89 protein-coding genes, 1 tRNA gene and 1 other RNA gene (2 of these 91 cut by a window edge) are annotated in these 115,343 nt (G+C 51.8%); 60 read left to right on the forward strand and 31 right to left on the reverse strand.

Annotated elements, in window-relative coordinates; genetic code table 11:
• Together J6J34_RS09240 and J6J34_RS09245 are read right to left on the reverse strand one after the other, a co-directional pair.
• Positions 1-1,276, reverse strand: the 5' portion of a protein-coding gene (locus tag J6J34_RS09240) for a long-chain fatty acid--CoA ligase (RefSeq protein ID WP_301834591.1). The gene continues 398 nt to the left of window position 1, outside the view; the window shows 1,276 of its 1,674 coding nt (coding positions 1-1,276); it begins with the start codon at positions 1,274-1,276; its stop codon lies beyond the left edge, outside the window.
• 15 nt (positions 1,277-1,291) lie between these two features.
• Positions 1,292-2,587, reverse strand: coding sequence for a GntP family permease (locus J6J34_RS09245; protein WP_301774852.1), 1,296 nt, complete (start codon positions 2,585-2,587; stop codon positions 1,292-1,294).
• A 215-nt stretch (positions 2,588-2,802) separates the two neighbouring features.
• Here J6J34_RS09245 and J6J34_RS09250 point away from each other — a divergent pair, with 215 nt between their 5' ends.
• Both J6J34_RS09250 and J6J34_RS09255 read left to right on the forward strand, forming a co-directional pair.
• Positions 2,803-5,070 (forward strand): TonB-dependent receptor, encoded by a 2,268-nt coding sequence (locus J6J34_RS09250; RefSeq protein WP_301834589.1) that lies wholly within the window; start codon positions 2,803-2,805, stop codon positions 5,068-5,070.
• Positions 5,071-5,140: 70 nt separating this feature from the next.
• Complete coding sequence (locus J6J34_RS09255) at positions 5,141-5,839, forward strand: response regulator (protein ID WP_301774850.1); 699 nt, start codon at positions 5,141-5,143, stop codon at positions 5,837-5,839.
• Here the strand turns inward: J6J34_RS09255 and J6J34_RS09260 are convergent.
• Together J6J34_RS09260 and J6J34_RS09265 are read right to left on the reverse strand one after the other, a co-directional pair.
• Positions 5,817-9,242, reverse strand: a complete 3,426-nt coding sequence (locus tag J6J34_RS09260) for a hybrid sensor histidine kinase/response regulator (RefSeq protein ID WP_301834588.1) — start codon at positions 9,240-9,242, stop codon at positions 5,817-5,819. The genes J6J34_RS09255 and J6J34_RS09260 overlap by 23 nt on opposite strands.
• Positions 9,197-9,817 carry a trimeric intracellular cation channel family protein gene (locus J6J34_RS09265; protein WP_301721625.1) on the reverse strand — a complete coding sequence of 207 codons (621 nt, stop codon included), beginning with the start codon at positions 9,815-9,817 and terminating at the stop codon, positions 9,197-9,199. The genes J6J34_RS09260 and J6J34_RS09265 overlap by 46 nt, the downstream gene beginning before the upstream one ends.
• A gap of 219 nt (positions 9,818-10,036) precedes the next feature.
• On the opposite strand from J6J34_RS09265, the gene yajC reads away from it, so the two are divergent.
• From yajC to J6J34_RS09315, 10 genes are all read left to right on the forward strand, one after another.
• On the forward strand, positions 10,037-10,372 hold the full coding sequence (yajC, locus tag J6J34_RS09270) for a preprotein translocase subunit YajC (RefSeq protein WP_301721485.1): 336 nt from the start codon (positions 10,037-10,039) through the stop codon (positions 10,370-10,372).
• Between the two features lie 18 nt (positions 10,373-10,390).
• A complete protein-coding gene (secD, locus tag J6J34_RS09275; protein WP_301834585.1) occupies positions 10,391-12,238 on the forward strand; it encodes a protein translocase subunit SecD in 1,848 nt (615 codons plus the stop codon).
• Positions 12,239-12,246: 8 nt separating this feature from the next.
• Positions 12,247-13,194 (forward strand): protein translocase subunit SecF, encoded by a 948-nt coding sequence (secF, locus tag J6J34_RS09280; RefSeq protein ID WP_301774848.1) that lies wholly within the window; start codon positions 12,247-12,249, stop codon positions 13,192-13,194.
• 37 nt (positions 13,195-13,231) lie between these two features.
• Complete coding sequence (yaaA, locus tag J6J34_RS09285; protein WP_301834703.1) at positions 13,232-14,011, forward strand: peroxide stress protein YaaA; 780 nt, start codon at positions 13,232-13,234, stop codon at positions 14,009-14,011.
• Between the two features lie 18 nt (positions 14,012-14,029).
• Positions 14,030-14,908, forward strand: a complete 879-nt coding sequence (locus J6J34_RS09290; protein ID WP_301721482.1) for a DUF3014 domain-containing protein — start codon at positions 14,030-14,032, stop codon at positions 14,906-14,908.
• A 79-nt stretch (positions 14,909-14,987) separates the two neighbouring features.
• On the forward strand, positions 14,988-15,506 hold the full coding sequence (locus J6J34_RS09295; protein ID WP_301721481.1) for a lysophospholipid acyltransferase family protein: 519 nt from the start codon (positions 14,988-14,990) through the stop codon (positions 15,504-15,506).
• A 50-nt stretch (positions 15,507-15,556) separates the two neighbouring features.
• Positions 15,557-16,021 carry a 6,7-dimethyl-8-ribityllumazine synthase gene (gene ribH, locus J6J34_RS09300; protein WP_301721480.1) on the forward strand — a complete coding sequence of 155 codons (465 nt, stop codon included), beginning with the start codon at positions 15,557-15,559 and terminating at the stop codon, positions 16,019-16,021.
• 11 nt (positions 16,022-16,032) lie between these two features.
• Positions 16,033-16,452, forward strand: a complete 420-nt coding sequence (gene nusB / locus J6J34_RS09305; RefSeq protein ID WP_301721479.1) for a transcription antitermination factor NusB — start codon at positions 16,033-16,035, stop codon at positions 16,450-16,452.
• Between the two features lie 11 nt (positions 16,453-16,463).
• Positions 16,464-17,438 carry a thiamine-phosphate kinase gene (thiL, locus tag J6J34_RS09310; protein WP_301774846.1) on the forward strand — a complete coding sequence of 325 codons (975 nt, stop codon included), beginning with the start codon at positions 16,464-16,466 and terminating at the stop codon, positions 17,436-17,438.
• Complete coding sequence (locus J6J34_RS09315; RefSeq protein ID WP_301721477.1) at positions 17,422-17,937, forward strand: phosphatidylglycerophosphatase A family protein; 516 nt, start codon at positions 17,422-17,424, stop codon at positions 17,935-17,937. Before thiL ends, J6J34_RS09315 begins: the two co-directional genes overlap by 17 nt.
• Here J6J34_RS09315 and dxs read toward each other — a convergent pair.
• Genes dxs through J6J34_RS09330 form a run of 3 tightly spaced genes read right to left on the reverse strand, consistent with a single transcriptional unit; the run spans position 17,899 to position 20,928 of the window.
• Positions 17,899-19,797 carry a 1-deoxy-D-xylulose-5-phosphate synthase gene (dxs, locus tag J6J34_RS09320; RefSeq protein WP_301721476.1) on the reverse strand — a complete coding sequence of 633 codons (1,899 nt, stop codon included), beginning with the start codon at positions 19,795-19,797 and terminating at the stop codon, positions 17,899-17,901. The two genes, J6J34_RS09315 and dxs, sit on opposite strands and share 39 nt — an antisense overlap.
• 4 nt (positions 19,798-19,801) lie before the next feature.
• The gene (locus J6J34_RS09325; RefSeq protein ID WP_301774844.1) at positions 19,802-20,689 is read right to left on the reverse strand and encodes a polyprenyl synthetase family protein; all 888 of its coding nucleotides are present in this window, start codon (positions 20,687-20,689) and stop codon (positions 19,802-19,804) included.
• Positions 20,686-20,928: an exodeoxyribonuclease VII small subunit gene (locus tag J6J34_RS09330; RefSeq protein WP_301721474.1), complete on the reverse strand. Its 243-nt coding sequence runs from the start codon at positions 20,926-20,928 to the stop codon at positions 20,686-20,688. Before J6J34_RS09330 ends, J6J34_RS09325 begins: the two co-directional genes overlap by 4 nt.
• Before the next feature lie 104 nt (positions 20,929-21,032).
• Here J6J34_RS09330 and thiI point away from each other — a divergent pair, with 104 nt between their 5' ends.
• Positions 21,033-22,532, forward strand: coding sequence for a tRNA uracil 4-sulfurtransferase ThiI (gene thiI / locus J6J34_RS09335; protein WP_301834583.1), 1,500 nt, complete (start codon positions 21,033-21,035; stop codon positions 22,530-22,532).
• Between the two features lie 24 nt (positions 22,533-22,556).
• Positions 22,557-22,937, forward strand: a complete 381-nt coding sequence (locus J6J34_RS09340; protein ID WP_301721472.1) for a VanZ family protein — start codon at positions 22,557-22,559, stop codon at positions 22,935-22,937.
• Here the strand turns inward: J6J34_RS09340 and srmB are convergent.
• Complete coding sequence (gene srmB, locus J6J34_RS09345) at positions 22,909-24,138, reverse strand: ATP-dependent RNA helicase SrmB (protein WP_301774841.1); 1,230 nt, start codon at positions 24,136-24,138, stop codon at positions 22,909-22,911. The two genes, J6J34_RS09340 and srmB, sit on opposite strands and share 29 nt — an antisense overlap.
• Positions 24,139-24,230: 92 nt before the next feature.
• Between srmB and J6J34_RS09350 the strand changes: the two genes are divergently transcribed.
• Positions 24,231-24,884: a tRNA1(Val) (adenine(37)-N6)-methyltransferase gene (locus J6J34_RS09350; protein ID WP_301834581.1), complete on the forward strand. Its 654-nt coding sequence runs from the start codon at positions 24,231-24,233 to the stop codon at positions 24,882-24,884.
• Positions 24,885-24,894: 10 nt separating this feature from the next.
• Here the strand turns inward: J6J34_RS09350 and J6J34_RS09355 are convergent, their stop codons facing one another.
• Genes J6J34_RS09355 through J6J34_RS09365 form a run of 3 tightly spaced genes read right to left on the reverse strand, consistent with a single transcriptional unit; the run spans position 24,895 to position 29,299 of the window.
• Entirely contained in the window at positions 24,895-26,574 is a 1,680-nt protein-coding gene (locus J6J34_RS09355; protein WP_301834579.1) for a dipeptidyl-peptidase 3 family protein, read from the reverse strand.
• 40 nt (positions 26,575-26,614) lie between these two features.
• Entirely contained in the window at positions 26,615-27,523 is a 909-nt protein-coding gene (gene rdgC / locus J6J34_RS09360; RefSeq protein ID WP_301721466.1) for a recombination-associated protein RdgC, read from the reverse strand.
• 24 nt (positions 27,524-27,547) lie between these two features.
• The gene (locus tag J6J34_RS09365; protein ID WP_301721465.1) at positions 27,548-29,299 is read right to left on the reverse strand and encodes a sensor histidine kinase; all 1,752 of its coding nucleotides are present in this window, start codon (positions 29,297-29,299) and stop codon (positions 27,548-27,550) included.
• Positions 29,300-29,477: 178 nt separating this feature from the next.
• Between J6J34_RS09365 and J6J34_RS09370 the strand changes: the two genes are divergently transcribed.
• The 11 genes from J6J34_RS09370 to J6J34_RS09420 all read left to right on the forward strand — a co-directional run bounded on the left by J6J34_RS09370 (position 29,478) and on the right by J6J34_RS09420 (position 42,236).
• Positions 29,478-30,947, forward strand: coding sequence for a hypothetical protein (locus J6J34_RS09370; RefSeq protein ID WP_301721464.1), 1,470 nt, complete (start codon positions 29,478-29,480; stop codon positions 30,945-30,947).
• Between the two features lie 70 nt (positions 30,948-31,017).
• The gene (locus J6J34_RS09375) at positions 31,018-33,654 is read left to right on the forward strand and encodes a TonB-dependent receptor domain-containing protein (RefSeq protein WP_301834576.1); all 2,637 of its coding nucleotides are present in this window, start codon (positions 31,018-31,020) and stop codon (positions 33,652-33,654) included.
• Between the two features lie 113 nt (positions 33,655-33,767).
• Positions 33,768-35,042 (forward strand): mechanosensitive ion channel family protein, encoded by a 1,275-nt coding sequence (locus tag J6J34_RS09380; protein WP_301721461.1) that lies wholly within the window; start codon positions 33,768-33,770, stop codon positions 35,040-35,042.
• Between the two features lie 88 nt (positions 35,043-35,130).
• Complete coding sequence (locus tag J6J34_RS09385) at positions 35,131-35,907, forward strand: DUF3450 domain-containing protein (protein ID WP_301834574.1); 777 nt, start codon at positions 35,131-35,133, stop codon at positions 35,905-35,907.
• A 3-nt stretch (positions 35,908-35,910) separates the two neighbouring features.
• A complete protein-coding gene (locus tag J6J34_RS09390; RefSeq protein WP_301721459.1) occupies positions 35,911-37,266 on the forward strand; it encodes a MotA/TolQ/ExbB proton channel family protein in 1,356 nt (451 codons plus the stop codon).
• Between the two features lie 2 nt (positions 37,267-37,268).
• A complete protein-coding gene (locus tag J6J34_RS09395; protein WP_301834701.1) occupies positions 37,269-37,799 on the forward strand; it encodes a MotA/TolQ/ExbB proton channel family protein in 531 nt (176 codons plus the stop codon).
• An 11-nt stretch (positions 37,800-37,810) separates the two neighbouring features.
• Positions 37,811-38,218, forward strand: a complete 408-nt coding sequence (locus J6J34_RS09400; RefSeq protein WP_301721457.1) for an ExbD/TolR family protein — start codon at positions 37,811-37,813, stop codon at positions 38,216-38,218.
• A 4-nt stretch (positions 38,219-38,222) separates the two neighbouring features.
• Positions 38,223-38,828, forward strand: a complete 606-nt coding sequence (locus tag J6J34_RS09405; RefSeq protein WP_301774834.1) for an energy transducer TonB — start codon at positions 38,223-38,225, stop codon at positions 38,826-38,828.
• A 9-nt stretch (positions 38,829-38,837) separates the two neighbouring features.
• Positions 38,838-40,100, forward strand: a complete 1,263-nt coding sequence (locus tag J6J34_RS09410) for a tetratricopeptide repeat protein (RefSeq protein WP_301834572.1) — start codon at positions 38,838-38,840, stop codon at positions 40,098-40,100.
• Positions 40,101-40,271: 171 nt separating this feature from the next.
• On the forward strand, positions 40,272-41,219 hold the full coding sequence (locus J6J34_RS09415; protein WP_301834570.1) for a porin: 948 nt from the start codon (positions 40,272-40,274) through the stop codon (positions 41,217-41,219).
• An 81-nt stretch (positions 41,220-41,300) separates the two neighbouring features.
• Entirely contained in the window at positions 41,301-42,236 is a 936-nt protein-coding gene (locus tag J6J34_RS09420) for an AEC family transporter (protein WP_301721452.1), read from the forward strand.
• Here J6J34_RS09420 and xseA read toward each other — a convergent pair.
• Positions 42,205-43,545 carry an exodeoxyribonuclease VII large subunit gene (xseA, locus tag J6J34_RS09425; RefSeq protein ID WP_301774830.1) on the reverse strand — a complete coding sequence of 447 codons (1,341 nt, stop codon included), beginning with the start codon at positions 43,543-43,545 and terminating at the stop codon, positions 42,205-42,207. The genes J6J34_RS09420 and xseA overlap by 32 nt on opposite strands.
• Positions 43,546-43,642: 97 nt before the next feature.
• Between xseA and guaB the strand changes: the two genes are divergently transcribed.
• From guaB to purL, 5 genes are all read left to right on the forward strand, one after another.
• Positions 43,643-45,112 (forward strand): IMP dehydrogenase, encoded by a 1,470-nt coding sequence (guaB, locus tag J6J34_RS09430; protein WP_301721450.1) that lies wholly within the window; start codon positions 43,643-43,645, stop codon positions 45,110-45,112.
• A gap of 6 nt (positions 45,113-45,118) precedes the next feature.
• Entirely contained in the window at positions 45,119-46,693 is a 1,575-nt protein-coding gene (gene guaA / locus J6J34_RS09435; protein WP_301721449.1) for a glutamine-hydrolyzing GMP synthase, read from the forward strand.
• Between the two features lie 96 nt (positions 46,694-46,789).
• Positions 46,790-48,085, forward strand: a complete 1,296-nt coding sequence (locus J6J34_RS09440; protein WP_301834566.1) for an NAD(P)/FAD-dependent oxidoreductase — start codon at positions 46,790-46,792, stop codon at positions 48,083-48,085.
• 119 nt (positions 48,086-48,204) lie between these two features.
• Entirely contained in the window at positions 48,205-49,614 is a 1,410-nt protein-coding gene (mltF, locus tag J6J34_RS09445; protein ID WP_301721447.1) for a membrane-bound lytic murein transglycosylase MltF, read from the forward strand.
• 219 nt (positions 49,615-49,833) lie between these two features.
• The gene (purL, locus tag J6J34_RS09450) at positions 49,834-53,730 is read left to right on the forward strand and encodes a phosphoribosylformylglycinamidine synthase (RefSeq protein WP_301834565.1); all 3,897 of its coding nucleotides are present in this window, start codon (positions 49,834-49,836) and stop codon (positions 53,728-53,730) included.
• A gap of 72 nt (positions 53,731-53,802) precedes the next feature.
• On the opposite strand, the gene J6J34_RS09455 is transcribed toward purL, so the two are convergent.
• The 3 genes from J6J34_RS09455 to J6J34_RS09465 form a co-directional block, all read right to left on the reverse strand.
• The gene (locus J6J34_RS09455; protein WP_301774827.1) at positions 53,803-56,916 is read right to left on the reverse strand and encodes a TonB-dependent receptor; all 3,114 of its coding nucleotides are present in this window, start codon (positions 56,914-56,916) and stop codon (positions 53,803-53,805) included.
• Between the two features lie 130 nt (positions 56,917-57,046).
• Positions 57,047-57,508, reverse strand: a complete 462-nt coding sequence (gene tadA, locus J6J34_RS09460; RefSeq protein WP_301898910.1) for a tRNA adenosine(34) deaminase TadA — start codon at positions 57,506-57,508, stop codon at positions 57,047-57,049.
• Between the two features lie 104 nt (positions 57,509-57,612).
• Entirely contained in the window at positions 57,613-60,864 is a 3,252-nt protein-coding gene (locus J6J34_RS09465; RefSeq protein WP_301774825.1) for a TonB-dependent receptor, read from the reverse strand.
• Positions 60,865-61,150: 286 nt separating this feature from the next.
• On the opposite strand from J6J34_RS09465, the gene J6J34_RS09470 reads away from it, so the two are divergent.
• The 8 genes from J6J34_RS09470 (at position 61,151) to phoU (ending at position 71,135) form a co-directional block, all read left to right on the forward strand.
• Positions 61,151-62,287 carry an endonuclease/exonuclease/phosphatase family protein gene (locus J6J34_RS09470; RefSeq protein WP_301834563.1) on the forward strand — a complete coding sequence of 379 codons (1,137 nt, stop codon included), beginning with the start codon at positions 61,151-61,153 and terminating at the stop codon, positions 62,285-62,287.
• An 85-nt stretch (positions 62,288-62,372) separates the two neighbouring features.
• Complete coding sequence (gene phoB, locus J6J34_RS09475; RefSeq protein ID WP_301721441.1) at positions 62,373-63,059, forward strand: phosphate regulon transcriptional regulator PhoB; 687 nt, start codon at positions 62,373-62,375, stop codon at positions 63,057-63,059.
• Positions 63,060-63,078: 19 nt separating this feature from the next.
• Entirely contained in the window at positions 63,079-64,389 is a 1,311-nt protein-coding gene (gene phoR / locus J6J34_RS09480) for a phosphate regulon sensor histidine kinase PhoR (RefSeq protein WP_301774823.1), read from the forward strand.
• A gap of 124 nt (positions 64,390-64,513) precedes the next feature.
• Positions 64,514-65,485 carry a PstS family phosphate ABC transporter substrate-binding protein gene (locus J6J34_RS09485; RefSeq protein WP_301721438.1) on the forward strand — a complete coding sequence of 324 codons (972 nt, stop codon included), beginning with the start codon at positions 64,514-64,516 and terminating at the stop codon, positions 65,483-65,485.
• Between the two features lie 147 nt (positions 65,486-65,632).
• Positions 65,633-67,876 (forward strand): ABC transporter permease subunit, encoded by a 2,244-nt coding sequence (locus tag J6J34_RS09490; protein ID WP_301721436.1) that lies wholly within the window; start codon positions 65,633-65,635, stop codon positions 67,874-67,876.
• A 14-nt stretch (positions 67,877-67,890) separates the two neighbouring features.
• Positions 67,891-69,546 carry a phosphate ABC transporter permease PstA gene (gene pstA / locus J6J34_RS09495; RefSeq protein WP_301898912.1) on the forward strand — a complete coding sequence of 552 codons (1,656 nt, stop codon included), beginning with the start codon at positions 67,891-67,893 and terminating at the stop codon, positions 69,544-69,546.
• Between the two features lie 29 nt (positions 69,547-69,575).
• Positions 69,576-70,394: a phosphate ABC transporter ATP-binding protein PstB gene (pstB, locus tag J6J34_RS09500; protein WP_301721434.1), complete on the forward strand. Its 819-nt coding sequence runs from the start codon at positions 69,576-69,578 to the stop codon at positions 70,392-70,394.
• Positions 70,395-70,406: 12 nt separating this feature from the next.
• Entirely contained in the window at positions 70,407-71,135 is a 729-nt protein-coding gene (phoU, locus tag J6J34_RS09505) for a phosphate signaling complex protein PhoU (protein WP_301721433.1), read from the forward strand.
• Positions 71,136-71,196: 61 nt separating this feature from the next.
• Here the strand turns inward: phoU and serA are convergent, their stop codons facing one another.
• The 3 genes from serA to J6J34_RS09520 are packed head-to-tail and all read right to left on the reverse strand — an operon-like array spanning position 71,197 to position 73,751.
• Positions 71,197-72,438: a phosphoglycerate dehydrogenase gene (serA, locus tag J6J34_RS09510; protein ID WP_301721431.1), complete on the reverse strand. Its 1,242-nt coding sequence runs from the start codon at positions 72,436-72,438 to the stop codon at positions 71,197-71,199.
• Positions 72,439-72,443: 5 nt separating this feature from the next.
• Positions 72,444-73,118, reverse strand: a complete 675-nt coding sequence (rpiA, locus tag J6J34_RS09515) for a ribose-5-phosphate isomerase RpiA (RefSeq protein WP_301721429.1) — start codon at positions 73,116-73,118, stop codon at positions 72,444-72,446.
• Positions 73,119-73,163: 45 nt separating this feature from the next.
• A complete protein-coding gene (locus tag J6J34_RS09520) occupies positions 73,164-73,751 on the reverse strand; it encodes a 5-formyltetrahydrofolate cyclo-ligase (RefSeq protein ID WP_301836342.1) in 588 nt (195 codons plus the stop codon).
• Positions 73,752-73,826: 75 nt separating this feature from the next.
• Between J6J34_RS09520 and J6J34_RS09525 the strand changes: the two genes are divergently transcribed.
• Positions 73,827-75,383 (forward strand): amidohydrolase family protein, encoded by a 1,557-nt coding sequence (locus tag J6J34_RS09525; RefSeq protein ID WP_301898913.1) that lies wholly within the window; start codon positions 73,827-73,829, stop codon positions 75,381-75,383.
• A gap of 36 nt (positions 75,384-75,419) precedes the next feature.
• Here the strand turns inward: J6J34_RS09525 and ssrS are convergent.
• Together ssrS and J6J34_RS09535 are read right to left on the reverse strand one after the other, a co-directional pair.
• Positions 75,420-75,602, reverse strand: a non-coding RNA gene (ssrS, locus tag J6J34_RS09530) — 6S RNA.
• Positions 75,603-75,615: 13 nt separating this feature from the next.
• Entirely contained in the window at positions 75,616-75,924 is a 309-nt protein-coding gene (locus tag J6J34_RS09535; RefSeq protein WP_301721424.1) for a cell division protein ZapA, read from the reverse strand.
• Positions 75,925-76,054: 130 nt separating this feature from the next.
• Here J6J34_RS09535 and J6J34_RS09540 point away from each other — a divergent pair, with 130 nt between their 5' ends.
• From J6J34_RS09540 to J6J34_RS09555, 4 genes are read left to right on the forward strand one after another with little or no spacing between them, the layout of a single operon-like run.
• Entirely contained in the window at positions 76,055-76,657 is a 603-nt protein-coding gene (locus tag J6J34_RS09540; RefSeq protein ID WP_301836345.1) for a UPF0149 family protein, read from the forward strand.
• Between the two features lie 2 nt (positions 76,658-76,659).
• Positions 76,660-77,985, forward strand: a complete 1,326-nt coding sequence (pepP, locus tag J6J34_RS09545) for a Xaa-Pro aminopeptidase (protein WP_301898914.1) — start codon at positions 76,660-76,662, stop codon at positions 77,983-77,985.
• Positions 77,967-79,187, forward strand: a complete 1,221-nt coding sequence (gene ubiH, locus J6J34_RS09550; RefSeq protein WP_301898915.1) for a 2-octaprenyl-6-methoxyphenyl hydroxylase — start codon at positions 77,967-77,969, stop codon at positions 79,185-79,187. The genes pepP and ubiH overlap by 19 nt, the downstream gene beginning before the upstream one ends.
• The gene (locus J6J34_RS09555; RefSeq protein WP_301774815.1) at positions 79,184-80,323 is read left to right on the forward strand and encodes an FAD-dependent oxidoreductase; all 1,140 of its coding nucleotides are present in this window, start codon (positions 79,184-79,186) and stop codon (positions 80,321-80,323) included. Before ubiH ends, J6J34_RS09555 begins: the two co-directional genes overlap by 4 nt.
• Here the strand turns inward: J6J34_RS09555 and J6J34_RS09560 are convergent.
• Positions 80,304-81,173 (reverse strand): LysR family transcriptional regulator, encoded by an 870-nt coding sequence (locus J6J34_RS09560; protein ID WP_301774814.1) that lies wholly within the window; start codon positions 81,171-81,173, stop codon positions 80,304-80,306. The genes J6J34_RS09555 and J6J34_RS09560 overlap by 20 nt on opposite strands.
• 147 nt (positions 81,174-81,320) lie before the next feature.
• On the opposite strand from J6J34_RS09560, the gene gcvT reads away from it, so the two are divergent.
• From gcvT to J6J34_RS09600, 8 genes are all read left to right on the forward strand, one after another.
• Positions 81,321-82,400 (forward strand): glycine cleavage system aminomethyltransferase GcvT, encoded by a 1,080-nt coding sequence (gene gcvT / locus J6J34_RS09565; RefSeq protein WP_301836350.1) that lies wholly within the window; start codon positions 81,321-81,323, stop codon positions 82,398-82,400.
• Positions 82,401-82,436: 36 nt separating this feature from the next.
• Positions 82,437-82,826 (forward strand): glycine cleavage system protein GcvH, encoded by a 390-nt coding sequence (gcvH, locus tag J6J34_RS09570; protein ID WP_301721416.1) that lies wholly within the window; start codon positions 82,437-82,439, stop codon positions 82,824-82,826.
• Between the two features lie 94 nt (positions 82,827-82,920).
• On the forward strand, positions 82,921-85,806 hold the full coding sequence (gene gcvP, locus J6J34_RS09575) for an aminomethyl-transferring glycine dehydrogenase (RefSeq protein WP_301898916.1): 2,886 nt from the start codon (positions 82,921-82,923) through the stop codon (positions 85,804-85,806).
• 213 nt (positions 85,807-86,019) lie between these two features.
• Positions 86,020-88,119, forward strand: a complete 2,100-nt coding sequence (locus J6J34_RS09580) for a putative bifunctional diguanylate cyclase/phosphodiesterase (RefSeq protein ID WP_301898923.1) — start codon at positions 86,020-86,022, stop codon at positions 88,117-88,119.
• Positions 88,104-89,300, forward strand: a complete 1,197-nt coding sequence (locus tag J6J34_RS09585) for an NRAMP family divalent metal transporter (RefSeq protein WP_301834550.1) — start codon at positions 88,104-88,106, stop codon at positions 89,298-89,300. Before J6J34_RS09580 ends, J6J34_RS09585 begins: the two co-directional genes overlap by 16 nt.
• 110 nt (positions 89,301-89,410) lie before the next feature.
• The gene (locus J6J34_RS09590) at positions 89,411-90,955 is read left to right on the forward strand and encodes a S10 family peptidase (protein ID WP_301721406.1); all 1,545 of its coding nucleotides are present in this window, start codon (positions 89,411-89,413) and stop codon (positions 90,953-90,955) included.
• Positions 90,956-90,975: 20 nt separating this feature from the next.
• Entirely contained in the window at positions 90,976-94,149 is a 3,174-nt protein-coding gene (locus tag J6J34_RS09595; RefSeq protein WP_301721405.1) for an amidohydrolase family protein, read from the forward strand.
• A gap of 97 nt (positions 94,150-94,246) precedes the next feature.
• Positions 94,247-95,182 (forward strand): LysR family transcriptional regulator, encoded by a 936-nt coding sequence (locus J6J34_RS09600; protein ID WP_301721403.1) that lies wholly within the window; start codon positions 94,247-94,249, stop codon positions 95,180-95,182.
• Here the strand turns inward: J6J34_RS09600 and nhaD are convergent.
• The 3 genes from nhaD to J6J34_RS09615 form a co-directional block, all read right to left on the reverse strand.
• Positions 95,179-96,615, reverse strand: a complete 1,437-nt coding sequence (gene nhaD / locus J6J34_RS09605; RefSeq protein ID WP_301834549.1) for a sodium:proton antiporter NhaD — start codon at positions 96,613-96,615, stop codon at positions 95,179-95,181. The two genes, J6J34_RS09600 and nhaD, sit on opposite strands and share 4 nt — an antisense overlap.
• Before the next feature lie 143 nt (positions 96,616-96,758).
• Entirely contained in the window at positions 96,759-97,571 is an 813-nt protein-coding gene (locus J6J34_RS09610; RefSeq protein WP_301721401.1) for an SDR family oxidoreductase, read from the reverse strand.
• An 11-nt stretch (positions 97,572-97,582) separates the two neighbouring features.
• Positions 97,583-99,709 carry a diguanylate cyclase gene (locus J6J34_RS09615; protein ID WP_301721400.1) on the reverse strand — a complete coding sequence of 709 codons (2,127 nt, stop codon included), beginning with the start codon at positions 99,707-99,709 and terminating at the stop codon, positions 97,583-97,585.
• Positions 99,710-99,959: 250 nt separating this feature from the next.
• On the opposite strand from J6J34_RS09615, the gene J6J34_RS09620 reads away from it, so the two are divergent.
• The 3 genes from J6J34_RS09620 to J6J34_RS09630 all read left to right on the forward strand — a co-directional run bounded on the left by J6J34_RS09620 (position 99,960) and on the right by J6J34_RS09630 (position 103,907).
• Positions 99,960-100,718 (forward strand): hypothetical protein, encoded by a 759-nt coding sequence (locus J6J34_RS09620; protein ID WP_301721399.1) that lies wholly within the window; start codon positions 99,960-99,962, stop codon positions 100,716-100,718.
• Positions 100,719-101,087: 369 nt separating this feature from the next.
• Positions 101,088-101,546, forward strand: a complete 459-nt coding sequence (locus tag J6J34_RS09625) for an ATPase (protein WP_301721398.1) — start codon at positions 101,088-101,090, stop codon at positions 101,544-101,546.
• Between the two features lie 69 nt (positions 101,547-101,615).
• Positions 101,616-103,907, forward strand: a complete 2,292-nt coding sequence (locus J6J34_RS09630; RefSeq protein ID WP_301721396.1) for a heavy metal translocating P-type ATPase — start codon at positions 101,616-101,618, stop codon at positions 103,905-103,907.
• A 20-nt stretch (positions 103,908-103,927) separates the two neighbouring features.
• Here J6J34_RS09630 and J6J34_RS09635 read toward each other — a convergent pair.
• The 4 genes from J6J34_RS09635 to J6J34_RS09650 form a co-directional block, all read right to left on the reverse strand.
• A tRNA-Phe gene (locus J6J34_RS09635) sits at positions 103,928-104,003 on the reverse strand.
• A gap of 94 nt (positions 104,004-104,097) precedes the next feature.
• Complete coding sequence (speA, locus tag J6J34_RS09640) at positions 104,098-106,014, reverse strand: biosynthetic arginine decarboxylase (RefSeq protein WP_301721394.1); 1,917 nt, start codon at positions 106,012-106,014, stop codon at positions 104,098-104,100.
• Complete coding sequence (gene speB / locus J6J34_RS09645; RefSeq protein ID WP_301721393.1) at positions 106,014-106,949, reverse strand: agmatinase; 936 nt, start codon at positions 106,947-106,949, stop codon at positions 106,014-106,016. Before speB ends, speA begins: the two co-directional genes overlap by 1 nt.
• A gap of 91 nt (positions 106,950-107,040) precedes the next feature.
• Positions 107,041-108,075, reverse strand: coding sequence for an ATP-dependent 6-phosphofructokinase (locus tag J6J34_RS09650; RefSeq protein WP_301721391.1), 1,035 nt, complete (start codon positions 108,073-108,075; stop codon positions 107,041-107,043).
• 84 nt (positions 108,076-108,159) lie between these two features.
• Here J6J34_RS09650 and J6J34_RS09655 point away from each other — a divergent pair, with 84 nt between their 5' ends.
• On the forward strand, positions 108,160-109,215 hold the full coding sequence (locus tag J6J34_RS09655; RefSeq protein WP_301898917.1) for an Ldh family oxidoreductase: 1,056 nt from the start codon (positions 108,160-108,162) through the stop codon (positions 109,213-109,215).
• A 1-nt stretch (position 109,216) separates the two neighbouring features.
• Here the strand turns inward: J6J34_RS09655 and pdxH are convergent, their stop codons facing one another.
• Complete coding sequence (gene pdxH, locus J6J34_RS09660) at positions 109,217-109,858, reverse strand: pyridoxamine 5'-phosphate oxidase (RefSeq protein ID WP_301721389.1); 642 nt, start codon at positions 109,856-109,858, stop codon at positions 109,217-109,219.
• 2 nt (positions 109,859-109,860) lie between these two features.
• Positions 109,861-111,534, reverse strand: coding sequence for an amidohydrolase (locus J6J34_RS09665; protein ID WP_301721387.1), 1,674 nt, complete (start codon positions 111,532-111,534; stop codon positions 109,861-109,863).
• Between the two features lie 403 nt (positions 111,535-111,937).
• Between J6J34_RS09665 and J6J34_RS09670 the strand changes: the two genes are divergently transcribed.
• From J6J34_RS09670 to glnB, 4 genes are all read left to right on the forward strand, one after another.
• A complete protein-coding gene (locus J6J34_RS09670; RefSeq protein ID WP_301721386.1) occupies positions 111,938-112,306 on the forward strand; it encodes a response regulator transcription factor in 369 nt (122 codons plus the stop codon).
• A gap of 1 nt (position 112,307) precedes the next feature.
• Positions 112,308-112,826 (forward strand): DUF1285 domain-containing protein, encoded by a 519-nt coding sequence (locus J6J34_RS09675; RefSeq protein WP_301721385.1) that lies wholly within the window; start codon positions 112,308-112,310, stop codon positions 112,824-112,826.
• Positions 112,827-112,900: 74 nt separating this feature from the next.
• A complete protein-coding gene (locus J6J34_RS09680) occupies positions 112,901-114,583 on the forward strand; it encodes an NAD+ synthase (RefSeq protein ID WP_301721384.1) in 1,683 nt (560 codons plus the stop codon).
• Positions 114,570-114,908 (forward strand): nitrogen regulatory protein P-II, encoded by a 339-nt coding sequence (glnB, locus tag J6J34_RS09685; RefSeq protein ID WP_301721383.1) that lies wholly within the window; start codon positions 114,570-114,572, stop codon positions 114,906-114,908. The genes J6J34_RS09680 and glnB overlap by 14 nt, the downstream gene beginning before the upstream one ends.
• 34 nt (positions 114,909-114,942) lie before the next feature.
• Here the strand turns inward: glnB and J6J34_RS09690 are convergent, their stop codons facing one another.
• Positions 114,943-115,343: the 3' portion of an outer membrane protein assembly factor BamD gene (locus J6J34_RS09690; protein ID WP_301721381.1), read on the reverse strand. 355 nt of this gene lie beyond the right edge of the window; the window shows 401 of its 756 coding nt (coding positions 356-756); its start codon lies beyond the right edge, outside the window — the gene reads right to left on this strand; it ends in the stop codon at positions 114,943-114,945.

Here is a 115,343-nt window from a genome sequence, read left to right on the forward strand (position 1 = left end):
ACCAGCCGTCGGCGAAAGTTTCCGGGTCGTTGCGCTGATAATAACTATTCGCGATCCAGGGACCGCGCACGCGTAATTCGCCGCTGGTTTCGCCATCGTGTGGCAGTGCTTCACCGTCAGCATTAACGATTTCCATGTCGACACCAAAGCAAGCGCGTCCGGCAGTGGTCTGGATCCGATACCGCTGTGCTTTTGGTAATGCCATAAGACTCGGTTCAGGCGGAGCAGAACAGGCTAACGGGCCAGTCTCGGTCATCCCCCAGATAGGTTGCCAGTAGACGTCGTAATCCTCATCGAACGCTTTCACAAGGCCCAGTGGAGATGCAGCCCCGCCGACACAAACGCGTTCCAGCGATGGCACGCTGGACGTTGTCTCGTTGAGGTAATTATGCAGGGTTAACCAGATGGTGGGAACACCCAGTCCCACGGTGACGTTCTCCGTTGCTATCAGTTCGTACATCGCCGCGCCGCTCATACCCATACCAGGCAGCACCAGTTTACAGCCCGCCAATGGAGCAGCGTAGGGCGCGCCCCAGGCTCCCGCATGATACATAGCGACCATCGGCATCAGTACGGTGTTGGCGCGCAAATCCAGTAGCTCGGCGCTGACCGTTGCCTGCGCATGCAGGACCATGGCCCGCTGCGAGCTTAACACGCCCTTGGGGTTACCGGTTGTACCTGAGGTATAGCAGAGCAGTGCCGCGCTATCCTCATGCAGTGCAGGCCAGCTGAACTCGCCGGGTAAATCCTCGAGTAACGACTCGTACGCATAGAGTTGCGCCTGGCACTCGGCCAGCTCAGGTTGCTGGCAATCATCAGCCAGTACGATCACACCCTTGAGCTGAGGAACCTGATTGACCACTGCAGCGGCAAGCTCGGCAAAGCATGCATCAACGAACAGCCAGGTTGCGTTGGCGTCATTTAAAATCCATTCGATCTGGTCGGCAATCAGCCGTGGGTTGACCGTATGCAAAACTGCGCCAATGCCACTGACCGCATAATAGAGTTCCAGATGCCGATAGGTGTTCCAGGCGAGTGTAGCGACACGTTCGCCGGGCTTAACGCCAAACTTAGTTAAGCTGTGGGCAAGCTGACAGGTGCGCTGGTAACAGTCGGTATACGTGTAACGATGAATATCGCCCTCAATACGACGGCTCACAATTTCCTGAGTTGGATGGCGACGCACGCCATGGCGCAGCAAATCAATAATCAATAACTGGCTTGCTTGCATGGCGCCTGCAAGTTGCGGCGCCTGATGTTGTGTTGTTTCAAACATAATTACAGCCTTGGCTTAAAACAGGTTAAATAAAGCGATGGCAATGCTCAGGCCGATAAAGGGGACCACCACGGTGACTGCTGCGACCGGCCAGTAAGCGGCTTGGTGCGTTTCATTACAAATCGCGCGAATGGTCGTGACCACGTAGCCATTATGCGGCAGAGAATCCAGCGCCCCCGAGGAGATCGCGACAATACGGTGCAGCTGATCTGGATTGACGCCCTGATCCATGTAGTGCGGGCCAATTTCCGGCAATGCGATTGCCTGGCCGCCTGAGGCAGAACCGGTCAGGCCGGCAATCACGCTAACCGCGACGGCTGCGCCCACCAGCTCGTTACCGGGCAGGTTGGTCATAAAGGTCACTGCTTCAGCGAAGGCCGGGGTGACCTTAGCAATACTGCCAAAACCGACCACGGCTGAGGTGTTGCCGATAGCAATCAGCGCACCTGTGGAAGCCTCACCGACAGCCCGCGACATATTCTGGAAGTACTTAAAGTTAATAATAGCAATGGCCAGTACGCCGCCACTCAAAGCAATAATCAGCGCATTTTGCTTCAGATCTTCGTGGAATAAGAAACTTAACGACAGCACCACGATAAGTGGTATCAGCCCGCTAAACGGCGATGGCAGTTTGCGTTCAATCAGTTGTGGATCACTTTCGCGCTGTTGGAAGCTTTCACCGCGCGAAACTGCGGCTTTAATCATTTTGGTCAGCCACCAGTAGCCGATGATAAACATGATCACCGCGACCACAATGGACACTTCCCAGGCTGCGTAAGGTGAGGTCCCCAGATACTGAATCGGAATCCAGTTCTGGATTTCAGGTGAGCCTGCCGACGTCATAGTGAAGGTAACTGAGCCGAAAGCCAGTGCCGCGGGAATAAAGCGGCGGGGCAGGTCAGCATCTTTAAACAAAGACAAGGCCATTGGATAAACGGAAAACGCCACCACGAAGACACTGACGCCACCATAGGTAAGAATGGCGCAGGCCAGCACGACTGCCAGTACCGCTTGTTTTTTGCCCAGCTTGCCGATGATCCAGTGGGCTACACTGTCGGCGGCCCCGGTGTCTTCCATGAATTTACCAAAGAGTGAGCCGAGTAAGAACATGAAGAACCAGTTGGCAACAAAGCTGGCGAAACCGTCCATGTAAGCGTTAACGAAATTCACCTCACCCTGAAACAGAGGGACACCGCTGGTGAGGGCAACCACCACGGCGCACAAAGGCGCACTAATAAATAAGTTCATGCCGCGCAGCGTCAGTACAATGAGTAGTACTAAGCCGCCGACTAATCCAATCATGCTTAACATGCATTACCTCGTTGTAGTTATTATATCGGCTCGAGTTCACTATTCGGTGAGATGGCATCATCATGCGTGAGACCGTGTGAAAATTACATAGTACTAACGTACAGAATACAAACTCGAGACTTTGCGCTAGGGTAACTGTGCCATAACAAATAACGTGCCGTCACACGCACTTTTTATAACAAGACAACAATAACAGTAACCGGGAGAATGACATCATGAGTCAACCCAAGTTTCGTCACTCATTAGTAGCGCTGGCTATCGCATCCGTTGTGAGTTTGCCGGCATATGCGCAAGCGCAGGATGAGCAGGAAGAACAAGCAGCAGCAAACAGCAAATTAGAGCGTATTGAAGTTACCGCACGCCGCAAGACAGAGAGTCTGCAGAACGTGCCGGTCTCAGTCACTTCGTTTGGCGCTGGCGATCTTGAAGAACTTGGTGTCGAAGACATCACTGAACTTCAGCAACGGATTCCAAACGCCACCATTCAGGTCAGCCGCGGCACGAACTCCACCCTGACCGCTTACATTCGTGGTGTCGGTCAGCAGGATCCTTTATGGGGCTTCGAACCTGGTGTTGGTGTCTACATTGATGATGTCTACGTCGCTCGTCCCCAAGGCGCAGTGTTAGAGGTTTTTGATCTCGAGCGTATCGAAGTATTGCGTGGACCGCAGGGCACCTTGTACGGCAAAAATACCATTGGTGGTGCGCTGAAGTATGTGACCAAAGAGCTTACCGGCTACAACGAACTGTCGTTACAAGGCACCGTTGGCAGTTACAACCAGCGTGATATTAAAATCTCAGGCCAAACCGCCTTAGCAGACAATTTCTTCGTTGGTGGTGCAGTTGCTTCACTGCAACGTGATGGCTTCGGTGAATACGTGAACACCGGTGAAGAGAACTACAATAAAGATCTTTTAACCTACCGGTTATCGGCCAAATGGCTGGTCAGCGATACAGTCGATGTGAAGTTTTCTTACGATAAAACAGAAGATGAGTCGAACTCGAAAGGGGCCCATCGTCTGTTGACCAGTGGCGTTACCGGTCAGGAACCTTATGAAGATGTTTACGATTCAAATACCGCCATGCCAGTGGATAACCTGGTGGAAACTGAAGGCGCGTCTTTGGTTCTGAACTGGGATATTAACGCTGAGTGGGACTTTAAATCAGTTACCGCAAGCCGCGAAGGATATACCGATACCAACATCGACTTTAATGCAACCGGTGAACCTATCTTCATGGTTCCTGCGATCTACGAAGACGAGCAATTTACTCAGGAATTCCAGTTAAGCTACACCAACAACAACAACTTCGACTTCGTCGGTGGTGTTTACTACTACGACGGTGAAGCATGTGGTGTGTTTGGTACTGTCTTGCCAATGTACCTGGCAGCACTGGGTGGCGTTACCGTTGATAACGGCGGTTGTGTGCAGACGGAAAGTTTCGCTGTCTACGGACAGGGCGACTACCGCATGACCGACGACTTGACGCTAACCATTGGTGGTCGTTACACCAGCGATGAAAAAGAAGCCGATGTCTTCCGTTACACGTATCTGGGTGTGCACTACATCAACCGTGCTGGCTTAGATACGCCATACGATCCAAATGAAGTGATTGCTACCTTTGGCCAGCCGTTCAGCGTCAATTCGAACTTCAATTCGCAAGGCGACTGGAGTCGTTTCTCCCCGCACGTTGCGCTTAATTACGATGTGAACGACGATGTGATGGTTTATGCCAGCTACAGCAACGGCTTTAAGTCTGGCGGTGTTGATATGCGCGGTGATAAGTCGCTGAACCCCACCATTGATGAGCCTTACGATCCTGAGATTGTCGATACCTTCGAATTTGGTATGAAATCAGAGTTACTCGATGGCCGTATGCGCTTGAACAGCGCGGTATTCTACTCTGATTACCAGGATATGCAGGTTACTGTGCAACGTGTAGTTGAGTCGGGAATTTCGTCACAGGTCCTGAATGCCGGTGAATCGACGGTAAAAGGCTTTGAAGTTGAAACGGTATTTGCGGCAACGGATAGCTTAAACGTGACTGCTATGTTGGGTTACATCGACGCTGAGTTCGACTCTGTTGTTTATCAGGAGCCAGCAACGGGTGAAACCACCGATGTGACAGATGCCTGGTCGTTCCAGAATACGCCTGAACTGACCTACAACGTCGGCTTTAACCAGACTTTTGAAATGGAAGCCGGCCAAGTGGTCTGGTCTGCGAACTACGCGTTCCGTGACGATACGCAAATGTTTGAAGCTCCGTCACCACTGGATCAGGAGAGCTACGGCTTACTGAACACCAGTGTGGTCTGGTACTCGGCTAACGGTCAATGGAACGTTGGTTTACATGGCAAGAACCTGACTGACGAAGAATATCGTGTTGGTGGCTATAACTTCGGCCCAACCTTTGGCGATGACGCCGTTGTTGGTTACTACGGCGACCCTCGTACGTTCTCCCTGAGCGTGGGTTATAAGTTTTAACCCTGGTGAATTGGTGGTTGCCCGTATTTTATGCGGGTAACCACTGACTTTTTTCTGTGGACGCGCTAGCATGAGCACATCAGTTTCAAGCCAATCAGGTTCACACATGGCGCGCGCTATTATCGCAGATGACCATCCTCTTTTTCGTGCGGCGCTTCGTCAGGCTCTTACTGAAACTCTTGATACACCTATTCTGGAAGCTGCCTCGTTTGAACAGTTGAGCGAATTGATCCACAGCGAACCCCAAATTGAACTGATCTTACTCGACCTCACCATGCCCGGAAATCGCGGCCTAACCGGTCTCACCTCGTTGCGCAGCCGCTATCCGGATATTCTGGTAGTGATTGTTTCGGCTAACGAGCAAGTGGCGACCATTCGTCAGGCGATGGCTTTTGGTGCGAGTGCTTATATTCCCAAGTCAATGCCCTTAGCTGAGCTTCAGCAGGCGGTGCATGCAGTGCTGGCCGGGGATACCTGGTTGCCTGAGCATCTTCGCGATGCCGTTGAGGCAGAATTACCCACTGAGCATGTCGATTTTGCGCAGCGCCTGGAACAACTCACCCCACAACAATTTCGGGTGCTTGAGTGTCTCGCTGACGGTCTTCTGAATAAGCAGATTGCGTTTGAGCTCAATGTGCAGGAAACAACGATCAAGCAGCATGTTTCTGCGATTTTACGGAAGCTAAATGTGATCAACCGGACGCAAGCCGGAATCGTCTTCAAACAAATGCTGAACTCTCCGGATCTTAACGCCGCAACAGACGTTTGATTAACCTCTTCAGAGCTGCAATTTTGATCGGTTTTGAGGCAAACAGCGCGTGCTCAGCGATCACTTCTTCACGCACGGTCTCGTCCGGATCGGCGGAATTTATAATGGCCGGAAGTTTCTCCAGCGCGAAGTGTGCACGCACCGCTTTAAGGACTTCGATTCCGGTATCACTGTCATCCAGATGGTAATCAAAGACGGCAAGATCGGGCGGGGTTGCCTGCCAGGGCAGCTGTCCACGGTGAGTTGCTGTGGTTACCTTCGCGCCCCAGCTTTGGAAGAGCTGATCCATGGCCTGCAGTACGCTGGCGTCATTATCAAGTAGCCAAACGTGACATCCTTTTAAGAACTGCTCGGCATCTGTGCGGGTGGCAGGCTTGGCCTTTGCGAGCTGCGGCTGCCAGGTCACATCGTGGAAGGTCAAAGTGAAGGTCGTTCCCCGATCCACATGTGACTCCAGTGATAACGGAATGCCAAGCAGGCGACACATGCGATCGACAATGGCTAAGCCAAGGCCAATCCCCGGGTTGTCGCCGGTCTGATTCACCTGATGAAACTCGCGAAAGATCTTGTCACGCTGATCGCTGGGAATACCGCGGCCGGTATCCATGACTTTGAGTTGTGCAGTATTGCCGCGTCGGCGGACACCGATGAGCACCTTGCCGCTGTCGGTATAGCGCACCGCATTCGACAGTAAGTTCTGAACAATTCGGCCAATCATTTTGCGATCGGTCGTCAGTTGCAAACGGGAGGGGACGTAGTGCACCGCGACGGACTTTTCCGCAGCAATAATTTTCTGGTTGTCGACAATCGGCTGAATAATGTCATGGAGGGAGACAATCTGCTTATTCACTGGCAGATTTCCTGCCTCCAGCCGCGTCATCTCCAGCAACATGGTCAGTAATTCTTCCGCGTTATCGAGGGACTGTTGAATCTGTTGGGCGAGCTTCGACTCTTCACCCTTCAGGCGCTGGGTCAGCATGTCGCAAAATAGCGTGGCGGCGTTAAAGGGCTGCATCAGGTCGTGGCTGACGGCGGCAAAAAAGCGGGTTTTACTCTGGTGCGCACGCTCCTCCGCTTGTTTGGCATCAAGCAGCTGCGCGGTGCGATCGGCAACCCGTTGTTCCAGTTCTGCGTTGATCCGCTCTAACGCGCGTTGCGCCTGCACCAGCTCGGTAATATCGGTATAGGTGGTCACAAAGCCACCACCTGGCATAGGCGCGCCCTGTAACTCAATCACATGCTCGCCCTGCTGGCGCTGATAGCGGTAGGCACTGCCGAGCCGAAGGTAATTCAGGCGCTTTTCCACTTCGTCGCTGATGGCATTGCTATCTTCTGCCTGAATCAGTCCGCGCTCTGCGTTATAGCGCAGCAGATCGGCGACCGGCATACCTGCATGTAAAAAGCCCGGCGGATACTGAAAGACTTCGACGTACCTATGGTTCCAGGCCACCAGGCGCAGGTCCTGGTCGATCACGCTGATACCCTGCGGGATATTTTCTACTGAGGCCTGCAGCAACTCACGATTAAATTTATAGAGTTGTGATGCTTCAGTCGCCCAGGTGACGACTTGAGAAATGGGCACTGAGGGCTGCTGGGTGACGGTATCGAGTAAAATACGGCTGGCTGCACTTCCTATCACCGCTGATAATTCGCGCTCGACACGCGCGAGCAGCGAGCCGGGTACAAGTTCATCCGCGGGAGCGCTGGTCAAGTCATGTTTGACGCGCTCGTTGAGACGCTCCAGTTCAATGGAATCGAAAAAGCGTGCCAGCAACTGTCGTAAGCGCCCCCAGGAAATCGGTTGATGCTGATAAAGCTCGGGGTGGCCGCCAGTCGGATCGGTAAACAACCGATGTTGCTGTTGTTCGGTGACGTTGGCCTTGCTGAGCCAGGAGGTGAGCACATAAATCAACAGATTCAGACCAAGGCTCAGCAGCACCCCAGCGCTAAGCTCGCTGTCAGTCAGACCGCGGTTGAGCTGCACGGAAGGGAAAAACAGCAGCCACAGCCAAAGTATGGTACCTACGGCAATCCCTATACTCGCGCCTTTCTTATTACCGCGCTGCCAGACCAACCCGCCAAGCAGTGCCGGGGCCAGCTGTGCCAGCAGGGCCAGCGACAACAAACCAGCATTAACCAGTGGCAGACTGGTTTCAGTGAGTTTATGAAAACCGAAGGCCAAAACAATAATGCCGGCAATGGTCGTGCGCCGAATCCGCAGAATGCGTCGCGGAGTAAAGGTTACATTACGCAGTCGGCGTTTGGTGGCGCGCAGCCAGAAAGGCATCACCACATCGTTCGACATCATGATACTCAGCGCCAAAGTGGCGATAATGACCATACTGGTCGCGGATGCCAGACCACCGATAAAAGCGACGGTGGTGATCCACGGATTATCTGCTTGCAGCAGAATGGTGATCATAAAAGTGTCGGATTGCGCTGCCTCTGGCACCAGCAGCATGCCGGCCAGCGCAATGGGCAGAATAAACAGGTTGATGGCAAACAAGTACAGCGGAAATGCCCAGCGTGCTGTCCGCAGCTCTTCGGGGTCAGTGTTTTCGATGTAGATGACATGAAACTGTCGCGGCAGACAGAACATTGAAATAGCGCCCAGCAGGATATGGGTGACATAGACAAAGCCTCCTGATGGACGCCCTTGCAACAGGCTGCTGACTTCAGCTGACTGCGCCGCTTGCAAGAACACGTCAGCAACACCGTCAAAAAGACTGTAACTGACGTAGAGCCCCACTCCCATGAAGGCCAAGAGCTTCACCACGGATTCAAACGCAACCGCATCCATAAGTCCCGAGTGCTGTTCAGCCAGACTCATGCGGCGGGTGCCAAACAATATCGCGAACATCATCATGGCAAGTGCGACCAGCGCTGCGACGTCACCAAACCACGGTAAGGGTTGGTCTGCCAGCCCGGTGACTGCGGCAAAACTGCCTGTGACCGCACGCAGTTGCAATGAAATATAAGGTACAATTCCAACCAAAGCGATGACCGCAACAGCTAGCGCCAAAGTAGGAGATTTACCATACCTGTGGCTAATCACATCGGCGATAGAGGTCAGGTTTTGCTGTTTACACACATGTAGCAAGCGCAGTTGTATGCGATGGGCAAACAAAAACACCAGCATGGCACCAATATAGGTGGGCGCGACCGACCAGCCATAATAAGCCGACTGAGTTATGGTGCCATAGAAGGCCCAGGTGGTGCAGTGAATGCCTTGGGCCAATGCATAACGGTAGGGTTTGATTTGATTGGGCGGTTTACGCTCACCGCGATAAGCGATGCTGTAAAGAATGGCGATATAGGCGACGGCCAGTAAAATGGCAACACCGGTACTCAACATGGTTAACGATGCCCGTCGCCATGTTCCTGGAACACGGTCAGTGACCATTGCCAACGGATCGCACCGAGTCGTAGCAACAAGGTCACTAAACCGCCAACCAGGAGTGCGGTGAGCGCGGTATAGGGCGCGAGCAAGACATACACACTGGCACCGACGATGCAGGTGGTGGCGTAGAGCTCGCTTTTTAGCACCATGGGAATGTCCCGTGCGAGGACATCACGCAGCATGCCGCCAAAACAGGCTGTAATGGTTCCCATAACGACACAGACCACTGCCGGGTAATCGGCTTCAAGAGCTTTTTGTGCGCCCATCACGGTAAAAAAGGAAACCCCAAAAGCATCGGCGATGAGTAAGGTTTTCTGATGAATATAGTCACGCAGGCGCAACCATAAAATAGTACCGAAAGCGGCCACTAAAATGGTATAGATATAGGTTGGGTCATGGGCCCAGAAGACTGGCAAATCAAGGATTAAGTCGCGAACGGTGCCGCCACCTATAGCTGTGACCGAGGCGAGCACGACGACACCAAAGCCATCCATATTTTTACGGAATGCGAGTAAGGTGCCGGAGATTGCAAAAACAGCAACTCCGAGATGATCAAACCAGTAGAAGAATGTCTCTATAGCCATGGTAAACAGACGTTTTTTTCTTGTAATGGGGCCAGTTTGGCATGGATTGTTACAGAAGCCTAGCGATCTGTGTTGCAACATCTCTCCCCATTCACTGTTAAATTCGTTAGAATGCGGAACAATTTTCTAAAAAAAACCTGAGAGGGCTTGTTTGCAAGCAGAACAACCCCATCTCAATGCTATTCAAACTAACTCGATAAGACAGAGGGATTTATGGACTTTTTAATCGGTACGGCTCACGCACAAGACGGCGCAGCGCAACAAGGTGGCGGTATGGAATTGATTTTCATGCTGGTCATGTTCGGTTTGATTTTCTATTTCATGATTTACCGTCCGCAAGCAAAACGCGTCAAGCAACATAAAGAACTTATCGCTGGCATTAGCAAAGGCGACGAAGTACTGATGAACGGTGGCATGGTAGGTCGCATTACTAAAATCAGTGAAGATAAAGACTTTATGGTTATCGCACTCGCTGAGAGTGTGGAAGTGACTGTGCAGAAATCAGCGGTAACCGCGGTTCTGCCAAAAGGAACCATGAAATCTCTGTAATAGAGATAAGGATTTAACGTGTTAAACAAGTTTCCGCTCTGGAAAAACCTGATGGTGGTCGGCATTTTGCTGATCGCCGCAGTGTACGCTTTACCGAATCTCTATGGTGAAGACTTCGCGGTTCAGGTATCGGCAACGCGCACCACCAGCGTTGATACACAGGTCATGGGCCGTGTTGAAGATACGCTGGCTGAATTGGATATCATGCCCAAGTCGATTGTGATGGAAGACGACCAGCTGTTGATTCGACTGTCTTCGGATAGCGAGCAACTGCAGGCGCGCCAGGCAATTCTGAATGAATTAGGCACCAACTACGTGGTCGCACTAAATCTGGCCCCGGCAACACCGGATTGGCTGGCGGCGTTAGGCGCGACTCCGATGAAGCTTGGTCTGGATTTACGTGGCGGGGTGCATTTCCTGATGGAAGTGGACATGAACGAAGCCATGCGCAAAATCCTCGGGCAGATGCGCGATACGGTGCGGACTGAATTGCGCGATGAGCGGATTCGTTATACCGGCGTCGAGCGCAGCGGTAACAGCATTATCGTCACCCTGCGTACCGCTGAGGACTATCAGGCGGCAGAAAGCTATCTTGATGGTCTTTATGACGGTTACACCTTGTTGGAAGATGAAGCCGCGCGCAAACTGACGCTGCGGATGACCGACACCAAGGTGCAGGAAACCAAAGATTACGCGATTTCGCAAAACGTAACTATCTTGCGTAACCGTGTAAACGAACTGGGTGTGGCAGAACCTTTAGTGCAACGCCAGGGCGCCGACCGTATTGTGGTGCAACTACCTGGGGTGCAGGACACAGCACGGGCGAAAGAAATTCTGGGGGCCACAGCCACGTTGGAATTCCGTCTTGTTGATAACGAGAACAGTGTCCGTGAAGCCGAAATTGGTCGGGTACCTTTTGGCTCTGAGCTTTATCCGAACCGCAACGGCGGCAACGTGCTGCTGAAAGAAGATGTGATTCTTACCGGGGACCATATCGTCAACGCCAGCTCTGGTTTTGATGAGAATCAACGGCCGCAGGTGAATATCAGCCTCGATGGTACCGGTGGCGAAAAAATGTCACTGGCGACCCGTGATAATGTCGGCCAGCCTATGGCGACTTTGTTTATCGAGTTTAAAGCGACGGGTGAGCGTGATCAGGAAGACAACATCATCTTCGAGCGCAAAGAAGAAGTCATTAACGTGGCGACCATTCAGGCACGTCTGGGCAGCAGTTTCCGGATTACGGGTCTCGATTCAGTGCAAGAAGCACAAAACCTCGCGCTGTTGCTGCGTGCGGGCGCGCTGATTGCACCGATTCAAATTGTTGAAGAGCGTACCGTAGGGCCGAGTTTAGGCCAGGAAAATATCGACATGGGTATGCAGGCCATTATCTGGGGCTTTGTGCTGGTGTTGGCCTTTATGGTGATGTACTACAAGAAGTTTGGCATGGTTGCCAACCTCGCACTGGCCACCAATCTGGTCTTAATTGTCGGTGTGATGTCGATGATTCCGGGCGCCACCCTGACCTTGCCAGGTATGGCAGGTATCGTCCTGACAGTAGGTATGGCCGTGGATGCGAATGTGCTTATCTTCGAGCGAATACGCGAAGAGATCAAAGCTAAACGCAGCCCGCAACAGGCGATCCATCACGGTTATGACAGCGCATTATCAACCATTGCTGATGCTAACGTTACGACGTTGATAGCAGCGATTATCTTGTTTGCGATTGGAACGGGTCCGATTAAAGGATTCGCGGTCACACTCGCAATCGGTATTGTGACCTCAATGTTTACTTCGATTGTTGGTACCCGTGCGGTGGTGAATGCCATCTGGGGTGGCAAGCGCATTGAGAAGTTGTCGGTTTAGGAGGCCACATGCAAGAGTTAATAAAAACAGATAAAACCATTCCGTTCATGCGTTTTCGCATGGTCGCCTGGGTATTAAGCGGTGTGTTACTGCTGGCCTCCATTGCCTCATTGGCGGTGAACCAACTGAACTGGGGTCTCGACTTTACCGGCGGTACTGTCATTGAAGTGGGCTATGAGCGGGAAGCGGACCTGAGCGAGATTCGGACCACACTGGACGCCAATGGCTTCAGCGGTGCCGTAGTGCAAAACTTTGGTACCCAGCAAGATGTGCTGATCCGAATTGAGCCTCAGGAAGACGTTAAAGCTCAGGAAGTTGGCGATAACATTCTCAGCCTGTTACGAGCATCGACGGACGACGAAGTCACCATGCGTCGCATTGAATTTGTTGGCCCCAACGTCGGTGATCAGTTGACCGAGCAGGGTGGGCTGGCGATGCTGACAGCGCTGATTTGTATCCTGGTCTACATCGCCTTCCGTTTTGAATGGCGTTTAGCACTTGGGGCTGTCGGTGCTTTGGCGCATGACGTCATTCTGACCTTGGGTTTGTTCTCAATTCTGGGGCTGGAATTTGACCTGACGGTACTGGCTGCATTGCTGGCTGTGATTGGTTACTCCATCAACGATACCGTGGTGGTGAGCGATCGGATCCGGGAGAACTTCCGTAAATTCCGCAAAGGCACACCTGAGGAAATCATCAATGGTGCCTTAACCATCACCATGAGCCGTACGGTCATCACGTCATTGACAACCGTACTGGTACTGCTCGCGCTATTCTTTCTCGGTGGCGCACTGATTCATGGATTCGCAACGGCATTGCTGTTTGGTGTGTTTATCGGTACTTACTCATCAATCTATATCGCCAGCTCGTTAGCACTGGCACTGGGTGTAAGCCGTGAAGACCTGATGCCGCCAGAAGTAGAGAAAGAAGGCGAAGATTTGGATCCGATGCCCTAACCGGTTCGCTTAATAGAAAATTACAGGAGAACGGATGATGTTAGTTGTACTATCGCCGGCTAAAAACCTCGATTACGAAAGTCCGTTACCAACGGATAAGTACAGTCAACCGCGCCTGCTTGATCGCGCGCAAGAGCTGGTCGATCGTTGCCAGTCATTGTCGCCTCAGGAACTGGGTTCGCTGATGAAGATTAGCGATAAGCTGGCGGGTCTGAATGCCGCGCGCTTTAGTGAATGGCATCAACCGTTCAATCCCGATAATTCTCGCCAGGCAGTGTTCGCTTTTGATGGTGACGTCTATACTGGATTGCAGGCAGAGAAAATGTCTGCCGAAACAATTGCGTTCGCGCAGGAACATTTGCGCATTCTGTCAGGTCTATATGGAGTACTGAGACCACTTGATCTGATGCAGCCGTACCGGCTGGAGATGGGAACTAAGCTGGATACCGCACGCGGTAAGAATCTTTATGAGTTCTGGGGCAATACCATTACTGACATGCTCAATGAAGATTTAGCTGCGATTGACAGCGACGTCCTGGTGAATCTGGCTTCGAATGAGTATTTCTCAAGTGTGGTCCCCAAAAACCTGAACGCCAAGGTTATTACACCGGTTTTCAAAGATGAGAAAAACGGTCAATACAAGGTGATCAGTTTTTGGGCCAAGAAAGCTCGTGGCGCAATGGCTCGCTTTATCATGAAAGAAGCGATTGATAGCGTCGCCGGGCTGAAGCAGTTTAATGCCAATGGTTATCGTTTTAATGCTGAGCAATCAACGGAAACGGAATTGGTTTTCCAGCGTGCTGAGCGAGACCAGTAAACCAACTTAGGAGCTGATATGATTGATCGCGATCCCAACTACCAACCGCAACCGAACGGTAAGGGCAAGTTAATAATGGCGGTGCTCGTTGTCATCGTGCTCGCGGTGGTGGTGATCTGGTACTTGCTGCAAGATCAACAGCCGCGGCAATCAAGCAGCCCTCAGCCTGTTGAAGTGGCGCTGCCGGCAGAACCAACAGCAACCGAAACTGAGTCAAGCGAAGACCTGATAAGTGAACCTGCCGCGACGGTAGAACTTGGTGAGCCTGAGCAAAGAGATTCAAAAGAGATGGAAGCTGCAGAACGTGCTCCTGAGCCAGAATTGCCAAGTCTAACCGAAAGCACGGATGAAATTATCGCGCGCCTGGAAGCGGCAGAGCAGCCAGTCGAACCTATCGAAAGCGAACAGTTGATTCGTGATGCTGTGGTTTTTGTGGACAATATTCGCAATGGTGTGGTGGTCAGTGATGCGGCAATTGTCGAAGGCCCCAAAGGACGTTTTCGGGTACTCGAGCAAGAGGACAAGATCTACATTGATCCGCGCTCCTATGATCGCTACAACCCCGTGGTTGACTGGTTTGTCAGTCTCGATGTTGATGTCTTAACGGATATGTTGGATCGCTACCAGCCGCTGGTACAAGAAGCACTGGCCGAGATTGGTTATCCGGATACCGCACCCGATCGGGTGTTGCTGGATGCCATCGACATGCTAATGGCAACACCGTCGGTTGGAACTGTGATTGAACTGAATGATTACAGTGTCATGTATCGCTATGCTGATCCTGCCCTGGAAGCTCTGCCGGATGCGCAGAAACAGATGTTGCGCTTAGGCCCGGACAACATGCGTCGCGTCAAACTTAAACTCGATGCGTTGCGTACAGCGCTGCAAAATGACTGATGCGAAGGCTTTAATTCCAGCGCATCTGCATGCCCCTTTACCCAGGCGAGGCAACCGCTTCAGTAGGTGGGTCGGACGCATGGGCATGCGTATGCTTGGCGGGTGGCGTATTGAAGGTGAACTTCCAGAGACCCGCCAGGCCATTATTCCAGTCGCACCTCACACCTCAAACTGGGATTTTTTTGTCGGCGTATTTGTCATGCTGGCGTTAGGTCTGAACTTATCGTTTTTAGGCAAACACACCATTTTTCGTTTCCCTGTGAATGGTATTTTGCGGTGGCTTGGAGGTATTCCAATCGATCGTAGTGCCGCGCAGGGCGTTGTCGGGCAAATGGTGGAAGAATTTGAGCAACGGCATGAGCTTATCCTGGCGTTAGCGCCAGAGGGCACCCGTAAAAAAGTATCAGAGTGGAAGAAAGGTTTTGTGCATATCGCTAAAGCCGCGCAGGTACCTGTGATACCTGTGGCAATGGATTTCAGCCGTAAAGTTATCGATATTCAGCCGCCGATGATGATTGAGGGCGACATTGATGACGAATTGCTTCGTGTTAAACAGGCTGTAAGCCATGCTGTAGGTAAAAATCCTCAGCATGCCTGAAAATAAAATTTGTGCTATTATCGCGCCGATTTCTTTATAAGGATGCAATCATGAACGTAATTGAAGCCGGCATCGCTGCGCCAGGGAAAAAGTTTGCTCTGGTGGTTTCCAGATTTAATCATTTCGTTGTCGACAGCCTGCTTGATGGCGCTGTGACAACACTTAAACACTACGGCCAGGTTGCTGACGATGCTATCACCGTCGTTAAAGCTCCGGGTGCGTACGAATTACCACTGGTCGCTCGCCGTCTGGCAGCGTCGGGTAACTATGACGCAATCATCGCTATCGGCGCCGTGATCCGCGGTGGCACACCACATTTTGATTTCGTTGCAGGCGAATGCAATAGCGGCCTGAGCCGGGTCATGCATGAGTTTGATATCCCTGTAGCAAATGGCGTGATCACCACAGATACCATCGAGCAAGCCATTGAGCGTAGCGGCACTAAAGCCGGTAATAAAGGCTCAGAAGCAGCTTTAAGCGCGCTTGAAATGGTCAATGTGCTTGAGCAGCTTTAAGAGGAATAACTATGAAACCAGCTGCACGTCGTAAAGCGCGTAAGCTTGCAGTACAAGCCATTTATTCATGGCAACTTAGTGAAAACAGCATGAGCGATATCGAAGCTCAGTTTCTCACTGATAACGATACGAATAAGGTCGATGTTGATTACTTTCTGGCGCTGGTACGTGGTGTTGCGGGACAGGTCAAAACCTTAGACGAAGCTTTATCGCCGTTTCTCGACCGTCCTCTGGCAGAGCTTGACCACGTCGAGCGAGCGGTCCTTCGCCTCGCCGCATTTGAGCTGCGCGAGCGCCAGGACGTGCCTTACAAAGTGGCAATTAACGAAGCGATCGAGCTGGCAAAATCTTTTGGTGCCGACGAAAGCCACCGGTTCGTCAATGGCGTGCTTGATAAAGCCATTGATAGTCTGCGCCCTAGCCGCAGATAACGAATCGCATCATGGCCTTTGGCGAGTTTGATCTGATCGATACCTATTTCACCCATCGTTGGCCGAAGCGCGACGATGTGGTGAAAGGGGTTGGCGACGACGCTGCCATTCTTACGCTACCCAGTGATTCTGAACTCATCATTGCAACCGATACCATGGTCTCTGGGGTGCATTTTGATGAGCAAATGCCTGCCCGTGCCGTTGGCCATAAAGTTGCTGCGGTCAATTTAAGTGATCTTGCCGCCATGGGCGCCGAACCGGCGTGGCTGTCGCTGGCCCTGACCTTACCTGAAATGGATCAGGAGTGGTTGGAAGGTTTTAGCCATGGCTTGCGCGAGATCTGTGACTACTACGATTGCCATCTGATTGGCGGTGACACCACCAAGGGCCCCCTGACACTGACCGTCACGGCCCACGGTTTTGTACCTCAAGGCACGGCGTTGCGTCGTGATGGTGCTAAACCCGGCGACTGGATTTACGTCAGTGGCAGTATCGGCGATGCTGGACTTGCGCTCGCGGCCCAGCAACGCAAAGTGCAAATTTCTGACAGTCATTACCGCCGCGTGCTCGAACGACTCTACTTCCCATCTCCCCGGGTGGCTCTTGGCCAGGCACTGCGCGACATCGCTTCCAGCGCTATTGATATCTCAGACGGGCTGAAGGCTGATTTGGGTCACATTTTGCAAGCCTCGAATGTCGGTGCTCGTGTCGACGTGGACGAACTGCCATTGAGTCTGGCACTGACCGAATCCGTCACCGCCGAAGATGCAATTCGTTACGCGCTGCATAGCGGTGATGATTACGAACTGTGCTTCACCGTGCCAGAAAGCCGGCGTGGTGTTTTTGATACCGTGTTGGCCCGCCATCCCGCTAAACCTACTTGTATCGGGCGTATTACCAGTGAAGCCAATAAACTGCGTCTGGAGCGCAATGAAGAGCCCTGGCAAGGCGCAGATGAAAAGGGCGGATATGACCACTTCGGCTAACAGTAAAGCCAGGCTGCGCAAGCCGGGCTGGAAACAACTGGCTCACCCGGTGCATTTCTTTTCGCTGGGCTTTGGCAGTGGTCTGGCGCCAAAAGCGCCCGGAACCTTTGGTACCTTAGTTACGGTGCCGCTGGTAATGCTGATGCAAGGGTTAGATCCCTGGCTGTACCTTGCGATCGCCGTATTGGTCAGTGGTCTGGGCATTGCCATGTGTCGTATTACAGCGGACGCTTTAGGTGTGCATGATCACCCGGCGATAGTACTGGATGAGATTGCCGGTTATCTGCTGGCCATGAGCTTTTTACCGGCAACAGCACTGAACCTGTTGCTGGCTTTTCTGCTGTTTCGCTTTTTTGATATTTATAAACCTGGCCCGATCGGCTGGTGCGATAAAAAGCTAAAAGGCGGGTTGGGCATCATGGCTGACGATATCCTTGCTGGCATCGTCAGCTGTGTCCTTTTACATGCTGGCTATGCGCTCACGAATACGCTGCTCTAGCCCTTGCGCATCTAAACCAAGCTCAGCGCGCACTTCGTCCTGACTGCCGTGCTTTATAAAGTCATCGGGCAGGCCAATTTGCAGCAATGGAGTGCTGATGCCCTGCGCATGCAGATACTCACCGACACCACTTCCAGCGCCACCCGCAACCACATTGTCTTCCACCGTGATGAGCAGGGCATGACGTTCGGCGAGGTTGCGAATCAAGTCTTCATCAAGCGGCTTCACGAAACGCATATCGGCCACTGTAGCATCAAGCGTCTCGGCACAGGGCAGGACGTCGTTTAGTACAGTCCCAAAGCTTAATATCGCAATTCTGGGCGCGGCTGCTTCGCTGCTGGCTTCGCGCAGGATCCGACCTTTGCCGATGGGCAGTGCTTGCAGATCGCTGTCGATGCTGCACCCGGTACCATTACCCCGCGGGTAACGCACGGCAGCAGGTTGTTGTAACTTATGGCCGGTATACAGCATGTTACGACATTCATTTTCATCGCTTGGCGCCATCACCACCAGGTTGGGAATGCAGCGCAAGTAGCTGAGATCGAATGCGCCTTGGTGGGTGGGTCCATCAGCACCGACAATTCCGGCCCTGTCGATGGCAAAAAGCACCGGTAAACTTTGCAGCGCAACATCGTGAATGAGTTGGTCGTATCCGCGCTGTAAGAAGGTTGAGTAGATAGCGACCACCGGATGATAGCCGCCTATGGCTAAACCAGCGCCAAAAGTTACGGCGTGCTGTTCAGCGATAGCAACGTCAAAATACTGTTTCGGAAAGCGCTGGGAAAACTCGACCATACCAGAGCCTTCGCGCATTGCCGGGGTGACGGCCATCAACTTGTCATCCTGGCTGGCCATTTCACAGAGCCAGTCGCCGAATACCTTTGAGTACGAAGGCGTTGCCGCTTTTTTCGTGGGTAAGGAGGTCGTGGCTGGATCAAATTTTGGCACGCCATGATAGCCAATAGGATCTTTTTCTGCAGGCTCGTAACCTTTGCCTTTGCGGGTCACTATGTGCAGGAATTGCGGGCCTTTCAGATGGCGCATATTGCGTAACGTCGACACCAGTAGATTGACGTCATGGCCATCGATCGGACCAATGTAATTAAAGCCCAGCTCCTCAAAGATGGTGCCTGGAGCGACCATACCTTTCATGTGCTCTTCTGCGCGGCTGGCAAGGTGCTGGATACCCGGCATGCCTTGCAGCAGCTTCTTGCTGCTCTCGCGCAATGAAGTATAAAACCGGCCCGACAGCACGCGTGCCAGATGGTTATTCAAGGCACCAACGTTTTCAGAAATCGACATATCATTGTCGTTCAGAATCACCAGCATATCAGGCTTAATATCACCGGCATGATTGAGCGCCTCGAACGCCATACCGGCAGTCATTGCGCCATCACCGATAATCGCCACGACTTTCTTTTCAGAGCGCTCGCGTTCGGCGGCGATGGCCATACCTAAAGCGGCACTGATTGAGGTACTGGAGTGACCCACACTCAGGGTGTCGTACTCACTCTCGGGGCGCCATGGGAACGGATGCAGCCCATCTTTTTGTCGAATCGTGTGCAACTGATGCTTACGCCCCGTCAGGATTTTATGCGGGTAGGCCTGATGGCCGACGTCCCAGACCAATTGGTCATATGGCGTGGCGTATACGTAATGCAAGGCAACGGTCAGTTCGACCGTACCCAGTCCAGATGCGAGGTGGCCACTGCTGCGACTGACCGAGCTGAGTAAAAACTCACGGACTTCAGCACATAGCTGTGGTAACTGACGTTCATACAAGGTGCGCAAATCCGCTGGATTGTCGATACCGTCAAGCAACGGATAAGCATCGTGAGATGAACGAGACGAAGATGTCATGCGATTAATAATCCCGGTTTAACAACTGTTCTGCAAAGTTTTCTAGTAACTGTGTATTGTAGGGGATTCTGTGGAGGGCTTGAAGCGCTTTCTGGTGTAATTGCGTGAGCTTTGCCTGCGCGCCCTTCAGACCAAGCAATTGCACGTAGGTACTTTTGTTCGCGGCTACATCTTTACCGTTTGTTTTGCCGAGGGTTTCTGTCGAGCTGGTCACGTCAAGAATGTCATCCTGCACCTGAAACGCCAGGCCCAGCCAGGTCGCAAAATCGGTAAAATCATCGTAATACTGCTGCGCGTCATCGCTGCCGGCAAGCACCGCCAGCTGCACAGCAGCAGTAATCAGCGCGCCGGTTTTAAGCACGTGCACTTGCTCAAGCTCGGCTTCGCTCAACTGCGCATTGGTGGCTGCCAGGTCCAGTGCCTGGCCACCGCACATGCCACGACTGCCGCTGGCATACGCTAACACCTGCAGCATCAGTAGCTGCCGCTCTGCACGCAGCTCAGGCTGAGGTGTACTTAACAACTCAAACGCCAGGGTCTGCAGGGCATCGCCAGCGAGAATCGCCGTAGCTTCGTCAAAAGCGCGGTGACAGGTCGGTTGACCGCGGCGCAGGTCATCATCGTCCATGGCTGGCAAGTCGTCGTGTACCAGTGAATACGCGTGAATACATTCAATCGCCGCAGCAGCGCGGTCTAACACCTGCTCAGGGGCAGCACAGATGGCGCCAACCGAATAGGTTAAAAAAGGTCGCACCCGCTTGCCGCCCAGGATCAGGGCATGGCGCATTGCCGCCTGCAGTTTCGCGTCAGCGGAATTGTTTTCAGCGAGCTGTTGTTCAAGCACTGCATTGATATGTTCGCGCGGCGCTTTTAACAGAGAATCAAGGGTCACGACTCATCCTCTTCTGCGCCATCCGCGGCAAACGAAGTAAGTTCCTCTCCATTTTGTTGCTGCAGCAGTTGGCTGACCTTTTGTTCGGCCTGTTGCAGCTTTTGCTGACTGACACGAGACAAACGGACAGCTTTCTCAAACTGTTCAAGGGCTTGCTCGAGTGGCAGCTCTCCTTGCTCAAGTTGCACAACAATTTGTTCCAGTTCCTGGATGGCTTGTTCTAGCGATAAGTCACTCATAGCAGTACCTGTTGATGCTTGTGGCGCTCAAGTTACCCTGATTCCGATGTACGGTCAAATCAGGTATACTAGCGCGCTTTTAAAGTTATAGAAGTCATCCGGTCATGAAATTTATTATTCGCTTACACGCTGAAATCACCATCAAGAGTAAAGGTGTCCGCAAACGTTACGGTAAAGTGTTGGTCAACAACCTGAAAAACATTTTAAAGCGCGTTGAGGTAGACGATTCAGCACCTATAAAAGTGCGGTGGTTATGGGACCGGATTGAGGTCGATGTCGCCAGTCAGGAGCCTCTCATTGCTGAACAGATCAGTGATGAGCTACAACGCATCCCGGGCATTGCCTGGTTCAGTCGCTCCCATGAGTTAACGTTGAACTCCACCAGCGAAGCTGACTTTAAACCGATTCTGGAACAGGTACTGAGCTGCTGGGCGGAGCGACTGCGCCACCGTAGCTTTGCGGTACGAGTCAAGCGCAAGGGCACACATGGCTTCCGTTCGATGGATCTGGAGCGTTACATCGGTGGCGGTGTATTGCAGGAAGTGGCCGGTACCCGGGTGGCTCTGAAACAACCGGATATTGAACTAAGAATTGAAGTGGATAACGAAACCGTACGTGTGTTTGGTGACAAACAGCATGGCCTTGGCGGCTTCCCACTCCCCACGCAGGAAACGGTTGTCAGCTTGTTGTCCGGTGGTTTTGACTCCAGTGTGGCAAGTTTTCAATTGATCCGGCGGGGCGCACGGACACACTTTTGCTTTTTCAATTTAGGCGGCGATAGACACGAGACGGGCGTTCGACAAACGGCGTATTACCTATGGCAGACGTATGCCAGTTCCCATCCGTTAAAATTTATCAGTATCGATTTCGCACCGGTAGTTGAAGAGATCCTGAGCCACGTGGATAACGGCTTGATGGGCGTGGTGTTAAAGCGTCAGATGTTGCGTACCGCACAGATCGTTGCACAACGTATCAATGCCAGTGCACTGGTCACGGGAGAGGCGTTGGGGCAGGTTTCGAGTCAGACCTTAAGCAACTTGAGCGTGATTGACGAAGCAGTTGACACCCTGGTTCTGCGGCCGCTGATCACCATGGACAAACAGGAAATCATTAACCTTGCCGAGCGTATCGGCACCGCCGATATTGCGCGTAGCATGCCGGAATATTGTGGTGTCATATCGATCAAGCCGACGGTGAAAGCGCAGCGTGATGCGGTACTGGACGCCGAGGCCAAGCTGGATCCTGAACTGCTGGAACGGGTGGTCCGGGCAGCAAACGTTGAAGATGTGCGGCATATCGGTGAAGCAACCGACGCTCAGGTTCATCCCGTCAGTACTGTAGATGCGGTAGAACAAGGTGAAGTGATCATTGATATTCGCAGTCTTGATGAGCAGGAGGCCAAGCCCCTGAAGCACTTGCCGGAAGGGGTGTCGCAGCACAACATTCCGTTTTTTAAGCTGGCAACAGCCTTCGCTGACCTTGATCCAGAGAAACATTATCTTCTTTATTGTGAAAAAGGTGTAATGAGTAAGCTTCAGGCTCTTTACTTACAGGAGCAAGGCTATAACAATGTAGGCGTTTATCAACCTCGTCGTGAGCGTTGATGCAGTAACGAACAAGGATACTTAATGAGTTCGAAAAACTTAGCGCGCGTTATTTTTATTCTGCTCCTGATTGCTGTGACGGCAGCCTTCCTGATGCAGATCTCAAGCGGAGACCTGCCGCGCGTTGAGCACCTGGACAAAGTGGTGCATTTTGGCTCATTTTTTGTGCTTGCCTGGGCGTTTCACCATGCGTTCCGCCTGCCGATATGGCTCGCTCTTATTGTTCTGACGGGCTACGGCTTGCTAATTGAGTATGTGCAGGAACTCTTGCCATACCGGGACTCGAGTTGGGGCGATTTGCTGGCCGACGGAGCCGGCGCAGCAACGTTTTACTTGATTGCCTGGTGGCGCTTTGTGCGCCACCGCAAACAAAAGGCTAAGACTTCTTCTTCTTCTTCGACTTAGCAGCGTCGGCCTTTTTACTTTTCTTCTTCTTGCTGCGCTTGCGTGGGTCCGGAAACTTATACTGAGGTTTAAGTTCGGCAAACACGCGGCGTTCAATTTTACTGTCCTGATAGCGCTCTATACGGCCTAGTAGGTCAGCATCATGGGCTTCGACCAGGTTGACTGCGACACCGCTTTTGCCGGCGCGCGCGGTGCGCCCGATACGATGCAGATAGACATCCGCCTGGCGTGGTAAGTCATAGTTGACCACCAGCTCAATAGCTTCGATATCAAGGCCCCGGGCAGCAATGTCCGTAGCGATAAGCGTGGCGTCGGTATAGGTCTCCATACGGGCAATGATTTTCTGCCGCTCATCTTGTGGCATATCGCCCCGCAGGGTCAGATTCTTAATTTCTGCCGACCATAGCTTGGCAGATAACTCTTCTACTTTTTCACGGGTTCGGACAAAGACCACACGGCGGCCCGGGTAATCCTGAAGCAGACGGAGCAGCAGTTGCAGCTTGTGCTCGGCGGTATCAGCCTGATACCAGCGCTGCAGGATTTTACCTTTTTCACGCTTAGGCGGCTGCACCACAATGTGCTGCGGATCATTTTGTATCGCCGCGGAAAACTTCAGCACCCCGGGACTTTCCAGGGTTGCTGAGAACAGCAGCGACTGTTTCAGGTGTAAGGCATTCTGCGCGATCATTTTCACCGATTCAGCAAAGCCCATGTCCAACATGCGATCCGCTTCGTCAATAATGAGCCACTCGATATGTTCAAGCTCATACTGTCCGGCATTTAATAAATCAAGCAACCGACCGGGTGTGGCGACCAGAATATCGTGCGGTGCTTCGAGCAGCTGATGTTGACTACCATAGTTCACGCCACCTGTGATCAGCACAGAACGCAGTCCGGTGGTTTCCTCAAAGGCATCCGCTTGCTCAGCAATCTGCTGCGCCAGTTCACGGGTTGGTGCTAGAATAAGCACACGCGCGCCGCCTGGTTGCTGGCGCGGGAAGTCAATCAGATGCTGCAGGGCCGGTAACAAAAAGGCCAGCGTTTTTCCGGTGCCTGTCGGTGAATTGACTAATAAGTCCTGGCCAGCCAGCGCCAGCGGGATAACCGCTTGTTGAACTTTGGCAGGCTTATTGAGCTCTGCGCCAAGCAGTACGTCAATGAGTTCATCATCGAGTTCGAGTTGATCCCAATCGGGGGTCATGATGTGTTCCTTTATTCCAAACGATATGCTTCGTCGGGGTCAGCATGGGCTTTCAATGCCAGCAATTTTATATCAAAGACGACCGATGTGCGATGAAAGTAAGCACAGATAGTCTTATTTTAGGAAGTTATGTGCCTGTTGCGGGAGTATGCCGTGCCCTGGATTTAGGCACCGGCTCTGGATTACTGGCGTTGATGCTGGCCCAGCGCCAGCCTATGCTGCGCGTCGATGCGATTGATGCAGATCAGGATGCGGTTGCCCAGGCGCGGGAAAACTTTATCGCATCGCCCTGGCCGGAGCGTATGACGAGTTATCTGGCTGACGTCGCCAGCTGGCAGGCAAGTCAGAACTACGATCTCATCATCTGCAACCCGCCTTATTTTCCGCAGCATCTTGCCAGTGCCACAGCAGCTCGTGAAATGGCCCGCCAGGGCCTCGCCCCAGTCACGGCGTGGCTGGCTTGTGTGTTGCGTAACCTGAGCCCGTCCGGACAGTTTTATTGGGTCGTTCCTGCTGCTCAAAAGGCACCACGAACGGAGGCAGCGACTGCTTGCGGCTTGCAGTTGCGCGACGAACTGCTGGTTTACAGTACTTTGAGAAAAGGTCCGCGGCTGGTCATTCAGGGCTGGCAGCGAGAGCCGTGCCAACATGTGCAGCAGCGCGAGTTGGTGATTCACGCTGGCAAAGGTTACAGCGCAGAATTTCGGCGCTTAACCGGCGAGTTTTACCTCGCCGGTTCAGGATAAGAATTCTGACTTAAAGATTCAGCACCGCTTTACCTTGGTTAAAAGTAATATCCACCGGGATACTAGCCGCGGATAAACGATCCAAATCTGCCTGTAAGGTGGCGCCAACGTTGCCTTGCTGGGCAAAGAGTTCGCCAACCCCTTCATAATCGCCGTCGCCCTGCAAGGTCAGAATTTTATCTGACAAGCTGGTCATGGCTGCGCGCATTGCGTCCATATCAACCGCATACTGGCCATTTTCATTGCGGGTAAACGCACCGGCATCGGCAAAATAATTAAACCGGATCATATTGGCTTTGCCATGCGCGCTGGAGGCGCCGAACCGCACCGAACGGAAAATTCCTGCCAGGAAAGTGGTGTAATAGTCTTCCAACTGGCCGTCTGTGATCACACCTTTTTCCAGCAACTGAGTGACCATATAAAGTCCGAGAATGTCAGCTTTACCTTCTTCCAGAGCTGAGGCATGCTCTTTCAGTGCTTCGCGGACGGTGGCGGAGCCATCTATAGTGTTTTTGATACCTAAACCATGGGCAACCTCATGGAACATGGTGTTGGCAAAAAAGGCATCGAACGTAATATGTGCGCGTTGCTCTGGCACAATCAACTCATCGGCAATCGGGAGCAGGATCTGATCGAACTTAGCCCGCATAGCGTTTTTGAGTTGCAGGCGGCGAGTGCCCTTTTGCAACTGCACTTGTTCATCGTTGGGTAAGTTAATCGCAATGGTTTTGCTGCCTGCGTTCGAATGCCCGGCGTAATACACCACGTCATAGGCATTTAATTGCGCATCAGAACCTGGTATTTCAGCCTTATACTCGGCCGCAACAGGTAAACCTCGTTGCAACTCTGGCAGATAGGCTGCGTACTTTTCTAAGCGCGCACTCCAGGCGAGATCCTTAATTAATACATAAGACTCAAAGCCCGCACGATAGCCATAAAGTTGATCTTCGTAGGTCTCGATCGGGCCCATGACGATATCGATCTGATTTTCTGTCATGTCCATCCAGGCAAAATCTGAGGCCTGATAGCTATTGCTTTGAAAAGCGTCTGCCCGCAATTTCAGATACTCTGCAAAACTCTCGCTGGCAGCGAGTTCGGCGGCCTCACGAAGCAGGCGTGCCGCTTGTCCAAGTTCGTCGCGATAGGCTTCGTTATAAGGAATCGCATAGAGCTCACCGGCGTCATTGCGGCGCACCAAAGTGTATAAATCGATTTTACCGGCAAACTCGGCTTGCTCAAATTCCGCTTTACTCATATCCGTCGGATAAAAGTTAGCCCCGGCGGGCTTAGGCCCAAAGCCAGTCAGGAACGGCGTATTATTGTCGAGGCGGTCCCATGGGCCATAGTTGATTTGCGCGAACTTATGTACCTCGGGATCGTCCAGCGCATCAAGCAGCTGCTCTTTATCACCAGGAAAAGCTTGCTGCCAAAACAGCTCATCCATAATTTTCGAAGCATCGATCAGCAGCTTGATCATTTGCTTTTGGTCGGCATTCAGGCGGCTGAGATCCGCGGTTAAATCGACCGGCTGGTAAATACCAAGGCGCTTTCCGGCGCCTTCTTTCAGCGTGTATGCCGGCGCAGATGTCGCAGGCTCTGCCGCAGTTTTATTGGCCGTCTGTTGCGGGCCGCAGGCGCTCAGAGTGAGCAGCGCCAGCGCTGTTAAAGTCATGGAGGTTGAGCGTTTCATAGAGCACCTATTGTTTGTTGTTTGAGTGGTAGCTACTGGTTTAATCTACGCTTATCTCGTCACTAAATAAACGCACAAGTTCCGGAAACAACTCCGTAAGCTCGCCACTTAGCAGAGCAAAGTCAGCATCTATCTTTTGTTCCGGGGTAGCGTCAACGAGTTTATCCTGGTCGTCCAGCAGCACATCTGTTGCTTTAAAGCGTTTGATGGCCATATCTTGCTCTAGCACCATGGTAATACGTTCCTGCCACTCTACAGCGAGTTTAGTGACTTGTTTGCCATGCTCTAAGTGCGCGGTAATTTCCGGGCTGGTCAACTCATGATTCTTGCAACGGATAATGCCACCTTCCTCATCGCTACTGCGCAGTTCTGCTTCATCACCAAAGACGAAGTCACCCGGCAGAGAGCCTTGTTTCAGCCATTGCGTGAAATACAGCTCGGTGGGCTGCTCGCTGAACCATGGTTTCACCGGCAGTGACCCGAGCGTGCTACGTAACAGTCCTAAAAAGTCTTCGGCCTGGGCACTGGCGGAAGCATCAACGACAACAATCCGATGGCGCATGTCGAGCATGCCCCAGGTCAGCTTGAAGCGAGTGAATGCTTGCGGCAGCAGCTGATGCACCAGATCTTCTTTTAATGATTGTTTTTCTTTACCGACCACACGGCGACCCTGGTCCGACTCAATGGCTTCAATTTGCTCTTCGAGTTGTGCATTGACGACGCTTGCAGGTAAAACTTTTTCTTCTTTACGTGCGCAAAACAGGTACTGGTCGCCAATTTTGTGAAACAGTTCTTCGCTACGCGGGCCAAAGGGAGAGGACCAGCCAAAACTTGCTAATTCATTACGTCCACAGGGCTTAAACTGATGTTCAGTTAAAGGTGATGCCAGCTCTTCTGGCAGTTGAAAATCATCAGCTAAAGTATAAATACGCAAATTGCGAAACCACATAACTTCGTTCCTTGGGGTTGGCTGTTAATTTGATTCGCTATCGATAAACTGCATCGGTAGCTCAATATGATAGCTCAGGCCTTCGCCTGGAGCCGATTGCACCGTGATGGTGCCGTTGAAGGTTTGTTCAACAAGATTGTGAACGATATGAGTGCCTAGCCCACTGCCACCGCGCTCGCGGCGCGTTGTGAAGAAGGGGTCAAACAAGGTTTCCTGCTGAGCCTCGGTGAGACCTTTGCCATCATCTTTATAGTCGATGTGCAGAACGCCACCCTGTCGGCGAACGGTTAATTCGAGACGACCGTGCTGGTCATCTTCAAATGCATGGATCAGTGAATTCAACACCAGATTAGTAATGATCTGCGCCAAAGCGCCTGCGTTACAGCGCGCGATAATGGTATCGGGGCAGTCCAGACTGATTTTGTGGTTGGTATTTTTAAACCGTGGCTGCAACGCCTGTAAGACATTTTGAATGTAGTGCTGCAGGTTGATTTCACGGACCGCGTCTGACGTCTGATCAACGGCCACTTGTTTGAAGCCGTCCAGCAGGTCAGAAGCCCGTCCCAGATTACTTTCAAGTAGCTCCACGCTTTGCAGGCTGGCATCTAAAAGCTCGCGCATTTGCGCTTCGGTGAGCTGCTTATTCTCGAGGGCTTGCTGCATGTTGTCGAGTTTATCGCGCAGCAAGCTGGTGGCGGTAATGCCAATGCCAAGCGGTGTATTTACATCATGGGTAATACCGGCAACCAGACGGCCCAGTGAGGCGAGTTTCTCTGCTTCAATCAATTGGTCCTGTACACGTTCAAAGGCCGTGACGGACGACTGCAGCTGGCTGTTGGTCTCACGCAGGTCGTCTTCAATAATTTTGCGTTGTCGGATCTCACGTTCCAGCTTGCCCTGACGTCGCTCCAGCTCATCTTTGCGCCGCTCCAGGTCAGTTAATACCTGACTCAGGCTTGATGTTTTGCGCGCGACCTCTTGCTCGAGCACCGCATTTTGTTCATCGAGTTGTTGATTGGCATGCAGTAATTGTTGTTGGGTACGTTTAAGATCTTCCTGATAGTCCTCAAGGTTATCCAGCAGCTGATTATAAGCCTGCTCCACCATATTGAACTCGGTGTGACGGTTATTCTTCAGATTAATCCGTGAATGCTCTAAATCATCCAGTCGGAAATTGCGAATTTGTTGGGTGAGGATGTTCATGGGCCGGTTGAGCATACGGCTAAACGCTAACGTGAAGAGAACAATCAAAAAGGTACTTTTGATAATAGCGTTACCAAAAATGAAATACAGACTGAACTTGATCCGGTCCAGCGCAATATCACGCGTTGAGAACAAGGTAACGTCACCGACGCGATTCGAATCTCCGGCAAATTCGAAAATGATAGACGAGTAATAGCCAAATAAACCATTGCGCTCTTGAATGACGAAGTCTTCAACGTCTGAGGTGAGGTTTAGCGCGTTAATGCTTTCCGTTAAACCGAGTTTAACGATGGTATCACCAGCTTCATCACGAATGACAATGCCAGCGATGGCAGGAATATTAATTAAGCCCTCAGCGATGGCTTCAATTTGCCGGTTGTTGTACTCCCACAATGATCGAGCAAGGGAGTTACTGAAGGTGCTTTGCTGATTTTGCAGTTCCTGTACGAGCTGGCTTTTGGTATCGAAATACTCCCCCATCACCTGCACACAGGTCACTATCAGTGTAAGTACGAAATACACCGAGAGGACGTTGGTTAACAGTGATTTAGAAATATTGGTGGTGCTCGACATCAATGTACTCGTTGGCAAAGGTTTGCTCAGTTTATCCCAACTGCGCGGAAGCGCAACCGAGAGCGATGCTAAACAGGCTGTCATGAAGTGTTCACAAGGGCGTCACTTAGCTGTCACAAAGAAACTCTAAAGTGCCAGCACGAAAACAAAGTAAGCCTTCAATTCAACGGAGAATCTCATGAATCGTACCAAAGCTTTTGCTCTGTCTGCACTTACCGCGTCCTTTATGCTGGCCGGTTGTGGCGGTGATATTAATTTGACCCCGACCTCTATCGACAATTCAACCAATACTAATGGTGGCTCGGCTCCCGATACCAACAACTGTGCCTCCTACGAGGACGCTGGTGCAACCGTACGTGGCGAAAAGATTGGCGCTGACTGCGTCTATCCACGCAGTTTCTCTACGCCAGAAAGCCCGGTTGTGACTGATATCCGCTTGGTAGAGCTGCCAGGTGGCGCGCACATCTTCCCTAATGGTCTCTACATTGGTGAAAACGTGCAGGAAACCGCAAGTGTTGAACGTGATGGACCCACCCTGACTATCGATGCCGGTGCTACGCTGGCGTTTGAAGACGGCGATTCATTTGTGCGCATTGCACGTGGCGCAGACATTATTGCGGAAGGCAATCGTAACGCACCTATTACCTTTACTTCAGTACAAGAAGTGGAAAATGGTGTTAGCAATCCGAACGCGCGTGGTTTGTGGGGCGGTTTAGTACTTAACGGATTTGGTATCTCAAATAAATGTGATCAGGATGACCTGGCAAACTGCGTACTGCAGGGCGAAGGTGGTGCTGGTTTCTACGGCGGTGATGACAATACCGACAACTCAGGTATCCTGCGTTACGTATTGGTGAAGTATGCCGGTTACGAAGTTTCTCTTGATAACGAACTGAACGGCATTACTTTCTATGGTGTCGGTTCAGACACCACAGTTGAATACATTCAGGTTCACAATAACCTTGATGATGGTATCGAGTTCTTTGGCGGTGCTGCCAACGCAAAATATGTCGTGCTGACAGGTAACGACGATGACTCACTGGATTGGGCCGATGGCTGGCAGGGTAACATCCAGTACATTATCACCAAACACGCTGACGACCGTGCGAACCGTGCTATCGAAGCGGATGGTAATAGCCGCAATAACGATGCAACCCCGTACTCAGATCCAATTATTGCAAACTTCACATCGATTGGTTCGTTAACAGCAACTGACGGCTCGGACGAATCTGAAGGTGTGTTGTTACGTCAAGGTACGCGCGGTTCTTTGTATAACTTTGTTATCACTGACGCACGTGGCGAATGTCTGGAAATCGATAACGCTGCCACCTTTGCCAACGCCGATGCCGGCACGCTTAGCATTGCTAACTCAGTTATTGCCTGTAGCGAAAACTTCGCTGACGTTGCGACCCAGGATTGGTACGAAAGCGAAGCCTCGAACGTCACCTTAGACGAGCTTGCGACTGTGCTGACCTCTGGTTATGTCACTGCTGCTGATATGACGGACGCGTCCGGTGCCCCGGTAACAGTCACGCCGAAAACCGACCTGAGCACACTGAACCCATTCTTTGATGATGTGGATTTTGTTGGCGCAGTTAGTGAAGACAACGATTGGACAAATGGCTGGACCGTAGGCCTGCGCGACTAATGAAGGAATTGGAGCACATGGATGTGCAGCTTTTCCCCCTGATAATTAAGTCACGCATGCGGAGTTTCCTATGAAAAAGCAGGCTGTATTAATGCAAAGTAAACTGGGCCTCGCGATCGCTCTCGCGTTGTCTGGTCCCCTTGCTTACGCTCAGCAAGATCAAGCGCAAGCAACGAGCGATACCACCATTGAAGAAGTTGTTACCACAGGCACGCGATTGCAAGGTTCAGCGGCCGCAGTGGTCGAAGAGCGTAAGGCTCAGGCGTTCGTCGCTGATATTCTCGGAGCAGAGCAAATCTCCAGAACTGGCGATAGCGATGCCGCGACCGCGCTGCGTCGTGTCACAGGTTTGACTCTGGTCGATGGTAAATTCATTTACGTACGCGGACTCGGTGAACGTTATTCAAGTACCCAGTTAAATGGGGCTTCAGTGCCGTCACCTGATCCGACCCGTAACGTCATCCCGTTAGACATGTTTCCGGCCAGCATTATCGAAAGTATGGCTGTGCAAAAGTCTTATTCGCCGGATATGCCCGCTAATTTCGGTGGTGGTAACGTCAATATCCGTACGGTTTCTATTCCTACCGATGAAGTGTTTGAGGTATCGGTCGGAACGGGCTGGAACAGTAACTTCTCGGACGACGGGTTGACCTACGCTGGCGGTGATGATGACTGGTTAGGTAAAGATGATGGCACCCGGGCATTGTCAGCAGAGATGCGGGCAGCCTTGGCGCGTTATCAGGAAAGTATCAATACGCCCAGCATTGCCTCAAGTGAGGGGATCTCCAGTAGCGAAGCGGCGGCCATTAACCGACAGCTGGCGGCGTCACTGAATACACAGAATGAAGTCTACAGTAAATCTCTGCGCCCGGATCTCGATGGCTCGGTGACTTACGGTAATGCCTACGAAGTCAGCGACGATTTAACTTTTGGCTTTCTTGCTGCGGTGGATTACGGCAACAGCTGGTCCAATAGCGAAGAATCTGAGCTGGTACTGGGAATTGCAGAGGGTGCGGCGGCCATCGATCAGGCCAGCGAGAGCAGGGTGACTACACAGAATGTAGAACTCAGCGGTTTGCTTAATTTCGGTGTGGAAATTGGTGATTATCACCGCATTGAGACCTCGACTATTTTTTTGCGGAACACCGCTGATCGAGTGGAGCAGGGCGTGGTTGAAACCCCCAACTCCATCGATGAAACCGGGTTAAGCTACTTTGATACCGAAACCCGCTATGAACAGCGTGAATTACTAACCAATCAAATCCGTGGTTCGCATTATTTTCCTCAATTATGGGGCTTTGCGCTGGACTGGCAGTATGCTGATTCGCGGGCAAGCCGTGATGCACCAGGTGAAGTCTTTTATCGTCAGATCAACAATCGTGATTTAGGCGAAGGTGTTGGCGACCTGGCATTCCAGCAAACCCGGACCGCAACCACCCTGCAGTATCAGAATCTGGAAGATGACGCTCAGGACTGGCGCGTTGACGGTGAGTTGCCTGTATCACTGGCGGCGATGGAGATCCTGCTTAAGGGCGGCGGGCAAGTATCGAAGAAAGCTCGTTCTTCATATTCCCGACGCTTTGCAATCAGTGCTGAGCAGGTTGCCAACAGTGAATTACGAAATGTCAGCTACAACGACCTGTTCAGTGATGAAAACCTCACGGATGGGGAGTTTGGTTTCGCTTTGTTTGGTGCTCCTACGGCGACCGATCCGAATTATCTGGCCGCGCAACAGATCGAAGCTGGTTATGGCCTTGCCGATATCCAGCTGAACGATGACTGGCGCGTCAGTGGTGGTTTGCGTTGGGAGCAATACACTCAGGTCGCTGCTCAACTTGATCTTCGCACCATGAGAGTCGTTGGTGATGTTGCTGATGCTGGCCGCGTTGAAGATGATCTCTATGGTTCGCTGGCGCTGACGTACCAACTCAATGACGAGATGCAGCTGCGTTTCGGTTATGGCAGCACTGTTGTACGACCTGATTTGCGAGAGCTGACCGAGGTGATTTTCGTTGATCCATTGACCAATTTTAAGGTACGTGGGAACAGCGAATTGATGACCACGGATATTGATAATTTCGATGTACGTTGGGAATGGTATTTGCCGGCTGGAGAAAATTACTCGGTCGCGATGTTCTACAAAGATCTGGCCAATCCGATTGAGGCTGTTGAAGCTAAAGGTACTGATTCGGATCGCGTCATTACCTTCCTGAATGGCCAGTCGGGTGAAGTCTACGGTCTGGAATTTGAATTCCTGAAAGACCTGACCCTGCTTACCGATGGCCTGTTCGTATCAGGAAACCTGACTCTCTCAGACTCAGAAATCAGTATCGCTAACACGGGTAACGTAGAGCTGACGAATAACAGCCGACGGATGACAGGTCACTCGAAGTACGTCACCAACTTGCAGCTGGGCTATGACTCATTAAATGGTGAGCACAGCGCATCACTTATCTACAATGTAGCGGGTGAGCGAATTGCTTTTGCTGGCGTTAAAGAAGGTGCTGTAGGCATTGACGATGCCGTCGAGCAGCCGTTCCATAGCCTGGATCTGGTGTACACCTATTACCCGGATTTTAATTCGAAGGTGAAGCTTAAGGTGCAAAACATGCTGGGCGAGGATGTTGAAATCGAACAGGGCGGACGTTTGATTCAGTCGCGTAGCGTCGGTACCGGAGTCAGTCTGGAATACAGCTACTCTTTTTAAGAGTTTGTAACAACGTCATAAAACGGGAGCTTCGGCTCCCGTTTTTTGTTATACAATAGAGGCACGCAGAGGCGTTTTTGATTCTTAGATTGAACAACGAGTGGCAATTTTCTATGCAAGATATGCAAGAGAAATTAGAAGCAGCGCAGAGCTGGCTGGTTGAACGGCCAGACATGGATACTTTAACGAAATTAAGTTTGTTGCTGGTGGGTGCCTGGGTGGCAAACTTTATCGTGAAGAAAGTATTGCTACGTGGCCTGCTGCGAATTTTAAGCTACACACCCGCAGGTAAAGACCGGCAAGCCATAGAGCGGAATATCGTGGCGCGACTAGCGAACGTCATTCCAGCGCTGGTCATCGCTTTTGGCATTACCTCGGTTCCCAACTTAGCTGAAGAACTCACCATTGTTGTCACCAACGTCTGTTTCGCGTTCATCGTGATCACCATCGCTCGCGCGATAAGTGGCACCCTGACCATTGTAAACACGCTGTATGAGCGTCAGCCTCAGGCGCAAGAACGGCCCATTAAAGGTTACATCCAGGTCGCTAAAATTGTCATCTATGCGGTGGCAACGATTCTGATGATTGCGGTCTTGATCGATAAATCGCCCGTTATATTGCTCTCCGGTCTGGGTGCGATGGCCGCGGTGCTGATGTTGGTGTTCCAGGATACATTGTTGAGTCTGGTCGCCAGTGTGCAAATTACCTCAAACGATATTATCCGGGTCGGTGACTGGGTGGAGATGCCCAATCTGAACGCCGATGGCGATGTCATCGACATCGCCTTGCACCAGGTGAAAGTGCAGAACTGGGACAAGACCATTACCTTCATTCCCACCCGGCGCTTTATTTCTGACCCCTTTAAAAACTGGCGTGGCATGCAGGAGTCAGGTGGCCGGCGTATAAAGCGGAGTTTGTTGTTAGATCAGCAAAGCATTCATTTCTTAACAGACGATGAGCTGAAAGCGGTGAAGCGTTTCCGGCTGTTAAAAGATTACCTGCAAAATAAACAACAGGAAATCGATGACTGGAACCAACAACTCAAAGACGAAGGCAAGGAACCGGTAAATACCCGGCGTATCACTAATATTGGTACCTTCCGTGCTTATATCCTGCAATATCTTGAGAATCATCCGAAAGTTCATCAAGAGATGACTCTGATGGCACGGCAGCTGAATCCGACATCGGACGGTCTTCCTATCGAGGTCTATTGTTTTACCAACACCATTGTCTGGACCGAATACGAGGGTATTCAGTCGGATATCTTTGACCACTTGCTATCGATTTTGCCAGAGTTCGGTTTACGCGTATTCCAGCATCCAAGTGGTATTGATATGCGTGAAATGACACGAAACTTAAATCAAAGTGGCACAAAAAGTTCATCCTGACACAAAACTGACATAGCGCAGTCACCAAGCTGTCACACAACTGACGTATCTTGCACATCATCACTCACAACCTGTGCAAGGTGTTTCTATGAAACCATGTTTCGCTCGCACGCTGGTACTCGCAGGGATTTTTGCAAGTACCAGTGCTGTCGCTCAAGATCAGGCGCTTGAGCCGGTGGTTGATGCCGCCAATGAAATCAATCAAGCCGCCCGCTCCTCCCAGCTCACCGTCGATAAAATCGCCGACACGACGCAAGATCGCGTGCAGCAATTCAAGCAAATCAACCGCCAGATCCAAGGTCTGGAGGTGTATGTGCAGCAGCTGCAAAAACAAATCGATTTTCAGCAACAGGAAAAAGCCGAACTCAATGATTCTATTGACGAGGTGAGTGTGGTTGAGCGGCAGATCACACCGCTTATGCTGCGCATGATTGATAGCCTCGATACCTTTGTAAACCTCGATGTGCCATTTCTTTCTGCCGAGCGTGAAGGTCGTATCGCTGGCTTGCATGAGCTGATGGATCGGGCTGATGTGGATGTTTCCGAGAAATTTCGCCGGGTCATGGAAGCCTATCAGATTGAAGCCGATTACGGCCGTACCATCGAAGCTTACAACGGCGAGATGACCATTTCTGGTCAGCCCCAGGATGTCGAGTTTCTGCGCATCGGCCGTACGGTACTCATCTATAAGACCCGTGATGGCAAGCAAATGGGCGTTTGGAATCAGCTCGACCGTGAGTGGCAGCAACTGGATTCCAGTTACGCCACAGATGTACAGGAAGCGCTGCGGATTGCCCGCAAGCAGCTGGCCCCGGATTTATTAATGCTTCCGGTTTTCACTCAAACTGCGCAGGCGGGAGACTAACCCATGTTGAAATTAAAACATTGCATCGCTGCTTTAGCTCTGGCATTTGCAGCTCCGGCATTTAGCCAGGAACCGGTGAACCTAGATCAGCTTTTACAGCAGTTGAAAGAGGGCAAGTTTGCCCAGTCGCAGGCTAATGAAGAACGTGAGGCGCGGTTCCGCGCGCAAGCTGAACAGCAGCAGCAAGTTTTGCGGGAAGCCATCGCCAAACGCGACCAGCTGGAGCAGGCCAGCGCCCGTCTTGAGGGGCAATTTGAAACCAATGAACGTGATCTGGCTGCGCTTGAAGACGCGCTGACGCAGCGCATGGGCTCCTTAAAAGAGCTGTTTGGCGTACTGCAGCAAGTGGCCGGTGACACCGCCAGCAACTTAAGAAACTCTTACGTTTCGGTCGAGTTTCCAGGCCGCAGTGATGCCCTGAGTGACCTCGCTCAGAAAATGGGCTCAAGTTCAAAGCTGGCCAGCATCGAGGAGATCGAATCGGTCTGGTTTGCACTGCAGCAAGAGATGACAGAATCCGGCAAAGTGAGCCAGTTCAATACCCAGGTGACGCTGGCCAATGGCGAAAAAGAAACCAAGCCAGTGATCCGTGTAGGGACCTTCAATATGGTTTCCGACGGCAAATACCTTGAGTTGATTCCGGGTACGGACGCGGTTGCTGAACTCATGCGTCAGCCTGCGGGGCGTTACCTCAACACCGCTGAAGCCCTTGTGGAAAGTAATGATAATCCCGTTCGTTTTGGCCTGGATCCCACCGGCGGCTCCATTCTTGGGTTGCTGGTGCAAGCACCAGATCTGCAGGAGCGCATTGATCAGGGCTCGACCGTTGGTTACATCATTCTTGCCCTTGGCGCTGTTGGCCTGCTGATCGCATTAGAGCGTTTCGTTACCCTGATATTGATGGGCGGTAAAGTAAAACGCCAGTTGAAGAACGCGCAGGCGCAAGACGACAACCCCTTAGGTCGCGTCATGGCAGTAAAAGACAAGTACCCACAGGCCGACACCGAAACCCTGGAGTTGAAACTCAGCGAAGCTATTTTGCGAGAAGTTCCCAAGATCACGCGCAATCTGACCTTTATCAAGATCATCTCTGTGGTCGCGCCGCTGCTAGGTCTGTTAGGTACCGTTACCGGTATGATTAATACCTTCCAGGCGATCACTTTGTTCGGTACCGGCGACCCGAAGCTAATGGCCGGCGGTATTTCGCAAGCCCTGGTTACCACGGTCCTTGGTCTGGTGGTCGCGATCCCGATGACCTTGCTGTTTGCCACCTTAAATACGCGGAGTAAGAATCTGGTCCACGTGTTGCAGGAACAGGCGTCAGGCATTATTGCGGAGCGCTCTGAGCGGGGGCACTAATGATGGTGTTCTCTATCGACTTTTATAATGCGATTCAGGACTTTGTGGAAACAGGTGGTCAGGTACTCCTGATCATCGGCATCCTGATTTTCATCATGTGGTTGATGATTCTGGAGCGCATTTTTTACTTCACCCGTGGGCACCAGCAGCAAAAACAGCAAGTGTTGCAGAAGTGGAAAGCGCGGGAGGATAAATCGTCATGGAATGCCGAGCAGATCCGACAGGCCATGATTTCGCGAGTTTCCATTGCTCTGGGGGGGCGTTTGCCGGTGTTGCAAGCGCTGGTGGCACTCTGTCCACTGCTGGGATTGATGGGGACGGTGACCGGCATGATCGAAGTATTTGATGTGATGGCAGTTGCGGGGACCGGCAATGCCCGCTCGATGGCTGCTGGCGTATCCAAAGCCACCATCCCGACCATGGCTGGCATGGTGGGCGCATTATCAGGTGTGTTTGCGACCACCTGGTTACAACGAACAGCGAAGCGCGAACGTCTGAAGCTGGAAGATCGCATGCTAATGGAACACCACTAGAGGGCTGAATAATGAAACAACATTTTGCTAATTTGATCGACGAAGAAGAAGCCCAGATTGATATGACGCCAATGCTCGACGTGGTGTTTATCATGCTGATCTTTTTTATTGTCACCGCCAGCTTCGTGAAAGAGGCCGGCATCGATGTAAACCGCCCAGAAGCCGCTACCGCGGTGCAAAAGGATCGCGCCAATATTCTGGTTGCCATCAGTGATACAGGCGAGATTTGGATTAATAAACGCCAGGTCGATGCACGTGCCGTGCAAGCCAACATTGAACGTTTGTACGCAGAGAACCCACAAGGTTCAGTGGTGATACAAGCGGACAAGAAAGCGACCACTGAAACTCTGATAAAGGTTATGGACGCTGCGCGAGCTGCGGGTGTCTTCGATGTCTCAATAGCAGCGCAGGAAGAGTAGAACCATGCGTTTTTTAGCAGCACTGGCCGTCGCCGCTATCGTGACACTCGGCTTGTTTTACCTGATGCAGTCGCTGATCACGGGTGGCCAAGGCGCGATGACCGAGCCGGCAAAAGGCAGCGTACTCGATTTCGTACGGATCAAACCAGAAGAAGTCGTACAGCAAAAGGAGCGTAAGCCGGAACGGCCGCCAGAGCCAGAAGCGCCACCGCCCGATATGCCGACGCCACAAATGGACACCAGTGAGCTTTCGCCGGATGGCGGCAGCTATGATTTTTCCACCTCCGCACAAGCGGATACCGGACTCTCCGGTGGCATGAACCTGGATACCAGTGATGGCGAGTATCTGCCTATTGTGAAAGTCCAGGCAGCCTATCCACGTCGCGCCTTACAGCGCGGTATAGAAGGCTACGTAGTGGTGGAGTTTACCGTGACCCGACAGGGCACTGTGCGCGATCCGCGGGTGGTCGAGGCACAGCCGGAACAGATTTTTGATCAAGCTGCCATGGATGCCGTCTTGAAGTTTAAATACAAACCTCGTGTGGTCAATGGTGACGCCGTTGAAGTGGAAGGCGTGCAAAACCGGATTACCTTTGAAATCGATGGCTAGGAGAACACAATGCGTCATTTAATCGTTATTATTGTCTGGATTGTCATCAGCCAGTTTGTGCATCAGGCGGCGAGCGCGCAGGACAGCAAACGGGTTCCTGCGTTACGCGAGCAGGTTTACAGTCAGTTAGCGCGGGCTCAGGAACTGGCTGATGCCGGTGACGTGGAGGCTGGCCTGGCAGCGCTCAAAGCGGTCGAAGGTAAGCTCAGTAGTATGAATAGTTACGAGCGCGCCATGCTGTGGAACTTCTATGGTTATATGCATTACGGTAAAGACCGTATCGGCAAAGCGATTACCTACTTCGACAAAGTGGTCAGCGAAGATCCCATTCCGGACGCATTAAAGCAAACGACCTTGTTCAGCCTGGCACAGTTGTCTTTAGGGCAAAACGATTATGCACAAACCCTTGCCTATCTGGACCACTGGCAGCAAGTCACTGGCGAGCAACAGGCAACCAAAGCCGATGTACTGCGGGCGCAGGCACTTTACCAAAAAGGTGATTACGAGCAGGCGCTGACACCGATAAAACGCGCCATCAGCTCCGCTCGGGCAACTAACGAAACCGGTGAGGAAGCCTGGTATGTGCTGCAACGCGCGATCCACTACGAATTAGGCCAGACCGAAGCCGTTGCCGACGTTCTTGAGCAAATGATCAAGCATTTCAATAAACCTGATTACTGGACTCAGTTGGCGGGCGTGTACGGCCAGCTTGGCCGTGACCAGCAGCAGTTAGCCATGCTCGAGGCGGCCTATCAACAGGGGTTTCTAACCCGTGGCCAGGATTTGCAGATGCTGGTGCAAAGCTACTTCTTTGGCGGCGTCCCCTTTAAGGCGGGGCAGGTGATGGAGCAAGCCATCGCCCAAGGTAAACTGGAGGCTGATTTACGGAATTTGAAGTTGCTGGCACAAAGCTGGATTGCGGCCCGGGAAACCGATAAAGCCGTCAACGCCTTAAAGCAAGCTGCTGAATTAAGCATCGATGGTGAACTGGATGCGCAACGTGCGCAGGTGCTGCTCAATGCCGAACGTTATCCGCAAGCCATTGCAGCAGCGGAAACTGCACTGGCGAAAGGTAATCTGGAAAAGCCCGGTACCATGCATTTAGTTATCGGCATGGCTGAACTTGAACAAGAGAACTATAATCCTGCGCTACAGGCTTTCGCGAAAGCAAAAGCATTTGCAGACGCGCGCAAGGCAGCAGGGCAGTGGGAACGCTACGCCACCTCTGAAAAAGAGCAGGCTGAGCGTATTAAGGAATTGCAGTCGTCATAAAAATGACACTGTCGCGACATAAGAGCGACACAGGAACGACATAAAAAAGTTATCGAAACAGCAAAAAACTGTCACATAGTCATGAAACTGTCATAAAGTTGCAATATGCTATGCGCGCTTGAGTGGTAAATCGATCGCTCATACGAACCATAGTTAGCGTAGGTGGACCTTATGACTTTTAAACATGTAGCTTTGATTATGCTTCCGTTCGCTTTGACCAGCACCGCGCTGGCAGCTCAGGAAAGCAACGACGAACCGAAGAGCTCCTTTGATTTTTACGGTAAAGCAAATGTCTCATTGCAGAGCAATGATGATGGCGCCAGTACGGAAACTGAATTAGAGAGCAACGCATCACGTATCGGCGTGAAGGGCGGCACTAAGATCAGTGACGATTTAGAAGTCATTTATCAGCTCGAGTGGCAGGTCGACCTGGCCGACTTAGGTGGTGATGATAACCTCAAATCACGTAATCAGTTTGTCGGACTGCGGGGCAGCTTTGGTGAGCTGACTGTGGGACGGCGCGACACAGTGCTAAAGACGCTGCAGGGCGATCTCGATCAGTTCAGCGATTATGAAGCCGATATCAAAGCGCTGTTTGAAGGTGAAAACCGTACCAGCAATACCATCTCGTATTACTCGCCCAGCTTCCATCACATTCGTGTGGCCGGTAGCGTGGTCTTGAGTGAAGGCGATACCCAGGACGATGGTTACTCGCTGGCAGTCACCTATGGTGACGACGATCTTGATGACACCGGCTATTATTTCGGTGCAGCAATGGATCGCGATGTCGATGGCTATGACATCGAACGGCTGATCGGTTACACCAAGGTTAACTCCACTATGTTCGGCTTAATGTGGCAGCAACAGGAACGGGTTGATGGCACCGCTGAAGCAGATGGTTTCGTTGCCAGTGTTGAACAGCCGTGGGGCCGCTTTAGCTTCAAAGCGCAATATCAAATGATGGACTTTATCGATGGCGATGACGACTCGCTCTCGTTTGGTGTTGACTACAAACTTGCTAAAGGCACCAAAGTCTATACCTGGTATACGGGTCGCGACCTTGACACCATCGAAGCGGAACAGCGTTATATTGCAGTAGGTATTGAACATAAATTCTAGGTCGTAAAACACGACCAAAGTGTGAGTGTTATCCTGGCGCAAAGCTAGGTACACTATCGCCATCATTCATACATCTGAACTATGATGGCGAACTTTATCTTTATTGCTGGCTACGTCGTGATCGGACTTTTGCTGCGCCGTAGCCAGCAGTTTGCGCAAAACACAGGACAAATCCTCAATGCCTACGTTATTTACGTGGCATTGCCCGCCGTGGTTCTGCAAAAAATCCCCTTACTGACGTTTGGTAAAGAGCTGCTCTATCCAGCCCTGATGCCATGGCTATTGCTGGCATTGACGGTACCTGTGGTGCTGGCGCTGGCGCGTTGGCGCGGCTGGTCGAGAACCACCACAGGGGCAATGCTGCTGGTGATCCCCTTAGGCAATACGTCCTTTGTCGGCTTTCCCATGATCGAGGCGTTCTTTGGTCCTGAAGGCATTCCCTATGCGCTGCTTTATGATCAATTAGGCTCGTTTTTTATTTTGTCGATTTATGCCACGGTGATCGCTGCCATCTACAGTCATGCCGAAGGTGATACGGCACAACGCCCTTCGGCCGCCGCTATTGCCTGGCGGATCCTGCGCTTTCCGCCCTTTATCGCGCTGGTTGTGGCACTGCTTCTGCGCGGGGTCACTTACCCTGATACAGTTAAACAATTCATCGACTCGCTGGCCATCACCTTAGTCCCGGTGATCATGGTTGCCGTCGGCTTCCAGCTGCGCTTTCGACTGCCCGCTGAAGACCGTGGCCCGCTGGCCTGGGCACTGGTGCTTAAGCTTGGCGTGACACCGCTGGTCGCACTGCTCATCTTAATAGGTTTTGGATTGGATCAACTGGCGGTGCAGGTGACCATTATGGAGGCGGCGATGCCAGCGATGATCTCTGCCGGTGCACTGGCGATTATGGCAGGGCTGGCACCCACACTATCTGCAGCTGTGGTCGGCTATGGCGTGTTACTTTGTTTTATTACTTTGCCAATCTGGTTTTTTATTCTGCAGTATCTGCAGAAGATTTTTTAGCCCAGAATTCGCCTTCGGCCACTTTTACTGAAAACCGTTCCTCGTCCTGCAACTGCTCCGGATTGCGCACGAGTTCACCCTGTTCGCTGCGTACCACGGCATAGCCGCGGGCAATGGTTTGCAATGGGCTGACGATTTGCAGATTTTGTAACGTCGCAGCATGCTTTTGCTGCCAGAATTTAAGAATCTGCTGAATGGCCTGATTGTTTCGGGCCTGCAGCTGCGCAAAACGTTGCTGCAACGGAGCCAGCTGGCGTTGTGGGTGCAGAGATTGTAACCGCTGTTGGGTGGTGCTGAAACGTTGTTGAGTTTGGCGCTGCAAGCGCTGTAAGGCTGCGCTTGCCCGCGCCGAAAGTTCATCGACGCGCTGACTGTTTTGTTGCAGCCGCCGCTGCGGGTGTTGTTGCTGTAAGCGGTGCTGCCAATGCTGCAGAGTCTGCTGTAAAAAGCTGCGCTGACGTTGCCAGTGCTGTTGTAAACGGTGATCAAGCTGTACCAGTCGCTGCAGGACTTCGCGCTGGTCGCGACTGACCAGCTCAGCGGCAGCGGATGGTGTCGGCGCCCGGACATCAGCAACGTAATCAGCGATAGTAAAATCGACTTCATGGCCGACCGCGCTGATCACGGGAATAGGGCAGCTGTGCAGGGCGTGGGCAAGATGTTCGTCGTTGAAGCACCACAGATCTTCAAGTGAGCCCCCACCGCGACTGAGAAGCAGCACATCGACTTCGTTACGCTGGCAGGCGCGCTGCAGCGCAAATAGCAGCTCGTTTACCGCGCTTTGCCCCTGCACTGAGCTGGGGTAGATAATCACTTCAACACTTGGATCACGCCGTTTCAGCACCGCCAGAATGTCACGAATAGCAGCGCCCGTTGGCGACGTGATCACGCCCACGCGGCGGATTTCGCTGGGGAGGGGCTGCTTATGCTCTGCCGCAAAAAGTCCCTCGGCTTGCAATTTGTGCTTGAGTTGCTCATAACGCTGCTGTAACAACCCGGCCCCGGCATCCTCCATATGCTCGACGATCAGCTGGTAATCACCGCGCGGTTCATAAACGGTCAGCTTGGCCCGCACCAGCACCTGCATGCCATGCTGAGGACGTACTTTGGCGCGTTGGTTGGCGTTACGAAACATGGCCGCCTTAATTTGAGCGCGCTCATCTTTAAGGGTGAAGTACCAATGTCCAGAGCCCGGCGCAGCAAAGTTCGAAATTTCGCCAATTAGCCAAATTGAGCCAAAGCCGCGTTCAAGTACTTGACGTACTTCGGCATTTAACTGGCCAACAGTGAAAATTGCGGCTTTGCTCATGTTATAAACCCGTCCTAAGTGAAAAAATCAGTTTACTGAAAAGCGCTTTACGAGTAAAATCTGCCCGCAACATTAACTCAGCTAGTGGGATGTTGCCATGCTACGAATCGCTCAAGAAGCTCTTACCTTCGACGATGTTTTACTCGTCCCCGGTCATTCGACTGTTTTACCTCATACTGCCGACCTGCGCACGCGTTTAACGCGCGGCATTGAACTTAATATTCCAATGGTCTCTGCGGCCATGGATACGGTGACTGAAGCTGCTCTGGCCATTGCGCTGGCGCAAGAGGGGGGGCTTGGCTTCGTGCATAAGAACATGACCATCTCAGAACAGGCTGCTCACGTACGTAAAGTGAAGAAGTACGAAAGTGGTATGGTTTCTGACCCGGTAACAGTAACACCTGACACGACCCTGGGTGAAATTCGCGCCCTTAACGTCGAACACGGTTTCCATGGCTTCCCGGTAGTTGAAAAGAGCGGTGAGCTGGTGGGAATTATCACTGGTCGTGATGCTCGCGCAGAAAGTGACAACAGTAAACGTGTGGCGACCATTATGACGCCAAAAGAGCGCCTGATCACTGTCACAGAAAGTGCCAAGAGCGAAGAAATTCTTGATTTGATGCATCAACATCGTATCGAGAAAATTCTGGTGGTCGACGACGCGTTCCATCTGCGTGGCATGATTACCCTGAAAGATTTTACCAAAGCCGAAAACAAGCCAAATGCCTGTAAAGACGAACTGGGCCGCTTACGTGTGGGCGCGGCTGTAGGTGTGGGTCCAGGCACAGAAGAGCGCATCGCTGCGCTAGTTGAAGCGGGCGTTGACGTTTTGCTCATCGACACTTCCCACGGCCATTCGCAGGGCGTTATCGATCGCGTAGCTTATGTACGCAAAGAATACCCTGACTTGCAGCTTATTGCCGGTAACGTAGCAACCGGCGCAGGCGCGAAAGCTCTGGCGGACGCGGGTGTCGATGCCGTGAAAGTCGGTATTGGCCCGGGCTCAATTTGTACCACTCGCATCGTTACTGGCTGTGGGGTTCCGCAAATTACCGCGATCAGTGATGCGGTTGACGCCTTGAAGGGAACCGGTATTCCAGTTATCGCTGACGGCGGCATCCGCTTCTCTGGTGACATTGCTAAAGCTATCGCAGCCGGAGCGGATTGTGTCATGGTGGGCAGTATGCTTGCCGGTACGGAAGAGTCGCCAGGTGAAGTTGAACTCTACCAGGGCCGCTACTATAAGTCCTACCGGGGCATGGGTAGCCTGGGTGCCATGGATCAGCGCCATGGTTCATCAGACCGTTACTTCCAGGCCTCAAACGAAGCCGAGAAGTTAGTACCGGAAGGTATTGAAGGTCGGGTTGCTTATAAAGGTCCAATGGCCACCATTATTCACCAACAAATGGGTGGGCTGCGCTCAGCAATGGGCCTGACCGGCTCAGCAAACATTAAAGAGATGCGAACCAAACCGCAATTTGTCCGGGTGACATCTGCAGGTATGGGCGAGTCTCACGTGCACGATGTGCAAATCACCAAAGAAGCTCCTAACTACCGAATGGGTTAAGACAAGATGCAAGATATTCATGCACATCGCATATTAATTTTAGATTTTGGTTCACAGTACACGCAACTGATTGCTCGCCGTATCCGTGAAATCGGTGTTTATTGTGAGTTGTGGGCGTGGGATGTCGATGCTGAAGACATCAAAAACTTTAACCCGAATGGGATTATCCTCTCCGGTGGCCCGGAGTCGGTGACCGAAGCAGACTCTCCACGTGCCCCGGATTATGTGTTTGAGGCGGGGGTACCTGTGCTGGGTATCTGCTATGGCATGCAAACCATGGCAGCGCAGTTAGGTGGTAAAGTACAAGGTTCTCTGGAACGTGAATTTGGCTACGCCCTGGTGGAACGCACTGCACCCAGCCCGCTGTTTCACCATATTGAAGACAGCGTGCATGACAATGGTAATCCAATGCTGGACGTTTGGATGAGCCATGGTGATAAGGTCATCGAATTGCCCGAAGGCTTTAGTATCGTTGCGCAGACCCCAACCTGCCCGATTGCGTCCATGGCTGATGAAGCGCGCGATTTTTATGGCTTACAGTTCCACCCGGAAGTGACGCATACCCGTCAGGGTAAGCGGATGCTTGAGCATTTTGTGGTGGAAATCTGTGAGTGCGAAACCAACTGGACCGCGGCACACATTATTGATGATGCCGTTGCTCGTATTCGCGAGCAGGTGGGCAATGGTAAGGTCGTACTTGGCTTGTCTGGTGGTGTCGACAGTTCCGTCACAGCGATGCTGTTGCACCGGGCCATCGGCGACCAATTAACCTGTGTGTTTGTTGATAATGGCTTGTTACGCTGGAAAGAAGCAGAACAAGTCATGGAAATGTTTGGCGACCACTACGGTTTGAACATTGTGCATGTGGATGCTGAAGACCGTTTCTTAGATGCTTTAGCCGGCGAACATGATCCGGAAGCCAAACGTAAGATTATCGGCCGTGTCTTTATCGAAATCTTTGATGAACAGGCCACCAGCATCAACGACGTTTCCTTTTTGGCGCAGGGCACCATTTACCCAGATGTCATCGAATCTGCGGGCTCGAAAACAGGCAAAGCCCATGTCATCAAGTCGCACCATAACGTCGGCGGTTTACCAGCGGACATGAAGTTAAGCCTGGTTGAACCATTGCGCGAGCTCTTCAAAGATGAGGTTCGTAAAATAGGTCTGGAACTTGGTCTGCCTTACGATATGTTGTATCGCCATCCCTTCCCGGGTCCAGGCCTGGGAGTTCGGGTACTGGCCGAAGTTAAGAAAGAGTACTGCGAGCTGTTACGCCGTGCCGACCATATTTTCATTACAGAGCTGCGCAAAGCTGGTTTGTATCACGAAGTGAGTCAGGCATTTGCCGTGTTTCTGCCGGTACGTTCGGTAGGGGTGATGGGTGATGCCCGCAAATACGACTGGGTTATTGCTATACGGGCTGTCGAAACGATTGATTTCATGACGGCACGTTGGGCTCATTTACCTTATGAGCTGCTGGAAACGGTTTCGAACCGCATCATCAACGAAATCGACGGGATTTCAAGGGTCGTTTACGATATTTCAGGTAAACCACCGGCAACGATCGAATGGGAGTAGATTCATCCTGTTGTGTCTAACCACGGATTGGTTATTGAAAGCCATTGACGCTATTATCGTCAGTGGCTTTTTTAATTTTAAAGGAGCGAAACTCATATGCAGGAGCAAATTGTCATTGTTGGTGGTGGTGCCGGAGGCCTTGAACTGGCGACGATGCTCGGGCGCAAGCTGGGCCGCAGTGAGCAAGCAAAAGTCACCTTGATTGATCGCAACAGTACGCATCTATGGAAACCGTTATTGCATGAAGTAGCTTCGGGCGCGCTGGATTCGCGTATGGAGGAGCTGGATTATAGAGGCCAAAGTGCGCGCTGCGGATTTGAGTTTTTGCTGGGAACACTGGAGTCGGTAGATAAAGATAACAAAACGATTCAGTTAGCTGCGATCCGTGATGATCGTGGCAAAGAAGTCGTTGCTGCACGAAGCCTTTCCTATGATCGCCTGATTCTTGCAATCGGTGGGGTGACTGCGGATTTTGGCACTCCCGGAGTTACAGATCACAGCTATTTCCTGGACTCCTTGCGGCAGGCGGATCGATTCCATGAACACCTGCTGAATGAGTTTTTGCGGGTCAACAAGTCCATCGGAGAAGGTAATGCGACGAAACTTTCACTGGCTATTGTCGGTGGCGGTGCTACCGGCGTTGAGTTAGCAGCAGAGTTGATTCATTCAGTATCACTGCTGTCAATTTATGGCTTGTCTCATCTTGATCGAAAACATTTTGAAGTTTGTTTAGTAGAAGCAAAGCAGCGGCTTTTGCCCGAATTACCGGAGCGTTTGTCGAAACTGGTTGAGAAAAAACTCAGCTCGTTGGGCGTCGAAGTCATGTTGAATAACCCTGTTATAGAGGTAAAAGAAAATACCCTTGTACTCGGTGAAGGTGAGCCTATTCAGGCGGATTTGATCGTCTGGGCGGCTGGGGTACGGGCTCCTGACATTGTAAACGACTGGGGCTTGGAGACGCGGAAAAATAATCAAATTAAAGTGAATCAGTACCTGCAAACCCTATCAGATGAAGCTATCTATGCGTTAGGTGACTGTGCGGCGTGTCCCATTGACGACGCGCGCTGGGTTCCGCCACGCGCACAGTCGGCACACCAAATGGCGAAACGTCTGTATCGGAATATTGTACGAGAATACCAGCTGAAGCCGCCAAAGCGGTTTGTCTATAAAGAACGTGGGTCGCTGGTCTCGTTGAGTCGTTATTCCGCGGTCGGTAATTTTATGCAAAGTAAGAGTTTATCGGTGCCGCTTGAGGGAACTTTGGCACGCTGGGCTTACGCGAGTTTATACCGCCTGCATCAGCGCGTCTTGCATGGCTGGTGGAAAATGTTCCTGTTGCTGCTGGTGGATAAACTGAAGCGTGCGGTAAAACCGCGTTTGAAATTACACTGACGATATACATCAGCAAGGGCTTGAGGCACAATGCCAGACATCTAAATTTTGTTGGTATATCGCCAGGCGATCAGTCGTAACTATTGACTTTATATCTGCAGGTTGGGCACATTGAGCTTATGAATTATTGCAAAGGGTTTCTGACCCTGCTGGCATTAGTGCTACTGGCCGGCTGCGCGCCACAACCGCAGCCTGATCACCTTACCCAAATCCGAGAACGTGGTGTTCTTCGGGTCGGCACCCTGTTAGGACCGACCACCTACTATCACGAATTCGAGAGTGAGGGCGGTCTTGAGTACGCGCTTGCCGCAACCTTCGCTGAACAGCTCGACGTCGAGCTCGAGATCGTCTCCCGCTACAATATCAAAGACCTGTTTGGCTTACTCGATCGCGGCCAGGTCGATGTGGTGGCCGCCGGGCTGGATCGCACTCCCCGTAGGGACCGCAATTATCGCTTTGGACCTCCATATCAGGAAGTCGCGCAGCGACTGGTCTATCGCCAGGGCTCACGGACCCGTCCGCGGGACTGGAGCCAGGTCGATGGCGAGGTGGTGGTCGTCGCTGGTAGCAGTCACCATGATTGGTTACGCCGCAACAGCGAACGCTTTCCTGAACTGCGCTGGCGGGCAACCAATGAGCACGATGCCACGGAGTTATTACGGGCCGTCATAGACGGCGAAATTGCATTTACCATCGCGGACAGCAATATTCTGGATATGCAAAGGCGCTACTTCCCGAATATCAGTGTTGCCTTCACCGTGCGGGATAACCTGGATGTCAGCTGGATGTTAGGTCCCGGGCGTGATGCCTCCCTCTATGCCGAAGTGATTCAGTTTTTTGGTGATCTGCGTCAGTCAGGTGAACTGGATCGTTTGGTGGATCAGCACTTTGGCCACGTCTCACAATTTAACTATGTGGATACCAGTCTGTTCATCGATGCGGTGCAAACCACACTGCCCAAATATCGCGATTTCTTTGTCGAGCACTCAGGGCAGTTGGACTGGCGCCTGCTCGCTGCTATTTCCTATCAGGAAAGTCTGTGGAATCCGCGCGCCGTTTCCGCAACGGGCGTGCGTGGGCTGATGATGTTGACCCTGCCGACCGCCGAGGAGATGGGCGTAAGTAGCCGTTTGAATCCGGAAGAGAGTATTCGCGGCGGCGCTCGTTATTTCGAACGCATGTTAGGGACTATTCCCGCACGAATCCCTGAGCCTGACCGTACCTGGTTTGCCTTAGCATCCTATAACATTGGCTATGGCCACCTGGAAGATGCGCGCGTCTTAACCGAACGCCAAGGTGGGGATCCGGATCGCTGGATTGATGTGCGAAAACGACTACCCTTATTGAGACAGAAAAAATATTATCGACAAACACGCTTTGGTTTTGCGCGTGGTGATGAACCGGTGCGATATGTAGGGAACATTCGTCGCTATTACGACACTCTGGTTTGGTTGGATGAACGCGGACGTATTCCAGCTCAGCCCCTGGAGATCTCACTGCCGATTGGTAGCGGAGACGAGGTAAACTGATGCGCACAAAAAAACGACTGGTCCCACATGCCCGGCGCCGGGCTTGGTTACGCAAGCGCACGCATCTAAAAAATGAACGACGCCAGAAATGGTTTCGTTTATGTGAGAAAGAAGATTAACTTGCAGTCGAACGCGGTAGTTTAGCAAGCAAAAAAAGACTATAATACGCGTCCTCAAAAGTCGGTGAAAACCATCCACTGCCAACCTGGAGAACGACCTGTGGAGATAGTACGCGGCGCCCCAGCCTTATCTGAATTTCGAACGGAAAAATTATTGCAACGGTTACATCAGGCGGATGTTCCGGCGCAGGATGTGTATGCCGAGTACGTACACTTTGTTGATGTTACCGCTTCTTTATCAGATGACGAGCAGCAGGTCCTAAAAAAGCTGCTGACCTATGGTCCAGCACTTGCCCAACACCTTCCGGCAGGAGCTCTGCTCGCCGTTGTGCCGCGGGTAGGAACCATTTCTCCCTGGTCGTCAAAAGCGACCGACATTGCACACAATTGTGGACTGGACAAAATCCGTCGGCTCGAGCGTGGCATGGTTTATTATCTTGAAGGCGAGCTAGATGAAGAACAGCTCCAACGCGCGAGTGCTGTGCTACATGATCGCATGACCGAGATGGTATTACGGGATCTGGACGAAGCGGACGCACTGTTCGCTGCCGCCACCCCTGAGCCGCTGACCTCAGTCGATATTCTTGCCGGTGGCCGTGAAGCGTTGCAACGCGCCAATATTGATATGGGCTTAGCCCTCGCCGACGATGAAATAGACTATTTGTTCGATAGTTTTAATAGCTTAGGGCGTAATCCTAACGACATCGAACTTTATATGTTTGCGCAGGCGAATTCCGAGCACTGCCGTCATAAAATCTTTAATGCCGACTGGACCATCGACGGTAAAGAGCAGTTAAAGTCGCTGTTCAAGATGATTAAAAATACCTTTGAGGTGACCCCTGATAACGTGTTGTCCGCGTACAAGGATAATGCTGCGGTCATGGTCGGCTCAGAAGCCGGACGCTTTTTCCCGTATCCGGCAGGCTCGCAGGCAGCAGGTGAGTACAGCTACTTCCACGAGCCCATCCATATCTTAATGAAAGTTGAAACCCACAATCACCCAACGGCAATTTCTCCGTTCCCTGGTGCGGCGACGGGCTCCGGCGGTGAGATCCGTGATGAAGGCGCAACGGGCCGCGGTTCTAAACCTAAAGCTGGTTTGGTGGGCTTCAGCGTCTCCAACCTACGTATTCCGGGCTTTGAACAACCCTGGGAAGAAGATTTTGGCAAGCCTGATCGTATTGTCACCGCGCTGGAGATCATGCTGGAAGGGCCACTGGGCGGTGCTGCATTTAACAACGAATTTGGTCGCCCGGCGTTGACCGGTTATTTCCGTACCTATGAAGAACGCGTTGAAAGCCATAACGGTGCTGAAGTCCGTGGTTACCATAAACCGATCATGATCGCCGGTGGTATGGGGAATATCCGTGAGAGTCACGTCGAGAAGGGCGAGATTCCTGTAGGTGCCAAGCTGGTTGTACTCGGTGGGCCTGCCATGAACATAGGCCTGGGCGGCGGCGCAGCATCGTCAATGGCGTCGGGCAGTTCCAGCGAAGATCTCGATTTTGCCTCGGTACAGCGTGATAACCCAGAGATGGAGCGCCGCTGTCAGGAAGTCATCGACCGCTGCTGGCAGTTGGGCGACAAGAACCCGATTGCCTTTATCCATGACGTCGGCGCCGGTGGTCTTTCCAATGCCATGCCGGAACTGGTCAGCGATGGCGGCCGTGGGGGCAAATTCGAATTACGCGAAATACCCAACGATGAGCCGGGTATGTCGCCACTTGCGATATGGTGTAATGAGTCGCAAGAACGGTATGTTATGGCGATTGCCGCAGATCGGATGACCACTTTTGCCGAGATTTGTGAACGTGAGCGCGCACCTTTTGCGGTGATAGGCGAAGCGACAGAGGAAGAGCATTTAACCTTAACCGATCGCCACTTTGAAAACACCCCGATCGATTTGCCGCTCAATGTACTTCTGGGTAAGGCACCGAAGATGCACCGCGATGTGCAACGTAAGCAGGTTGCCGGAGAAGCGTTGCAAACAGGGGCTATCGATATTGCTGAGGCAGCAGAACGTCTGCTTAGACTGCCGGCGATTGCCGAGAAAACCTTTTTGATTACCATCGGTGATCGCAGTGTGACCGGGCTGGTGGCGCGCGATCAGATGGTAGGTCCATGGCAGATTCCTGTTGCTGATGTTGCAGTTACCGCAGCAAGCTACGACACTTATGCCGGTGAAGCGATGGCAATGGGTGAGCGAACGCCATTAGCGCTATTAGATTATGCCGCATCGGCGCGAATTGCGGTGGGTGAGGCACTAACAAATATTGCCGCTGCCGATATCGGTGACCTTAAACACATTAAACTCTCTGCGAACTGGATGGCCGCCGCAGGTCATCCTGGTGAAGACGCTGGTTTATACGAAGCAGTGAAAGCAGTGGGCGAAGAGTTGTGCCCGGAGCTGGGTATCACCATCCCGGTGGGTAAAGACTCCATGTCGATGAAAACCCAGTGGCAAGACGACGGTGAAACCAAAGCGGTCACCGCGCCGTTGAGCCTGGTGATTACTGCCTTCGGACGGGTGCATGACGTACGTCGTACGGTCACTCCACAGCTGCGCACGGATAAGGGCGATACACGCTTAGTGCTGATTGATTTAGGCATGGGCAAGGCTCGTTTAGGGGGCTCGGCTATTGCACAGGTTTACCGTCAGCTTGGCGATGTAACCCCTGATGTCGATTGTGCAGAGCACTTAAAAGGTTTCTTTAACGTCACGCAACAGCTGGTTCGTGATAAAAAATTACTGGCCTATCACGATCGCTCAGATGGTGGCTTGTTCGTGACTGTTGCTGAGATGGCATTCGCCGGGAACTGTGCAGCGCACATTCGTCTTGATGAGGTTCATGCAGACGATCTGGCGGCGCTTTACAGCGAAGAACTGGGCGCGGTGATACAGGTGCGCAGCGACGATGTCGAAAAAGTCGTAGCCGCTTATACCGATGCAGGTCTGGGTGATGCAGTCAAAGTGATAGGTGAGGCCGCCGTAGGCGATGAAGTCAGCTTTAAGCGCGACGGTGACATGGTTCTTAATGGTACCCGTAGCCATTTCCGTAAGATCTGGGCTGAAACCACTCATAAAATGCAGCGTCTGCGTGATAACCCCGCCTGTGCCGATGAGGAATTTGCAGCGAAGCAAGCAGCGGATGACACTGGGCTTTTCGCTGACCTTTCTTTTGACGCCAGTGAGGACGTTGCCGCGCCTTACATTAACACTGGACGTGATCCGGTCGTCGCTATCCTACGGGAGCAAGGCGTGAATTCCCACGTCGAGATGGCAGCTGCGTTTGATCGTGCCGGATTCGCCGCCATTGACGTGCACATGAGCGATATCCTTGCCGGCCGCATAAGCCTTGATAAGTTTAACGGACTTGTTGCCTGCGGTGGCTTCTCGTACGGTGATGTACTTGGAGCTGGTGAAGGCTGGGCGAAATCAATCCTGTTCAACAGCCGGGCGCGCGATGAATTTGCGGCCTTCTTTGAGAAGCAAAAGACCTTTGCGCTGGGTATTTGTAATGGCTGTCAGATGCTCTCGAACTTGCGCGAGCTGATTCCGGGAGCTGATCCTTGGCCGCACTTCGTGACCAACCGCTCGGAGCGGTTTGAAGCACGCGTGAGCATGGTTGAGATCCAGGATAGCCCGTCGTTATTCTTCAACGGTATGCAAGGCTCAAAAATGCCCATCGCAGTGTCTCATGGCGAAGGTCGCGCGGAATTTAAAGGGTCAAACCTGGCGACTGTTACTGAGCAGGGGCTGGTCGCGGTGCGCTATATTACCAACAAAGGTGGCATCGCCATGGATTATCCGGCAAACCCGAACGGCTCGCCCGAAGGGATCACCGGACTGACTACGCCGGACGGTCGCGTATCTATTATGATGCCGCACCCGGAACGCGTCTTCCGTACTGTTGCCAATAGCTGGCACCCTGATGAATGGGGCGAAGACAGTCCGTGGATGCGCATGTTCAGAAACGCGCGCGTCTATCTTGGCTAACGTGTTTTAGATAATAAAAAACCCGGCGTTTGCCGGGTTTTTTATGGACGCTCGCGAGCGTCTGAGTGCGTTTTAGAAGTCGTACTGGAAGCCCAGACGAACACTCCAAAGTGATGGCTGACCCGCACGACCCTGAACCTGGTTGATACGCGGGGTAATATCCTCGAACACCCATTGATTCTGGTCGTTGATGCCGACTTCAGCAACGTTGACAGAACGCGGGAAGCTGGTTTCGTACAGCACACCCCAGTCATCGTTCAGCATGTTGGTGAAGTTATCCACAACGAAATAGACACGAGACTTGTGATCCTGCATAAAGCCAGGTAATTCCTGCTCGACCTTCAGGTCAACTTTATGCCACCAGTCGCTGTTGAACTCGTTACGAGGAGCAATACCGCCAGCGTACTGACTCAGGCCTGACTCTTCAATAAATGCCAGGAATTCCTGGATATCGCTGCTGGTCAGGTCGTCGCCCCAAGCCACATTGCTATCATTTTCGCCGGTCGGCACGTACAGCAGTGAGCGGCCGCGGGTAATGTCGCCAACAGGTGCATTCATAGTGAAGCTGTAGGGACGACCTTTATTGGCTGAACCGAACAGGCTGAAGGTGGTGTCATAGCCGGAGAAGAACTCTTTGGTGTAGGTACCACGGAACGTGAAACGATGAGGGATCTCATAGTTCGAAGTTGCGATACCCGGGTTCTCCGCATCTGCTGTCGCGACACTGGTGTAGTTCGAGTAAGCGACGGAACTGGTCATTGGATTGACATCTTCTGACTTGTTCCAGGCGTACGCAAGTGACCAGTTAAAGCCCCAGTCGTGATCTTTCGAAACGGCAAAGCTGATGCTCGTTTGCTCACCTGAGTCACCGTCAACGTTGGTCAGCAGGAAGGCATCAGAGCCATTGCGCGAATAGATCGGACGACCGTCCGGAGCTGTACCGCTCTGCTCTGCGCGTAAGTCTTTGATGATCGCTGCATCTTGCTTACGAGTGTGGAGGAAGTCAGCCATCAGAACGTAGTCGTTTTCGGTGACATAAGTTGCGCCAACTGCAAACTTCCATTCGTTTGGAATTTCGAAATCAGGATCCAATGCGTTGACAGGGCCACGGCCAGCAGCGGTTGCTACCTCGTCAATCATTTCCACAGGCACATCAATGATAGGTGAGCCAGAACCGTAGTCCAGATCAAACAGGTTGACGTCGAAACGGTTTGCTTCATACAGCGTCACACCGTTATTCGAGTAATTGTTCGACAACCAGACGTTCGGATTACCACCGGAGTAAAGACCGAAACCACCGCGAACTTCAAGCTGATCATTGACGACCCAGTTCACGCCAAGACGTGGTTGAATCAGCCCTTCACCGTCAAGTGTTGCAGTGTTCTCAAAGCCATAGGTATCAAGAAATGCCTGATTAAGAGTAGGTGCGTCGCTGGTCGTGTACCAGTCATAGCGCAGGCCCAGTGTCAGGGTTAAGTCGTAATCGATGAAGTAGTATTCATCTTGCCCGTACAGGGTATTGACCGCATATTCGAATTGCGCAGCGCCATCGTTTGGATTGTTGGTGCCGGCTGCATTTTCGTATATCAGACGGTCGACTAAACCGCTTTCGAAGTCATCAATTGAGTTAAATCGATGCTCACCCTGAGCTTCCTGAATAAACAGGTTAAAGACGTCATAGCTTTCGTATTCGTAACCGAAGGTCAAGGTATGATCATCTAACAGGTAGGTACCGGATAGTTTATAGAAGGAGGTATCGTAGGCCAGCTTATTGGCGTGACGCGAGTCATCGGCACCAAGGTAGATGGTATTGCCGTTATGACGAATCTGAACCTCGCCGATGTCGTTGCCGCCGAGCGGCTCGACGCGGTTTTCTAACTCTGAGTAACCGGCACGAAGTTCCGTTGAGAAGTTATAAGTCCAGTCAGAGTAGAGCTGTGCAACATAGGAGTTAAACTCCGCACCACGCTCATAAAAGTGGTTGGAGAACTCAAGCTCATCGCTATCGCCGTCGGATTCAGCAATGGAGTAACCGTCATTGTAGTTATAAGTGAATGACGCACGATGATCCTGGTTGATGTACCAGTCGAGTTTGGCAAGGAACTTCTCATCTTCAACGGGTAAGCTCGCCGGGAACCCACCTGGCTCAAAATTATAAACATTACGAGCGATCGCTGCGATGCGATCTAAGTCGGCTTGGGTCACGCCTTGCACAGGGGTGGCGACACTGGCGTCTTCAGGACCACGATCGAAAGTATCGGAACCTTCGAGCTTTTCATAAGCGATGAAGGCGAATAGCTTATCCTTAATCAGCGCACCGCCGCCGTTAAAACCATAGCGCTTTTCATTGAACGCACCGATGTTAACCGGTTCACCTTCCAGCTCATCACCGGTGAGTGAGTCGTTGGTGTAATCGAAGAAGACACTGCCAAAGAGCTCGTTCTCACCTGACTTGGTGACGGCGTTAATATTACATGCGGTAAAGCCACCGTACTCGACATCAAAGGGGGCCAGCTCAACTGCAACTTGCTCAATCGCATCGTAAGAAAATGGCATACGCTCTGTGGGGTAACCACTGGAATTCAAACCAAAGTTGTCATTGGTGCGGACGCCATCGACGGTCAGACTGTTGAAACGCGGGTTGCCACCGCCACACTGGATGTCACGGGCATTGGTTTCATTGATGTAAATGCGTGGGTCAATTTGCACAACATCTTTGATGTCACGATTCGGTGCAGGCTGATTTTGAATGTCGCGCAAGTTAAAGTTCGATGCAGGACTGCTGGCACCAGAAGTCATGGTCAGGCGACGGCCTTCCACCGAGATACGCTCGACAGTTTGCTGAGCGACCTGAACACGAACATTTTCTGTCTCACCAAGCGTCAGGTAAACGTTCTCAACAACTTCGCTGTTGCCCATCGCGTCAGTTACGGTGAGTGTGTATGGACCGCCGACGGCAAGACCGCGGGCTGAAAACAGGCCACTATCGTTAGCACTGAAGGTGGTCGTGGTACCGGTACGTTCGTCGCGCAAGGTTACCGATGCGTTGGCGATAGCTTGCCCAGTGGCTTCACTAGTGACGACACCACGCAGACTTGATGAAGTTTCTTGAGCAGTTGCAGTCGCGGAGAGACCTATTGCTAGGGCAATTGCGGCAGCAATGCGGCTGGGATTTTTATTCAACATGATGTTGCTTTCCTGGGTTGTGGTTAAGATGTTTAGCGTTCCTGGTCCACAAAGCTTAGTAACCTTGTGTGACAGTTTGATGAAATAGTAGTCAAAAATGAGCAGGTTCACATCATTTTTTACGTTCTGACTATTTAGCCGCCTTTTTCCGGCGTTTACGGAAGAAATCCTGCAAGATCGCTGCGCACTCCTGTTCCAGCACGCCACCGAACACGTCGACCTTGTGGTTCATCGAGGCATGATTTAATACTTCAATGGCCGTGCCAGTGGCGCCCGTTCGCGGATCGAACGCGCCAAAAATCAGAGTTTTAACCCGCGCATGAGTAATTAACCCAGCGCACATAGCGCAGGGTTCCAGAGAAACATACAAAGTGGTATCGACCAGCCGGTAATTGGCAAGGTGTTGTCCGGCGGCACGAATGGCCTGAGCTTCAGCGTGCGCTGAAGGGTCGTTGCGGCGAATAACCTCATTGAAGCCTTCACCAATAATCTGGTTGTTGTAGACGAGGACGGCGCCAACCGGCACTTCTCCGAATTGTTCGGCGTGGTGGGCGAGTTCTAAAGCGCGGCGCATGTAGCGTTCGTGTTCCATTCGCAATCCCGTTTGCCAGCAATGACGGGCATTCTAAAAAAAAGCCCCCGCGAAAGCGAGGGCTTTTGGTACATTTCTGTACTTTGTTGTGGCGCGGAGCCAGCTTAGAAGCGGTAACGGATACCGATCTTCGCCTGCCAGGTCGAGCGCTCTGGGAGGTAACGCGTCGGAGCCTGGGTGACTACGTCAAAGGCACGGCTGTTGTAAGGCACGCCATAAACGTACTGACCGTCATCGTTGATGGTCGCACTTACCAGTTCGCGAACGTTATCGCCGTAAGGTAATACGTGCTTCTGGCCAGCTTCTTTATCAAAGATAGCAATCAGGTTACGAACGTTGATGTAAAGCTCACCTTTGTGACCTTCAACAAAACCTGGTAATTCCTGAGTGAATTTGAAATCCAGGTTTGTGGTCCAGGGGCCGCGCTCAGTGTTACGTGGCAAGTAACCACCTTCGTAACCTTCAAGGCCTGCACGTTGCAGATAGTCCATGAACTGCTCGTAGCTAAAGTTATTCTCGTACGCGACAGCAGGATCGTTAGGTCCAGTCGGGATGTACGGCAGGTACACAGACGATTGACCTAAAGTACCAAACGGCTGGTTACCAAAGCTTACGTCGCCATAGCTGTCATACACATAACCCCATGGACGACCTGAGTAACGTTCCCAGAACAGACCGAAGGTTGAAGTGTAGCCACTGAAGAGCTCAGTTTTGTACGTGACGTCAGCCATGAAACGGTGCTCAACCTGATAGGATGCAGTACCTGGGCGGACGTTCTGACGATCGATAGCAACCGGGAAGCGATAGTTTGAGATGGCAGTGCTTGAGCTACCCGCAACGGCTTCTTCGATGTCCTGATTGGTGTAGCTGGTACGGAAGCTAAAGCCGTTATCCCATGCTTTCCCTAAGGTGGTGGTAAAGATTTGGCTCTTACCGCCGTCACCATTAGTTAACAGCAAGTCATAACGCTGTACGTTACCGTGGTCGCCGACACTCATTGGTTCGTGATCGTCGAGGGGATCGTCAACAACGTACAGAATACGGCCGCCGTCAATCGTGGTACGTGGATTACCGTCTTCGTCCAGTAAAGGTACGCGAGTCAGGTCTTTCCACTGTACGTCATCTTTACGACGGGTATAGATGTACTCAACACTTGCAAACCAGTCATCACCTAGCACAGGAATGCTGAAGTTGTTGAAATCTACGCCTAAGCTGCCACGCCAGTCTGACGGCAGGTCAAATTCCGGGTCAATTGCATTGACGTAACCGTCAGCAATCAAGCCGTCTTGCACCGCTTGTGGAACCTGGGTTGGGTCGACATTATCGAAGAACACAGACCAAGGCACATCAGACAAGAAGCGGTCAAACTGTGAGAAGGTCTCACCGTTGTTAGTATACGAGTTCGATACCCATACATTTGGACGACCACCTGCATAGCGACCAACGCCACCGCGCACACGAACATCATCCGTTAACTGATACTTGAACCCCAAGCGTGGTAAGAACAGGTCTTTACCATCAAGGTTTTCAGTGTTCGAGATGTTGTAACGGGCAGCGAACTTCTCGTTGTACACCGGCTTGTCTTCAGCGTGCATACGCTCATAGCGCAAACCAAACATCAACTCTAAGTCCCACGTTGGCTGCCAGGTATCCTGAATGTAAAGCGCCTGGGTACCCTGCGTGAAGTTAGCCGCGGCATCGTTGATGTCGCCCGTGAGGCTGCCTGCGTAATAAAATGCGCCGGCTTCGCGGTTTTCGAAGTCTTCGATACTGTCGAATTCCCATGAGCCCAGAGCGTTTTGTACGAACAGGTTATAGATATCGGTTTCAGAGAAAGCATAACCAAAGCCAATCGCGTGATCGCCTAACAGGTATTCACCATTCGCCTGGAATTCCAGGGTAGAGTTCTCACCTTCGTTGGCGTGGCGCGAGTAGTCTGGGCCAAACTCAATAGCGTTGCGGCCACCAACTTCGACCGTCACCATACCCATGGTACGACCGTTCAACGGATCCTGGTTAGCTTCAACATTCTTGTACGACAACTTGATGTCGCTGGAGAAGTTTGAATTCCAGTTTGAATACACCTGAAGCGCATAAGCGTCGAGGATTTGCTCGTTGTTGTACCAGCTTGAAGAAAGCGTCAGCGTACCATCGCCGCCGTACTGGTTACGAATTGAGTTGCCATCAGTGTGCTGGTAAGTGAAGGCTGCACGGTGCTCGTTGCTGATGTTCCAGTCAAGTTTCACCAACAGTTTTTCATCTTCTTCTTCAGCCGGGATATCCCAACCGCCAAGCTGCTCGTCAGTCAGACCATACACGTCACGCGCAATCGCCAGAACTTGTTCCAGTTCTTCGGTCGTGATGTTGGCAATGTTGGCCGCGTCAGAACCGATAGGACCACGGTAAGGAGCGTTGGTCTCGTCTTGCGTCTCGTAGTTTACGTAGAAGAACAATTTATCTTTAATGACAGGGCCGCCAAGGCTGATACCAAGCGTCTTTTCTTCGTAATCGACATTCGGTGGCAGAGCATCTTCATCGTATTTTGATGCTTCAGCGTCGCCAGCAAGACTGTCACTGGTGTACTGATAGAAAACTGAGCCTTTAAGCTCGTTGGTACCAGATTTGGTTACCGCGTTAACTTTGGCACCGGTGAAGTTGGTGTCTTTTGCGTTGAAAGGTACAACATCAACAGTGATCTGCTCAATCGCGTCGATAGAAATAGGTGAACCCTGAGTAGGGTAACCATTGCTGTTCAGACCAAAGTCATCGTTTTGCGCGATACCATCAACTGTGATTGAGTTGTAGCGTGGATTATTACCAGCAACAACCAGTTGATCACCGTCACCCAGTTGGGTTGCTAGTGGGTTCAAGCGGACAATTTCTTTCAGGTCACGGCTATAGGTTGGTAACGCTTCAATTTGCTCTTCACCGAATGAGCTGCTTGAACCGTTATTCAGCTGTGCGTAGTTAATTGCCTGACCGGTTACGGTAATGCGCTCAACATCATTGGCTTCAAGCTGTGCATTTAAACGGAAGGTCTCACCAAGTTTCAGGAACACTTCTGAATACTGGGCGTCCTGATAAACGTCTGAGTCTAAGGTGATGCGGTAGGGACCGCCGACACGCAGACCGCTGGCAATAAAAGTACCAGAGTTATCGGTGGTAACTTCGGTTCGGGAACCTGAAGGTACGTGCTCAATAACAACTTTGGTATTGGCAGCGCCACTACCTTGTGGGCCTAAAATTTCACCACGTAAAGACGCCGAAGTGTCTTGTGCTACTGCTGTTGCTGAGGCCAAGCCTAAAGCAACTGCGATAGCACTTGCGGTGCGGGAAAATCGCAGAGATGTTGTCATCTTTCTAAATTTCCTGGGTTGTGGTTTGAAAAAAAATTTGAAAGGCATTACCGCTTGATGTTGAGCCTTAAATAAAGTCGTAGCTTTTATAACACTTGAACGTGTCAAAAATGTGACAGCATTTTAATCAAAAGCGATTAGAATTGCACCGATTTTCTGGAACGAATACAGTAAGATTTTGTCTCAGCGCACTTGCGGATTACTGACATTAAGGATGGTAGACTCGATGAAGCCAGTCACGCTCGGAGTTACAGCTTTATTTATTGGTTTCTTAACTGGATGTGATATGCCACAAAAAACACCAAAACCGCCTACGACACTCCGTGTCGCTACTTTCAATGTCAGCATGGATGCCTCAAATTACATTGCGGTCGAGGATTTGCAGACGGAGGGGAATAAGGCTTTGCCAAAAGCGCTGGCCGATGGCCATTCGCAAATTCAGGCGATCGCAGAAATTATCCAGCATACCCGTCCGGATATCTTGGTTTTAAATGAGTTTGATTACCTGCCGGATGAAAATGTCGTAGCCACGTTTCAGGAGAATTACCTGGCGGTCAGTCAAAACGGCGAAGCTCCCATTGACTATCCTTATCACTATTACGCACCGGTCAACACGGGGCGGCCAAGTCCTTTTGATTTGAATCGTGATGGCACCGCCAGTGGCACCGGGGATGATGCCTGGGGCTATGGCAATTATCCGGGCCAGTATGGAATGCTGGTGCTCTCCCGGTTTCCTATCAATAAAGAAGAGAGTCGCACTTTCCAGTATTTTCTCTGGCGCGACCTCCCCGGCGCTTTGCAACCGCTGGTACCGAACACCTATGAGCCCTGGTTTAGCCCCGCCGCTTGGGCGGAGATGCCGCTAAGCTCAAAATCCCATTGGGATGTGGTGGCTGAAGTAAATGGCTTCGACTTACATTTGCTGGTGAGCCATCCTACGCCGCCAGTATTTGATGGCGAGGAAAATCGCAACGGCCGCCGCAATTTCGATGAAATACGCTTCTGGAAGGAGTACATTGGTCGCGCATCGACTGATTTCATTTACGACGATCAGGGCCGACGGGGTGGACTAGGGGATGAACAGCGGTTTGTGATTTTAGGCGACTTAAACGCATCGATCGAAAGTGATGACAATTTACCTGGCGCGATCGAGCAACTGCTTGAGAACCCGCTCATTCAGGGTGAGTTCGTGCCGATCAGTGCCGGAGGTGCAGAACACACACCGGATAATCCTCTGGCTGAGCAACATACCGCAAGCTGGCGCAAGCGTGCGGATTACGCATTACCTTCGGCCTATGGGATTAAGATCATCGACGGTGGTGTATTTTGGCCGACGCCTTCATCACCTAAGGCGCAATTGATGGACGGCCGGGAAGCGTCATCCGATCATCGACTGGTATGGATTGACATCCAATTGCAGTAATTTTCACAAAATTGTCGTAGATTCATAAAAGTGTCATACATTACAGTAATAATCGACGCAGCTTGAACACGACTAGGTGAAAAAGATGTCAAGAAAAATACTGATCGTTGAAGATGAAGCTCCCATTCGGGAAATGTTGAGTTTTGTCATGGAACAGCATGGTTATCAGGCTGTGGAAGCGGGCGACTACCAGGTTGCGTTGGAGAAAATCACTGAACCCTTTCCTGATATGATTCTACTGGACTGGATGATACCGGGCGGTTCGGGTATTCAGTTAGCGAAAAAACTAAAAAGTGATGATTTCACGCGCGGTATCCCGATTATTATGCTGACCGCGCGAGGCGAAGAAGAAGATAAAATTCGCGGCCTGGAAGTAGGTGCCGATGATTATATTACTAAGCCCTTTTCCCCTAAGGAGCTGATGGCCCGCATGCGCGCAGTCTTTCGTCGTGTGGCACCGACAGTATTGGATGAGCCGCTGGAGATCGAAGGTCTTAATCTAGACCCCGTGTCCCACCGGGTCAGTGCCTATAACGACCGATTGGATATGGGCCCCACCGAATTTAAATTACTGCATTTCTTTATGACGCACCCTGAACGCGTGTATAGTCGTGAGCAACTCTTAGATCACGTCTGGGGAACCAACGTTTATGTCGAAGATCGCACCGTTGATGTCCATATTCGCCGCTTACGCAAAGCTATTGAAATGCATGGCCACGACCGTTTGGTGCAGACCGTCCGGGGCGTGGGTTATCGCTTCTCCAGTCGCTAGCTTGGTTCGGTAACTCTAGATGGATAAGAACTACTCGACGGTCTTTATCGTGCGCGGTTTTCTCTGGTTTGCAGTGCCGTTGGGCGTGATTGGTTGGTTGATCGGCTTCTTCTGGCAGACCTTAAGCCTGGGATTGCTGGCGATTCTCGCTTGGCATTATTACTTTCAGTATAAACTCGTCGACTGGCTGTGGAATCGTCGAACTTTGCTGCCACCAAGTGCACCGGGCAGTTGGAGCTATATCTACGATGGTATTTATCGCACCCAGCGACGCAGTCAGCAACGCCGTCGTGCACTGGCACGAATTTTACGCCGGTTTCGGGAAGCCTCCGAGGCCATCCCTGATGCAGCCATCGTATTTCGTCGCGATGGCGCCCTGATCTGGTGCAATAAGCTTGGACAATTTCATTTTGGCTTAAAGTGGCCAGCCGATACTGGCATTCGCCTGTCGAATTTGATCCGTCATCCCGAGTTCATCAGTTATTTGCAAAAAGGCGACTTTAGTGACGAAATCTACCTGCCGTCTCCGGTGCGGGATGAGGTCGAGCTGGAGATCCGCATCATGCCTTACAGCGAGGATCAGTATCTGTTGATGGCACGGGACGTCACCCAACTGCGGCAACTAGAGCAAATGCGCAAAGAATTTGTTGCCAATGTTTCCCATGAGCTGAAGACACCGCTGACGGTGATTCAGGGGTATCTGGAGATGGTGAACGAAGATCCCGCGGCAATGCCGCCAGCGCTGTTGCAGAAAGCCGTAACTGACATGGTCGGGCAAAGCACACGGATGCGCAATCTTGTCGATCAATTACTGTCATTGTCGCGAATGGACTCCGCGCGAGGCGATATTTTCGATAAGGTGGTACCTGTTCCTGACCTGCTCAAACGGCTGCAACGAGATGCTGAGCAATTAAATACAGCAAAGCAGCATGAGCTGGTTTTCGAGCTATCCGATCAATCCATGTTTGGCCATGAAGATGAACTGCGCAGCGTATTTTCTAACCTTATCACCAATGCGATTCATTACACCCAGCCCGAAGGACGTATTGTGGTGCGTTGGCAGCCAGTGGGTAAGCAAATGGAGTTTAGCGTGAGCGATAATGGCCCGGGAATACCTGCGGAACATATCCCACGCATTACCGAGCGCTTTTATCGCATCGATAAAGATCGCAATAGCAGTAAAGGCGGTTCAGGTTTGGGGCTGGCAATTGTGAAACAGGCCATTGATCATCATCATTGTAAGCTGTCGATTAACTCTGTCGTAGGCAGAGGCTCGACCTTTATCGTGCGGGTTCCGGAAGAGCTGGTGGTCGGCAAGCCAGCCGCATGACAGAAAATTGGCAGAAATATGACACCAATTGCGTGTTTGTCATTAAAATGTCACATTGACCATCTACACTCTCCAGTGTCACTTGAACAATAGCTGTATCACAGCTCTGACGATTGGAGTCATTATGAAAGTTAAATCAATTCTTCTTGCTTTAGGTTTAGCGGGTGTTGTTGCTACTTCAGCACACGCACAAAAACCAACCGACAACCTTCCTGAATACGAGAAAGTAAGTGGCCTGTCAGGCAACTTATCATCTGTTGGATCAGATACTCTGGCCAACATGATGACCTTCTGGGCGGAGGAGTTTAAGCGCCTTTACCCGAACGTGAACATCCAGATTCAAGCTGCGGGCTCATCTACTGCGCCACCAGCGCTGACGGAAGGTACTTCGAACTTCGGCCCTATGAGCCGCAATATGAAGTCCAAAGAAATCGAGGCCTTTGAAAAGCGCCATGGTTACAAACCGACGCCTGTGCGTGTTGCCATCGATGCGCTGGCTGTGTTTGTGCACAAAGATAACCCGATCCAAGGCATGACCATTGCTGAAGTTGATGCGGTATTCAGTTCAACCCGTCTGTGTGGCGCTACCAGTCAGGTACAGCGCTGGGGTGACCTGGGTCTTGAAGGCAGCTGGGCTGGCCGTGACCTGCAGCTTTACGGTCGTAACTCAGTGTCTGGTACCTATGGCTACTTTAAAGATATCGCATTATGTGGCGGTGATTTCCGTGCCAACGTAAATGAGCAGCCTGGTTCTGCTTCAGTGGTGCAGTCGGTATCAACCTCTTTGAATGCTATCGGCTACTCTGGTATTGGCTACATGACCTCTGGCGTGAAAACGGTGCCTTTGGCAGTTGCTGAAGGTGAGGAATATGTGGACGCGACGACTGAGAGTGCCTTAGCTGGTAAGTACCCACTCGCGCGCTTCCTGGTGGTGTATGTGAACAAACACCCGAATAAGCCATTAGACCCGGCAACGGCCGAGTTTTTGAAAATGGTGCTGTCAAAAACTGGACAAGAGATTGTTGATAAAGACGGTTACATTCCTTTGCCAAAAGTTGTAGTTGAGCAAGAGCTGGAAAAGCTTGGCTTAAACTAAGGTCAAAGTCAGTAAAAGCCGGCATCTGCCGGCTTTTATTTTTTCTAAAATGTCACTTTTATGACGGTTCTGTAACAGTACTGTCATAATTCTCGGCTATACTTCCGGCCAATTAAACTCAAACTTGTTAAACCACTCGAGGTAATAATGGCGGCAAAACAACCCGCATTGGGAGCCAGCAATTATCGACTGTTCAAGGACCGGGCGGCACGCTGGGGCGTAAGCCTGGGCGGTGTCATGGTTCTGGTCGCACTATTGCTGATATTCTTCTATTTGCTTTATGTCATCGAGCCCATATTCCGCGGTGTAGAAGTCAACCACGAGCGCAGCTTTACAAGCCCAGTGAGTGGTGAAGTCGTCGCCATGGGAGTCGAGGAACAGTCTGAAATTGGCTATCAGTTTAGCGCCGATGGCGAACTGGTGTTTTTTGCGTTAAAAGCCAAAGAGGGCACGGATTGGGAGCCAGGCAAAGCGTTGTTAAGACAACAACTGACCGCGTCAAAGCCGACGGCCTTCACCCAGACCCAGCCACAGAATAACCGCTATGCCTATGCGGTGGAAGGTGGTGCGGTACTGCTGGTTGAGCCCAAATTTAATAGCCGTTTCCGCGATGGTGAGTTGTTTATTACACCCAAAGTGGGCGAAGTGAATGCCGGTGAATTGATTCAGGTTGATCCTGAAGGTGAAAATCTGACCAAGCTGGCCCACGAGTACGACGGTGAGTCCATGTTGTTTGCCGCGCAAACTGCAGATAACCGCGTCATCGTTAATTCCATTCAGGCTTCCCGGAACTTTCTTTCCGGAGCTGTCGAATTAGAATCAAAGTTCACGGAACTGCCCATTACCGGTGCCATCAGTGAGATAGTCGTTACTCCTGATTTACGGCAAGTACTGATTCGCCAGAATAACCGGTTCTGGGTCTACGATGTATCTCGCACAGGCACAGTGAAAGAGCGGCAATTGATCACGCTCGACGCGCGTCGCTTCGGCGAGGTCACCAGCATGCAGTTATTAGCTGGAGCCAGTTCAGTGCTGTTTGGCCACGCTAACGGCAAAGTCAGTCAGTGGTTCGAAGTCGCTGGTGATGACGGCCGCCGTTACCAGTTTATTCGTGACTTCCAGGCTGCAGAAACGGCAATCACCGATATCGTGGTTGAGTATTACCGCCGTACCTTCTATACCATCTCGGCTGCTGGCGAACTGGGTGTATTCCATACCACATCGGAAGCTGAACTTTACCGTGGTCAAGCCAATGATGTTGCCGCTGAGCGTGTGGTAATTGACCCGCGCGCGAATACTTTACTGCTGCTGAATGATCAGCGTTTGCACGTATTTGACCTCATCAACGAGCATCCAGAAGTGACCTGGAGTGGGTTATGGCAGGAAGTCTGGTATGAGGGCTACCCGGAGCCCGACTACGTCTGGCAGTCGACCTCTGGCTCGGATGATTTTGAACCTAAGTTCAGCCTGGTTCCGATTTCGTTCGGTACCATCAAAGCAGCCGCTTACGCCATGCTTTTTGCAGTACCTATTGGTTTAGCTGCAGCGGTTTACACAGCTTATTTTATGTCGGCCGGTGTTCGCAAAGTAGTGAAGCCTACGGTCGAAATTATGGAGGCGTTACCGACGGTCATTCTCGGTTTCCTCGCGGGGCTGTGGTTAGCACCTATTGTTGAACATTACTTGCCCGGCATTATCGCGGTAATACTGCTGGTGCCTCTGGCTATAGTGATGTTCGCATTTTTAACCAGTCACCTACCGCAGAGCATCCGCAACAGTTTTACCGATGGGCGCGCTGCGCTGATCTTGTTGCCATTAGTGGCATTGGTCGGCTGGTTCTCATTTCAGATGTCGCCACTGATTGAAAACTGGTTGTTCGACGGCAATGTGCGCCGTTATCTGACTAACGAACTGGGAATTACCTTTGACCAGCGCAACTCACTGGTGGTAGGTATTGCCATGGGCTTCGCGGTGATCCCAACCATCTTTTCGATTGCTGAGGATGCCGTGTTCAGTGTGCCAAGACACCTGACCAATGGCTCGCTGGCGCTGGGTGCGACAACCTGGCAAACCCTGACCAAGGTTGTGCTGTTAACCGCAAGCCCGGGTATTTTCTCAGCCGTCATGATGGGACTGGGTCGCGCCGTCGGTGAAACCATGATCGTATTAATGGCGACGGGTAACACACCGATTATGGACTGGAATATTTTTGAGGGAATGCGCACCTTGTCGGCCAATATCGCGGTCGAGATGCCGGAGTCAGAGGTAGGTAGTTCGCACTATCGTATCCTGTTCTTAGCGGCATTTGTGCTCTTTGTTTTCACTTTCGCGTTTAATACTGTGGCAGAGCTTGTGCGCCAGCGGTTACGCGATAAATACAGCTCGATGTAAGCGAGAGGATTTCCATGAAGCAATGGTTTAAATCAGGAAAACCGTGGATTTGGCTGACAGCAGGCTCTGTTAGTATCAGTTTGATCGCTGTTCTCGGGCTGTTGATCTTGATTGGCTGGCGTGGCTTGTCGTTCTTCTGGCCTGCGCAAATTCACGAAATGGAAGTGCGCGCCAATGACGGCTCGACCTCAACCATTATCGGTGAAATTTACGAGACCGAATCGATTCCAATTGAGCGTTTGCAAGAATCTGGTGTGGCGCTCGATAACTTTAATGAGCCGACGCTGGAGCGCTGGCTCATCAAAGTAGGTAACCGTGAATATGTGCCTTTGGATTTCTCCTGGGTACTAGAGCCACAGATTGTGCGTGACGAAACGCCTGCGGACCTGGCAGTCTTTGAGCGCACCAAGGACGGTAACTTTTACGGTTACGTGGTAGATGTGCTCGAAGATGGCGTTTCTGTAGCCGAGCAGAGGTCGATTCGTGAGGTGTTAAGGCAGCGTATTGAACGTGCGGTAGAACTGAATGGACAGGCAACTGATCTGCAGGACAGTGAGATCAGCGCGATCAATTACCAGTTGAATCAGTTACGGCTCGAGCGTCGTGCGCTGGAGCTGGCCGGTAATCTGACGCCTGCCGAAGAAGCGCGAATCGCCGCTGAAGAAGAGCAGTTACGCCAGGATTATAAGGTTCTCGAAGAGCAACTGTTTGCCCTGCGTGACAAAGCCAGTCGTGATCAGGTCCAGGTGCGCGACATGCGCGGCGAAGTGGTGACCTTACCCATGTATCGCATGTTGGCCGTACACTTCCCGAACGACATGGGCTTTTTCGCCAAGCTGGGCCACTTCTTTGTGCAGATCGGTAAGTTTGTGAGCCAGGATCCACGCGAAGCAAATACTGAAGGCGGGGTGTTCCCGGCGATTTTCGGTACCGTGTTCATGGTCTTGCTGATGTCGGTGATTGTGACACCCTTTGGTGTGGTGGCGGCGATTTATCTGCACGAGTATGCTGGCAAGAATGCTATAACGCGTTTGATCCGCATCGCGGTGATTAACCTCGCGGGGGTGCCGTCGATTGTTTACGGCGTATTTGGTCTGGGCTTCTTTGTTTATATGGTAGGTGGCTCGTTAGACCAAATCTTCTATCCGGAAGCATTGCCCAACCCAACCTTTGGTACCCCGGGTGTCATGTGGGCGGCGATTACTCTGGCGATCCTGACCCTACCGGTGGTGATTGTGTCCACCGAGGAAGGCTTGTCGCGGATCCCGAGTACGCTCCGTGAAGGTAGTTTAGCGCTAGGCGCGACCAAGGCTGAGACCCTGTGGCGGATCATCATTCCAATGGCCTCCCCAGCAATTATGACAGGCTTGATTCTGGCAGTTGCGCGGGCAGCGGGCGAAGTTGCGCCGTTGATGCTGGTCGGTGTGGTCAAGTCAGCGCCGATGTTACCGGTGGATGGCAACTTCCCGTACTTCCATTTGGATCGTAAATTTATGCACCTTGGTTTCCACATCTATGATGTTGGCTTCCAGAGTCCAAATGTCGAGGCGGCGCGGCCCTTGGTCTATGCAACCTCATTTTTACTGGTTACCATCATCATCGGTCTGAATCTGACTGCGATTGGCGTACGTAACCATTTACGTGAAAAATATCGCTCACTTGAGCATTAATTAACGAAGCAGAAGCGAAAGGTCTTACTATGATTTCGGTAACTCCGACAGAAAATCAGGCAGAACGTCTGGATTTAGAAAATTTATCCGCGGAAGAAACCGCACTGGAAATTCGCAATCTGAATCTGCACTACGGCGATGCTCAGGCGCTTTACGATATTTCCATGGCGATTCCAAAAAATCGTGTCACTGCGTTTATCGGACCATCAGGTTGTGGTAAATCCACCTTGTTGCGCTGCATAAACCGTATGAACGACTTGGTAGAAATTTGTCGAATCAGCGGTGAAATCCGTTTACACGAAAAGAATATCTACGATAAAGATGTGGATGCTGCAGCCTTGCGTCGTAACGTCGGTATGGTGTTTCAGCGTCCGAACCCTTTTCCTAAGTCGATTTACGAGAACGTGGTTTACGGCATGCGCCTGCAAGGGGTCAATGACCGTCGTACACTTGATGAAGTGGTGGAGCGTTCACTGAAAGGCGCTGCCCTTTGGGAAGAGGTGAAAGATCGGTTGAACGCCAGTGCATTTAGTCTCTCTGGTGGTCAGCAACAGCGACTGGTTATTGCCCGCGCCATTGCGATTGAGCCGGAAGTCCTGCTTCTGGATGAGCCGACCTCGGCACTTGACCCGATTTCGACGCTTACCATTGAAGAGCTGATTACTGATTTAAAAGAAAAGTACACCGTGGTGATTGTTACGCATAACATGCAACAGGCAGCGCGGGTTTCTGACCAAACCGCATTTATGTATATGGGTAAACTTATTGAGTATGCCGATACCAATACGTTATTTACGACCCCGAGTCAGAAGCAAACTGAAGATTACATTACCGGCCGTTACGGCTAACAGGAGTCAGGCATGGACAAGTTGAATATGAGCCGGCATATCTCCGGTAAGTTTAATGATGAGCTTGATACCGTTCGTACCCAAGTCATGAACATGGGTGGCTTGGTCGAGCAACAATTACGGGATGCGCTGGTTGCCATCGAAAAGTCCGATCACGAGCTAGCAGAGCAAGTTCTGCAGCGTGATTACAAAGTGAATGCGCTGGAAGTACAAATCGATGAAGCTTGCGTACAGATCATTGCGAAGCGCCAACCGGCAGCAAGCGATCTACGTTTAGTCATCGCAATTCTGAAAACGATTGCCGATCTTGAGCGGATTGGTGATGAAGTCGAGCGGATTGCGCGCGTTGCACTGGAGAGTTTTAACAACGATCAGCAAGAATTCCTGGTCAGTTTAGAAAACCTGGGGCAGCAAGTATTAGCGATGTTGCATGGGGTGCTCGATGCATTTGCCCGCATGGATCTCGATAGTGCCTATGAAGTGCATCAGATGGACGCGCAAGCCGATCGTCAGTACGAAGGCCTCACGCGACAGCTAATGACCTACATGATGGAAGACCCACGCGGAATTCCGAAGGTGATGAACGTACTCTGGTCGGCACGCTCACTTGAGCGTATTGGCGACCGTTGCCAAAACATCGCCGAGTACATTATCTTTTTCGTGAAAGGAAAAGACGTACGTCATGTGTCACCAGAGTCGATGGCGCGCACCGTCGGTCGTGCAGCGCCCGACACTGAATAAGCCTGATTGCTCGTAGAAAAAGCCGACCTTTGGGTCGGCTTTTTTGTCAGGAAACCTGGGATTAGTAAAGCACGCGTGCGCGGATGGTGCCCTCGATGGCTCGCATAGCGTCGAGTAGGGTGTCGGCGATATCACTCTCGGCTGGCGTATCGATGTCGATGACCACATAGCCAAGGTCGGCATCGGTCTGCAGGTACTGCCCTGAGACGTTGATGCTTTGCTCGGCCAGCAATTGGTTGATGCGGGTCAACATGCCCGGGCGATTTTCGTGAATGTGCAATAACCGCCGCGCGCCATGATGCGCCGGTAACGAAACTTCAGGAAAGTTAACGGCGGATAGCGTCGAGCCATTATCCGAGTAGTGCGCCAGCTTACCGGCCACTTCAACACCAATGTTCTCTTGTGCTTCCTGGGTCGAGCCGCCGACATGCGGAGTAAGAATACAGTTATCGAGCTGACGTAACGGGGACTCAAAAACCTCGTTGTTGCTACCCGGTTCAACGGGGAACACATCGATGGCGGCACCGGCCAGGTGGCCAGATCGCAACGCTTCCGCCAGCGCATCAATGACCACCACAGTGCCGCGCGAGGCGTTGATCAGCAGCGCGCCTTTTTTCATTTTTGCCAGTTGTGGCGCATCAATCATCCACTGAGTTTGTGCAGTTTCGGGTACATGCAAGGTGACCACATCAGCTTGCTGTAGCAGTTCATCAAGGGAACCCACCGCATGAGCATTACCCAGCGGCAGCTTGCTCTCGATGTCATAAAAACGCACCTGCATGCCCAATTGTTCGGCCAAAATACTTAATTGACTACCAATGTGGCCGTAACCGACAATGCCGAGTACTTTGCCGCGTGCTTCATAACTGCCGGTGGCGGATTTGTCCCAACCACCACGATGAGCGGCGGCATTTTTTTCCGGAACACGGCGTAACAACATGATGATCTCGGCCAGTACTAATTCGGCAACGCTACGAGTGTTGGAAAAGGGGGCGTTGAAGACCACCACGCCGTGGCGACGGGCAGCTTGCAGATCAACCTGATTGGTGCCAATACAAAAACAACCGACGCCAATGAGTTTTTCGGCTGCGGCAAACACCCGGTCACTGAGTTCGGTGCGCGAGCGGATGCCAACAAAGTGGGCGTCACTTATTTTGCTGCATAACTCATCTTCTGTTAGCGCTGTTTTGATGTACTCAATGTTGTGGTAACCACGCTGCTTGAGGATCTCGACGGCGCTTTCATGCACCCCTTCAAGCAGTAAAAATTTGATGCGGTCTTTGGCCAGGGAAACTTGGGTCATGCGCTTCACTTCACGGTTTGAATGCCATCTGCACTGGCAACGAGGGCAAGATCTGCGCCACGTTGGGCGAACAGGCCATTGGTGACAACGCCGACAATATTATTGAGCTGTTGCTCAAGATGAATCGGATCGAGAATATCGAAGTTATGCACGTCGAGGATCCAATTACCGTTGTCGGTAACCACCCCTTCGCGCCAGACCGGATCACCGCCAAGCCTGACGATTTGCCGTCCGACATAAGAGCGCGCCATGGGGATCACTTCTACCGGTACCGGAAAATTACCCAGCCGGCCGACCTGCTTCGACTTATCAACAATACAAACAAAGGTTTGAGCTACTGCGGCAATGATCTTTTCGCGGGTCAGTGCTGCACCACCGCCTTTGACCATGCGCAGGTGGCTGTCGATTTCATCAGCACCATCGATATACAACGGCAACTCGCTTACTGAATTGAGATCAACCACGCGGATACCGTGCGCTTTAAGTCGTTCAGTTGACGCTTCAGAGCTTGAAACGGCGGCTTCGATGTCATGTTTCATTTCGGCGAGTAAATCGATGAAAAAGTTTACCGTTGAACCGGTACCAACACCGATCACTGAGCCGGGTTTGAAGTGCTCTTTAACGTAGTCGAATGCTGCTTGTGCTGCTTGCTGTTTGAGTTGTTCTTGAGAGGTTGCCATGCCTGCATCCTGAATCAGTGGGCTATGGCTTTTGAGTATACAGTTTTAGTTGCGAAAGTCCCATAGTTTCGCTGGTGTGATCACCCGCGGCAGCGGCACATCCCAGGTGGCGTGAGGCAGCTGGTCGACCTGTTGGCAATCAAAGGCTAAACCAATGGGCTGCAGGTGGGGCAACTGACCTGCATGCCAGGCCGCGAGCGTACGATCATAAAAGCCGCCCCCCATTCCCAAGCGATTCCCTTGCAGGTCGAAGCCAACTAATGGCACCAATAACACCTGCAGTTGGGCGAGGGGCAGGATATCAGTGCAGGCGAGCACTGGCTCCGGAATACCGTAAATATTAGGCTGCCAAACGGTGGTGTTGCTGACCCGCAGGAACAACAAATGATTAGGTCGAACCGGATGCAAAACCGGCAATGCTAATTGGTGTCGCTGCGCCTGCAGCGCTTTATTCAGCTGCGCAGTCGGAAGCTCCGCCCGCACACTATGATAACTGCCGATGTTGCAGGCCTGTTCAAGCTCAGGTAACTGTTGCAGATGGCCCAACACTTGCATCGCAGCGTCTTCACGTTGCTGTGGGGAGAGAGCCTGGCGCTGCGCGAGCAGTTTTTTTCGCAATTGCTGTCGGTTCATGTCGCTGGTATTCTTGAGAAATCTTATAACGCATCGTTATGCATGCGTTTTCTATTGAAGAAGGCACTTTATATCATGATTAAACGGCTACTGACTATGGCAATGCTCGGCCTGGCGCTGAGCACACAGGTATTTGCGGCTCCGCCCAAAGCACCGCCACGCGGTGAGCAAGGCGAAGGACCTTATCAACGTCTTATTTTACGTGGCGTGACCGTCATTAATGGCGAAGGCGCACCGCCGCAAGGGCCGGTCGATATCGTGATTGAGAATGACCGCATCACCAACGTCGTCAGTGTCGGTAACCCTGGGGTTCCGATTTTACCTGATAACCGTCCGCAACTGCGTGATGGCGACAAAGAAATGGACTTAACCGGTCATTACGTGCTGCCTGGATTCGTTGACATGCACGGGCACATCGGTGGTTCTGCGGAAGGCATTCCCGCCGAGTACGTATTGAAGCTGTGGCTTGCTCATGGCATTACCACCGTGCGCGAGCCGGGCAGTTTTAACGGCTTGGACTGGACCTTGTGGCATCAGGAACAAGCAGAGGAAAATAAAATTGTTTCGCCACGCATTATTCCCTACTTAGGTTTCGGTATGAATGCCGACGAACCTATTTTTAACGCGGCACAGGCGCGTGACTGGGTGCGAGCAACCAAGCGCGAAGGCGCAGCCGGCATTAAATTTTTTGGCGCACGGCCAGAAATCATTGCCGCAGCTTTAGATGAAGCCGACAAGCAAGGCTTAGGCACCATGATGCATCATGCTCAGCTCAATGTGGTGCGTACCAACGTGGTGGATTCGGCGCGGATGGGACTGGGTAGCATGGAGCACTGGTACGGTCTTCCAGAAGCTCTGTTCACCGGCCAGGTGATTCAGGATTACCCGGCAGATTATAACTACAACAACGAGCAGGACCGTTTTGCCGAAGCGGGCAAGTTATGGCAGCAAGCGGCCGAACCGGGCAGTGACAAGTGGAACCAGGTTCGTGACGAACTGATCGCGCTTGATTTCACCATTAACCCGACGCTGACGATTTACGAAGCAAGTCGTGACCTGATGCGTGAGCGGCAAGCGATTTGGCACGACGATTACACCTTGCCGCAGTTGTGGGATTTCTTCGAACCAAGCCGTTACGCACATGGCTCCTACTGGTTTGACTGGACCACCGATGAAGAAGTCGCATGGCGCAAAAATTATCAGAAGTGGATGGCGTTCTTAAACGACTTTAAAAATAAAGGTGGCCGCATTACTACTGGCTCTGACGCTGGCTATATCTACAAGATTTACGGCTTTGGTTTAATTCGTGAGTTTGAATTGCTGCGCGAAGCAGGATTCAATGCGCTGGAAGTGATTCAGGCAGCGACCTTAAACGGTGCTGAAGCGCTTGGTCTAGAGCATGAGATTGGTAGTGTGGTACCGGGCAAAAAAGCCGATTTAGTGGTCGTAGCGGAAAACCCATTAGCGAATTTCAAAGTACTTTACGGCACAGGTCATTTTAAACTAAACGAAAATAACCAACCGATGCGTACTGAGGGTGTCCGTTACACCATTAAAGACGGTATCGTTTACGATGCGCAGGAGTTATTAGCAGACGTACGTAAAATTGTTGAAAAGGCGAAAGCAGAATAGCTTTCGCCGTTCACTTTCGTCGTCTATGAAAAGGGGTGATCACCCGGAATGCCGCTGCGTGCCTTGGCCCTTGAACCCACTGGTTCAAGGCGGGGCGCAAATTCGCGGCCGTAGGCTTCTCGATACAGGTCGAGCTTGCACAATAGCCGGTCAGTGAGCCCCTTTACTGATGACATCGGCTCAGGGACATTAGCGTGCTGGCGAACATCCCAGGCGATCATAACTCTTTGTCTTACTTGCGCCCTGGCCGCTGCTCTGCGGTGACTTGCTCCAGGGTTTCCTGCAGTAATTTAATTTTCTCTTCCAGCTCTTGGATGCGCTGACGCTGCGAGAGTTCAAGTTGCGCGCTTTCGTGGCACAAATTTAACGCCGCCATCACTGCGATTTGCTCAGGATGAGTAAGGCGTGTCGCTTGTTTAATATGCTCAAGCTTTTGATTTAACTTGTCTGCCGCTTGCTGCAACGCAACCTCTTGTCCTTCAGGACAATTCACTTTGTAGTGACGCTCCATCAAATTGATGTCCATGGTGCGCTGACTCATACCAAGGTTCCTTGCTGGTTGATAGTGCATTTGCGCGCATTATGCCATGTCTTGAGGGGCTTTGTCAGCTAGCCTGAAAGGAAGCACAGTGGTAGGATGCAAGTTATCAAAAAGCAAGAGATAGACCTGCATGACTGATTCAACTTCTGATCAACCGGCGGAACTTGAGACAAGCTCTCAAGCGTATGACCGCCTTACTGAATTCTTCGAACGCCACGGGCTGTTATCCAGCGCGGCTGAAATTCACGGCTTGCTAACCGGCATGGTGGCTGGCGGTGCCAGCCTCGAGGGGGATGAGTGGTTACTGCTGCTCAGTGATCTGATCAATGAAGGGCAGTCGTTTCCTCCGGAAGTACGCGAGCGTCTCAGTCTGATGGCTGCTGAGTTAGGTGCTAGTCTGCGCGACCCTGATCTGGGCTTTCAGCTGATGCTGCCCGGTGACCATGAACCGCTGCATGAACGCTTGCAGGCGCTGACGGCTTGGGTGCAGTCGTTCCTCGTAGGCTTTGGGGTGAATCAAACCAACCTGGCCGGATTGTCAGCCGACTTGCGTGAAGCCATCGACGATATGGTTGAAATTGCCAAATTGGATATCGCTGTCGATGATGACGAGGAAGCCGAGCGGGCCTACTTTGAAATCATGGAATACTTAAGGATCTCCGCGATGCTTTGTTTCAATGAGCTTGGGCAAAACGGCGGAAATGGCTGCAAAACGAACAAGACGCTGCATTAATTATGAGCTTAACGATTCCCCAGTCTGAATTTGCTGAGCGCCGGGCGCGCCTGTTAAAACGCCTGGCCGCTCAAACTCACTCTGCTATCGCAATTGTCCCTAGTGCTGAGCTGACGACTCGCAGCCGCGACACGGAATTCCCGTTTCGTCAGGACAGTGACTTTTTCTACTTAACGGGCTTCAACGAGCCGGGTGCCGTACTGGTGCTGGCGCCTGATAGTGAAATGCCAGTGCAGTTGTACTGCCAGCCATCGGATCCGCACCAGGAAGTCTGGCACGGGCGGCGACTGGGTGTCGCACTTGCAGTGGCGGAACTGGGCGTTGATGTTGCGCATGCCATTGATGAGCTAGATGATCATCTGTTGCCGCTGCTTGATGGCGTGCACACGGTGCTGATTGACCACGAGAAAAGCGAGTGGCTGGCGCACGTGCAGGACCTTAGTGCTGAACTCCGGCAAAGCAAGAAAAAGGGCCAGCAGGCGCCCCGCGCGTATGCTGACTTAAGCCCCTGGCTGCATGAATGGCGCCTACAGAAGTCCCCGGCAGAACTGAATATCATGCGTGAAGCTGCACGCATCACCGTGGCTGCACATAAACGCGCCATGCGTTTTGCTGCTCCCGGTCGTTACGAATATCAGGTCGCCGCCGAACTTCATCATGAATTCGCTTTTCATGGAGCCAGTGCCCCTGCCTATGGCACCATTTGTGGCAGTGGTGAAAATGCCTGTATTTTGCATTACACCGAAAATCAGGACCAATTACGCGACGGTGATTTATTACTGATCGATGCCGGAGCTGAGTATCAGGGCTACGCTGCCGATATCACCCGCACCTTCCCGGTTAACGGTAAGTTCAGCGCTACCCAGCGGCAGTTGTACGAGGTTGTCCTGCGCGCACAAGAGGCAGCGTTTGCCACCTTAAAGCCAGGCAGTCACTTGCAGCGGGCCCAGCAAGCCGCGGCGAAAGAAATTACCAAAGGCCTGGTCGAGCTGGGTATCTTGCAGGGCGAAGTCACTGCGCACATGGAACAGGGGAGTTATCGTCGATTTTTCATTCATGGCTTGGGCCATTGGTTAGGATTAGACGTACATGATGTTGGTGACTATCAAAAAGGCGAGCAGCTGACGGCGTTAAAACCTGGCATGGTGCTGACCGTCGAGCCGGGGATTTATATTCCTGCTGATGCCGATGATGTGGAAGACAAATGGCGAGGCATGGGGATTCGTATCGAAGATGACGTGATTATTACAGAGTCGGGTTATGAAAATATGACCGCAGATGTGCCTAAGACTGTAGCAGAGATTGAAGCGTGGATGCAGACAAACTAACTTCGATTATTATCGCTGGCGGGGGCCTGGTGGGCTCCTTAACCGCGCTATTGCTGGCGCGGCGGCGCTCTGATCTCAGTATTTGTATTGTCGAACCTAATGCCGACGGGCCGGTCGACGATAAGCGCACGATTGCGCTCGCTGCGGCAACCGTGGAGCTATTGCAGCAACATGGGATCTGGCCGGATCTGGCGGCAGAAAGTGAAGCGATTAAGCATATTCATGTCAGCGATCGCGGCTATCTTGGCGCGACCCGCTTGCATGCCGAAGATGAGGGTGTGACAGCTCTGGGTCAGGTGGTACCAGCAGCCGCGTTGAATCGCGCGCTTTATCAGCATCTGGCCGATTTACCTAATGTGCTCTGGCGCGGTGGCACTCAAGTGACCGCGGTTGCGCAGCACAGTGACAGCGCGCAAGTGACCGTTGCTCCCGTGGTTGATGCCGCGGGCAAGGGAGAGGGCGAGGGCGAACAGCTACGCTGTCAGTTGCTGATTGGTGCCGACGGGCAACGTTCGTTTGTGCGTCAGGCGCTGGGCATTACCATGCAGGTGACCGACTACCAGCAAGTGGGGATTATTGCCACGGTCGAGCTGGCTGAGTCCCTCAAGGGTTGGGCCTATGAACGCTTCACCGAAACCGGGCCAGTGGCACTTTTACCCTTGCCAAACCGGCAAGCCTCATTAGTGTGGTCAGTGGCTGCCGACGAGGCAGATAAAACTCTGGCGTTAAGCGATGCAGATTTTCTGCGCGACTTGCAGGAGGTGTTTGGCTATCGTGCCGGGCGCCTGGTCGGTATCGGCGAGCGCTTGCAGTTTCCACTGCAACTGCATCTGGCCGAGCGCAGTGTTGCCCATCGCGCGGTCATCATTGGCAATGCCTCACATACGCTCCATCCCATTGCGGGACAGGGCTTTAATCTTGGCGTCCGCGATGCCATTTCACTTAGCGATCAGCTGGCGCGCGCATCTGACCCGGGCGCTTACGCGACGCTTGCAGATTACTGGCAGCAGCGCAAAGAGGACTATCGGCAAATCATTGGGCTTACGGATCTGTTGGTGCGCGGCTTTTCCAATCACCACTGGCCCATGAACAAGCTACGTAACCTTGCCCTGCTGGGCCTTGATGCACTACCACTGGTTCGCAATAGTTTTGCCCGGCAAACCATGGGGCTGAGCCACCTGGCCAAAGGAGAACGCAGATGAGTCAACGCTTTATCGTGGTTGGCGGCGGCATGATTGGCCTGGCCAGCGCTTTAGGGTTGCGTCAGCAAGGCCACCGCGTGACCCTCATTGAACAAGGCAAAGCACCGACCTACAGCGACGAGCTTGAGCTGCGTGTCAGCGCCATCGCTCATCATAGTCGGGCTTTATTAACCGAGTTAGGGGTCTGGCAACAGCTGCCTGCAGATCGACTTGGCCCCTACACCGCGATGGAGGTCTGGGACCAGGACAGTTTCGGTCGCATCGCGTTTGCCGCCAACGAGGTCAACCAGGCCGATTTGGGCGCGATTGTCGAAAACCGGGTGCTGGAGACGCATCTGTGGCAAGCGGCAGTCGATGCTGGCGTTGAGCTCATGCCGGAAACCGCGGTCCAGGACCACGGTTTGAGCGATACTGAAGTCTGGGTTGAAGCTGGCGGGCAGCGCCTGCGCGGCGATTATTTATTGGCTGCCGATGGTGTTAAATCGCCACTGCGACAAGCCGCAGGATTGCCGTTAACATTTTGGGACTATCAGCAACAAGGTTGTGTTGCTGTGATCCGGTGTAGCGAACCCCATAACGGCTGTGCCCGCCAGGTGTTCCTACCCAGTGGTCCGGTGGCCTGGCTGCCGTTAGCAGATCCGCACCACGTTTCTCTGGTTTGGTCGGCTGATAGTGAGCTTGCCCGGCAACTGCAGCAGCTCGATGATAACGACTTTATCAAGCAACTGCAGCGGGTGAGTGATCAATGTCTGGGTCAGCTTGAACTGGTGTCACAACGAGGTTACTTCCCGCTGCGTATGCAATATGCCAAGCGCTGGCTGCAGCAACGGTTGTTGCTCATCGGTGACGCCGCACACAGTATTCATCCCCTGGCCGGGCAGGGCGCCAACCTTGGTTTTGGCGATGTTCACGCATTATTAGCGGTAACGGCCAGTGAATTTGGCAGCGCAGACTTGCGGCAATGGGAGCGCCAACGCAAAGTTGCCGCGGTGCAGATGATAGCCACCATGGAAAGCTTTAAGCGCGGCTTTGGTACTGCCTCGCCGGTGGCGAAGTTGGTGCGTGGTTTAGGCTTGCGCCTGGCCGATCGGCTAGCACCGCTGAAACGCAAACTGATCAAATCCGCTCTAGGATAAATTGCCCCAGTTGCTGCGCCGCAGAATTTTCCGCGGCGCGGGTTGATAACATCACCCCGACCTCACCCAATTCCGGTAACACCACATTATCTGCCACCCGCTGTAGAGCTTCCAGATGCGCAGGGACTGTGCTTTGCGCGAGTACGGTAATGCCCAGACCACTCTCAATGGCTGCGGTTAAGCCACTAAAATCAGTGTTGGTGTAGGTGATACGTGACGCGATCCCAGCCTGGCGCAGGCCACGCAATGCCCGGCGCCGGTAAATGCAGCCATCGGGCGCCAGTACCAGCGGCAACGGTGAAGGGAGCAGGTGAGCGTCCTGGTTACCCACCCAAACCAGAGGCTCCTGCCGCAGTTCCAGCCATTGCACCGGATTGACCAGTTGCGCCGCATCCTTGCCGCCTTGCTCAGTCAGCGCAATGATGACATCAAAATCATCGGCTTTGGCGATCAGTTGTTTGCTTAAAGCTGAGGTGACTTCCAGTGCGACATTAGGGTAGCCGTGGGCAAACTGGCCGAGCACCTGGGGTAATAACTTACTGGCAAATTCACTGGTTATACCTAGCCGCACCCGGCCACTTAACTCAGGCTCAGTTAAGCGCGCGATGATTTGATCATTGAGGTTCAGCATTGCGCGGGCGGCATCCATGAGTTCGGCGCCGGCCGGGGTCAGTTGAATGCGACCACCGGTGCGGGCGTAGAGTCTTACCCCGAGCATGTCTTCCAGCCGCTGCAGTTGCAAACTGATGGCCGGTTGTGACCGCCCCAGTTGCTGACCGGCGGCAGTAAAGCTTTGTAATTCATAGACGCTGATGAAAGCGCGTAAGCTATCTAAGGGCAATTGCTGCACGAAAACACCTAAATTATTAACAAAGACAATAGTTATCAAGTTTGTATAAGCAAATATTATAATAGCATAAGGAATATTAATTTGTTGCGAGCGCCGATGGGTTTTATAATTGCGGCACTTTAAGCAAAACAACAGGACGACGACGCCATGGCAAATCGTACCCCTTTATATGATGCGCATGTGAAAGCCGGCGCAAAGATGGTCGACTTTCACGGTTGGGACATGCCGCTGAATTATGGTTCTCAAATTGAAGAACACAACGCAGTGCGTAAGGATTCCGGTGTGTTTGATGTATCCCACATGACCATCGTAGATGTGCTGGGTTGCGAAGCCAAAGCATTCTTACGCCATATGTTGGCCAACGATGTTGCCAAGCTGACCGTACCAGGCAAAGCCCAGTACAACAGCATGCTCAATAGCAAAGGCGGCGTTATCGATGACTTGATCGTGTATTACTTCACGGATGAGTCGTACCGCTTAGTGGTGAACTCTGCCACGCGCGAACGTGACTTAGGCTGGATTGAAAGTGTTGCCAAAGATTTTAACGTCGAGATCGCCGAGCAACCGCAATTTGCAATGATCGCCCTGCAGGGACCCAAAGCAGCGGAAAAATTGAAGCTGGTACTGGGTGATGAAGCCTTCAGCAAGGTTGAAGGTATGAAACCATTCATGTCGGCACAGGTTGGCGACTTGTTTATTGCGACCACCGGCTATACCGGTGAAGCAGGCTACGAAATCGTTCTGCCTGAACACGTTGCCGAGAAAGTCTGGAATGATCTGCTGCACGTTGGCGTACAACCTTGTGGCTTGGGTGCGCGTGATACCTTGCGACTGGAAGCTGGCATGAACCTTTATGGCCAGGATATGGACGAGGACACCACCCCGTTAGAAGCAAACATGGGCTGGAGTGTTGCCTTTGAACCGCAAGATCGCGATTTTATCGGTCGCAACGCCCTGGAAAAACAGAAGGCTGAAGGTCACGATAAGCTTGTCGGCCTGGTGATGCGCGAGAAAGGCGTACTGCGCCACGGTCAAAAAGTTGTCGTTGATGGCGGCGAAGGCATGATTACTTCGGGCACCTTCTCACCGACCCTTGGCTTCTCCATCGCTATGGCGCGGGTACCGTCTTCAGTGGGTGAAACCGCAGAAGTGGAAATGCGCAAAAAATTCGTTACAGTTAGCGTGGTAAAACCTAGCTTCGTTCGCAACGGCAAAAGCCTTGTCTAAAACGCTAAACAGAACAACTAACCTGAGGATCAGAACATGAGCTCAATCCCTAAAGAATTAAAGTACGCAGCCACTCACGAATGGGTTCGCAATGATGGCGATGGCATCTTCACCGTAGGTATCAGTGAACACGCACAAGATCTGTTAGGCGACATGGTTTTTGTCGAGCTGCCAGAAGTTGGCGATACCGTTGCCGCTGGTGATGACATTGCTGTAGCAGAGTCTGTGAAAGCAGCATCAGATATCTATGCACCTATTGCCGGTGAAATTACTGCAGTCAACGAAGAGCTCGAAGACTCGCCAGAAACCGTGAATAGTGATCCATATGGTGATGGTTGGTTGTTTAAGATAAAAGCCGAAGACCCAACTGAAGTAGAAAGCTTGCTTGATGCCGAAGGTTATCAAGCAGTTATCGACGAAGAGTAATTAGGCAATGGAATGCACAAACCCCGGTTCAATGCACCGGGGTTTTGTGTTTCCTGCTCCCCTGAATCAACCCCAATAAAGGGACAAGAAGTAAATGACCACAGCAACGCTTAAGCAGTTAGAAAATCATGGTGAATTTATTGGTCGTCACATTGGACCAAGTGCTGATGAGCAAGCCGAAATGCTTGCCGAACTCGGTGCTGATTCACTCGAAGCACTTACCAAGGATACGGTGCCTGGCGCAATTTTGCGTGACCCGTTCTTACAAGTCGGTGAGCCCCTTTCTGAACGTGAAGCGCTAGCCAAGTTAAAAACCATTGCCAGTAAGAACAAGGTGCTGACCTCTTACATTGGTATGGGCTACTACGACACTCTGGTGCCGAATGTCATTTTACGAAATGTCCTGGAAAACCCGGGTTGGTACACAGCTTACACCCCTTATCAGCCAGAGATTGCACAGGGACGTTTGGAAGCCATTCTGAACTTCCAGCAGATGACCATGGATCTGACCGGCCTTGAGCTGGCCAGTGCCTCCTTGCTGGATGAAGCAACTGCTGCTGCCGAAGCCATGGCGATGGCAAAGCGGGTCAGCAAAAATAAATCCAATGCCTTCTTCGTTGCCGATAACGTCTACCCACAAACCATCGACGTACTGAAAACCCGTGCGGAAATGTTCGGTTTTGAAGTGATCATCGCGCCTGCCCGTGAAGCCACGGAACACGATGTGTTTGGTGCCTTATTGCAGTACCCTGACCGCTTCGGTCAGTTGCACAACATCGAGCAGTTAATTGCAGACATCCAGGCCAACAAAGGCATCGTCGCAGTGGCGGCGGACATTATGAGCCTGGTCATGCTGAAGTCGCCGGGTGAGATGGGCGCCGACATGGTATTTGGCTCGGCACAGCGTTTCGGTGTACCTATGGGCTACGGCGGACCACACGCTGCCTTTTTTGCGACGCGGGACAAATTTAAGCGCTCACTGCCAGGCCGTATTATTGGTGTATCCAAAGATAGCCGTGGCAATCTGGCCCTGCGGATGGCGATGCAGACCCGCGAACAGCATATCCGTCGTGAGAAAGCTAATTCGAACATCTGTACCGCACAGGTGCTGCTGGCGAATATGGCGTCATTTTATGCCGTCTACCATGGTCCACAAGGCCTGCGTACCATCGCCGAGCGTATCCATCGCTTAACGGACATCGTTGCGCTTGGCCTGCAGGATAAAGGCGTTGAAGTCGTCAACTCACAGTGGTTCGACACCCTGACCTTTAAGCTTGAGGGCAACGAGCAAGACATTATCAACCGTGCCGTCGAGCATGGCTTCAACCTGCGTGTGGATGGGAATAATCAATTTGGTGTGAGTCTGGATGAAGCCAAGACCCGCGCTGATGTTGAGACTCTGTTTAATGCTCTGTTTGGTGATGAGCATGGCCTTGAAATCGATACTCTGGACGCGCGTGCAGGTGCTGGCGATAGTCACTCGATTCCAGCAGAATTGCGCCGTCAAAGCGAAATCCTGAGCCATGAAGTCTTTAATACGCACCACTCTGAAACCGAGATGCTGCGCTACATCAAAAAGCTTGAGAATAAAGACCTGAGCCTGAACCACAGCATGATCTCGCTGGGTTCATGCACCATGAAGCTGAACGCCACCGCAGAAATGATCCCGGTCACCTGGCCAGAGTTTGGTCAGTTACACCCGTTCTGCCCGGAAAACCAGGCATCCGGCTATTATGAGTTGCTGCAAACCCTGTCGAACTGGTTGATCGATATTACCGGTTACGATGCCATGTCGATGCAACCGAACTCGGGTGCTCAGGGTGAATATGCCGGCTTGTTGGCTATTCATAAGTACCACGAGAGCCGCGGTGAGTCGCATCGCGATATCTGCCTGATCCCAAGTTCAGCGCACGGCACCAATCCGGCATCTGCACAGATGATGGGTATGAAGGTTGTGGTGGTCGACTGTGACAAGAACGGTAACGTTGATCTGGACGATCTGAAGGAAAAAGCAGCAGAAGCAGGCGACCAACTGTCGTGCATCATGGTGACCTACCCGTCAACCCACGGTGTTTACGAAGAAGGTATCCGCACCATCTGTGACATCGTACATGAACACGGTGGCCAGGTTTACCTCGACGGCGCCAACATGAATGCGCAGGTCGGCGTCACCTCACCGGGTTACGTTGGCGCAGATGTATCGCACCTGAACTTGCATAAAACTTTCTGTATTCCGCACGGCGGCGGTGGCCCTGGTATGGGTCCTATCGGTGTCAAGAAGCACCTGGCACCCTTCCTGCCGAACCACTCAGTCGTGCCTATTCATGGTACTAACCTGGACAACGGCGCAGTGTCAGCGGCACCTTTTGGTAGCGCGAGTATTCTGCCGATTTCGTGGATGTACATTGTCATGATGGGCTCACGCGGTTTGCGCGAAGCGACCGAAGTTGCCATTTTAAATGCCAACTACGTGGCCAAGAAACTCAGTGGACACTACCCAATCCTGTACAAAGGCCGCAACGACCGTGTTGCGCACGAGTGCATTATCGACTTACGTCAGCTCAAAGACAGCTGTGATGTGACTGAGATGGACATTGCGAAGCGTCTGCAGGATTACGGTTTCCACTCGCCCACCATGAGCTTCCCGGTCGCGGGAACCTTGATGGTAGAGCCAACGGAATCCGAGTCCAAGTTTGAACTTGATCGCTTCATTGAAGCTATGATTTGCATTCGCAATGAAGTTCGTAAAGTGGAAGAGGGCGAATGGCCGCAGGACAACAACCCGTTGCATCATGCGCCGCACACCCTGGCGGATATCACCGATAACGACTGGGATCGTCCTTACGATCGCTTTACTGCCGTGTACCCGGTACCAGCAGTAGCGGCCAATAAATTCTGGCCAAGCGTCAATCGTATCGATGACGTCTACGGTGACCGTAACCTGATGTGCAGCTGCCCGGCAGTTGAGAGCTATCGCTAAGCAAGCTCACTAAAAGCTCACACGAACAAAAAGGGACTCATTTGAGTCCCTTTTTTTTATTGACCTTTTCATGAACATATCTATGCTAAGTATTTATGAAAATAAAAAGTTAATTCAAATGGTTGGGGGAGAAAAGCCATCCATCGGGTCAACCTGGAAAAAGCATTTCACCTGCTGGCGGAAAACCTTCGTGCGCAAAGTGAACTCAAATTTATAGAAAATCTCACGAGACTGCTCAGTGAGTTGCTTAGTGCTGACCATGTCATGGTGTCTGAGGTTTTTGATCACGATCCCAAACGGGCCCATATTATCTCGTTTTTCTCGGGCGGTTGTCATCAGACATCAGGAAGCTATGACCTGCAGGGCTCGCCCTGTGAGAGCGTTTTAAATTCCGACTCCTGCATCTTTAATGAAGGTGTATGTCAAAGCTTTCCTGATGATGAGATGCTGCAGACGCTTGGCGCAGAAAGCTACATCGGCGTGCCCATGCTGACGGTTGAGGGCACCAAACTGGGCTTGCTGGCGATTCTTAATGACGCGCCAATGCAGTATTCAACAGATGTGTTGGCGCTGTTGCAGGTCGCCGCCTCTCAGGCAGCTGCTGAGCTGGCGCAAATGCGCTTCACCAACCACCTTAAAGAAAGCCAGCGGCAGCTAGTGACGTTGATGGATAGCCTGCCCGGCATGGCCTACCGCTGCAAAAACGACCGCTGCTGGACCATGGAAATGATGAGTCGGGGCGTGTACGAGGTCACCGGCTATCAGTCTGAGCAGTTACTCAACAATAACGAAATCGCCTATGCTGATCTTATTCACCCACAGGATCGTGATGAGCTGGACCGGGCAATAAGGTTGGCAGTGGCCAGCGACTCCTATTTTCAGGTTAATTATCGGATCATCCGCGCAGATGGCGCGGTGCGGTGGGTATGGGAGCAAGGTAAGGGAGTACGTTCAGACAACGGCGATATCACCCATTTTGAGGGCTTCCTGCGGGATATTACTGAGCAGCATTTGCAGCAGCAGCGAATTGCCGAAATCGCCTTTAGTGATGAATTGACGGGACTGCCCAATCGCCCGGCGCTACTGGACTTTTTGCAACGGGAATATGAACAAACATCGGCGCCAGATCTGTTACTCGTCCTTCTCGATATTCGTGGTTTTCGCGCCATCAATCAGCGTTTTGGCTTACAGACCGGGGATACGCTGTTGCGTGTTATCGCCAGGCAACTACAAGCGGAGCTGCGTAAATTTGATCAGTCAGCCTTCCTGGCCCGGATTACCGGCAATGAGTTTGTGGTGGTCAGTGCAAATTACAGCGCGGGTATTGGCGACTTTTTGCAACTGGCGGACCACCTGACACAGCTTTTCGCTGATCCGATAGCGGTTCACGACCATCAGCTACTACTCAACTTTAAAGTCAGCGGGGCGTTTTCAAAAACTGCGCAGTCCGGCTCTGAGTTGCTGCAGCAGGCGAGTATCGCGATGTATGAAGCCAAGCAAAATGAGCTGAGCTATTGCACGTTCGATACAGATTTAGAACAGAAGGTGAGTCTGGAGCGTCGTCAGACCGAACGTTTCCTTCGTGCGCTACAAAACCAGGAACTTACCGTGCACTTGCAACCACAAATAGACCTCAACTCGAAGCAGTGTCTTGGTGCTGAGGTCTTGTGTCGCTGGTTCGACGATGAGTTGGGGACGGTACCTCCGGATACCTTTATCGCCATTGCCCGAAAGCAAGGGGTTCTGCCCGAACTGGGCTGGCAGGTCTTAAAGAAAACCTGCGCCCTTATTGAGGATTGGCAAACGCGTTACCAACAGGTTCCACCGGTCTCGGTTAATGTAGGCGCGCAACAATTTGCGTCCGCTGACATGGTCGACGAATTTGTCCGTATCTGTGGCGATTTACCGGCCAGCTCTATCATTCTGGAGATCACCGAAAGTGACCTGATGATTGATCCCAGACAAGCACTTGCGGTGACCAAACGACTGCGTGAGTATGGCTTTGAGTTAGCGATTGATGACTTTGGTACGGGGTACTCATCTCTTGCCTATCTGCAGTTGTTCGATGTTGATATTTTAAAAATAGATATTTCGTTTGTGCATGCAATGACGCTTGACGAGCAGAGTAAAACGCTGGTTAATACCATTCTTGTTATGGCAAAAACCTTAGGACTGACAACGATTGCTGAGGGCATCGAAACCGAAGAGCAGGCCATGCTGCTACAAAAGCTGGGCTGCGAACAGGGTCAAGGCTTTTACTTTGCCCGTCCTATGTCACCGGAAGAATTTGAAAAACAATGGCTCCATCCTTAAAAACACTTGGTCCTGGTATTATTCTTGCTGCCGCAGCGGTGGGCGCATCTCATTTAGTCGCCTCAACTCAGGCCGGTGCATTATTTGGTTGGCAGCTGTGGTGGCTGGTGGCCTTGGTCAATATTCTGAAGTACCCGTTCTTCCGGTTCGGGGTCTCTTACACCCTCAGTCATAACGAAAGCTTAGTAAGCGGTTACTACCGTAAACACCGTCTGTACCTCTGGGGCTTTGCTGTTCTCAATGTCATTGCCGCGGTTGTCAATACGGCCGGCGTGCTGCTGCTTACCGCCAGCTTGTTGCAGTTATTTCTGCCGGGACTCAGCCTCAGTCTGTTATGTTGGCTGATTCTTTTTGCGTGCCTTATCGTGCTGCTCGGCGGCCAGTACCGCAGCCTGGATCTGATCTCCAAGTGGATTATGGTGGCGCTGACGCTTGCTACCGTCGTTGCGGTGGTGATGGCCTGGCTCAATCATGTGCCGCCGCCCGCAGATTTTGTGCCGCCATCCCCCTGGAAGCTTTCTGCGCTAGCGTTTCTGGTGGCAATGATGGGGTGGATGCCGGTTCCCATTGAGCTATCGGCAATTAATTCGTTGTGGCTGCGCAGCAAGCAAAAACTCACCGTGTTAACACTTCGCGATGGCTTGTTCGACTTTAACCTTGGTTATTGGGCGACGGTGATCTTGGCATTACTATTCTTAGCCCTAGGAGCGCTGGTGCAATTTGGTGCAGCGCAGCCGATTGCTATGGCCGGTGTGACCTTTGCTGAGCAGTTTGTATCCATGTACAGCGCCACCATTGGTGACTGGTCAGAGTATTTTGTAGGGGGCATCGCCTTCTTGTGCATGTTCGGTACGACCCTGGCGGTGCTTGATGGCTACGCCCGTACACTGCGTGAAAGCTATCGCCTCATTAGCCGCCGCAGAAGCAGCCTGCGCTTATGGATTATCGGTCAGGCCATTGCCGGTATGTTAGTGATTCTTTACTTTCAGAGCGCGCTGGGTCCCATGCTGAGTTTTGCCATGACTCTGGCATTTTTAACCACGCCATTCTTTGCCTGGTTAAACTACACTCTGGTGCGCAAGCAACGGATGGCGATGGGGTTACATATTTGGGCCTGGCTAGGACTCACGTATTTATGTGGTTTTAGCCTGGTCTATCTGGTCTGGTTGGTGCTGGGCTAGGCAGTGGTGCGAGTCATCCGCAAATCCGTGGCATTGGACTCACAGAGCTTGAGGTTTGCGCCTACATACCCTTAAATGAAGGCACTCTAAAAACAATGAGGTTGATGCTAATGAATGTTTTATCCAGAGCTATCAGCGCGAGCTGTGTTACTGCTGCGTTGTTGTTGAGCCCACTAAGCCTGGCAGATGATCACGGTGCTCCGGTGGCAAAAATTGCCGCTGACGATGTGGTTGTGACCAATCACCGCGCCTCGATTAATGGCGAGCGCTTTGAGTATACGGCGACCACGGGTACGCAACCGGTCTTTAACGACGAAGGTGAAGCTACCGCAGCTTTGTTCTTCACTTATTATGAGCGCCAGGACGTAAAAAACCGTGAAGAGCGGCCATTGCTGATCTCGTTCAACGGTGGTCCTGGTTCAGCTTCAGTGTGGATGCATATCGCCTACACCGGTCCAAAATCCCTGCGCGTCGACGATGAAGGCTTTCCAATTATGCCGTACGGCGTAAAAGATAACCCACACTCCGTTTTAGATGTGGCGGATATCGTTTTCGTAAACCCGGTGAATACCGGCTACTCGCGCGTTTTGCCTAACGCAGAAGGCGAAATGCCGTCGAAGAGTGAACAGCAAAAAATGTTCTTTGGCGTCAACGCGGACGTCGACTACCTGGCGGATTGGGTCAATACCTTTGTCACCCGTCATGAACGCTGGCGCTCGCCGAAGTACCTGATTGGTGAAAGCTATGGTACGACACGGGTTTCCGGCTTAGCTCTGGCGCTACAAAATCGCCAGTGGATGTATCTGAACGGCGTTATCCTGGTTTCTCCTACGGAAATCGGTATCGATCGTCTGGGTCCGGTGGAAGCTGCCAACCGCCTGCCGTACTTCGCCGCCACCGCGTGGTATCACGATGCTTTAAATCAGGACCTGCAAAGCAAGGACCTGATGGAAGTGTTGGACGAAGTTGAAGCCTATACGCTGAATACCTATTTGCCGGCGCTGGCCAAAGGCGCGATGCTCCCCGCCGCTGAGCGCGAGCAGGTTGCCGAACAGGTCGCGCGGTTCTCAGGTTTAAGTAAGCAAACTGTGTTGCGCGCAAACCTTGATATTAATCCACGCTTTTTCTGGAAAGAGTTATTACGTGACCGTGGCCAAACCGTGGGCCGACTGGACTCGCGTTATCTTGGTATCGACCGTGATGATGTTGGTGCCAGCCCTGATTACAACGCCGAACTGACGTCGTGGTTACACTCGTTCACGCCTGCGATTAATTACTACCTGCGTGAAGAGCTGAACTACAAGACCGACGTTAAATACAACATGTTCGGTCCTGTTCATCCATGGGATCGCAGCAATAACAACACTGGCGAAAACCTCCGCCAGGCAATGGCGCAAAATCCTTACCTGAATGTCTTAGTGCAGTCAGGTTATTACGATGGTGCGACCAACTACTTTGATGCCAAGTACACGACCTGGCACCTTGACCCAAGCGGTCGTATGGCGGACCGGATCGATTTTAAAGGCTATCGCAGCGGTCATATGATGTATTTACGCGCAGAAGATCTTAAGTCGGCAAACAGTGACGTACGTACGTTTATTGAGTCGACCGTGCCTGCTAAAGGTGAAGCCGCGAAATACGAAGCGAAGCAATAACACAACACAAAGGTCTAATCATGAAAAAATTAACCACGCTGGCCCTTGCGGTCAGCGTCGCTCTGGCGCTGCCAGTCCAGGCTCTAGCCGAAGAAACATGGGACGTACAGGCGCCACAAGGCGAATTTAAAGACGTTCAGATCAAGGTCAATGAAGGCACCTGGATGAACGTTGATTTAAGTCCGGACGGCAAATGGCTGGTGTTTGACTTACTTGGCGACATTTACCGCATGCCCGCCAGCGGCGGTGATGCGGAGCTGATTGCCGGTGGTATTGCCTGGCAGATGCAGCCGGTGTTCTCCCCTGACGGGAAGTATATCGCTTACACTTCTGATGCTGACGGTGGCGACAACATCTGGGTCATGGATGCAGACGGCAGCAATGCCCGTGCCGTGACCAATGAAACCTTCCGCCTGCTGAACAGCCCTGCCTGGAGCCCTGACGGCCAGTTCTTAGTGGCTCGGAAACACTACACTGCGCGCCGCTCTCTTGGAGCCGGTGAAGTCTGGATGTATCACGTGAACGGTGGTAGCGGTGTACAGCTGACCGAGCGCCCCAACGATCAAAAAGATCTGGGCGAGCCAGCGTTCTCTCCTGACGGGCGTTACATCTATTTCTCGCAGGATGATACTCCCGGCAAAACCTTTCATTACAGCAAGGACTCCTTAGAGGGTATCTACACCATCAAGCGTTTTGATCGCGAAACCGGTGACATTGACGTGTTACTCGGTGGTGCCGGCGGTGCAATCCGTCCGACACCTTCACCTGATGGCAAGCACCTGGCGTACATCAAACGCGAAGACTTCAACAGCGTGTTGTACACCTACAACCTCGAAACCGGTGAAGAAAAGCGCCTGTACACCAAGCTTGACCGCGACATGCAGGAAACCTGGGCGATTCACGGTGTTTATCCGACCATGGACTGGACTGCCGATGGCGAGTCTATCGTGTTCTGGGCTGACGGTAAGATCATGAAACTTGACGTGGCAACGCGTCAGGCGCGGGTGATACCATTTACCGTTGAGACCACTAAAAAAGTCCAGACGGCACTGCATTTCAAACAAAGTCTGGGTGAAGACCAGTTCAATGTGAAAATGTTACGTAGCGTGCAAGTCGCCCCTGATGGCGAAAGTGTGGTCTATGAAGCGTTAGGTCACTTGTACCAGCGCGCTCTGCCAAACGGAAAGCCGCAGCGTCTGACCGACCGTGAGGGTGCCTGGGAGCTTTATCCAAGTTATTCCCGCGATGGCGATAAGCTTATCTATGTCACCTGGGATGATCAGGAGCAGGGACAACTTATCGTTCGTGACCTGAACAGCGGCAAAGAGCGTGTATTGCCGACGGGCAAAGGCAAATTTATTGAGCCTGTATTCAGCCCGGATGGCAACTCTGTGGTTTACCGGAAAGTCAGCGGTGGTTATCTGACACCGGACACCTACGGTCTGAATCCGGGGGTCTATCACTTGTCATTAGCTGCTGACGCGCAGCCGCGACTCGTTAGTGAAGGCGGCTTCCAGCCACAGTTTGGTGCGCGCAACGATCGGGTCTATCTGATGAGTTCAGCGGGCGCACAACAGTTAATGTCCGTTGATTTGGCAACGAAAGAACAACGCACACTCTATACTTCTGAGCATGCCACTGAATACCGGGTATCGCCAGATGGTCAGCACCTGGCCTTTGCTGAGCGTTTTAAAGTATTTGTGACACCTTTGGTCGAACGTGGTTCGCCAATCACTATTGGTCCGAGTGATAAGCAGTTCCCTGTCGAGCAGCTCTCGGTGCGCGCCGGTGAAAACATTTCCTGGACCGCAGATGGTAAAAATATTTACTGGTCATTAGGGCCTGAGCTTTATCATGCGTCAGTCGGTGGCTTATTTACTATTGATAAAGGTGACACTGAGTTTGATAAAGTCAGTAGTGGCAGCAATATCAGTTTCTCAGCGGATACTGCGATACACGACGAAACCGTAGCCTTTGTTGGTGGCCAGGTCATTACCATGGACGGCGACAAGGTGATCACCAACGGTGCGGTTGTGGTGCGCGGCAATAAAATCATTGCGGTCGGCCGTGCTGCCGATGTGGAGATCCCAAGCGATGCTTACGTTGTCGATACCACCGGTAAAACGGTGATGCCTGGGTTGTTTGACGGGCATGCGCACGGTGGTCAGGGTGAATATGAGATCATTCCTGAGCAGAACTGGCAGGCCTATGCCAACCTCGCTTTCGGCGTAACTGCGATTCACGACCCATCCAATGATACGTCGGAGATCTTTACTGCCAGCGAAATGCAACAAGCAGGCCTTATCGCTGCGCCGCGGACGTTCTCGACCGGTACCATTTTGTATGGCGCGAACGGACCAGGCTATACCTCTCACATCGATAGTCTGGACGATGCCAAGTTCCATCTTGAACGCCTGAAAAAAGTCGGTGCTTTCTCGGTGAAGAGCTACAACCAGCCACGTCGTAATCAACGTCAGCAGGTTATTCAGGCAGGTCGTGAACTCGAGATGATGGTGGTGCCAGAAGGCGGTTCGTTGTTGCAACACAACCTGTCGATGATTGCAGATGGTCACACCACCATTGAGCACTCAATCCCGGTGGCTGAAATCTATGACGACATTGAGCAGTTCTGGAAGCAAACGGACGTTTATTACACGCCAACCTTAGGTGTGGCCTACGGCGGTATCTGGGGTGAAAACTACTGGTACGCCAAGACTGACGTCTGGAAACATCCAAAACTATCCAAGTTCGTGCCGCAGGATAACTTAGTCGGCAAGGCCATGCGTCGCGAAACTGCGCCTGACCACCACTATAACCACATCAATAATGCTGAAGTTGCAAAGCGTTTAACCGATGCAGGTGTGAAAGTGGTCGCAGGTGCTCATGGTCAACGTGAAGGACTCGCGCAGCATTGGGAGATCTGGATGATGGCGCAAGGCGGGATGACGCCGCTGGAAGCTTTGGCGACGTCCACCATTAACCCAGCCATGGAGTTTGGTCTGGACCATGTGATCGGTTCCCTGGAAGAGGGCAAGTTGGCGGACATTATCGTTATTGATGGTAATCCGCTGGAGAACATTCGCGTCACCGATCGGGTTACTCATACCATGGTCAACGGCCGTTTGTACGATGCTACCAACATGAACCAGTTGGTACCGGAAGCCGCTCCGCGCGCAGCATTTTTCTGGGAATAGACCAAGGTCGTAGGCTGAAATTTTCAGCTGTGGCTGTATCTTTACCAGAAGCTCGTTATAATCCCGCTATATTCGTATAGCGGGATTTATTTTTTTTATGAATAATATAAAAGACATTGACCTCAATTTACTGGTCTATCTGGATATGCTGTTACGCGAACGGAACGTGACCAAAGCCGCTGCCCAGCTCAATATTACCCAACCCGCCATGAGTAACGGCTTAAAGCGTCTACGTAGCTTGCTCAATGATCCGATTCTGGTGCGTACCAGTGAAGGCATGATCCCGACGGAGACCGCAAAGCGCATGCAGGACCCTGTGCGTCAGATCTTATATTCCGTGGAAGAAATGGTGCAGCCGGCCCGCGATTTTGAGCCGGCGTCTACGGATCGCGTGTTTCGTATCATGGCTTCAGACTACGCCGCCTCAACCTTGATGCCAAAGTTGCTTGCCAGTCTCAAAGCCCAGGCCCCGATGGTGACCTTAGATATCATGACGCCGAGCGATATCAGCTTTCATGACGTAGAAAACGGTAAAGTCGATATTGCTATCAACCGTTTTGAGAAGCTGCCGCAGTCATTCCATCAAAAAGCCCTGTGGGAAGACGATTTTTCCTGCCTGATGCGTAACGATCACCCGTTATTGCAGGACTACAGTCTGGCGAATTACTTGCAGGCGGAGCACGTCTGGGTCAGCAAAACTGGCTTTGGCGTAGGCGTTGGTATGGATCCCCATGACGCACAGAAGCTCGGCTGGGTTGATGAAGCTCTGGCCCAGCTCGGGCACAAGCGTGATATCAGGGTCTTTACCCGTAATTATCACGTTGCCATGCATCTGGCGCGGCAAGGATTGATAGCAACGCTCCCCACCCGGGCAGCGTTGCTGTATCAAGATGATGAAGAACTGACCCTGCGTCAGCCGCCTTTTGCAATTCCAGATCTCGATTTAACTATGATCTGGAGTCCGCTACTGCAGCATGACGCTGGCCACCGCTGGTTCCGGCAACTGGTGGCCGAAACCGCGGAGAACCCTTAACCAAAAATGGTAAAGAGGTGTTCGTTTAGCCATAAGTGGGCAAAGATACTGGCAATAAAGCCTAAGGCGATTGCCGGCGCCCACTTCAGGTGACTAGCAAAGGTATAGTAACCGCGCGCTTGCCCCATCAGTGCCACACCCGCAGCTGAACCGATCGATAGCAAGCTGCCGCCGGTACCGGCCGTCAGGGTAATCAGCAGCCACTGCCCGTGGGACATATCAGGTTGCATGGAAAGGACGGCAAACATGACCGGGATGTTGTCGATAACGGCAGACATGACCCCCAGAGCGACATTGGCTAAGGTAGGTGACCATTGTGTATAGAGGGTGTCGGAAAGTAGATGCAGGTACCCCAAAAAGCCTAAGCCCCCCACACACATTACAATGCCGTAAAAGAACAAGAGGGTATCCCACTCGGCGCGTTGCACGCGGCTGAAGACATCAAAAGGAACCACACTCCCGAGACGTTTTAAGCGCTCGATATCGCCGGCGCGCTCCGCCATGGCGCGTTTACGGGCCAGCGAGCCTGGCAATGTCATACGCAGGTAATAACCGAAGAACTGCAGGTAACCCAAGCCCATCATCATGCCCAGCACTGGCGGCAAATGCAGGAACATATGGCATGACACAGCGGTGGCTATAGTGAGCAGGAATAGCCCTGTGATGCGCAGTGCACCGCGTTTTAATTCAACCTCTTCATACACCGCGTGCGGCTTTTTGTTGTCGATGAAAAAGTTCATGATCAGCGCCGGTACCAGGTAGTTCAGTACTGAGGGGATGAAGAGCACGAAGAATTCATGGAACTCGACAATGCCTGCCTGCCAGACCATCAGCGTGGTGATATCACCAAAAGGACTAAATGCGCCGCCAGCGTTTGCCGCAACAACGATGCTGACGCAGCTCATGCCAATGAATTTCTTGTCACCATCGGCCACTTTCATAACCACCGCGCACATCAGCAGGGCGGTGGTCAGGTTATCGGCGATGGGAGAGATGAAGAATGCAAGACAACCGGATATCCAGAACAACTGGCGGTAAGTAAAACCCTTTTTTACCATCCATGAGCGCAAGGCATCGAACAAACGTCGCTCCTCCAGCGCGTTGATGTAGGTCATCGCCACTAACAGGAACAGCATGAGCTCGGCAAATTCCAGCAGGTTGTGCCGGAAGGCATCTTCAGCGACGCCCGGAAAGCCCTGATCGATGTAGACCCAGCCAATCATCATCCAAATCAGCCCGGCAGCGACCAGAACGGGTTTAGACTTGCGCATATGCAGGCGTTCTTCGCCCATGACCAGCACATAAGCCGCGGTAAAGATGACCAGTGCGATAATACCAACGGTTGAAGTAGTTAAATCCAAGGGCCCTGACGCAGCGAATGCTGCAGGACTAACGATTAAGAAAGCGAAGGCAACAAGAAGTAGCTTCCACATGTGTCTATTTTCCTTGCACACAAAGGTTGTTAGGGAGGATTGCGCGGGCATACTACCACAAAAGATGATGGCGGCAGCTGAGGGATTAGTAAATTGTTAAAGGAATAAAGAGATACCTCGAAAAAGGTAGCTCTATATAAAGGTTAGCTATCTGATCTATCGTGCTTTTTCACTGACTTATGCAGAATGCGGCGGTACCAGCTACGGGGCAGGAAACGCTTTAAATACCAGGCAAAGCGGCCCTGACGGTGAGGTAATGTATAGCTTTGTTGCCGTTCGATAGTACGCATTATACTTTTGGCGATATCGGTCGCGTTCAATTTGCTCGACGCCATGAGTTTGTCGAGCTTCGCTTCCATTCCTTCAATGTTGGAGCGCATGCCTTTGCCGAGGTTGGTTTTGAAAAACGAGGGACAAGCGACAGCGACATGAATGTTGTCCCCGGCAAGCTCGTTTTGCAGGGTCTCTGACAGGCTCACGACTGCAGCTTTGGTGGCGTTATAGGCGCTCATATTGGGCACATCCAGTAAACCAGCCATAGAAGCTACATTAATAATGTGACCCCCGCCTTGTTGCTGCAACATAGGCACGAAGACTTTGCAGCCACGCACAACACCGAGCAGGTTGATATCGATAATCCATTGCCAGTCGCTGATGCTGGTATCGGTGAGCTTGCCCACCTGCGCCACGCCTGCATTATTTACCACCACGTCAACGCCTTGCCAGCGCTCGGTCAGAGCTTCGGCAACCTGCTCAAGATCTTTGATCCGGGTGACATCGCCGGGCATGAAAAAGCTATCTGCCTGTAACCGCTGTAAGCTACTAATCACTGCCTCACCGCGTTCTTCATCGCGATCTACAATGCACACTCGCCAGCCCGCCTTTGCTGCTAATTGAGCCAAAGCAAATCCCAGTCCACTGGCGCCGCCAGTGATGACGATACGTTTGTTGTGCATGTTAGTAGGTCCTACAAGGTTTCAATTGAAATGCGATTACGGCCAGAATCTTTACTTTGATACAGCAATTTATCGGCATGCGCAACCAAACGGCGGAAGCTACCACCGGAAAAGCTGCTGCGTACTTCGACGATGCCCATGCTCATGTTCAGCGGGATCATCTGTCCCTCAACCTGGCACGAGGTGGCGAGTGCGTCCTGGAACTCTTTAGCAAGTGCACGCAGGTCATCCACTTCGCTGACAAACACGGCAAACTCTTCGCCGCCATAGCGGCCAACCAGACAACCTTTGCGCTCGAAGTATTCTTTCAGTATCAGCCCAACCATGCGGATGCATTCATCGCCCACGGGATGACCCATGGTGTCATTGATGCGTTTGAAGTGATCAATATCCATCAGAATTAGGGCAACATGCTTACGGGTGGCCATAGCTTCGTGATAGCGCTGTTCCGCCAGATCATCGAAGGTACGGCGGTTTAACAATTCAGTTAGGCCATCTTCCCGGGCTAATTTTTCCAACTTGCCATTTAATTTCTCCAGGTCGGCAGTTTTTTCCTGGACCTGAGTTTGAAGCTGGCGATTAAAGTTCACCATCAACTTACGTGCGGAAATAAGATTGTCTGCAATGGTGCGTACCTCACGACTCATCTCGGACTGATCGATAGCAAGAGGCAGGTCGGTGTCATGATTCAGCTGCTCAGCGAGACTCTCCAATGGCCGTGTAATTTCGCGTGCGAAGCGGCGGGTGACCAGAGCAAACAAAGCGCCTATCAGAATGAGAAAAACAAACAAAACAATCAGATTATGAGCGAATAATTGAGTAAGCTGTTCGGGACTCGAGAATACATAAATATTCCAGCCATATTTGTTCAAGCGCTGGGTATAGAGCATGTCACGATTCTGAAGTCGCGTTAAGGGTAAGTCCTGCGTATATAAATTAAGCAGGTTACGTGGTGAAAAGCTTGCCAGTGCGATTAAATTAAGTTGATCAGAGGCGAAAATAACCTGGTTATCGTTATCGGTAACGACCACTGATTGATACCGTGGATCGATATCCGTGCGCCGTACCAGGCGGTTCAGCTCTGGAATATCCAGAGAGCCTTCAACAATCCCCATGAACTCCCCGTTTTTAAGCAGCGGCTCGCTTATGGCAATAATGGGCTGCGTCCCGAATCCACGTCCCCTGAAGGCACTGGAAACATAGCCTTCACGGGTCGCTTTTGGCGCCTGAAAATAATTACGGTCATCAATATCCGGCAAGGTTGAGGTTTGTGTCAGAACTTCACCAAAATGGTCAGTTGGCACGCCATGCAAGATCTTGCCATTGGCATCTGCGCGCAACATGGAGACAAAGCTTGGGTAATTATTCTGGGTCAGTGCCATTAACTCGAGTTGCTCCTCAAAACTAGCAAGCGAAGCCATGCTATCGCGCAGGTTTCGCACCGCGACCACATAATCGGTAACGAAATCCTCAGTGACTTCACGCAGGCTGTTTGCTTTGGCACCGATGTCAGCAACGATTTGTTGTTCTATCTGCTGTGCTGAACGCACGGTATAGAGGAAAGAGAAGGATAAAGATGTGACGACAATACAGAGAAAGCTGAGGTAAAAAATTCGACCCGTGAGGGAGTCGGATACCGGTTTCATGGGCACCACGCGCCAACTTTTGGGAACCAGCTGGAACAGCAAAATCGCCAGGGCGGTGTACAGCAAGCCGTTGAACACCAGCTTTGCCATAATAATGACCAGAAAATCTGTCGGCAAATCGAGAACTGTCGGAAGGTAGAGATAGGACATAGGAATGCCCAGTAACACCCAGTATAGGAGGTCCGCCAATAAAATAGGAACTTTGCGACGGTACAGCAGGTAGACAGTTAACACTTCTGAAATGAGGGTGATGAAGAAAAAGGCGTTCTGGGTATAGAGGTAGACGGCAGCGGAAGCCATTAACGCCGCGATAACAGCGGCGGTGAGGCCACGGGTAAATAGCGCCAAAAATACGATCATCTGGCCCAGTAGGATCGTCACCGAACCGTAAACCTCGAATGCGAGGAAATAGTTAATTATGGCGGCAACAGAGCCGTAGCCCAGACCCCAGGAAACGTTGGTAAGATGATGATTTACACTGGCATTTCGCACAATGTCACCTAAAAAAAAGAAAGTTAAGTTGAGGTTAGCATAAAAAACAAGCAGGTGAACCCGAAATCTATGCCGCCTTTTACTTCCTAATTTGGTTAACAGGTGGTCACAAAATGTACACCGCCGCCCCCGTCTATTGCTATAGAAGCCTTTCCCTGCTGGTTTTTCGACTATATTCAAGCCTTAAGGCCAGATGCCTTAGTGGTTCAAGAAGGGATGATCTAAACCAAGTTTTTCAGGAGAAAAACCAATGAAGAAATTTTTATTACTAATAAGTGTTTGTTTTTGTATAACGCCACTCCTAAGTCAGGTCGCCAGCGCAGATAATCACGAACGGGAGAGTTTTTATCTCTCCACAACCGAGTTGTCGGTGAAGCTGGGTCACACCCAGGCCTTCATGGATGGCGTGAAAGCGGTTCGCGAGTGTTATAAAAATGCCGGTGATGACACACCATGGTGGATTTGGAGTCGCATCCAGGGGCCCGGCAGTGTATTTGTTGTCACGGGCAACTATGAGAACTGGCAAGAGTTCTTTGCTGATGACGCTACGGATGAAAGCTGCCGCGGAGTGGTACAAGAACGTGTTTTACCACATCTGGATTCAACCGACCATCAGATAGCAAGCTATATGCCTGACTGGAGTTCTGACCAACCGTCCGCTGCCAGCTTTGTTGTTGTCTATTATTTTACGGTGAGTGACTTCGAATTATTCGAGAAAACCGTGGCAGCAATCGAGAAAGGCATCAAAGGTGATGGGGGACAAAGCGCAGACTGGTATTACAAAATGGGCGGACGCGACTCCTCTCACTTCTTTGTCGTTGAACCCTATGCTGATGCCGCTGCCTTAGATGCCGAAGATCCAGGTGTCTGGAAGCGTCTTGAAACAGCAGTTGGCAAGAAAAAAGCTGAGAAGCTACAAGCCGATTTCAGAGCATCAGTCAGTGAATGGTGGAGCTACATGTACGCATTGCACCAAGATCTGAGCTACATGCCAGAATCATCAGAGTAAACCACATAGCTTTAGCCAGGCTCAGGGATGGGCCTCGCTAACGCTCTTCGCCCGCTTGATTGTATTCGACCCTGCCGAAACGAAAAAAGCCCCGCACATGCTCACCGCCGCAGCTACTCACGTCAATGCGCTGCTCACTGGAATTTCTGTGACTCGACTAATTTGGGTGCATGATTGGCATTAGGAATAACCAGAACGTTGGATCGGGTAATCAATTGTAAGACGCATGAGCTATTATTGATTATAGGTTTAATGAATCGTGTAAGACGTACGCTAAGAATTGAGCCTCACACCCTGCAGTTGTCATGGAGATCCAACAGGTTCAGGTGGTAAACGCAATCAAAAATAATCACTCTGAGGAGAGGGGATATGCAAGTCGAAACAATTAGAGATGTGCTCAATTGGACGATTTCTTTTCACCGTAACTTAAAAGACTGCTTGCTACATTGCTCTAAGCAGAACAAGGACGAGCGCTCGCAGATGATCCTTCGTTATTTGGCCGAGCATGAGGGCAGTCTTGAGCGTATGGTGAAAGGATTTGAAAATATTGCTGAGGAAAAAGCACTGAATACCTGGTGTTATGACTATATTGATAAACACCCAATTGTTGAACATGGTCACTGCGATTCACCTTTTAAAGAGATGGATATGTCGCACATTATGGAGAAGATAGTCAACCATCATGAACAGGTGCTCGAACTTTACAATCATCTTTATTCTCGTGTCGATATAAATAGTGCAAAAGAGTTGCTCGAAACGATCCAAAATGTAGAAGAAAACGAGATAAAACGAATGGTACAAACAGCGAACCGCTTTTCTGATATGTAGCTTTTTGGGAACGTTGATTATTCACCGGTAAGCCCCGGTTTGACTGGAGCTATCGCTTCGGAGATAACCATGAGCAAAACAATGAAAGGCGACAAGAGTCGGGTAAGGTTCACGGTACCCGGGATGGGATCCGATCATTGCGCAGGAATAGTAAAAACGTCGTTGAAACGACTGAAGGGCATGGGTGATGTCAGAACCAACATTGCGGCTCATCGCGTCGAAGCTCATTATGATCCAGAAGTTTTAGACCTTGAGGAAATGAAAACAGCCATAGAAAAGGCTGGCTATGATGTTGCTCAAGTATCGACTCTAGATAACGATGATTATGGCCAGGATGTCGCAATCGAAGAGGCTTATTTAAGCCAAGCCGCCAAGCGGCTGTGGATTGCCGGGATACCCACGACCCTCATTATGCTGTTAATGGTGCCACATATGTTTTGGCAACCTATTCCGGGTTATCTGGCCATCATAGCTGTATTAGCATTCCCTGTAGTATTTCTGTTTGGCGGCGCTGCGACGCATAAGTCAAGCTGGCGTTCGCTTACCAATCGCACATTCAACATGGATGTGCTGATTTCTCTTGGCAGTGTTCCGCCTTATCTCATTGGCCTGGTCGGCTTTTTCTACACCATGACCTCATTTATCGAAATGGCTGCCACCATCATGACGTTCCACTTACTGGGACGTTATCTCGAAGCTAAAGCGAAAGGACGCGCATCTCAAGCGATTCGTAAATTGGTAACCATGGGCGCAAAAACGGCTCGTGTAGAGCGAGATGGTAAAGAGTCAGAAGTTCCTGTCAAAGAACTAAAACCCGGCGATATTATGGCGATCCGGCCCGGCGATAAGATCCCGACCGATGGTGAGGTAGTGGATGGTGAAAGTCACCTGGACGAATCTATTGCCACCGGCGAATCCGTCCCAGTCTTTAAATCTAAAGGTGATACTGTTATTGGCGCAACGATTAATAAAGAAGGTCGCTTGCGGGTCAAAGTGACCAAAGTGGGCGGTGACACCTTTTTGTCTCAGGTTATTAAGTTAGTTGAACAAGCGCAGGGCTCGCGGGTGCCTATTCAGGAGTTTGCTGACCGTATGACCGGTCGCTTTGTCCCCATCGTTTTGTTGGTTGCACTGGTTAGCTTTATCGTATGGCTGCTTGCGGCGGATACCTTGCGGCCTGTTCTGGAATGGGGCGCAGGCTTTTTACCCTGGGTTGACCCTGATGCAAGCAACCTCGTACTCGCGATATTGTCAGCGGTAGCTGTATTGGTTATTGCCTGTCCCTGTGCGTTGGGTTTGGCAACGCCCACAGCCTTGATGGTTGGCTCGGGTATCGGAGCCGAGCGGGGTATTTTAATTCGCTCGGGCGAAGCCATTCAAACGTTCAAAGATATTCAGGTTATGGTGTTGGATAAAACCGGCACTATTACCCGAGGTCAGCCTAAGTTGACCGAAGTGGTAACCGCAAAAGGTGTTACTGAGCAGGAACTCCTACACTGGGCGGCGGCGGTGGAAAATGCTTCGGAACATCCAATTGCGAGAGCCATTGTTGAAGGAGCTGTCGAGCGTAATGTGTCATCCGCTGAGGTTACTGATTTTCGCTCAACTGGTGCTCGAGGGGTCTCAGGGTGGGTGGATGGGGCTTTTGTGTTAATTGGCAACCGCAGGTTGCTGGATGAAGAGAATGTTGGCGCCCTGAAGGACTTCGATTCGGAGCTGGACAAGTTAGAAGGCCTGGGCCGAACTGCAGTTCTGGTTGCGGTTGATGGCAGCGCACGCGGCATTGTTGCCGTTGCCGATACCATTAAGCAGGAATCGTTAGCCGCTATTCGCGGTATGCATGAGCTTGGTCTGCACGTGGTGATGATCACCGGTGATAATGAACGTGCTGCTCGTGCCGTGGCTAACGAAGTAGGGATCGACGAAGTGCAGGCTGGAGTATTGCCTGCTGGAAAAGTTGATGCGGTGCGCAAATTACAGGAAAAATACGGTAACTACGTAGCTATGGTCGGCGACGGCATTAATGATGCGCCAGCCTTAAAGCAAGCCAACGTGGGTATAGCCATCGGCGCAGGCGCCGACGTGGCCATTGAGGCCGCAGACGTAACCTTAGTGCGCGGTGAGCTTACTGGTGTTGTCGACGCGATGCATTTATCGCGGGCGACGTTCGGTAAGATTTTGCAAAATTTGCTTTGGGCGAGTGCGTACAACGTCGCTGCCATTCCCATTGCCGCGGTAGGCTTGCTGCACCCAATGATTGGTGTCGTGGCCATGACTGCAAGTTCGCTGTCAGTCATCGGTAATTCACTGCTATTGAAGCGCCAGTTTTCATCACCAAAACGAAAAAAGCCCCGCACATGAGTGCGAGGCCTTTAGAATAATGGTGCCCAGAGGCGGAATCGAACCACCGACACGAGGATTTTCAATCCTCTGCTCTACCGACTGAGCTATCTGGGCAACGGGGCGTATTAAACGAGTTTTTGCGGTCAGAGTCAACCGCTTTTTAGCGATTTTCGACCGTTTGCTCAGGAAATACGCAGATTGCTGGTTTTTACGCCTTTAAGTAGGTACTGCCCGCCAGACATTTTTCATAATAGTCCGTCCAGCGTACGCCTTCCCGCGGGGCGATGTGACCTTTACGAACTTCGCGGTCAATGCACTTTTTCACGGTTTTGGCCATGAAATCGGTGTTGTATTGCATGGTTTCGAGCACTTTCTCTGCTGAGGTGCCTGGAACCACTTCTTCGATGTAAAAGTCGCCCGGTTCGTCGTCGTGGCAATAGATATGGACCTCGGTCAAACGACCAAACAGGTTATGCATATCTCCCATGACATCCTGATAAGCGCCGGTTAAGAACATGCCCACATAGTAGTCTTCGTTTTTGTGAAGCGTATGCATAGGAATGTTGTCGCTGATCTCTGTGCCTTCGATGTATTTTGAGAGCTTACCGTCGCTGTCGCAGGTGATATCGACGATTGAGCAGCGCACCTCAGGTTTTTCATTTAAACGGCTTACAGGGACGATAGGCAACACTTGACCGATGGCCCAGGTATCTGCCGCCGACTGGAAAATCGAAAAGTTACACAGATATTGACTGGCCAGCATGTCTTCGAGCTCTTCCAGTTCCTGAAACACAAAGCTTTCACGATCCAGAGAGCTGTGGATCTCGACCAGAATGCGCCAGTACATGGTATCTAACTTGGCCATCTCATTGAGCGAGAGAATGCCAAGTTTAAAGGCTTCATAAGCACTTTGTTTGTACGATGCCGCGTCGTTGTAACGCTCCTGCGGGTGCATGTCGGCACTGTTGACCAGTTCGCGCATGTTACTCACCAGAATATGCTCGCCGTCGCTGGCGCTGATATCAAACTGGGCACCAGTGTTTTTGATTTCACCGACGATATTGGTGACGACACAACTATGGTGTGCCGTAATCGCCCGGCCACTTTCGCTAACCAGGTTAGGGTGCGGAACCTGCTCCAGGTCACAAATCTGTTTCACCCCGTAGACCACGTCGGCAACGTACTCGTCGGTGGAGTAGTTACGGGAAGAATCTGTGGTTGAGCTGGTGCCATCGTAATCGATACCAAGGCCACCGCCGATATCCAGATACTCCAGCGGTACGCCTTCTTTAATCAACTTGGCATACAGGCGTGCACCTTCAGACACCGCTTCTTTGACTTTACGAATGTCGGACATCTGGCTGCCGATATGGAAATGAAGCAACTTCGCACAGTCGAGCATGTCTTCTTTTTTCAGCAGTTCGATGATGTTGAGGATCTCGGTAATGCTTAGGCCAAACTTGGCCCGATCGCCACTTGAGCCGGCCCATTTACCGGAGCTGCGCACCATCATCTTGCTGCGCAGGCCAATCAATGGCTGCACACCGAGCTTTTTCGCCAACGGAATCAGCATTTCCAGCTCGCTGAATTTTTCTATGACGATGATCATTCTACGGCGTAACTGACGACCCAGTAGCGCCAGGGTCAGATAGTCTTCATCTTTGTAGCCGTTCAGCACCGTCAGCGCGTCTGGATTTTCATTGTAGGCAAGCACGGCCATAAGCTCGGGCTTTGAGCCTGCTTCCAGACCATAGTTGTAGGGTTCGCCGGCGTCGATGATTTCTTCGACCACTTCGCGCATTTGATTCACTTTGATCGGAAATACGCCACTGTACTTGCCGGTGTAGCTGGCTTCTTCAATGGTTCGCGCAAACGTCTCGTTTAAAATCTCAACTTGTGAGCGCAAAATGTCATGAAAGCGGATGACCGCGGGCAGTTGAATGCCTTCGGCGCGGATTTCATCCAACACGTCTTTCATATCAATAGTGACATCAGGTAGGCGATGATTCGGGGCAATCTGAATATTGCCGCTGTCGCCGATCGAGAAATAGCCCGCGCCCCAGCGTCGAACGCCGTAGAGTTCTTCTGCGTCGTCGATGGTCCAGTTGCTGTTGCCGTCAGCCATTAGCGGGCTCCTTTTTCATTTAAAACAATCAGTAATTCGCGGACGATTTTTGCGGCAAAAACGTCAGAGTTACCTGTAGGGTCAATTTCCGGTGATAGCTCCACAACGTCGGCACCCACCAGGTTCTTTTCGCGTAAAATCTTCATCAGGCTTACGTACGAATGAAAGTCTTCACCGCCTGGCTCTGGCGTACCCGTACCTGGCAAAAATGAAGGGTCAAAATAATCCAGGTCCAGGGTCAGGTAAATCGGCCGATCGGCTGCGATAGCCGCTACACTTTCAAGGAAGTCCTTACGCGAGGTGCGTACGGTCTTGTTCTCTTTCATGTATTTGTACTCGTCACGCGTACCGGAGCGGATACCGTACTGAATCAGCTGATGGTCTGGACCAAAATGATCAAGGCAACGCCGGATAATCGACGCATGGGAGTAGTGAAAACCCAGGAATCCATCGCGTAGGTCAGCATGCGCATCCAGGTGCAACAAGACCAGATCGGGATATTGCGCCAGATACTTGCGAATCGGCGCATAAGAAATCGAATGTTCGCCACCCAGGGTCAGTAAGCGAATGTTGTGCTCGGCTAAATCCAGCTTGCCAAACTGCGCATCAAACTGGTCCGTGGCATGTTGCCATTGGCCTTCGATGTCAGTGCCTTCGCCGAGTGACAGGTTGCCAAGATCGTAGAAGGGCAGATCAAAGAGATCTGCGTCCAAATAAGGCGAATAGGATTCGATATCCTCAGATACCGCGCGCAGCCCATCGGGGCCATTGCGCGTTCCCTTACGGAAACAGGCGGTGCCATCAAAACCAAAACCAATCATGTGCGTGGCATTGGCGTGAATAGTTCCATCAACTTTGGCGCCAAAAAATTCGCGCACAGGGGTTAATGTCTCAATTTGTACGGGTGTTACCGCATCAGTTGATTGTTGATTCAAAATCAATCACCTCCGTCGTTGCAACAGGGCAGCAAGGGCAGTTTTACAAGGGCGCATATTATCAGCGTAAAAGCCCCGGAATGCTACTCCTTTACTGCGTATTCATACGAGGATTTTTCTTCACTGGATTAAAGATTTCATGCTGAATGCGCAGCAAGTTGCTCGCGAGCGGATTTTTCTTTTCCCAGGTATCGCGCAACGGCACATCCACGCACTGATTTGCGCGCATGCCGGCCATGACCCGATGCTTGCCCTGCAGAATCAGCTCGATGGCATGAACACCAAGCTCGGAGGCCAGTATCCGGTCTGCAGGAGCAGGCGGACCACCGCGTTGAATGTGGCCAAGTAAACAGGGGCGGCACGGCAGGTCGTATTCGGCGTCGAGCTGTTCAGCGAGGGCGACTGCACCACCGGGCCATTGATGTTCACTCAGTACCATGACGTAGCTGCCTTCGCCGCGAATTTCTTTTACCCGCTGGATATGTTTGACCAAGGCACTGACGGTGAGGGGTTTGTCCTTTTGTAACTCCGGCAATACCACGCGTTCTGCGCCAGCGGCCGTTGCACTACCAAGACCGATGAAGCCTGCTTCACGGCCCATGACTTCAACAATAAATACCCGATCCATGGCATCCGCGGTATCGCGGATCTTATCCAGCGCATCCATGGCGATGGTTACAGCGGTGGCATAGCCTATGGTTGCGTCGGTGCCATACAAGTCATTGTCGATGGTGCCCGGCACGCCAATAATTTGCCCTTGCCAGTGATTGGCTAAATGGTCAGCGCCACGAAAGGAACCGTCACCGCCGATGATCACCAGTGCGTCGATATTCAGCGCCTCAAGATTAGCCGCAGCTTCGGTCGCTGCGCTTTCTTCTTTAAAGCGTTGGCAGCGCGCGCTTTTGATGATGGTGCCTGAGTATTGCAGCACATGGAGCACATCTTTGGGCTTCATCGTCAGGTATTCATTGTCCAGTAATCCTTGGTAACCATGTCGAAACGCGATAACTTCGATACCATAATGATCAGCGGCAAGCACGACCGCGCGCAACGCGGCATTCATTCCTGGTGCGTCACCACCACTGGTGAGCACTGCAATCCGTTGTATTTTTTTGCTGACAGACACCGACGGCTTACTCCTCTGTATTGCCTGACGTTAAGTATTTGGTAAGCTTATCGAACTACAGCGGAATAACAAGCGAAGGGGCTCATGAGCAACGAAAAAAAACGATCAGCTGAGGCAATGACCAACTGGGCGATACGCTGTCTGGAACAGCAAGGTGCGACAAGAGACGTCGCACAAAGCATGGCATCGCACCTGGTTGCCGGTGATTTACTGGGCTTCAGAACCCACGGTCTGCTGCGGCTACGCTATAACTTACAGGCGTTAGCCAAGGGAGCGACCAAAGGCGCAGGGCAGCCAGAGGTGATTGAGCGCCGGGCGGCCATTCAGCTTTGGGATGCGGATTTACTCTCCGGGTTATATGTACTTCCCCTGGCGATTTCCCGCGCCATCGATATGGCGCGCGACTACGGTACCGGCACTTTGGTTATCCGCCGTGCTCAGCATGTGGCTGCGCTGGCGGTGTACCTGGAGCAGGCCACGCAGGCCGGTATGTTGATCCAGATGATGTGCAGTACGCCGGCGCAGGAAGTGGTGGCTCCTCATGGCGCCAAATCCGCATGTTTCTCACCCAATCCGTTTGCTATTGGCGTGCCCACCGCCGGGCAACCCGTATTGCTCGACATGAGCTTGTCGATGACCGCTGCGGGCAAAGTACGTACGGCGCTGGCCGAAGGATGTCAACTGCCGTACCCGGCACTGATCACGCCAGCTGGCGATTACAGCTGTGATCCGCAAACCTTTGTTGCCGAAAAACCCAGCGTGTTGGCGAGTTTAGGCGGTGAACAGTTGGGCTATAAAGGCACTGGGCTGAATCTGTTTAGTGAGTTCTGGACCTTAGGTCTGAGTAATTACGGTCGCGCTGACGCGGCAGCCGAAGACGGCGATGCCAATACGGTGTGGCTGCAGGTTGTTGATCCGACTGCCTTGATGACGGCTGGAGCTTTTGAGCGACAAGCGCAGCAATTGGTTAATGCGGTGAAGGCCGCCGAACCTATTGATCCGAATCAGCCTGTGCGGGTGCCAGGCGAAGGTGCGTTAGCCACGCGGGAGCGGCAGTTGCGGCAGGGCATCAGCTACAGCGCAGCCACCTGGCGTCAATTAGAGTGGTGCGCTGAGTTTTGTCAGCAGCCGTTACCCTGAATCAGGGCTGCAGGCGTTCTATGGTCCAGCTTCCTGCTGCGTCGCGTTGATAAATAAAACGGTCGTGCAGACGGAATCTGCCACCTTGCCAGAATTCGAAATAGTCAGGGCAGACCCGGTAGCCGCCCCAGCTTTCTGGCATAGGAATGGTTTTGCCTTCATAACGTTCAGTAAGGTCGTGATACACCTGCTCGAGTTCCGTGCGCGAACCAATGGTTTCACTTTGCTGTGATGCGAGTGCACCGAGCTGGCTGGTGCGCGGACGGCTGTGAAAGTAGGCTTCACTTACCGCCCGATCAACTTTTTCGACCTGACCTTCAATACGTACCTGCTGTTCCAGCGGCAGCCAGGAAAAGTGCATCGACGCCTTATTATTGGCGGCCAGGTCGTGACCTTTCTGACTGGCGTAATTGGTGTAAAACACGAAGCCGTTGGCATCGAGATCTTTCATTAGCACGATACGTTGGTGCGGTTGCCCTTGGGCATTCACTGTCGCCAGTGTAAAGGCAGTTGGATCAGGCAGAACCGCAGCTTCTTTTGCTGCGGCAAACCAGGATTCAAACTGTTTAAACGGATCATCGTTAAGAACCGAGCGGCGCAATTGCGCCCGCTCATAATCCCGACGTTCATCGTGCAACTTCATAATTACTCCTGAGTGTAGACGTTTTCACCAGCAACATAGGTCGCCAGTACATCGGCGCGCCATAGTTTATCGCTGGTTACGGCAAATGGATCTTGATCCAGGACAATAAAATCAGCCCATTTGCCCGGCTCAAGGCTACCTAGTTGTTGTTCCTGGCCTGAGGCATAGGCTGCATCAAGCGTGAACGCACGTAGCGCCTGCTCAAGGGTCATTGCTTCGTGGGCGTACCAGCCACCCTGGGGCTGATTATCGCGGTCCTGGCGAGTTACCGCAGCGTGGACACCAAAGAATGGATTGGATAATTCCACCGGGAAGTCAGAGCCGGCGGCAACGATAGTGCCCTGGTCAAGGAAGGTTTGCCAGGCATAAGCGCCCTGCATACGTTCTTTACCAATACGGTCTTCCGCCATGTTTTTGTCTGACGTTGCGTGAGTGGGCTGCATGGATGCGATGATATTCAGCTCCTTAAAGCGCGGAATATCGTCCGGATGAACCACCTGTGAATGCTCGATGCGATGGCGCAGGTTACGGCCGCCGATGGTGGCATAGGCTTTTGCAAATTTATCCAGCGCAATACGGTTGGCACGATCACCAATCGCATGGATGTTGATCTGAAAGCCATGCGGGATAATAAGTTCGAACAGTTGCTCGATATCAGTCGGTTGAGTCACCAACAAACCACGCGTATTGGGGGCATCGCTGTACGGGTCAATTAACGCCGCACCACGGCTACCTAGCGCGCCATCGGTATAGATTTTGACACTGGCAACGGTCAGGCTGTCGTCTTCGGTGGTAATAGGGCCGTCAGCGAGCAGGTCAGGTAAACGCGGCTCAGATGCGCTTAACATGGCGTAAACCCGCACTGGCATGTTGCCTTCTGCGGCAAGCTGTTGGTACACCGCAAGATTGGTTGCATCGACACCTGCATCGTGAACACCGGTAATACCTTCTGAAACCAGATGGTCGAAGGCTGTCACTAACGCCCGACGGTAGTACTCTGCGTTCTTCGCTGGCATTTGGCTCTCTACCAGCGCCATAGCATTGTCAACCAGCACGCCAGTTGGCTCGCCACTGGCGTCGCGGATAATTTCTCCACCCTCGGGGCTGACTGTTTCTGCGGTAATGCCGGCCAGCTCAAGAGCTTTGCTGTTGGCCCAGCCCGCGTGCCCATCGACCCGGGTTAACCAGACGGGACGGTCGGCGATGAATTCATCGAGACTTTTCGCCGTGGGAAACGAGCGCTCGCTCCAGTTTTCCTGGTTCCAGCCGCGGCCGACCACCCAAGGACCCATTTCGGCAGCGGCAAAATCAGCGACGCGGGCAACCGCATCCTGCTCGCTGGCTGCGTTACGCAGATCCACCTGAATCAAATTTTCACCTAAGCCCAGCATATGGCCATGGGCATCGATGATACCGGGCAGCAGGGTTTTGCCCTGTAAGTCAACCTTTTGCGTTGTGGCAGGATTTAAACTGGCTTGAATCGACGCCAAAGTGCCAACGGCGGCCACCTTTCCGTCGGTGACCAGCATGGCGTCAAACTCTTTCAGTACCGCGCCGTTACCGGGTTCACCCGTCAGCGTATAGCCATTGAAATTATGATAAAGGACCGTTTGCGCACTAGCGGCAAACGAAATAAAGAAGACAACTAAAGCTAACAACGAAGAAACAATTCGCATGGGGTTCTCTCTGTTTGTTTATACTTACTTACAATTAGGCAACAGTTTTGGTGTAATAAACTTATCAAGTGTGTACACTACCTAGTCAAAGGCCGTAACGAAAGTTATATTACGACGAATTAGGGTTTTGAATTTTGGGGCTGCCATGAAGATTCTCATTATCGATTCACAGTTTTTTACTCGTGCTGGTCTAATTCACCTATGCACCAGTTACACTTCGGATGTCTCGATCTTCGAGGCTCCTACCTTTGAGCTTGCCACTGATTACCTAAAACACAGTAGCCAGTATAATTTAATTTTTCTGGATATGGATTTACCAGACGCAGAAATCAGACCGTCCCTCGCATTCATCAAAAAATATGCACCGACAGCCCATATCGTTTTGTATTGTTGGTCGCGACCCATGTCTGAAATTCGTCAAGCTCTCGCCTCTGGCGTCCGTAGCTATCTTCCTAAAGATACCAGTGCAGAGGATGCCAAGCTAGCAATACGGGCATTACTGAAAAACGATCGCTATCTACCTGATGAGTCGCGCTTAAGTGAACTCGCTCCACGGAACTCGCAGGCTGAAAGTTTCCTCTCGCCGCGGCAACTGGAAATCATGCAGCTGCTCGCCCAGGGCTTATCCAACAAAGAGATTGCCACCATCCTCGGTATTACCGAAGGGACGATCCGCGTGCATTTATCTGCTATCTTTAAGGCTATTAAGGTTTCAAATCGTACTGAGGCAACGCTTTGGTACTTGTTACGTCAAAAACGCCTGGTGAGTTAATATGCAATTAGAGCAGCTTCTAAAGTCATTAGAACTGCGCAACCATGCACCGACAGACCAGTGGGACCCACCGTATTGCGGTGAAATCCCATTACATATCGATGAGAAAGGTGACTGGTTTTATCAAAATTCGCGCATTAAAAGACAACAACTGGTTAAGCTATTCGCTTCCGTACTTGTTCAGGAAAATGGCGATTTCTTTCTAATCACACCAGCGGAAAGAGTAAAGATTTCCGTTGCTGACGCTCCTTTTATTGTCACTGAATGGAAGTCCGTTACTGCGCCAGAATCGCCGGTAATACAGGTAACAACCAACATTGGCAGTCAATACCCTCTGTCCGAAGATTACCCTCTGTTGATTAAAAATGCTGTGCCTTATGTGCAACTGGATCATGGCTTGCAGGCCAAAGTCCATCGCAACGTTTATTACCAATGGGTAGAGGCCGCAACAATTGATCCAGAGTCCGATGAGGTTGTACTTAAGAGTGGCACTAGCCGGTTCATTTTAGGCCAAATTTAAGCGATGAATTTGCTCGCTGAGGGAGCCTGCTATATTATGCGCTGCTTAGTTTAGCGTAAAGGTACAGACGCCCTATGAAACCCATCACGGTTGCCATCGCACAATTGGATTTTACCGTTGGAGCGATTACCAAAAATACCGCAACAATCCTCACCTGCCTTGCTGAAGAGGAAGGTGCGGATATCGTCGTATTTCCAGAGCTGGCGATCACCGGCTATCCGCCAGAAGATCTGCTGTTTCGTGCTGACTTTGAACAGCTGGTAGAAAACGCGTTAGAAGAGATTGCCGAGGCGGCAGTGCAGCAGGTGGCCGTGGTTGGTCATCCGCAGCGCGTTGGGAATGAGCTTTTTAACAGCATCTCTGTTTTGCACCGGGGCAAATGCCTGGCGCGCTATCACAAGCAACGCCTGCCGCAATATGGCGTGTTCGATGAACAGCGCTACTTCATTCCCGGCCATGAGGCCTGTGTTTTTGACTGGCAAGGGCATTGCATTGGCCTGACCCTTTGCGAAGATATCTGGCACCCTGAGCCGGTAAAACGTATCGTCGATCTTGGTGCGGACTGGATTATCACCATAAACGCATCCCCCTTTGAAGTCGATAAACATGAGCAACGTATGCATGTGCTGCAACAGCGTGTGCACGAGACTGGCTGCCCAATAGTTTACGTGAATAATTGCGGCGGACAGGACGAGCTGGTATTCGACGGTCACTCACTGGTACTTGATAGCAATGGCGAGTTAGTTGCAGAGTTTCCTCATTGTCAGCCATGTTGTGGCCATGTGCATATTTCTGCCAAGGGTATAAAGGCACTGACTGAACTGACTAAACCCAAAGCCAGAGATGCAATGGATGTACAGTTTAACCGCCTTGAAGAAGTGCGGCAGGCCTTGGTGCTGTCTATCCGCGACTATGTCCAGAAGAACGGATTCCGGGGCGTTACCTTAGGTCTTTCAGGCGGGATTGATTCCGGGCTGACATTGGCGCTGGCAGTAGAAGCGCTTGGTGCCGAACATGTCCATGCGGTGATGATGCCGTTTCGTTACACCTCCCAGATAAGCCGCGAAGATGCTGCAAAGCAGGCCCATTCACTGGGAGTTAAATATGATGTGATCGCGATAGAGCCGATCTACGAAAGCTTTATGCAGCAATTAGCGCCGCAACTTGCCGATCACGAGCCCGATGCGACCGAGGAAAACCTGCAGGCGCGTAGCCGTGGGGTCATCCTGATGGCGCTGTCGAATAAGAACCGCTCGCTGGTATTAACCACTGGCAATAAGAGTGAACTGGCGGTGGGTTACTGCACCTTGTACGGCGATATGTGTGGTGGTTTTGCGCCCCTCAAAGATGTGCCAAAAATGATGGTATTTGCTCTGGCCGAGCATATGAACAGCACAGCCTCAGCTGATGTTATACCTAAGCGAGTGATCGAACGGCCGCCTTCAGCAGAGCTGGCGCCGGGACAAACCGATCAGGATAGCCTGCCAGATTACGAGGTTCTGGATAAGATTATCCACTTGTACGTTGAGCAGGACTGGGCTCCTATGGACATTATTGCCGCGGGTTTTGAACACGCTGACGTCTTGCGTGTGATAAGCTTGGTTGATATGAATGAATACAAACGTCGACAAGGCGCGGTGGGTCCTAAAATCACTTCTCGCAATTTTGAGAAGGATAGACGTTACCCCATCACCAATCATTTTCGCTACGAATTAGAGCGGCAACTAACGGCAGAGGCACGGCATGAAAAAAATTGAAGCTATCATCAAGCCATTTAAACTGGACGATGTGCGAGAAGCATTATCCGAAGTTGGCATCGCCGGTATGACAGTATCCGAAGTCAAAGGTTTCGGCCGGCAGAAAGGCCACACTGAGCTCTATCGTGGTGCTGAGTATATGGTCGATTTCTTACCTAAAGTGAAACTCGAGATTGTGGTCGCTGATGATCAGGTTGAGGCGTGTCTGGATGCCATTATGGAAACGGCGCAAACAGGCAAAATCGGTGATGGTAAGATCTTTGTCAGCAATGTAGAGCGTGTAGTTCGCATTCGTACGGGCGAGGAAAACGAAGACGCCGTTTGATAACGGCGCCTTGTTTTATTTTGCAGCGGGTTGTTTAAAGGTAGTCACTACCTGGGAAGTTCGCCTGCAGGGTTGCACGAGCATTATCGCGCATTTCGGTAAGGCCTAATTCATCATAACTTTGCATCATGATCGCCAGAGCATCTTCTGTCGCGGCCACATTGGCGTAGTTCTCCAACACATATTTAGCGCGGTTGGCAGCGGCTAACCATGCTTCTCGTTTGAGGTAGTAGCGAGCCACTGCGAGTTCATATTTTGCCAGGCGACTTTTAATCGCAACCATGCGTTGTTTGGCATCTGCTGCATACTTGGAATCAGGGAATTGCTGTAGCAGGCGAGCAAAGTCATTAAAGGCTTCTTCTGCTTTACTGGGATCCCGATCGGAGCGGTCGATACCTACTAAATCTTGTATGGTGTTCGAGTCAGCCCGGTGGT

The organism is Pseudidiomarina terrestris (genome assembly GCF_030466405.1).
Classification (GTDB): Bacteria; Pseudomonadota; Gammaproteobacteria; order Enterobacterales; family Alteromonadaceae; genus Pseudidiomarina; species Pseudidiomarina terrestris.

Bases quoted from the DNA above. Each gene is read 5' to 3' on its own strand.
- J6J34_RS09245 (WP_301774852.1), bottom strand. From the start codon at position 2,587: ATGTTAAGCATGATTGGATTAGTCGGCGGCTTAGTACTACTCATTGTA.
- J6J34_RS09250 (WP_301834589.1), top strand. From the start codon at position 2,803: ATGAGTCAACCCAAGTTTCGTCACTCATTAGTAGCGCTGGCTATCGCA.
- J6J34_RS09255 (WP_301774850.1), top strand. From the start codon at position 5,141: ATGAGCACATCAGTTTCAAGCCAATCAGGTTCACACATGGCGCGCGCT.
- J6J34_RS09260 (WP_301834588.1), bottom strand. From the start codon at position 9,242: ATGGTCACTGACCGTGTTCCAGGAACATGGCGACGGGCATCGTTAACC.
- yajC (WP_301721485.1), top strand. From the start codon at position 10,037: ATGGACTTTTTAATCGGTACGGCTCACGCACAAGACGGCGCAGCGCAA.
- secF (WP_301774848.1), top strand. From the start codon at position 12,247: ATGCAAGAGTTAATAAAAACAGATAAAACCATTCCGTTCATGCGTTTT.
- yaaA (WP_301834703.1), top strand. From the start codon at position 13,232: ATGTTAGTTGTACTATCGCCGGCTAAAAACCTCGATTACGAAAGTCCG.
- J6J34_RS09290 (WP_301721482.1), top strand. From the start codon at position 14,030: ATGATTGATCGCGATCCCAACTACCAACCGCAACCGAACGGTAAGGGC.
- J6J34_RS09295 (WP_301721481.1), top strand. From the start codon at position 14,988: ATGGGCATGCGTATGCTTGGCGGGTGGCGTATTGAAGGTGAACTTCCA.
- ribH (WP_301721480.1), top strand. From the start codon at position 15,557: ATGAACGTAATTGAAGCCGGCATCGCTGCGCCAGGGAAAAAGTTTGCT.
- nusB (WP_301721479.1), top strand. From the start codon at position 16,033: ATGAAACCAGCTGCACGTCGTAAAGCGCGTAAGCTTGCAGTACAAGCC.
- thiL (WP_301774846.1), top strand. From the start codon at position 16,464: ATGGCCTTTGGCGAGTTTGATCTGATCGATACCTATTTCACCCATCGT.
- J6J34_RS09315 (WP_301721477.1), top strand. From the start codon at position 17,422: ATGACCACTTCGGCTAACAGTAAAGCCAGGCTGCGCAAGCCGGGCTGG.
- dxs (WP_301721476.1), bottom strand. From the start codon at position 19,797: ATGACATCTTCGTCTCGTTCATCTCACGATGCTTATCCGTTGCTTGAC.
- J6J34_RS09330 (WP_301721474.1), bottom strand. From the start codon at position 20,928: ATGAGTGACTTATCGCTAGAACAAGCCATCCAGGAACTGGAACAAATT.
- thiI (WP_301834583.1), top strand. From the start codon at position 21,033: ATGAAATTTATTATTCGCTTACACGCTGAAATCACCATCAAGAGTAAA.
- J6J34_RS09340 (WP_301721472.1), top strand. From the start codon at position 22,557: ATGAGTTCGAAAAACTTAGCGCGCGTTATTTTTATTCTGCTCCTGATT.
- srmB (WP_301774841.1), bottom strand. From the start codon at position 24,138: ATGACCCCCGATTGGGATCAACTCGAACTCGATGATGAACTCATTGAC.
- J6J34_RS09350 (WP_301834581.1), top strand. From the start codon at position 24,231: ATGAAAGTAAGCACAGATAGTCTTATTTTAGGAAGTTATGTGCCTGTT.
- J6J34_RS09355 (WP_301834579.1), bottom strand. From the start codon at position 26,574: ATGAAACGCTCAACCTCCATGACTTTAACAGCGCTGGCGCTGCTCACT.
- rdgC (WP_301721466.1), bottom strand. From the start codon at position 27,523: ATGTGGTTTCGCAATTTGCGTATTTATACTTTAGCTGATGATTTTCAA.
- J6J34_RS09365 (WP_301721465.1), bottom strand. From the start codon at position 29,299: ATGTCGAGCACCACCAATATTTCTAAATCACTGTTAACCAACGTCCTC.
- J6J34_RS09370 (WP_301721464.1), top strand. From the start codon at position 29,478: ATGAATCGTACCAAAGCTTTTGCTCTGTCTGCACTTACCGCGTCCTTT.
- J6J34_RS09375 (WP_301834576.1), top strand. From the start codon at position 31,018: ATGAAAAAGCAGGCTGTATTAATGCAAAGTAAACTGGGCCTCGCGATC.
- J6J34_RS09380 (WP_301721461.1), top strand. From the start codon at position 33,768: ATGCAAGATATGCAAGAGAAATTAGAAGCAGCGCAGAGCTGGCTGGTT.
- J6J34_RS09385 (WP_301834574.1), top strand. From the start codon at position 35,131: ATGAAACCATGTTTCGCTCGCACGCTGGTACTCGCAGGGATTTTTGCA.
- J6J34_RS09390 (WP_301721459.1), top strand. From the start codon at position 35,911: ATGTTGAAATTAAAACATTGCATCGCTGCTTTAGCTCTGGCATTTGCA.
- J6J34_RS09395 (WP_301834701.1), top strand. From the start codon at position 37,269: ATGGTGTTCTCTATCGACTTTTATAATGCGATTCAGGACTTTGTGGAA.
- J6J34_RS09400 (WP_301721457.1), top strand. From the start codon at position 37,811: ATGAAACAACATTTTGCTAATTTGATCGACGAAGAAGAAGCCCAGATT.
- J6J34_RS09405 (WP_301774834.1), top strand. From the start codon at position 38,223: ATGCGTTTTTTAGCAGCACTGGCCGTCGCCGCTATCGTGACACTCGGC.
- J6J34_RS09410 (WP_301834572.1), top strand. From the start codon at position 38,838: ATGCGTCATTTAATCGTTATTATTGTCTGGATTGTCATCAGCCAGTTT.
- J6J34_RS09415 (WP_301834570.1), top strand. From the start codon at position 40,272: ATGACTTTTAAACATGTAGCTTTGATTATGCTTCCGTTCGCTTTGACC.
- J6J34_RS09420 (WP_301721452.1), top strand. From the start codon at position 41,301: ATGATGGCGAACTTTATCTTTATTGCTGGCTACGTCGTGATCGGACTT.
- xseA (WP_301774830.1), bottom strand. From the start codon at position 43,545: ATGAGCAAAGCCGCAATTTTCACTGTTGGCCAGTTAAATGCCGAAGTA.
- guaB (WP_301721450.1), top strand. From the start codon at position 43,643: ATGCTACGAATCGCTCAAGAAGCTCTTACCTTCGACGATGTTTTACTC.
- guaA (WP_301721449.1), top strand. From the start codon at position 45,119: ATGCAAGATATTCATGCACATCGCATATTAATTTTAGATTTTGGTTCA.
- J6J34_RS09440 (WP_301834566.1), top strand. From the start codon at position 46,790: ATGCAGGAGCAAATTGTCATTGTTGGTGGTGGTGCCGGAGGCCTTGAA.
- mltF (WP_301721447.1), top strand. From the start codon at position 48,205: ATGAATTATTGCAAAGGGTTTCTGACCCTGCTGGCATTAGTGCTACTG.
- J6J34_RS09455 (WP_301774827.1), bottom strand. From the start codon at position 56,916: ATGTTGAATAAAAATCCCAGCCGCATTGCTGCCGCAATTGCCCTAGCA.
- tadA (WP_301898910.1), bottom strand. From the start codon at position 57,508: ATGGAACACGAACGCTACATGCGCCGCGCTTTAGAACTCGCCCACCAC.
- J6J34_RS09465 (WP_301774825.1), bottom strand. From the start codon at position 60,864: ATGACAACATCTCTGCGATTTTCCCGCACCGCAAGTGCTATCGCAGTT.
- J6J34_RS09470 (WP_301834563.1), top strand. From the start codon at position 61,151: ATGCCACAAAAAACACCAAAACCGCCTACGACACTCCGTGTCGCTACT.
- phoB (WP_301721441.1), top strand. From the start codon at position 62,373: ATGTCAAGAAAAATACTGATCGTTGAAGATGAAGCTCCCATTCGGGAA.
- phoR (WP_301774823.1), top strand. From the start codon at position 63,079: ATGGATAAGAACTACTCGACGGTCTTTATCGTGCGCGGTTTTCTCTGG.
- J6J34_RS09485 (WP_301721438.1), top strand. From the start codon at position 64,514: ATGAAAGTTAAATCAATTCTTCTTGCTTTAGGTTTAGCGGGTGTTGTT.
- J6J34_RS09490 (WP_301721436.1), top strand. From the start codon at position 65,633: ATGGCGGCAAAACAACCCGCATTGGGAGCCAGCAATTATCGACTGTTC.
- pstA (WP_301898912.1), top strand. From the start codon at position 67,891: ATGAAGCAATGGTTTAAATCAGGAAAACCGTGGATTTGGCTGACAGCA.
- pstB (WP_301721434.1), top strand. From the start codon at position 69,576: ATGATTTCGGTAACTCCGACAGAAAATCAGGCAGAACGTCTGGATTTA.
- phoU (WP_301721433.1), top strand. From the start codon at position 70,407: ATGGACAAGTTGAATATGAGCCGGCATATCTCCGGTAAGTTTAATGAT.
- serA (WP_301721431.1), bottom strand. From the start codon at position 72,438: ATGACCCAAGTTTCCCTGGCCAAAGACCGCATCAAATTTTTACTGCTT.
- rpiA (WP_301721429.1), bottom strand. From the start codon at position 73,118: ATGGCAACCTCTCAAGAACAACTCAAACAGCAAGCAGCACAAGCAGCA.
- J6J34_RS09520 (WP_301836342.1), bottom strand. From the start codon at position 73,751: ATGAACCGACAGCAATTGCGAAAAAAACTGCTCGCGCAGCGCCAGGCT.
- J6J34_RS09525 (WP_301898913.1), top strand. From the start codon at position 73,827: ATGATTAAACGGCTACTGACTATGGCAATGCTCGGCCTGGCGCTGAGC.
- J6J34_RS09535 (WP_301721424.1), bottom strand. From the start codon at position 75,924: ATGAGTCAGCGCACCATGGACATCAATTTGATGGAGCGTCACTACAAA.
- J6J34_RS09540 (WP_301836345.1), top strand. From the start codon at position 76,055: ATGACTGATTCAACTTCTGATCAACCGGCGGAACTTGAGACAAGCTCT.
- pepP (WP_301898914.1), top strand. From the start codon at position 76,660: ATGAGCTTAACGATTCCCCAGTCTGAATTTGCTGAGCGCCGGGCGCGC.
- J6J34_RS09555 (WP_301774815.1), top strand. From the start codon at position 79,184: ATGAGTCAACGCTTTATCGTGGTTGGCGGCGGCATGATTGGCCTGGCC.
- gcvT (WP_301836350.1), top strand. From the start codon at position 81,321: ATGGCAAATCGTACCCCTTTATATGATGCGCATGTGAAAGCCGGCGCA.
- gcvH (WP_301721416.1), top strand. From the start codon at position 82,437: ATGAGCTCAATCCCTAAAGAATTAAAGTACGCAGCCACTCACGAATGG.
- gcvP (WP_301898916.1), top strand. From the start codon at position 82,921: ATGACCACAGCAACGCTTAAGCAGTTAGAAAATCATGGTGAATTTATT.
- J6J34_RS09585 (WP_301834550.1), top strand. From the start codon at position 88,104: ATGGCTCCATCCTTAAAAACACTTGGTCCTGGTATTATTCTTGCTGCC.
- J6J34_RS09590 (WP_301721406.1), top strand. From the start codon at position 89,411: ATGAATGTTTTATCCAGAGCTATCAGCGCGAGCTGTGTTACTGCTGCG.
- J6J34_RS09595 (WP_301721405.1), top strand. From the start codon at position 90,976: ATGAAAAAATTAACCACGCTGGCCCTTGCGGTCAGCGTCGCTCTGGCG.
- J6J34_RS09600 (WP_301721403.1), top strand. From the start codon at position 94,247: ATGAATAATATAAAAGACATTGACCTCAATTTACTGGTCTATCTGGAT.
- nhaD (WP_301834549.1), bottom strand. From the start codon at position 96,615: ATGTGGAAGCTACTTCTTGTTGCCTTCGCTTTCTTAATCGTTAGTCCT.
- J6J34_RS09610 (WP_301721401.1), bottom strand. From the start codon at position 97,571: ATGCACAACAAACGTATCGTCATCACTGGCGGCGCCAGTGGACTGGGA.
- J6J34_RS09620 (WP_301721399.1), top strand. From the start codon at position 99,960: ATGAAGAAATTTTTATTACTAATAAGTGTTTGTTTTTGTATAACGCCA.
- J6J34_RS09625 (WP_301721398.1), top strand. From the start codon at position 101,088: ATGCAAGTCGAAACAATTAGAGATGTGCTCAATTGGACGATTTCTTTT.
- J6J34_RS09630 (WP_301721396.1), top strand. From the start codon at position 101,616: ATGAGCAAAACAATGAAAGGCGACAAGAGTCGGGTAAGGTTCACGGTA.
- speA (WP_301721394.1), bottom strand. From the start codon at position 106,014: ATGGCTGACGGCAACAGCAACTGGACCATCGACGACGCAGAAGAACTC.
- J6J34_RS09655 (WP_301898917.1), top strand. From the start codon at position 108,160: ATGAGCAACGAAAAAAAACGATCAGCTGAGGCAATGACCAACTGGGCG.
- pdxH (WP_301721389.1), bottom strand. From the start codon at position 109,858: ATGAAGTTGCACGATGAACGTCGGGATTATGAGCGGGCGCAATTGCGC.
- J6J34_RS09665 (WP_301721387.1), bottom strand. From the start codon at position 111,534: ATGCGAATTGTTTCTTCGTTGTTAGCTTTAGTTGTCTTCTTTATTTCG.
- J6J34_RS09670 (WP_301721386.1), top strand. From the start codon at position 111,938: ATGTCTGAAATTCGTCAAGCTCTCGCCTCTGGCGTCCGTAGCTATCTT.
- J6J34_RS09675 (WP_301721385.1), top strand. From the start codon at position 112,308: ATGCAATTAGAGCAGCTTCTAAAGTCATTAGAACTGCGCAACCATGCA.
- J6J34_RS09680 (WP_301721384.1), top strand. From the start codon at position 112,901: ATGAAACCCATCACGGTTGCCATCGCACAATTGGATTTTACCGTTGGA.
- glnB (WP_301721383.1), top strand. From the start codon at position 114,570: ATGAAAAAAATTGAAGCTATCATCAAGCCATTTAAACTGGACGATGTG.